This is a genomic window from Exiguobacterium sp. s46, assembly GCF_018618875.1.
GTDB lineage: Bacteria > Bacillota > Bacilli > Exiguobacteriales > Exiguobacteriaceae > Exiguobacterium_A > Exiguobacterium_A abrahamii.
On record NZ_JACSMY010000001.1, the window covers coordinates 575,268 to 689,659 of the forward strand.

Below are 114,392 nucleotides of genomic sequence, written 5' to 3' on the forward strand. Positions count from 1 at the left end.
AATGCGTTCGTAGATGGTTGCTTGCTCGACCGTCAATTGATCCGTCGCGTGCGACATATAGAGTCGTGACGTAATGGTAAACGCATCGTCTGTGATGAAGGGAAGTCCCATCTCGCGGCAGACGGAGACGGGAACGAAGCTGAAATACCGTTGCTGGCGTAAGGCGAGTTGCAGTGAGACGTCATCAATATAGTGCGAGGTATCGGCATAGATGTTTAGTTCCGCCATCTTCAATTGGATGAAGCGGTTGTAGTCCTTATTGTGGGAGGGAAACAAAAAGGCAGTCTCCGTTGCATCCGTATAGAGCGTCGTAATCGCTTCTTTCTCTGAATAAGAAGCAGGATAGGTGATGACGATATCCTCTTCCACGATCGGTTCGCTCGTAATGAGCGGATGCTTGAGTTCCATGAAGCTAATCGAGAAATGGAATTCTTGATGGAGCAAGCCGCTTAAAATGTCGCGATTTGAGAGGATGTCCGAATTGAACAAGGGTGCCGTCTGCGGCAGGAGAAATTCTCGTAGAATCAATTGGATGAAGCGACCATGCGAACTGGCAAGACTAAGTGGCGTTTCGGTAGAGGCATCATTTCGCGCCATGCGTTCCTGGACCCGTGTCAGCTCGTGTTCAATTTTTTCGACTGACTGCAGTAGAAGTCGTCCATTATCGGTCAAGCTGATCATTCTGCCTTTTCGATGAAACAACGTCGTGTTCAATTCACGCTCCAGTTTTTTGATCGTCGCACTGAGGGCGGGCTGACTGATGAATAATCGTTCGGCAGCACGCGTCACGTTCAATTCCTCCGCGACGTGACGAAAATAATTCAAATGTAAGAGTTCCATGATATCCTCCTGACATAATCTACAGGTTATTAAAATATATAAATATATATATTTCTGTTTATGATAAAACCAGTATATCGTAAATACTAGAGGTGATAGAAATGAAAATCGGAATTTACGGAGCAGGATCACTAGGAACCATCATGGGAGCTTATTTAAGTCAACAGTATGAGGATGTCGATTTGATTGATACGAATCGCGCACATATCGAAGCGCTAAACACAACAGGCGCGCATGTCATTGGACCAGATTTGACGCAAGCCGTCCATGCGATGCATCCGGATGACATCACGGAGATGTACGATATCGTATTGTTGCTAACGAAGCAGGTCTACAATGAACCGGTCCTGGCGAAAGTCCGGACGATCTTGAAGGAAGACGGTATTCTCGTCTCCTTGCAAAACGGTGTACCGGAAGAATTCATTCAACAACAGATTCCACGCGAACGTATCATCGCGGGATCCGTCGAGTTCGGAGCGACATACGTCGGACCAGGCGAGTCACGTCTGACATCGGATTACGAGCACTTCAAGACGTATGCGATGCAAATCGGTGAACTGGACGGTAAGAAGACGGACCGGATCATTCACTTGAAGGAAATCCTTGATCACATCGGTGGGACGGAAATCTCTGATAATCTACCGGGAACGAAATGGTCAAAACTCGTCATCAATAGTACGTTCAGTGGGTTATCCGCTGCGTGTAACGGTACGTACGGCGACGTTCTTGATCATCCGGTCTTGTTACGGGCAGCAATCCATACGATGCAGGAAGTCGTTGAAGTCGGTCACGCCCACGGCATCACATTCGCGCCGATGAGTACGTTTGAGCCGGCAGCCTACGCAACACTAGACGATATCGATGAAAAACTGATCACCGTGCCACAATTGATGCACGGGTCGCGTGACTTAGAAGCGAGCATGTTGCAGGACTTACAAAAAGGGCAACCGACCGAAATTCGTTTCATTAATGGGATCGTCACGATGTACGGCAACACGTACAATATCAAAACGTCGTTCAACTCACTCATTCAAGAAATCGTCGAAGAAGCGCAAGCAGCGAAGACGGTTCCAGATTTTGAAACAAGTGTCGCACGCTTTGCCGCATTGTTAAACGCATAAAGGAGGGATTCAGATGAGACAGGAAGATGTAAAAAATATCGTCGCGACACCGATCAATGCACCGGTCTTTCCGGCGGTCGATATCTTCTTTCGGAATCGGGAATACTTGAACATCATCTATGAGACGGACATCGAAGCGTTACAAGCAGTCGTTCCGGAACCGCTCGAGGTGCTGAGTAATCAGATCAAGTTTGAGATCATCAACATGCCGGATAGCACAGGTCTTGGGAGTTATCTCGAGTGCGGGCAAGTCATTCCGGTTCGGTATCAAGGAGAGGTCGGTGAGTTTTACCTCTCGATGTATGTCAACAATCAGCCGGCGATCGCCTCTGGTCGTGAAGTGGCTGCGTTTCCGAAGAAGTATGGTTCACCCCGGCTTTATCTCGACAATGATGTACTCGTTGGAACGCTTGACTACCATTCACTCCGTGTCGCCCAAGCGACGATGGGATACAAGTATGTTCCGATGGCGGTCGAAGAAGCACAATCGATCATCGGTGCGCCGCAGTTCATGCTCAAACAGCATCGCGGTTATCAAGGCGAGTTGATCATCTCCGAGCTGACGCGGAGTCAAATCACGGATCTTGAGATTAAAGAAGCATACCGTGGACCGGCGCGACTTCAGTTATTCGAACATGTCATGGCACCACTCGCTGACTTCCCTGTTCGGAAGATCGTCGATGCCCAGCATATCATCGCTGATCTTCGACTTGGTGGACCTGCGAAACTGTATGATTATTTAACGGATTAACGACTCTCTAACATTAACGACCTCCAAAATGGATGGTCGTTTTGTTTTACCCCAAAAACTGGCATACTGAATTGAGAGGGGGAAACGACCATGCGACAAGTCATTGTGTTACCGTATCAATCAGAATGGGCGAGTGAATACTCACGAGAAGCGGACCACTTACGGGAGGTGTTCGGAGCACGCCTTAAGCAGATTCATCATATGGGGAGTACATCAGTTCCGGGACTCGCAGCAAAGCCGATCATCGACATCCTACCCGTCGTCGATACACTCGAGGGAATCGAGCAGTTCGACGCACAGATGGAAGCACTCGGTTACGAAGCGAAGGGTGAGTTCGGGATGCCGGGACGCCGCTATTATCGAAAAGGCGGCGACGAACGGACGCATCACATCCATCTCCATGCGGCGGGAAATCCAGAAATCAAGCGTCATCTCGTCTTTCGGGACTATTTGCGTGCGCATCCAGAAGAAGCCACTGCTTACGGAGCATTAAAGGAACAATTAGCGGCGACATATCCGCTTAATATCGAAGCCTATATCGCCGGCAAGGATGCGTTCGTCAAGGAACTCGAACACCGCGCAATCGCTTGGGGGAATGCGCATGACTGACTGGGAACATGCCCTCATTCGCCATGTCGGTGTTGGTGTAAAGACGGCGAAAGCGTTGTTTGAGAAGATCGAGGTGCAGGACTGGGACGCGCGGCCAATCCCCGGGAAACGGACCGTCGGTGAAGTCGCCGTCCATCTCGCTGTGTTACTCGAAGCCGATTTGATGCTGGCAGAAGGGGCGACGGCTGAAGCGATGCAGGCGTTTTATACGGAACCGGTCCCGCGCGATCAGTTAAATGAACGAATCAATCGTGCGTTTTCTATCTATCAGAAGAAAGTCACGACCGGATTTACGACCCGTCCGACGTACTGGGGCGTTACCGACTCGATGAACGGCTGGGCAATCGAAGCAGCCGTGCATCTCTATCATCATCGATCCCAGTTATTTGATTACTTGAACATCCTTGGGTACGAGCTAGAGATTTCGTTATTTGAATGAATGGAAGTAGGGGTAGTGTATGGAATATATCGTTGAAACATCAGCCGGTCGCTTTGATACCCGGCTGACAGGAAGTGGGGACGTCACATTCGTCCTCGACCACGGGATGATGTCGAACCGACACCAGTGGGGCTGGCTACGGACCGAATTGTTGAAGCGGGGACGGGTCTTTGAATATTCACGTCTCGGGTATGGTCGGTCGAGTCGTGGTAAAAACAAACGACTCTTTACGCATCAAGCAGATGAGTTGGCGGACGTCTTACGGATGCTTCGTGTCGAAGGACCGTATGTCTTCATCGGGCACTCGCTCGGCGCCTATATCTCGCTCGCAAGTGGACGATTGTTTGCAGACGAGACACGCGGCATCGTCTTGCTCGATCCGTCGCATCCGGATGTCGACGCAGCATTACCGAACTGGTACGAACGAACACAAGAGGAGTGGAATCGATTCCTCTATTTCCTTAGTCACGTCCGACCGATCGCCTGGATGATTCCTGACCATCTGGGCAAAAAGATGTTCAGTGTCTTACCGGAAGCTGATCAATTACCGATGTGGCGGCATTTTGCAGCACCCGGGCATTGGCGGGGGACGCTCGATGAATGGCAATCGGTCGAAGAGAACAATCAGATGATTCTTTCGTTGCTTGAAGACGTGACACAGCCGGTCCTCGTCCTGTCCGCTTCGAACTGGGCAGGGGGCATGCCGGAAAGTTGGTTGAACCCGGCATTGACCGAACAAATCAATGCGGCTCACGCTGCGTTCGCCGACAGTTTACCGAACGGGATGTATCATGTGATTACGGATACGAATCATTACACGATTGCCGGGTTTTCGCACGAGGCGGCGGAGCGGATCACGGATTTGATCGGGGAAACATGGGATTTACCGATTCAAAGTCAGTAGTAAGGTTACGCTTTTTCGTTTCGCTCGAATCGTTTTCCTGGGACAAGCATCGCGCCGCTTCACTTTGTTGCAGGGTCGCTCCTGCTTGTATTTCCCTAAGAAGAGATTCCGAGCGAAAAAAAGTTTCTTTTCTTGTGCTTCGGAATATCTGACGGAGCTGACTCTAAAGCCAGTATCTACAAAGAATGACGCGTCACACGCCACTCCTACAGGAAAAAGCGCATTATGCGCTGTCAGAGACAAACAAGACCCGCTTTCCTGCTTGAAGGAAGCAGGAAAACTGGCTTGTGTCTCACCTGAGGAAAGGGCGTGAGAAGATGCGTCATTTTTTTGGAGTCAGCCTGGTCTACTCCTTGAGTCGATGCTTATCGGCTTTTTTAGGGAACAAAATAAATCGAAATCATTACGATTGACGTCAGGTAAAAAGTCGGTTACTCTATAAAGCGTAACGATTACGTTTTAGGAGATGAATGATGATGCAACCGATATCGATCACCGTTTTATCTGGATATCTTGGATCCGGTAAAACGACACTATTGAACCATTTACTACATAATCGCGAAGGGCGCCGCCTCGCAATCATCGTCAACGACATGAGTGAGGTCAACATTGACGCGGCATTGATTGAGCAAGGCGGATTCTCGCGAACGGAAGAGTCGTTCGTCACGCTTTCGAACGGCTGCATTTGCTGCACGTTACGCGATGATCTTTTGCTTGAAGTCAAACGCCTCGTCGACCAAGGAGATATTGACGGTATCGTCATCGAATCGAGTGGTATCTCGGAACCGATTCCGGTCGCCCAGACTTTCACGTACGAAGATCCGGACAGTGCAATCGATTTATCACAAGTCACGAAAATCAACGCGATGGTCACGGTCATCGATGGATATCGTTTTCTGAAGGACTTCGAGTCCGGTGAATCGTTGATTGAACGGAAACAGGCAGTCGATGAAACAGACGTGCGCGAAGTCGTCGATCTACTCGTCGATCAAGTCGAGTTCGCGGACATCATCGTCTTGAACAAAGTCGATCGCCTGACACCGGAAGAGCGCCATACCGTCATCGGTTATCTAAAGGCATTAAATCCAGTTGCCCGTTTGATCGAGACGACGTATGGTCAAGTCGATCCGGCAGACATCTTAGATGTTGATCTATTTGATTTTGAACAAGCGGCATCTAGTGCTGGTTGGATCCGTGAGTTGAATGCGGAAGAACATATTCCGGAAACGGAAGAGTATGGGATCAGCTCGTTCGTCTACAAGCGCGACGTGCCGTTCCACCCGGAGCGTTTGCTTGCCTTGATCGAAGACTGGCCGCAAGAAGTCGTCCGGGCGAAGGGATTCTTGTTCCTTGCGACACGTCCCGAGATGGCATTGCTGTTCCATCAGGCAGGATATGCGTCGAACATGGAATACGCTGGTCGTTTTGCATCAGATGAGGATCGACGGACCGAACTCGTCTTGATCGGCATCGGACTAGAACAAGAGAAGCTCGAAGCGCTATTCGATGCGTGTCTCGTCCAAGCAGACGAAACGGACTGGGCGTCATTGAATGATCCAATTCCTGGTCGCGAGATGTACGAAGAAACATTTTTATAAGAGGTCAATCTTTCGAGAAACCGTATCTGCGGTTTCTCTTTTTTGTTATATTTTCATAGTGAATGGGGAAAGAATACTAGTGAAGGTATGTTAATTGAAGGAGGAAAATCTGTGCGCAACCGGATTTTACAATTCGCACTCGTATTTTTAGTCGCCGGTGGCATCATTTGGGGACTATATCAACTCGGCTATTTATTTTATGTCTTAACGATTTCAGCGACGGTCGTGCCGCTCGCCGTCATCATGATCATTTTCATCGAAAACCGGACAGCAGAATCAACGATCGCTTGGTTCCTCGTTCTGATTTTCTTACCGATTCTCGGAGTCATCATCTGGTTGATGTTCGGTCGGAATCCACGGCGTCGCCGTCGGAATCGTCGTTCGCATGACGAACGGAAATTGCTCAAGCAAGCGATTCGTCCAGTTCGGTCGCTTGCTGTCAGTGAGTTGCCACCGAATCACTTGAAGCTTGCGAACACGATTCGTAACTTCGGTGGCGGCGGGGTGGACGTTCATACAGCAAGTGACATCCTGACGAACGGTGAAGAGACATTCCCATCGATTCTTGACGCGATTCGTCAAGCGCAGCATCATGTCCACATCCAGTACTACATTTATCGGAACGATGAGACAGGCAAGGCAATCCGTGAAGCGTTGATGGAACGACTCGAAGCCGGAGTAACGGTGCGGTTCATGTATGACGGACTTGGAAGCTATATGCTCGGTGAGAACTTCCTGCGCCCGCTACGCGATGCTGGAGCGCATATCGCAGCCTATGATCCAATCTCGAGTCCCTTGTTCATCTTCACGGCGAACTTCCGCAATCACCGGAAAATCGTCGTCGTTGATGGAAAAGTTGGCTTCACCGGCGGATTGAACGTCGGGGATGAGTACGACGGCAAGAGTAAGAAGTTCGGGTTTTGGCGTGATACGCATTTGCGGCTCGAAGGACGTGCCGTCAAAGAATTACAAGCGACGTTCCTCGACGACTGGATCTATGCCCAAATCGAATCGGATGACACATGGGAGACGTTTGCGGGGGATGAGTCAATCCACCAGTACTTCCCGAAACATGATGTGGCGTCAGACGGGGCGATTCAAATCGTCACGAGCGGACCGACCTCAAAGGACCCGGCGATTCGCAATGCGTTGATTGCCGCGATCATCGCAGCGCAACGTTCGATCTGGATTGCGACACCGTACTTGATTCCGGACAATGAGACGATGACGCTACTCCGACTCGCGGCACGTGCCGGACTCGACGTTCGCATCCTGACACCGGGTAAAGGCGATAGTTTTACGTCTTATTACGGGACCCGGTCTTACTTCGGACCACTCTTGAAGGACGGCGTCAAGATTTATACGTATAACCGTCACTTCATCCATGCGAAACTGTTTCTCGTCGACGGGAAGATCGGTGCCGTCGGAACGGCGAATATGGATATTCGCAGTTTTGTCCTCAACTATGAACTGATGGCGTTCTTGTACGACACAGAAAGTACGGAACAGCTCGAGCGTGACTTCATCGCTGATTTCGATGTGTCGATTCAGTTATCATCGAACGATTACGTCAAACGTCCGCTTCGCTTCCGCATTTTTGAGTCGCTCTCGCGCTTGATTTCACCACTATTATGACGCAACGTCCCGCATCGATTTTCAGGTGCGGGACGTTTTTTTGATTCATTCTTCCTTGAAGTGGGAACATGAACTCTTATACACTAGATGTGTAATCGGTTGCACACTACTTAGCCTGGAAGGAAGTGAAAGGGGCGCAAGTCCCGAACCCGTATGCGAACAATTGATGAATCCCATTTCTACACGCGCGACATGAAACCACAAGCACGACCAGACGCCATCATCCAAGGAGATGTCTACCGTTTCACGGTCTTGACGAGTCGGATGATCCGACTTGAGTACGCGGCGGATGGACAGTTCGAGGATCGACCGACCCAAACGGTCTTCAATCGTGATTTTCCGGTACCTGCTTACCGCATCGTCGAAAACGAGGAAGAATTGCAAATCATCACCGAGCACGTCCATCTGCATTATACGAAGGGACCGTTCGCTGCGAACACACTCTATATCGATGTCTTAGGGAACTTCAGTACCTACTACAGCCGCTATACGTTCGGCGGACCGCTCCGGACGTTAAAAGGAACGGCACGGACGCTTGACCATGCGGACGGCGTCATCCCACTTGAAGAAGGGATTCTCTCCCGGCAAGGTTACGCGGCGATTGACGACTCGAACGCCTTCGTCCTGACGGAAGACCACTTCGTCGAACCGCGACGCTCCGGGACGCATGACATCTATTACTTCGGATACGGTCACGACTACAAACAGGCACTGCGTGACTTCTACCACCTGACAGGACCGACGCCGATGTTACCACGTCAGGTACTCGGCAACTGGTGGAGTCGCTACTGGCGTTATAGTGAGAAGGAATACAAGGATTTGATGACACGCTTCAAGACGGAAGACATTCCGTTCTCGGTCAGTGTCATCGACATGGACTGGCACGTCACCGATATCCCGGAACGCTACGGAAGTGGCTGGACAGGCTACACGTGGAACCGTGATCTATTCCCGGATCCACGCGGATTCTTGCAATGGTTGAAGGACGACGACCGGATGGTCACGCTCAACTTGCACCCGGCGGACGGTGTGCGTGGGTTTGAAGAAGCCTACGAGGCGATGGCGGTCGCGATGGGCGTCGATCCCGAATCGGATGTCCGGATCCCGTTTGATTTCTCGGACCGGACGTTCATCGAGAACTACTTTACGAAGCTGCATCATCCGCACGAGGCAGATGGCGTCGACTTCTGGTGGATCGACTGGCAGCAGGGCGCGAACTCGAAGATGAAGGGGCTTGATCCGCTCTGGATGCTCAATCATTATCACGCGCTTGATATTGCCCGCGATGGTAATCGACCGTTGATCTTCTCGCGTTACGCGGGACCCGGAAGTCATCGTTATCCGGTTGGTTTCTCAGGCGATACGATCATCTCTTGGGCATCGCTCCAATTCCAGCCGTATTTCACGGCGACGGCGTCGAACATCGGTTATGGATGGTGGAGCCATGACATCGGGGGTCACCAACGCGGGGAGAAAGATGACGAGTTATCGACACGTTGGCTCCAGTACGGTGTCTTTAGTCCGATCATGCGCCTGCACAGTACGATGAGCATCTTCAACGGGAAAGAACCATGGCGTTATTCGACCGATGCGGCGAACGTCATGAAGAACTATTTACGACTCCGACACCAACTCGTGCCGTACATCTACACGATGAATGCCCGTAATCACTTTGACGGCTTGCCACTCGTCTCACCGATGTATTATGAGCATCCGGAAGACGATCAAGCATACAACGTTCCGAATCAGTTCTACTTCGGAACGGAATTGATCGTCGCGCCGATGGTCACACCAATGCACCGGAAACTGCACATGACGGCGACGACAGCGTGGTTGCCGGAAGGGGAATGGTTCGATTTCTTTAATGGGCACCGATACCGCGGCGGCAAGCAGATCCGTCTGTTCCGTTATCTCGAAGACCAAGGCGTACTCGCAAAAGCCGGTGCGATTGTTCCACTCGGTCGTCATCTCGAACAGTCGAATGCCCTGCATAATCCGGACGATCTCGAAGTCGTCGTCTTCCCGGGAGCATCGAACCGGTTTACGTTGTTCGAAGACGATAGCACGGGTGTCGCGCACCGCGATGGTGTCAACGTTGAGACGACGTTTGCGCTCGACTGGGAAGCACGTGAGTTGACGATCGCGGCACCAACCGGACACCGTGACTTGTTACCCGAAAACCGCTCGATTACGTTGATCTTACGTGGAGTCCGTGAAGGATACGTTCAGCGCGACGGAGAGAGTGTCACCGGCGTCTATGATCATGCGACGCAGTCCCTTCGCGTTGAACTGGGTGAAGTGACCGATACGATCACGTTGTCGCTCCAAGTTGAGATCTCGACGAACGAGAATAAGATGGACCGGTTGTATGGATTTCTCGACCAAGCGGAAATCAGCTATGATTTGAAGGATCGTTTGTACCGTCTGCTGTCACAAAAGCTCGACCCGGTCAACATGATGCACCAGTTGCAAGCACTCGAACTCGAGAAGGATCTCGTCGACTGCCTGCTTGAGTTGATGTTGTCTTAAATGATTGAATAGGCATGCGAAAAAGCCAGTATTCGTCATCCGTATGGACGAGGAATACTGGCTTTATGGTTGAGGTCAGAACTCTTCGTCTATCTCTTCATCCATCCAAGATAGCAAGTCTTCTGCATCGAGATCGTCACCTTTACTGAGGATCAAGGTCGTGACGTCATCTCGTTTCTGTTCTAACAACTCCGGGTTGTTCGTCAAGACTTCCATGAGGTAATACGCATAGGAGTCGAGGAAATCAGGCTGGTCGTTTCGTTCGATCAGTGTCATGAACGCTTCGATCAGTTCTTCCTGTTCTTCATCGAGAATCATCCAGTGGGAGTAGGCGAGAAGTTTTTCGTTTTCGTCATCTCCACGGAGAATGTCCTTGATTTCAGGTAACGTCAGAAATACGACATCCGGCATGACGACTTCCGGAACATCGCTACTCAGCTTCGTTAACCACTCGTCATAGGTCGCCGCGACGAAATGGGTCGTCTCATCCGAAATATCGAGGCACCAGACAGTCGGCTCAGCAGCTTCCGTGAAGTGGAAGTACCAAAAATAGCTCCCTTCTCCTTCCGCGAACATCATGACGTTTCCCTCGACATCCCATTCCCTGAGGACCGACAATTCGTCCAGATACCGTTCGAATGTCAATGACGTCATGGAGCGGAGTGGGAGGTGCAATCCGCTTTCTGCGTCCGACCATGTATTCTTGAACTCGACCATCACGGCCATAGCTTCTGGGGCACCACCGTTTTGTTCCTGGATTTGTTCGAGGTAACGGACGGGGAGTCGACCGTTGACGGCTTGCTCGATTCGTTGAATGTCTGTTTCTTTGACTGAAATCATCGTTTCTTCTTGTGACTCTTTATCCCAAAATGGCATCGTATGACCTTCCTTGCTATGTAGTATGTAGACCTTGATTATACGCGAAGCTGATGGGAAATGTTTCAAAAAAAGACCCTATCCGTTATGGAAGGGTCCATTGTGTCATTTACGACGCAATTTTTTCGCTTTTTGTTTCATGTCGTTGTACGTGATCATCGGGCTATCGTCCATCGTCAAGCGCAGATGGTTCGGTTCACCTTTGTTCGTGATGCCGGAGCAATAGAGGATGTCGGCATACTGCTCAAACAGTTCCTCATATGCCGGCAGGTGGTGCATCAGGCGACCAGGCGATCCCCAGCCACAGAGGACGACGCCATTTTTTGCTTTGACTTCAGCAAGTGTCTTCGCGACGAATTCATAGTTCATCTCATCGAAGCTCGCTTGCGCGAACGGCAGATCCTCGCTGACGAGCAGGTCCGGCATCAAACTGATGATGTCATATTGTTTGACGGGGTCACTGACATACTTCTTCATCAAATTGTACGCACGTTGTGTCGTCGTTCCAGAGAGAAAGGCATCCGTCGTCCGTGGTGTGTAGATTAAAGCGGCGACGTGCGTCCCTTCTGCGATGTCGTCAAAGATGTAGCTGCGTAAATAGCGTTTCGTCTTGTCTCGATCAAACGTCGTCTGGACGCGGATCGACGATTCCTCAATCAAGAGTTCGGAAGAATCGGCTGGTGTCATGGTGGTGCCTCCTTTTAATTGGTCAAACGTGAGCTGATGCGAAGGAAGAATGCGAGTGTCTTCTTCTTGAGGTCGAGGTCGTTCGCATCGATCGCCTCGACGTGTTGCTGGTAACGATCATATTGGGCGAGCACGTCAGAAACATATTGTTCACTGCGATTGTATTCAAACAGTGCTGTCGCGAGCGTGTCTCGGTCTGATGTCTTCGTAACATCGTGTTGGTTCAGGTATTTCGCTGCCGTGTGGGCGCTGTCGACGAGACTCGTCGGATCGGCTTTCCCGTCGCCGTCCGCGTCCACTCCGAGACCACCATATTTCTCGATGGCTTCCGGATCCGTCACGTCGATGCCGTCATGCTCGATGTCACCGAGCGACGTGCCACCTTCGTATCCCCAACCGACCCATGTTTTCGGCATGAATTGGAACGGACCGATGGCGCCAACGGACGATTGCATCGCTGACGAGTTTGAGAAGATCGTCTCGACGCGATGGATGGAGGCGAGTAGCTTCCAGTCGATGCCGTAACGTGCCGCGGCTTGTTCGTAGATGTCGATGTTCTCGGCAGGTACGCCATGCTGTCCATAATACGTACGATACATTTCATTTTGAACACGTTCCCGATTTTGCCAGTAGATGAAGCTACTGACGATGAGGGCGAACAGTACGAACAAGATGCTGACTCGAAAAACTTTTCGCATATTGTTCTCTCCTCTGTATAGGATTCCACTGAATGGTATCATATTTTAGTAGGGTCTAATAGCACTTTCTGTGACGGGAGTGTGGAATCAAAAAAGGAGTCGAAGTCATGTATCTCTTCGTAAATGGTTTTTTACTCGGATTGCTCGTCGTCCTTTCAATCATCGCAGCGGTCCGTCCGGTCGATTTGACGATCGTTCCTCGCAAGGAATTCTACCCCTCGATGGTCCAGTCGAGCGGTATCTTATGTCTGTTGCTCGTCGGTGGAACGCTGGTCAGCGGTACGCTGTTACCGGAAATCGGCTTGACGTTTTTTGTCCCAAGTGGACCAATCTGGTACGCGACGATCGGACTGATCGTCTTTCTCTGTATCGTCTTGCTTTTGACAGCGACCGTTCCAGCGTTTCGCAAACGTTTGTTGCCGCTCTATCAAAGTGAGGCGGAGCGACTGATTCTGCCGCGAACGAAAGAGGAGCGGACCGGATTCCAGATGGTCGCGCTGATGGCAGGGGTGACGGAAGAGTTGATCTATCGCGGGTTTCTCTTCCATACGCTTGGATTATTTTTACCGTTCTCTGAAGTCAGCTTCGTCTGGATCGGTGCCATCCTGTTCGGGATTGCCCATCGTTATCAAGGGTGGTTCGCGATTCTCGTGACAGGACTGATCGGAGCGGGATTCGGCTACTTGTATCTAGCGATCGAGACACTCTGGCCGCTGATCGTCATCCATGTCTTGATCGACCTCGTCGCCGTCTACATCTATAAGGACGATGTTAATTCCTGACATCGTCAAAAAGCGTTGAGTTTGATAGACTGAATGTCAAGCGAAGTCATCTTTTAAATTGGTCAAGTTGACGGTTGCAGAACTAGTCAAATGACAGGTAAAATGAGAAGGTAAACGCTTACACATCAAAAGGAGATGGATGAAACCATGCGAACGATCACTTCCACTGGCGAGCGAAAGAAGACGAGTTGGACATTGAATATCGGCAATCAGCCACATTTAATGATGGATGGTGTGACAGAACAAACGCTTGATGCCGAACAACGTGTCATCTACGACGAATTTTTGATTCCGACGACGGACACTTTGATTCATCGGTTCAAAGCCCGCTTCCCGAACCATCTCTGCGAGAACGGGTATGATGTGTATGGCGCTGCCGCTTTTGACGAACAGGTCGTCGAACTGATCTCGAATTGGTTCATCGAGCTGGTCACCGTCTTAACAGCGATGCAGCGGACGAAAGGCATTCAGCATGTCCAGATTGAAGGCGGTGTCGCAAAACGGACCGACTTCTTACCGACCGTGCGTCGGACATGCCGGGCACTGGAGTCGACGATTGATATTTATTGAAACACCAGTCACGTGTTCAGAGAGGGCGTCCATCAGGGAGTCCTCTCTTTTTTTGTTCATCTCGAATCGTTTTCCTGGGAAGTGATTTCGAGTGAACAAATCGCTCTCCTTTCTTCCGGTCATAAAAAGTAGAAACAAAATCAAAATACTCGCGGAGTCGGACATTTTTGTCCGGCTCCTTTTCATTTTCTGGATGATAGCAGGAAAAAACAGGTTGACGCTAGACTGTATGGCATGTACCATACAGTTAGCAGATGTACTATTGTCTTAATACAATGGTGATAATCAAGGAGGGAAAGTCTAGTGCTTGAAGTGAAGGGGCTACAAAAGCGATACGGACGAAAAAAGCACGTCTTACGTGACGTGACGTTCTCTGTCGGTCTAAACGAAGTGACATGTCTGATCGGCTTGAACGGGGAAGGGAAGTCGACGATTTTAAAAGCGATACTCGGTCTGATTCCGGTGGATGCCGGGACAGTGACGGTCAATGGCAAAACGTCGCGCGACCAGATCGCGTTCGTGCCTGATCTCCAGACGATGCCGAGCTACATGACGATCGGACAAGCGCTCGCGTATATGGCGGATCATTATCCGGATTGGAATCAAGAGACAGCGGAACGGTTGCTGCAGACGTTCCAGCTGTTTACGACGGATAAAATGGCGAACTTATCAAAAGGGAACAAGGCGAAGTTCAATCTCGTCTTAGGATTCGCCCTCGATCGACCGTACATATTACTCGACGAACCGCTCGCGGGAATCGATCTCTTCATGAAGGAACAGATTGCCTGGATTTTCTCAAGTGAGTTCATGGAAGGACGGAGCATCCTGATGACGACTCATGAAATTGCCGAGGTCGAACAGGTGATTGACCGAGTGTTGTTCTTACGGGACGGGAAAATCGTCGAAGTCAAAGAGACGGATGAGTTACGCGGCCGTCATCATCAATCGGTCCAGGACCGGATGCGGGAGGTATATCAAGGATGAAACGCTGGTTGTTATTAACGAATGAAGAACTGAAACGAAGTACGAAATTACTGGTGTTGTTGATTTCAGGATTGATCGTCGCAGAAATCGCGTCACTGCTCTATCAGATTTACGATTATCAAAGCACGATCGAGAAAACGATGCGGATCGATCAGATTTCAGAAATGGACGCAATTGCACAAGCAGGTGGTGCGTTGACATTCGCACAGGCAACGGATTTTTACGATTCAATCATTGTTTTAGCGATGGGGATGATTCTCTTGTTCGCGTTCTGGATTTGGTATCGCGACTGGATGGGCGAGACGAAGTACATTTACAGATTGCTATTGTTACCGGGGTCACGTCGGGCGATTATTGCATCGAAAATGACGGCACTTTTACTTGTCGTTACGAGTTTGATCGGAATTCAGTGGGTGTTGCTGTTACTTAGTCGCAATCTTTACTTATGGCTGTTGCCAGATGCTCAACAGGTCACAGCCAGCATCAACGAATACTCCTTCTACATGAAGTTGTTCTATACGATGTACCCAACTGACATTTTATTCATCTTACTGATGACATTCATCGTCATCTCGTTCGTTTTCATGACAGTTTTACTTGAACGATCGTTTCGAAGAGGAAAAGCGTTCTTGATCGTCGGATTACACGGGATTGCGCTGATTGGTGGTTATATCATTTTAGGCTTAGCATTGTCAGCTATTTCAAGCAACCTGAGTCAACTGCATATGCAATTTTATTTCGGATACGTCGTACTATTAACGTTATATGTGTCATACAAAAATCTGCGGCTAGTCCAGACGCGACTATCCGTTTAAGGAGGAGACTTCATGAAGCGATATCGACAACTCCTGATCTATGGATTGATCATTTTCATAACAATCGGAAGCTACATCGGCTATACACTGTCAATCAAAAGCGCAGACTTTTCCCTCGAGACCATCAGTGGGAAATCTTCGCAAGTAGAAAATTTTAATTTACGTTTACAGACGAAAGGAATGCGTTCGACGATTTATGATGCCAATGCAAATGGAGACATCGAAAAACAGTCAAACTCTTACGTCGGACAACTATTCCGTAAGGATAGAGTGACGGATTTACCAGACAAATATTATGAGTTCACGACGAAAATGGAAACAAATGTTAGTGGGGATGAGCAATCGGAATATGCGATTCAGATTAAACACAATAAACTGCAATTTAAGATGTTTACGTTCAAGACAGAGGAAATGTTCGAGAAGACATTTCAGTATGATACGAAATTTGAGACGGGGATGGATTTACAAGCAAGTGTCGTCGATAAACAGGCGATGAAGGTCTATGTTCAACTTGATCGTGTCGATCAGCCTATGGAAACGAAACTCCTTGTGCTTGATTTAGCAGGCGACCGGGTCGAAGAAATCATTCTTCAAAAACCTATAGCACCTAAACACTCTCGTCAATTCTTAGCAATTTATCGAAATGAAATCGTCTACACGGAACAAAAGTCCGACAGCGAAGATGAAAACGTTAAGCAGTCCTATTTCCTCGATGACGGAAAAAGCGTTCAGTCCATCAAGGAGTTGAATCAGCAACAAATCGGGTTTACCCCCTATGCGAACGGTCGTTATTTAATCGGATTCCGTCTGCCGGAAGGGGAGACGAAACGAATCGAATGGTCGATGTTCGACTTGGAAACGAAACGATTATCCGAGCATAGCGTAAGCAGTCCGCTTGTTTTGAAAAAGATCGATTGGTTGGATTCGACGGACGAGATGCAGCTCTATCTCTCATCAGAGACGAACGCAGGATTCCAAGTGTCTGTGATCGATCTGAAGAATGAACAACTGATGTATCAAGGTGAAATCAAAGATGCGAATCATAAAAAAGGAACGCATATCTATGATTTTGCGATTCAATGATCTACGAATGAAAAAACGCTTCGGACCGGAAAAAGTTATCCGGTCCGAAGCGTTCTTTTTTTCGTTTTGACTAGGAATCAATGCGTCCTAAGGCGAAAGCATCAAGACGTGAAGTTTTTCTCTGCCGCTTTACAGGCACGCAATAAGGCATCCTTGAAGAAACGATCTTCCTGCGAAGCGAGTTGTTGTGTTGCTTCCTCGTCCCCGCGCAGGGAGCGGGCGAGCATCTGGATGACCTTGACCCAGCGCCGGACGTGATCGAGTTGCGGGCGACCCATCGCGACGTATACCGTGAACCAATCGTTCTGATCGCGACGGATCATCCGTTGAAACAGTGATTTTGCGAGATCGACTTCTTCGGTCGTCGGGAGCTCGTTCGTCTCGAAATAGCGACGTAACGCGGCGACGGCAGTCGCATACGCTGCCTTGACGTCTTCTGACGGCTGATGTTTGCCGTAGTCGGATGTCGACAGATGAAGTAAGGCAGGTTTCTTCTCGACACCCGTGATCCAGGCGGAGATCGTTTTATTGCCCTTATAAGCTTGACGGTTCGCGACCGGGAGCTTCGCCGTGACGTTACCGACTTTTCCGATCAAGGTCACTTTGTTGTTGCGATCCTGGATTTCGGTCACTTTCATCTCGACCGTATCCCCCATTTCATGAGGAATGGCTTTCGGCTGGAGCTTTTCTCCTGCCGAGAGCGGTGAACGCTTGCGGATCATCCGCAGTGCTTCTTGTTCAATCCGGTCGTCAAGCGACCACAGATGTTCCGGTGGGACGTTGCGGAACCGGCGACGTCGGACCTTGATGTACTGGTCAAGCGCGTCAGCAGCTTGCTCCCGCGTCGATTCACCACGTGCGACGGGGCCGATGATGTCTCGGAGCGTAATGGATTCGAGACGTTCCATGATGCCTTCGAACGGGATGAGTTCCATTACGTAGAGACTACAGACGACGAGTTCGCATTCGCGAGGAGTGAGTGGGCGTTTGGCCATAAATTGACTTCCTTTCAGCTGGTTGATGTTTCTAGTATACCAAAAAAAAGCCATCGTCACGTAATCCCGTGACGATGGACTGAAAAAGCTTACAAGACGAATGCCGATTCCGAACTGTTTTGCAATTCAGCGGACGCGAGACGTGTGACACCGTTCATGAACGGGTCATGGGCGACGAACAAGTCACCGATTGCTTTAATCTCAGCCACGGTTGCATTCTCCTTCGCACCAGCGATCCGTAAGCGATACGGTTTTTTCGTCACCGTATCGAACGTCAGGACGATCGTATGTTCCATCAATGGTCACTCCTTTCATGAAATGTAGAGGATGGGTTATGCCTTCAGTAAAGCGTAGTCACGGCTGATTTCCGTCAGCGCGTAGCGTCCGTCGAGTAAGCTGCCGATCGATTGCCCGATCGAAGCGACGACGTCTGCTGGAAGATTCGAACGTAAGCCGTTGTAGCGGCGGCGAGCGACGACAGCATCACCGTTTGCTGTCACCTTGTCCTTACGCTCGAAGACGATGACGAGACTCGTCTTGATCTCTTCTGCTTGTGTCATGTGTATCACCTCCTTCGCCCTTATTGACAGGGGAAGAGACCGGATTGTTCGAAAGGAATGAAAAAAACATGGTCTGGTTACGTTTTTTACGAAAAGTCTCGTTTCTACGGATGCGGACGCTCGGGTATGCGTCGTTGATTTTCGTCTTCGGTGTCGCGGGTATCATGTACGCGCTTGAGCCGGAGACGTTCGGCTCCTACTTCCGCGCCGTCTACTGGACGATGACGACCGTCGTCACGGTCGGATACGGTGACTTTTTCCCGAACTCGGATACCGGTCGGATTCTGACGATCTTCGTGTTCATCTTCGGGATCGGGATCGTCGGTGGATTGATCTCAAAACTGGTCGACGGTGTCCAGTTGATTCGTAATCAAAAGGAAAGAGGGTTGTTACAAGTGAAGGAAACAGGACATACGGTCGTCTTCGGTTACAGTCGGCGTTCGAAGCACGTCATTGAGTCATTGCTCGAACATACGGATGTCGTCCTCGTCGACGACCTAGAGCGAGAGCCATTTAGTCATCCCCGGTTCCATTACGTCTGTGGTGATCCGGCGCTGACGTCGACGCTCGAGCGAGCGCACATCGAAAAGGCGGTCCGCGCGATCGTCCTCGCTGATCATTCGATTCCGCCGGTCCATGCTGACGGACGAACACTGTTGATCGCTTCAAGCATCGAACGGGCGAACCCGAACATCTATACGATCGTCGAGATGATGCTTGAAGAACACCTCGACAGCTTTGAACAGGTCAAGGTCGATGAGGTGTTGCTTGGTGACGAGACGATTGCCCGGATGGCAATCCTCGCGTCCCATCATCCTGGTGTGACGAAGGTCGTGACGAATCTGTTGACGAAAGACGGTGAAGGGATGTTCTCGATTCCGACGCGACCGGAATGGGCGACATACCGCGATGCGTTTCATGACTTGCTAGAAGAAGGGGTGACGATTCTGTCCGACGGGAAGCGGCTGGATTTGAACCAACGTCTCGACGAAACGATTCCGAAGAATGAAACGCTGATCGTCTTATGTTCGGAGGAAACCGCCCAACGAATCGGAGCAATCTAGGTCGGGCATGATTCAACTAATCTTTTTTCGGGTATAGTAAACAAATTTACTAAACGGAGGAAAAGGATTATGACACAACCACAACCAGAATGGATTCAAGAATTATTCGAGACGGTCGATCAAGGTGAAATTAAAAATGCACCGAAATTACTCTATATGGCATTGACGCTTGAACCAAGTTATTTTACAAAAGCAGTTAGTCGTTTTAATCAACGATTGGAAGTCGAACCATTAACGGACGTTTCGGAACTACTGACGGTCTACCGCCAATTCTTCCTCTCAGCTAATCCATCAGAGGAATACTGGTCACTTGCCTGGAACGAACTCATCCAGACCCTACAACATATGATTGATCGGCCAGAAGCGCAGCAATTACTTAAAGAACATGTCGATTTACTCGACTGGTGGTCAAGTGAATCGTTGCTGTCTCTCCCGAGTTGGTTAACGATTCTCGACGTTGCAGAACGCATCGACGCCCTCGATCAATTTAGCAGTTATCTTCCAGATATCTTCGAGAGCTATGCGCTCGAGACAGCAAAGGATGAACCGTTCGCTCGTCTTGCCTGGTACGCACTCGCAAGCAATCAACAAGAGTTGCTTGCCCCGTACAGAGAACGGATTGAAGCCGGTTCATCGAAGGAAATTCAGTCTCTTCGTCAAGCGGATCTCGTCGATCAAATTGAAACGACACGGGTCGTTATGTTAAAGTCGAAAGATAACGAGCCGATTGAATTAACATTTGATCGAAAATGGACATTATAAATTATCGAAGAAAAAATGACACCTAGAAGCCGCACGAATCCAATCCAAGGGGTGTAGGGATGATTCACGTCAATTTACCGAGTGGTGACTATGTCGTGTTAGTAGAAATAAATCGTGAAGTGCTGCTGTGTCATTCGATTGAAGAAGCGGAACAAGCACAACGCGACCGGTATGAACTGGTCGGACGGATGAGCGAACGCTTGCCGGCAGAAGTGATTGGACCCTCGATTGCGGACTTCGTCCGCTTTTCGACCGGGTTCATCGGCGAAGAAGTAACGTGGCATGAAGAAGAGGAAGCGTTCTTTTGCCAACAGTTCGAGACGTTCGACGGTTCCCCGTTAGGTGAAGACCTGACGGGTATCGATGCAACGCGTTGGCGTGCGGTCCTTGCACGCTATTATGCTTACGTGACGATCGGAAAGATCATTCCTTTTGAAGTCAGCGAAGAACCGGACGGTACGGTTCCGCTTTAGTCCAGACGATTCTTCGGTCGGCGCGTAAACAGAGAAGGGCAGGGTTCCCATGAAAAAGCAACTTGCACTACTCACGCTAGCGACAATCGTCGCCATGCCAACGTCTGCTTTCGCGCAGTCTCAATATGTACAATACGACCCAACCTTTACAGAACAACAAAAACAAGAATGGTTGGCGAATCAAGGTCTGACCGAAATTCGTGCCCTGAAACAAAAAGGATTCTCTCTCGTCGAGCCACTGGCACATCTCGAGGAAGAGGATATCGACGCTGATTTGATTCCGATCACGGACGTCAAAAAAGCGACGGATTCTGCCCAGTTCCAGCAAACGTACCTCGATCAGTCACGGATTCCGGCTTACTGGAAGTACAGCCGTGGAAAATCGGATGTTCGTGTTGCGATCATCGATGACGCGATCGATACGAAACACCGTGAGTTTAAGGATGTCATCTATAAAACGACGACGATTTCCGGGATTCGCAAACCAGATGATCACGGGACACATGTCGCGGGGATTGTCGGGGCGCGTGAAGACGGTCAAGGGATCGTCGGTGTCGCTTCTGGTGTCAAACTGATTGGGGCGGACGTCTTTGACGGAGAATATGCCGGGTCGATCGATATCGGCGACGGTATTTTGTATGCCATCGAGCAGGGGGCAGATGTCATCAATCTGTCGCTCGGACAATATGAATACGATCCATATATGGAGTCCGCGATCAAAAAAGCAGAAGCGAAAAACATCCTCGTCGTCGGTGCAGCCGGAAACGACGGGAAGGGGAAAGTTCTTTTCCCAGGCTCGATGAGTCAAGTCGTTGCCGTCGGATCGGTCGGGACGCTTGGGCGTGCCTCGACGTTCTCGAACTACGGCAAAGGACTCAACATCATGGCGCCGGGTGAAGGGGTTTACTCGACGATCGTCGGGAATAAATACGGCTACTTGGACGGAACGTCGATGGCGACACCAGTCGTCAGCGGTGTACTGGCACTCGCGAAATCGAAGAATCCGTTCGTCTCGAATACGACGATGCGCAGTAAGTTATATGCCGCAGCGACGAAAAAATCAGGCGATACGAAGTCGCATTACGGGACGGGTCGCTTGAACGCCGGAATCTTGGCGACGTTACCGGCACCGATCTCAAAGATCTCGTTGCCGTCAACGGTCAAGCCGAATCAGCTGTTTTCATTCTATTTCGATGAGTACGCGAGTGCGAAGACGACGACAAGTCTCTATAAGGACGGGAAGGTCGTCAAAACGTTCACGCAATCGAATTTAAGAAATGGAACCCATAAGTTTACGTATAAGTTGAAAGACAAGGGGTCTTACAAGCTCGTCTTTACGACGACAGGCGGACGCCATACGCGGACCGTCGAACGCTTGCTGACCGTCAAATAAAAAAAGCGCCTCCCACTTAGTGAGAAACGCTGTACGAGACCTGAAGATTACTTCGGGTCTTTTCCTTTTTTATAGACGGGCGTCGGAGGTGTTAATGCCTCTCCAGTCCACGTGATCATCGCTTCCATCTTGTATCCTGTATCATCCTCATGGACGAATGACAGGCGACTGGAATCGATCAATTGGTATAAACCATAAGCGACCTGGTCGGCCCAAGAGCGTAACGTCATCGCATTATCATACAACGGGATTTGCTCAGGGAAACGTTCATTCATAAGCAAGATATCGTGTTGATCGAAATGATAGCTACGTTTTGAGAGTGCATCGGGCGCCTTGACGTTGAACGGCTCGAACGCGTGGATGAGCTCTCCTTGACGATAGAAGGCGAAGATGCCGTTTCGCAGATGAAGTGCCTTGATCTCATCGATCTCGATCAGGAATGTCAACTTGCGAACCGTTCGCCGGTTCGTACCAGAGCGTCGTTTTTTCATGCTACATGCCCCCTTCTGAACTCTTGTACTATACCGTGAAATGAGGCAGGGACGCAACTTTTTCGTTTATAAAAGGAGAATTGCCTCTTGCAGGAAAGCGGCATCTACGCTACACTCATAAGCAGTGACTATGTTGGTTCGGACAATCGCGGGGCATTTCGGTGCTTTGAGGAAAGTCCATGCTCGCACAGCCTGCGATGGCTGTAGTGATCGTGCTACACAAAAAGATAAGTGTAGGCAGCGTCAAGCTGACGGCAGAAGGAACGCCTAAGTCTTCGGATATGGCCGAAACTTCTTGAAGGTGCCACAGTGACGGAGCTTCATGGGAAACCATGAAGGTGGAACGAGGTAAACCCCACGAGCGAGAAACCCAAATTTGGTAGGGGAATTTCCGGAGCGGAACTGAACGCGAAGGAGAGCGTATGCAAATACGGAGATAGATGATTGTCGCCTGCGTGTGAGGGTCAAACCGTTTGGAACACTAAGGAACAGAACATGGCTTACAGGACCACATAGGCTGTTATTTTTAAGTTGAACGAGAGTCCAGGTCCACCCTGGGCTCTTTTTTTTATTGCAATGAAACGATTCAGTGGAAGAAACAATAAAGGAGTGAACGCGATATGGCAAAACGCTTAGTCATCGCGACAGCGGCGATGGGAATCGAAGCGCTCGTCGCAAAAGAAGTCCGTGCGTTAGGATATGAATGTACGGTCGAGGACGGAAAGGTCTACATCGATTGTGAGATGGAGGACATTCCTCGTTTGAACATGTGGCTTCGGACAGCGGACCGGATTAAACTCGTCGTCGCTGAGTTCCGCGCGACGACGTTCGAAAAATTGTTCGATCAAGTTAAGGCACTACCGTGGCACGAATTGATGCCGTGGGATGCGAACTTCATCGTCAACGGTCGTTCGGTCAAGTCGAAGCTCTTCTCGATCCGCGACTGCCAGAAAATCACCGAAAAAGCAATCGTCTCGCACATGCAAGAACAGTACAACAAAGGGACGGAATGGTTACCGAAGACGGGTGCGAGCTATCCGATTGAAGTTGCTTTGTTAAAAGACATCGCAACATTAACGATCGATACGTCTGGCGACGCGTTACACAAACGCGGCTACCGTGAATTCCACTCAGCCGCTCCACTCAAAGAAACGATGGCAGCAGCGATGTTGATGCTGACGAACTGGAAGCCGGACATGCCGCTCTACGACGTCTTTACCGGTTCAGGTACGCTTGCGATTGAAGCAGCGATGATCGGGCGTAATATCGCACCAGGGATCAACCGCGAGTTCGTCTCACAGGAATGGAAATGCATTCCGAAGAAGGCGTGGTTCGATGCGATCAAGGAAGCGAACGAAAAAGCGGAGTGGGACAAACCACTGAAGATCTACGCAAGCGATGTCGATCCAGAGATGGTCAAGCTCGCGAAAACAAACGCAGAACTCGCAGACGTCCGCGATGCAATCAACGTCATGCAACGCGACGCAGCAGACTTCAAACCGAAGGAAGACTTCGGTGTCATCATCGGAAACCCACCGTACGGCGAACGTTTGGAGGACGCACGTGAAGTCCATCAGTTGTACCGCAAGATTGGTACGGCGTATAAAGAATTCCCATACTACAGCGTCTACATGATCACGTCGTATGTTGAGTTCGAAAAAGCGTACGGTCGCCCAGCGACGAAGCGCCGGAAGCTTTATAACGGGAATATCGAAGTTCAATTTTATCAATATTATGGTTTGCGTCGGAAACGTCCGCAGGCTTAAGCCATTTCTAGCACTTACAGAAATTCCATTGCACGCTTATTGCACACTTGGTGTGAAAATCGGAAATTTCCTCACGAACCGCTCTGTTGAGCGGTTTTTTTGCGTTTCAAAAGCTGTTCAAATTGCGTCGCCGTATTGTATTGCAAAGTGTGCAATACGTGAGCGTACGTGTCCATCTTCATCGTCGTATCGCCATAACCAAGACGTTCTTAGATGACTTCGCCTGTATATCCATCTCCATCAGTAAGAACTCATGCCTATGCCGCAGACCGTTGCAATGTGATGCTCGGGAGAGGCGCTGCTTTGACGTATGATGCCGGCGAAGTCCTGATTGTCAGAGATAAGTGCTATTGACACCGAGACAGATCAAGTCTTCTTCATTCCGCAATCCAATGTCTGATAAGTATAAGTATACGTAACTAAATCACCCGGATACACTAATCTCTATAAAACACCACGAACGTAGAAGAAGTTATTGATTTAACGTTAGATGATGTTGGTCAAAAGTACGTAAGAGTTTCTTCTTTGAAAGCTTGTGATAACCAATCGGGTTCGTTCTATAAAGACGAAACGACGTTGTATGTCCAAAACCTCTACTCAAATACACCGAATTCAGAGAAGGTATTACTGCTGCATTCTTCTGCACATTTCAAAGTCGACAACGTGCTCGGAAACGTGAATCTATAATTGGAAAATTTAATCATCTTTGGTGGGAACAACGGAAACTTGTAGGCCAACCGAATCAATGCGAGTAATGCATTGAGCATCTTCGAGAAAAAGTGTGATTTTTTACATGCGACCGGAACTAACGGGGATGCAGATGCGGTCAAAATCTATGGACAGACGAACCATTCTCCCAAACGTGTCTTGCTTTACATGCGTGAAAAGACTGGTTCAACTATAACGCTTATAATAGCGACAGCGTCCTGGTGACCGCTCTGAAATTTATTGAGGTCAATTGTGTGGAGCCTATAACGGATTGCCTAACCTGATTTCCCCAAACACGAATAATGGTTCGACATCTCACGTGGGAGTGAAAGGCATTCGATTGAACGGGCGCTATTTCAAAAACATGGGCACGAGCGTAGCGGACGTTCAACCAGAGACTGAAACTGTAGATTTTAGGTGTGTGGCATTCGACTCTCTTACGAAGATTAGGGTACTAAACAGATTCGTATTTTTGCGACGCATCAGTCTGGCACGAAGTTGTGGTTAGAGAACTGTATCGCGTTCGGATCCCGCTATGGGTTATATACTTTGAGCGGCACGAACATGTACGTCAATAACTCTCAATTTGACGATAAACAGGGATCTGGTCAGTTTATCATTAGTTAACTCATTTCATGTAAGCGGAAAAAATGGACCGGCACTCAAACCGGTCCGTTGCTGTTCATTCAGATAGACAGTAATTTACGAACTGCTTTCCGAAAGGCGTGATTGTAACAGCATCAGATAACGAATTATCTGTATTTCCTCCGAATGTCATCCCTTGTGTGATGGCATAAATGAATCCAAGGTTTTTTAGGCGCCCGATTGAACCTACGATGGCGTATTGCTCCACTCCTGGTTTAGTGATAGACCCAACGACCATAAACTGATCGGGTAAATTCCGGCTAAGGGAAGCTAAAATTTCTAAATCTAATTCATTACACGTTCCAAGAGCATCTAAGAAAAATTTCTTGGTGTCGAAATCTTGTGCGGTTGGAGTGTTTAACGAGTGAAGTAAGAAATTTTGCAGATATTTTCGCTTTTTCTCAGATGCTTCACGTTCTACTTTCTCATTCACGTCATCGATCAAGTCGGTCAATTCTTCTTGTTGTTGCTCGTTCAAGGAAGTGGGTTCACTTTCCAGTGCGTTCACTTTTTCCGCAAACTCCTTATAAAAATGTTCGATACGATTGAATTGTTTTGCTTGTTTAGAGCCGAAGTACAGAGTTGCTAGGCTACCGCCCGCGAATGGAACCAGTTGTAGTCCAGCTTCAAGTACAACATCAAACATTTGTTTTCCTGTCATCTTATCATTCGGTTGAGTCAAAAAAACACATCCTTACTTTTTATTAATGTTCAGTGTCTATTTCGACAACATCCTATACTTCACCTGCCTCACTCACACTTACATCACACTAGGGGGTCATCGCTTGGAAGGAGCCGACAACATGGATTCCATCATCCAGACCGTGCAGAACCACGGGGAACGTATTGCGTTGCTCGAACAATCGGACGAAAAGATGCGCATCGACATTACATCGATCAATGACAAGCTCAGTGCCGTCGAACGATCACAGCTTGAAATCAAATCCACGCTCCACGACGTCTCCCGCGAGACACGCTCGGTCATCCGAGATTCGCAGGAAATGACGCGTGGACTTTTTAAATCGCAGGAAACGGCAATCGCCCAGTTCGCCACTGCGTTCGAGAATGAACGGAGTCGGCAACACGCCCAGCAACAATTAAGCGTCGAAGTCCAAGACAAGCGAAGCGACCGCATGTGGGCGGCATTCGGCAAGTGGTCACTCATTATCTGCGGTATCGCAAGGATACTCGGCATCTTATATAAATAAGGAGGCTACACCATGGCTTATAAAATCGTACAAAATTGGTTACCCGCATCGAAGTATGACATTAAAGCACCATATGCACTCAAACCGAAAAACATCATGATCCACAACACGTGGAACGATGCGGCAGCAGAGAACTAAGTGAATTACATGAAGTCGAACAATAACCAGGTTTCCTTCCACATCGCAATCGATGACAAGGAAGCCGTCGAAGCCATCTCGTTCAATCGCAACGCCTGGCATGCTGGTGACGAACGATGGCAAGGCAACCGCGCATCGATTTGCATCGAAATTTGCTACTCGAAGAGTGATGGAGCACGCTACAATGCGGCGGAAGCGAACGCCATCGAGTATACAGCGCAAGCCTTGATCCAACTCGGTCTCGACGGGGATGACATACGGTTCCATAAGGAATGGTCAGGCAAGAACTGCCCGCACCGCATCTTGGACGAGAAACGTGGCGACGCGTTCAAAGCTGACATCGAAAGCTTCTTCGCTGTGCTCCAGTCAGAGCTCCTGTATCTCAAGGTCGCCTGACAAATTATATTGTCTAACTTTTTTGGTTCAGTTCACTCACAGGTGTGCTTTTTCCATTTTTAGAGAATAAAAAGAATCGGGGTGATATAATGAAAGCATTAATTTACGAGAGGAACTTTTAAATGCAGATAATAACATTTTACGCAGACGATTCTGGAGTTCTACATAAAAAAGAAGAATCAGGATATTTTGTTTATGGTGGATTCGTATTCTTGGATAAAGTAGTTCGAGAAAGAACTACACGACGATACCGTAAATTAGCATTGAGCATTTGTAAGGACCTTGGAATTGCAGAAGCCAAAGCCTGTTTTTTACAAAATAAACATAAAAGATCTTTAATGGGAATCATGAAAGACGTTGAATCATTTTCGGTGATTACCGAAATCAAGCATATGTATGATGATATAATGGAAGACAAACTTTCTCGGCATCGTTTCAAAGATTATGCCCTGAAGATGGCTATAAAAAGGAAACTCGAGGTGTTGATAAGAGAAAACAAAGTAAACCCGAATGCTCCAACTCATTTAAATATTTTTATTGATGAGCAACCGACATCGACCAATGGTTACTATGGTTTAGAAGAGTCGATACACGAAGAATTTTCTAAAGGTATTGTCAGTTTCGATTATTCTATGGTTAGAAAAAAGCTGTTTAATTCAACGTTGCGAGTCAACATTCAATACAAAACTTCTCATAATGATTTTATGATACAAGCTAGTGATATATTAGCGAATCGAATTTGGAACCTAGCGCGAAAAAGACAAATGACGCAACTAAATTTGGACAATCACAACTGCATCAGATGTCCAAAATAAACATAAAAAAATAAAAACAAAAAAACATTCAGGATTATTTACAACGTTTGATAGTAGTGTTATTATTCAGTTACAGGTTAGACAACTAACACTGTTCACGCGTGGATCACGATAGTAATTATTAAGCGTGCTGTGTGTACGCCGTCCCATGCGGGCCCTTAAAGGGCTTTTCTTTTTGAATTTTTCAGACCTTCTGCATTAGCGGGAGGTCTTTTTCTATGCACAAAAAGAGCGCCCCTTAGGACGCTCAAAGTCGCATCTTCAATTGTTCCGTGACGCGCCTGGCTCTCGCTGACGTCGAGTTCCATCAGCGTCTCCGTCTGGTGTACGATGTCGACCTGCAAGCCTTGCGTCAGGCGTTCGAAGGCGGCGAGGATCTCAGCTGTCTCTCCAACCAGCGCGATCTGCGTCTTGTTCACAAGTAAAACCTTCATAGCTCCTCCTTGTGTGAAACAGTTCAGCGGTCAAAGCTTATCTATACACCGCGTAGATATGACGCAAACGAATCAGAAGGAGTTTTAACAATCCATTGCACACTTATTATTCTAAGGGACGATTGGACAGTAAGTAGGAGATACCTGACTGCGCAGTGAAGTGAAATTACCGATTCAAAACGTTGACAGGACGGGAAAAGACATCATGATTTCGACGTATAGTTTTATCAGTATTATGATTTGCGTCGGAAACGTTCGCAGTTTTAAGGCATTTGTGAGAGTTGAGTCTGAGCTAGTTCCCACTTTATTATTTTTTTCGCCAAAAAGTCATGAGCCGCTCGGTTGAGCGGTTTTTCTTTTAAGTTATTTAGAATATTGTGTGTTGATTTCTTAATGAACATAGTTTTAGAATTAATTTATAATTACGGATATTCTAGACAATTTAAGGATTAGTAAAGGCTTGTTAATGAAATTGAGTGAATATTTATAAAAATATTCAAAATCTATTGCAATATACTGAAAAAAGTTTTATAGTTATATACATATTATAGTTTTAGCCTTGCGCCTGATTGTGCTAGTTCGATTCTAGCAGTCATTTTTGTCGTATTAATCTCTTTATTTATAGTAAAAATGGAGGCGATGCCAATGAAAAAAAACATCGAAGGCTTAAAAACACTAATTTCTGGTGTAGCAATCAATGGAGTATACGATTTAATTATGAAAGTGGTTCAGACATCAGGCTAAAATTATAATAATTGTCAAAAAAAGTACAATTTAGAGTAGTTAGTCTATATAGGTTAACTATTCTAGATTGTACTTTTTATTTTAATTACTTGAAATTATTTATTGACTCGACTGAAACCGAAGTAAGTCTCAATAGAATTGAGTGAAATAAATTCAATTATATTGCTCTCAATAGGAATCCATTTGTTTCGAGCGGGTATCGTAACCGAGTCCGGATATGGAGATGGCATCTATGATCTGAAAGTAAAGAAAAATCGAGAGAAGCAAATCATCGGGGTACGGATTAATTTTATGGAGTAGTAATGGAAAGACCGGTCGAAGGAATGCACCTTCGTCCGGTCTTTTTGGGGTATGTAGTTATTTGATGTTGTCGATGGCGTTGCCGTCTTGATCGACTTGAGTAGAAAGTCCTGTCCAGCCACGATCTTTTGTCTCTAGCCAGCTGGTGAATTCGACGAGAAATTCCTCGTGTGGTACATGGCCACCATCTTTTTTAACGACGACATACCCATCAAGCTTTACATATGACTCCTTCAGCGATTCCATTCGTAATCTCCTCCTAAGCAGCGTATATGAAAGTAAGAGTATATCGCTCGAAAGATTCATTTACAAATGATCTCCATTTTTCTTTCTACATCAATAAATGATCAGCACGACATAAGACGGTCACCTTCACATCATCCGTAACGGAAAAGCTACTCATTCGTGTACCATCATTCGTTCGAATCGATGTTGATTGAATGACATCCTGAAAGAAAGGCAAATCGTTTCGTAAGCGACGTAAGAGCTGACGGACATGATCGTACGTCATCGCTTGACCGCCCAATTCCGTCAATCGCTCAGCAAGCATTGGATACGTCGAAGTCGTGTTCGTCACAATCACGAAGAGTGCCAAAAATCCGTTCGGATTCAGTAAGATCGTTTGTTTTCCCCACTCGACGAATGTTCCCTCCGAACTGCTACGTAAGATGATTTCTTGAACGTCAGCCTGATACTCCTGAAACGAACGTTCATTGATTAATGTCTCCATTCCATCTTGGATCTTTCGATAATAGAGGCGGTCAAATAATTGCTCGTCTTCAACGAGTAACTCGTTTCGATATTTATTGAGTCGTGCCGCTTCGTCCGGATGTTCCTCGTGTTTTCGGTATTCGAGTTCAGCAAGTGATTCGCGAGCCAGGTAGATGCTGCAGTTGACGACAAACATATGCGTCAGTGTCGTCTGGATGTCGCTCAGAGCAGCGTCGACCGTACCGTCGAGCGCTCGGCTGAAGTGACGTATCGCTTCCGCATACTGGCGTTTGACATAAAGAATATAGCCAAGACGGTAATTCGCAAGCGGGTGGTTCGGGCGAAATTTAAGTGCCATAGTCAATGCGCGACGCGCTGCGCCATAATCCGGCGTCTCCGAAAATTTCGAGTACTCCGCTTGGCGGACGTACAGATTCGTCAGTTCGTCTTCCAATTGTCTTCTTTCATCTCGATCCGTCGTTTCCCGAATGGCGTGCCGGAGTTCTTGCGCTCGTGCATAACTCGTTATCATCCCGTTCATCCTTTCTGTCTCTTTTCTTTCATCATAGGGCTGACCAACGCGTGTGACAAGCTGTCACAGTGGTGTTGCTACTCTATAGGTACCAACATTAAAGGAGTCGATGTGAGATGAGAAACGAGAACAAATGGATCCGATATGGCATTTTAAGTGGAGAAGTCATCAAAGAACCAACATGGTCAGCTTGTGTACAAGATGTCATGCAACGAGCGGGTCAACAAGAAGCGACGGATGAAGAGATTCTCGATTGGATCGAAGAAGCGAAACATCACTATGCACCGCTTGACGATTACGGGATGGAAGCATTGTTTGATCCAAGAAGACAGACGTTACCCTATCATCTGTTTGACGGATATGTCCGAGGCGTCATTCGTATGTTGAACGATCTTGGGATCTTGACAAGTTCCTGTTGTGACGGTCACGGTAAACGAGCTGCTCGGGTTTATACGCAGGATCTGCTGACGAACCAGCAACGGTATCTGCTTCGTTTAGCGGCAGATGCGGTTCCAGGGTTGACTGTGTCCTTACAGAGTCGGTGGATTCAACTTGAAGTGAAAGACCAGCGTTCGCTGTTGCTAGATTTTGCGGAAGTCTTATACCGCATCAAACAAGACGCATCAACGATACAAGAGCTGGAGTTGCAACGCTTTAGAAAGCGTCTACTAAGATGGCTCGCAATTCCTGGACAAAGCAGAAGGGAACAGATGGTTCGCAGTCGCGTACAACAGGCAGTCCGCCGGTTTGCTGACGATTCTTTTGTCGATGAAAAAGGGAACCTGCTCGTGACCTATCATCAAGGGGAAGGACCGGTCATTTTATTATCGGCACATCTTGATACCGTCGAACGTATCGATTCGTACCGGACGCTGTTTCAAGAAGGAACAATCTTAACGAGCTCAAACGGGATTCTTGGGGCAGATGATCGAGCGGGCATCGCTGCGATTCTTGAACTCATGGAACGCATCCCAGCGACTGACTTCCGCGGAACGATCAAGCTCGCTTTTTCAGTCGAAGAAGAAATCGGTTGTCGTGGTGCGGAAGCGATGAACGCGTCCTTTTTAGAGGACGTCGACGCAGCAATCGTCTTTGATCGCCGTGGTACACGCGACATCGTTACAGGTTGTTATGGCGAGTTTGATTTTTGTGAGACGGCTTTTGGTGCATGTTTTGAGCAAGCCGGTCTGTTGAGTGATATGCCGGATTGGCGAACGACACGGTACGGGGGGAGCAGTGATGCGAAACTATTCGCGCTACGAGCTATTCCAGCTGTCAACTTGTCCGTCGGCTATCTGCATGAGCATACGGATTTTGAACAGGTTGATTTTGCAGCGACGCTCGAAACCGTCCGTTTGGTCGAAACGTTACTCCATCATCGGCTGCTCGAGCGTTATTTCGCTGAGCGGACAGAAATCCAACTCTAGGCGGATATACCGATTAATGGATTCCAAATATAGTAAAAAGGAGAGGTGAGAGGAGACAATACGATGTGGATCATACTGGGTTTACTGGCGATTGGATTTACGGCACTGAATATTATCTTTTATTTGATTGGTAAGGACTATCGTTTCCTGATGGTGCTCGGACTGAGTTTTACGGCACTGACTTTGTGCGCCGAATACCGACTCGTCGCGGAATTCGTGGCGCGGGAGGACTGGGCAGCGTTACAAGACGTCGTACCGGGCATGGAGCGGGCACTATGGGTGCTGACGTTCATCTCGATCGGATTAAATGTATTGCCGCTACTGTTAGACTATCGAAAGAATCGATCGCGTTGACGAACCGAAGAGGAGCTGAATCTTGATGAGCTATACATTTTCACCGCTGACGCAACGACAGGCGGAACAGATTGCCTACGAGTGGCAATATGACGGGGCGTTTGCATTTTATGATATGCCGAATGACGAAGAAGATTTAGCAGAATTTCTCGATCCAGCAAAGCGGACGGAACATTATTTTGCTGTGTTGGATCGGGAAGAATTGATTGGTTATTATGTATTTGAACCAAACGCAGACGTCGTTGACGTCGGGCTTGGCATGCGACCAGACTTGACGGGCCGAGGAAATGGAGTGGCATTTTTAGAAGCCGGTCTTGCGTTCGTGATGGAGCGTTATGCACCTAAACAAATTGAATTAGCTGTCGCGACATTCAACGAGCGGGCGATTCGCTTGTATACGAAAAGTGGCTTCCTTCCCGTCGAACGGTTCCAACAGGCGACGAATGGTGGAAGCTATGAATTTTTGAAGATGCGTTTACAACCCGTTCACTCGACGGAACCTTTTCCTGGATTATCAAGTAGATAACAGAAAAGGAGATGATGTCATGGCACGCTGTACGAATTGTCAGTATAAGTTCAGCACAAAAGAAGTGCTCGCTGTCAGTGTTGCGATACATGGGAAAGACAAGACGTGTCCGAACTGTGGCGTGAAACAATACATGTCCCGGAAGTCACAATTTTATCTTTCACTCGGTAATATCAGTCTCTTGTTCGTCCTGTTCTTGCCATTTCTAATCCGGTTGAGCGACCGGGAAGAATCGATGAGGTAAGATGTCGGTTACCTTTAATTTCATGAAACTTTTTCCTGAATCCACCAGTAGATAAGGAAGAAGGAGATGATCAGATGGTACGTTGTACGAATTGCCAATATAAGTTCAAAACGAAAGAAGTGCTTGCTGTCGGATTTGCGAAACATGGGAAAGCATGTCCGAACTGCGGCGTGAAGCAATACATTTCAAAAGACTCGCAACATTACTTATCGCTCGGTTATGTCAGTCTCTTGTTCGTCTTGATCCTACCGTTCGTCATCAAACTGAGCGACAAAGAAGAGACGATCTGGTAAAGCATTACGCGCATGCCTGAAAACGACAGGGTGCGCGTTTTGTCTTATACTCGGGGCAAAGGAGCTGGGAAACATGCAAACCGTATACGATGCAACCGTACAAAATGCAGCGGGCGAGACTGTTTCATTAGGTGACTATGCGGGGCGTGTCCTCGTGATCGTCAACACGGCAAGCAAATGTGGGCTCGTCAAACAACTTGGCGAACTACAGGCATTGTACGATAAATATGACGAGCAAGGAGTCACGGTGCTTGGCTTTCCGTGCGATCAATTCAATCAGCAGGAGTTCGCGAGTCAGGAAGAGACGATGCAGTTCTGTCAGCTGAACTATGGCGTGACGTTTCCGATGTTTCAGAAGATAAATGTCAATGGACCAAATGAACATCCGCTTTATACATTCCTAAAACGCGAACGGTCGGGTCTACTGTCGTCAAAGATCAAATGGAACTATACGAAGTTTTTAATCGATCGCCAAGGACGTGTCGTACAGCGGTTCAGTCCGGTCGATTCCGTCCAGTCGGTTGAGAAAACCTTATCCTTGTATCTATAATCATAGTAACCGTCCGGCGCGAGTCGTTGGGCGGGACGAACGAATACCCTACCTTTGGCGAGGTAGGGCTTTTTTTATGTCATTCAACGATGAACGAATCAAAGGAATGCTTGACAATCGCATCGCTGCGCTTATGCCCGAGATCGGTCAGAACCGGTGGACGGGGAGACAAGACATGAAAATCCTGCTCGAACGCACGAAGCCAGTAATGAACCCAGTCTTTTGTAGGATCGAGATTCATCATTTCACGTGCGAATGTCAGTAGCTTTGAAGCGGTCAGCGTCAGAAGTGGAATCGGGTTGATCTCGACATCTTCTTTTAGTTCATAGAGGTCCGGTGAACGAAGCAGAATCGCATCCGCCTCGAAGGTCAATCGGAAGTAATTGCAGCTGTAGTCGCCGACGATGACCATCGTCTCCTCCGTATGCCCACGAAAATGAAAGATCAATCGGTTACCATTTGCGACATCGATCAAGAACTGATTGAGTCCGATGTGATAATCTTCGCGAAATTGTAGTTTCTCAAGCGTGATTTCTTGCATGATTTAGCCTCCAGTCCGAGTTTGTCGTTCTTCTGTCAAAACGGTTTGGCGCGCTGCTAGGCGAGACGAACCGATCAATAAGGCGATTCCGAGTAACAATAACGAGATTCCGAACCAGGCCGTACCACTTAATTCTTCACCGAGGACGAACACACCAAGCAAGGCGGCAGTCAGCGGCTCACCGAGCGAGAGCGTGACGGCAGTCGACGATGGTACGTTCGATAGTCCTTTCGCGAATAACCAGTAAGCGATTCCGGTCGCAACGACGCCGAGATGGAGGCTGATTCCGGCACCACGTGACGTGAACAACCAGGAGAGATCGAATAAGAAGAGCAGAGGTGACAACAGCAAGGCGCTCGTCGTGAAAATGACGGCAACGACTGACAGCGGTGCGTGTGTCTTGACGAGGTTTCGACTGACGAACGTATACCCGGCAAACGATAGTCCGGCACCGAGTGCAAGGACGATTCCGATTGGATCAATCGCAACCGTTCCTTGATTGTTCAATAGCAACAGACAACCGGTGATCGATAGTCCGGTCGATGCCCACCACAGCAACGCTGGACGTTTCTTTAGGAACAGCCACTCGATACAGCCGGAAAAGATCGGCGCGCTCCCAATCGCAACGACAGTACCGACGGCGACACCGGTCATCAAAACAGCTGAGAAGAACAGTGGCTGGTAAGCCGCCATGCTGACGGCAGCGAGTAAAATCGTTCGCAACGGCCAGTCGCGTAACGTCAGCGTTCCTTTGAAGAGAACGAGACAGAGTAAGAACAGTCCACCGACAGCCAGACGAACGGCACCAATCGCAATCGGATGTGCATCTTCTGGCGCAAAGGCTTGTGAGGTCCCCGTCGTGCCCCAAAAGATCGCAGCGAGTAATATGAGCAACATCGATGATGATTTAGACATGGGTCACCTCTTCGAATGCAATTTTTTAAAATGATATTAGAACGAGAATACCATAGAACGAGTAGGATAGAATACACCAAATAATTGAAAAAATGGTATGGTGTATAGGGTGAAGTCGTATCATTCACGAATACGAAAATGAAAAGGATGGGACCCATGAAAGAAATGAACCAAATCGAAGCGGTACTTGACGTCTTATCACAAAAAATCAATCACGGGTCGACCTTCATTCAGCGGCGATACGATACAGGAATCGCTCAATTCAATTTAAATGATCCGGTGACGGAACAGGCGATTCAGTCATTTGAAAAACAGTTCAAACTAACGTTACCAAGTGAATATAAGACATTCCTTCGTTTACATGACGGAGCGGAGTTGTTCATGATCCAAGGTCTTGGTATCGAACTCTATCCACTTGAAAAAGTCATTGAAATGACAATCCAGGCTAAAGAGGACGACCTGATCCATGAAGACTATGATCACTTCTTGATGATTGGCGAAATGAACGAAGGATACGTCTTGATCCAGACGGAAGATGCAAAGACAGATGAGACACCGTATATGCACTGGATGTTTCATGAGTTGTCGACAGAGGAGACTGATCCGATTGGACAGAACTTCGGCACGTTCCTCGAATATGCGATCATTGCGCAAGGCGATATGTTCTGGGAGTTCAAGGACTTCTTGATTGCAACAAATACTTATTATGTAGAGAATCACAATTCTGAAGAGGAAGTAAGCAAACCACGCCCCATTCGCTTCGTCGACTCGGTTCGCGTTGAAATCGAGTATCCGATTGCGAAGCGGGATGCGTATTTCTCGGTTAAGATCTTCGAAGGGAAACAAGAAAAAGAACGTCTTGGCAGTAGCTACGACTCGGATTCGCGCTTTGAACAAGTGATGCACTCGGTACGGGAATATCTAATGGCGGAACGATTCCAGTATGCGTCGATCATGGTTTTTCAAACGGAACATCGGTTTTGGCAGAACGAGGACGAGACAGGTGATCCGTTGATTCGTAACCATAATCCGCAACGTCAAGGACTGCGCTTCGATGGATATCGTGCCTTTGTTGAGGAACCACCACGACCACTTCCAGGGTGGGAATGATTCAGAAATTTCTTCACACAGAACGGAGTTTTACAGATGAAAAAATGGTTGTTATTCCCCATGATACTTTGTTTGAGCGGTTGTATGATCCAACCGCAAAGTGGGAGTGAGACGAATGAGACATCCTTCAAAGGGACTACGAAAGAGGGACTCGTCTTTGAATACAAATTGACGAACACAGGAGACCATGCATTTGATGTCGTAGCTCGCTCTGGGCATTTGTTGAATGTCATCGTTCGTGAGAGCAAATCAAGGACTGTCGTCTTCGATTCAAGAAAGCAACAGAGTAAAACAAGCCAACAAAAGAAACGCGTCAAAGCATCAGAAACCGTCGTTCTCAAACAAACGGTACAAGGCGGGACAATCGAACCGGGTACATACGATATCGAATATCTCGTTGAGGAGAAAGAACAGTACAGCGACAGTTCTAGTTCAGTAGAGGATATGGAAGAGAAATTAAAATGATTTACGCCTCTGGTGAATGACTTCTTTAATAAATATCTTAGAGCCTCATACAGGTTTCAGTACGAATGATGTTATTAGTAAGATGAGACGCACAAAAGTGGTCCATGTGAAGCTGGTTTTTGTCCGTTAGGCATCTAACGGGTGAAAATCAGCTTTTTGTTCACTAATGATACTATGCGACGCTGCTCTCTCAACTGACGATCAATCAATCCTACGGACCACGCATCCCGTTACTCGTCGCGACGATTGGACGGGAGCGAATGTCTGCGTTACTGGGCTTTGCGAATGAGGAAATTATGACAAGCAGGAAATCAAGGGACCAAGCCTGAAAAGAAGGACAAAACCTTATTTTTATATATCGAAATTTAATTTCAAATTTAAATAAATAATATTGAATTAAAATTTCCTAATTGTATAATAAAGGGAGGGAAGAGAAAGGGTGAAGCAGATGTTAGATCAATTAGCAACGGAACGTCGGAATGAACAGACGATGCAACTCGATGAGATGACAGTCGAAGATGTCTTACGGGTGATGAACGCTGAGGATCAAACGGTCGCGACGGTCATTCGGGAACAAATTCCCGTCATCGCGGAAGTCGTCAAGCATGTCATTGCGTCATTCAAAAACGGAGGACGCTTGATTTACATCGGTGCTGGTACGAGCGGACGACTCGGGATTCTCGATGCGGCAGAATGTGTGCCGACGTTCGGGGTCTCACCAGACATGGTCGTCGGTTTGATTGCTGGCGGCGAACGCGCGTTGATCAAAGCGGTCGAGGGAGCAGAGGATAGTCGAACGCTTGCCGTCGACGATTTAAAAGGGCTCCAGCTAGAAGCTCGTGATACGGTCATCGGGATCGCAGCAAGCGGTCGTACGCCGTATGTCATCGGCGGGCTTGATTACGCGAAGGAAGTCGGAGCGGTGACGGCAGCGATTTCTTGCAACACGGATGCGGTCATAAGTCGGCACGCGCGTTATGCGATCGAAGTCGAAACAGGTCCGGAAGTCTTGACGGGGTCAACAAGACTAAAGGCTGGAACGGCACAAAAGCTCGTCTTGAACATGGTTTCGACGGCGGCGATGATCGGTGTCGGCAAGGTCTATCAAAACCTGATGGTCGACGTCCAGTCAACGAACGAAAAATTGGAGATTCGGGCGAAGCGGATGATTTGTGAGGCAACAGGAGTCGATGCCGTAACGGCGGAGCGTGTCTTTAGTGAAGCGCACGGGCACGTCAAGACGGCGATCGTCATGATTCTCGCGAATGTTCCGCATGCGGAAGCCGTCGAACGATTACAGCAAGCGAACGGATTCGTCCGAGACGCACTCTAAGGGGGAAACAGGATGAAGAAGGAAGAAGTGCTGGCACACGCGATTCTCGAGCACGTCGGTGGAAAAGATAATCTCCGGCAGCTTGCGCACTGTATGACGCGGGTTCGTTTATCGCTAAAGGATCCGACGCAAGCCAATATCGATGCGTTAAAGAAGATTGATGGGGTCATGGGGGTCATCGATGACGAGACGTTGCAAATCGTCGTCGGTCCGGGAACGGTCAATCGGGTAGCAGACCACTTAAGTCGCGAAACAGGACTCGCAATCGGGGAAGAGTCCGTTGATCCGAACTTGACGCCAGAAGAACGAGCTGCCGTCGAACGGCAAAAAGTAAAAGCAAAACAACAGTCACCGTTCAAACGCTTCTTGCGCCGAATTGGGAACATCTTCATTCCGCTCATTCCGGGTCTTGTTGCTTCCGGTATCATCAACGGTGGTGCGAACTTCGCAAAAAATGCGGGTGTCGATGCAACACAGACATGGATGCAGATTTTACTCTTGATCGGTGGGACGGTCTTTGCATATCTCGCAATCCTTGTCGGTTGGAATACGGCGAAGGAGTTCGGCGGAACACCGGTGCTCGGGGCGATTGCCGGTGGGATTCTATTCAACCCTGTGCTTGCGGACATCACGATTTACGGGGAACCGCTCGTTCCAGGCAGAGGCGGCTTGTTTGGTGTCATCTTCGCTGCGTGGTTGATGACGTATCTTGAGAAACACATCCGTCGCTTCATGTTCGCATCGATCGATATCATCTTTACGCCACTGTTTACGGTGCTGATTGTCGGATTTGCCTCGCTCTATGCGATCATGCCGGTTGCTGGACTGCTGTCAGACGGTATCATGAAAGCAATCAATGCCGTGCTTGAGGTCGGTGGACCACTCGCCGGAGCCGTGCTGGCTGGCTTCTTCCTACCACTCGTCATGGTTGGTCTTCATCATGGATTGACACCAATCCATCTCGAGTTCTTGAACACGATTGGCAACACACCACTCTTACCGATTCTTGCAATGGCAGGAGCGGGTCAAGTCGGGGCGGCAATGGCGATTTTCGTCAAGACGCGCAATCCGCGCCTGCGTAACATCATTAAAGGTGCGATTCCGGTCGGTTTCCTTGGAATCGGTGAACCGCTGTTATACGGTGTTACGTTGCCGCTCGGCCGTCCGTTCGTAACGGCATGTCTCGGCGCAGCAGTCGGTGGTGCCTTCCAAGCAACGATGAAGACGACGGCGCTTGGAGTCGGCGTATCCGGTTTGTCATTAACACCGTTGATCGACAACGGAATGTATTTGACGTACATCGGTGGTCTCGTCATCTCGTACGCGGCAGGATTCCTGTTCACGTATTGGTTCGGTTTCAAAGAAGAGATGGCAGACGGTATTTAAGGTGTTGACCAGCAGTTGAATCCTTCTCAAAAGAAGGAATCAGCTGCTTTTTCTCTAAGTAGAGAAGAGAAGGAGTGAGTCGATGAAAGGATTATCAATCTATTTAAGTGAACCGATCACAGACGAGACGAGCGAGTGGCTACAGCGGATGCGCGCTGTTGGCTTTACGTCGCTCTTTACATCGCTACATATTCCCGAGGACGATTCTTCACTGTACGTCGAACGCTTGCAAGCGCTCGGTCGTTTAGCATGTGAGCTCGGATTCGAACTCGTGGCGGACATCGCACCAGCGTCGCTCGCGACGCTCGGCAAGACATGGGAAACGGCAGCGACGTTAACGGACTGGGGTGTGACAGGACTGCGTCTTGATTACGGCATCAGCCCGCAGCAAATCGCGACGTTATCGAAACAGATGATGGTCGCACTGAACGCCAGTACGTTAACAGCAGACGAATTGACGGAGATGAAGGCACAGGGTCTGCGAATCGATCACACGGAAGCGTGGCATAATTTTTATCCGCGACCGGAAACAGGACTCGACCGGACGTGGTTTGACGAAAAGAATGCTTGGTTGCAGACGCAAGGATTACGGGTTCAAGCGTTCATACCGGGTGACGGGACACTCCGTGGACCGTTATTTGAGACGTTACCGACACTTGAAGAACACCGGCATGCGGCACCGTTTGCCAGTTACATCGATTTAAAAGCGACCGTTGACCGAATTCTTGTTGGGGATCCACGATTGACGGAGGAGACGATTCGACAATTCGAAGCAGAGCAAGACGGCATCATCATCCTCCGAGCCGTGGCGAACGGACGACAGGTACAACGAGATACGGAAACGAATCGGTTTGATCCGGCGCGGGATGTCATTCGGTCCGTCGAGTCGCGCATGAGTCCTTCGACGATCGATTTGACCCCGCAAAACCCGTCTGCCCGTCCGCTTGGAACGATCACGATCGATAATGAAAAATACGGACGATACGCAGGCGAGGTCCAAATCACGAAACGTGATCTGCCGGCGGATGAGCGAATCAATGTTCTCGGACGCGTCATTGAGGCTGATCAACCATTGATTGCACAGCTTGGTCCAGGAAGTAAGTTCCGTATCGAGTGGGTGACGCCATGAAGCAGCTCGTTGCGGAACGACTCGCTTATCTGTATCGAGGGGAGTTGTTCACGGTCGTTACGATTTTACCACTCAGCTGGGTTGGCAATCGTGTCTTTCCACGACTGCAGTTATTTGAACTCAGTGCCTTTTGGATGTCACTGTTTTTGTTTGAGCTGTTGTTGATTCAGGGAGCTTGGTATTGGTATAGCAAGTCAAGGCGTCTGAAGAAGGAAGGAACGTCGATCACTCCGAAACCCGTCGTCCGACGATTACGTCACTGTCGTGTCATCAATCTGGCTTTGATCGTCCTGACAGCGTGTGCGATCGGAATCGATTGGATGCGTTTCCGATCTGAGCTTCCCGTCTCCGGAACACAACTTGCCTTGTTATTATATGTATTCGCAATTCTTGAATATATCAATTATTTCCATATCCAACTTATGTACGATAACCGGTCAGATGTGCAATACTTAATACGGAACAGACGTTTGAAACGCTCAGCATTGAATAAGGATATGCAACGACTTCGTCAAGTAGTCTAAGGGTTCATAGAAAATAGGAGGGATTGTATGCTCGATATGCTCATTCGTGGCTATCGAAAGTTACGGAAGCTAAGAGGACGTTAAGAGGGAGGATATTATCAATGAAGTGGATCAATCGACCGACACGTATCGAACAGGAAACACCATTACGCTTCATGACAGATCCGGATACGGATTTTTGGCGCAATACCCATTATCAGTTCAACCGTCTGACGGGGCATGCACTGTTGCAGGATGCTCCGAAAGGGGAGTTCAAGTGCCGGATCGAAGTAAAGTTAAATCCGAATGCGACATATGATCAAGCGGGGATTTTGCTTTATGTGAACGACGATCACTGGGTGAAGGTCTCGGCTGAGTTCATTCCGAATGGTCCATCGCATCTTGGTGCCGTCGTGACGAGCTTTGGGTACTCGGACTGGTCGTGTCGGGATGTCGACAATACGCTGTTTGATGCACCGCTTGTCTTTGAACTCCATTACCTCAATCAAGACGTCACGCTGTATCACGTGACAGGAGAGCACAAAGAGCAACTCCGAATCGCACACTTACATGATGTGACCGATTTAAAGATTGGACCGTATGCGTGTAGTCCGGATGTAGAAGCGGCAGGGTGTGGAGTCGAAGTGTTGCATTTCGCTTTAGAAAATGTTCCGAGATAAACTGATACACAAAAGTGGACCGACGATTAGCGTCAGTCCACTTTTGTATAAGAGCAATTTCACTGATTAATAGACGTTGCAGCCATGAGGTCAAAGAAGTATTTCGCTTCATTCGTCTTATGAAGACCGTACCATGCTTCTAACGTTTCTGGTGTAAATACATCGAGTGCTCGAATCATCTCATGGGCAAACTCTAATGCAGCCATTCCTGATGCGGTGATCAACGAATCATCACGGACGACTGGAGTATATTGATAAAAAGATGTACCTGAATAATTCGAGCAAACGGATTGTAAGTAAGATAAATCGTTACTTGTATGAAACCGCTGATCTAAGAATCCGCTCTTTGCTAATCCCTCTGTCGCCCCACAAATCGCAGCGATGAGCGTTCCATTACTCAGCGCGTCGCCTACTTTACTCAGTAGGGGATCATGAAGAGTCTCTTGCCACGTCTGTCCACCGGGAAGGATCAAAGCATCTTTTAAAGTAAGCTCTAATTGAGAAACTGCGATATCTGGTAAAATACGCAGTCCTCCCATTGTCGTGATAGGGTGTAGCGTTGGTCCTACCGTAACGACATTTAATTGTGGAGCATCTGTTTTGAAATATCTTCGTGAATGTAACTCTGGCATCACGTAACCATATTCCCAGTCTGAAATTGAATCGAATACATATAAATAGACAATTTGAGTCAACATAACCGCTTCCTTTACTATATGAGATACATTTAGTATAGAAAAGCTACCTTGACAACTACTGTCAGTGAAAATAAATCATTGATGCGAAGCGATTAATTCGTTTAACCGATCAATGATTTTGCTTTTGATTTCAACTGGAGAAACGACTCGTATCGATGTTCCGTATGCAATAAGAAGACTCGGAACTTGTTCGTTTAAAACGCTCGTCTCAATCTTAAAGACGGCTCGATTACGATCTTGTTCAACCAAACAATACTTAAAGTACCAGTGTTGGCAAATTGAATCGATGGTAGAAGTGTCACCAGTAAGAATTAATTCATCCTGTTGTTCTCTCTGCTTTGGTAGCAAAGAGTTCATAAAAGAAGACTGAACATCGAAGTCATCTGGAAAATCGAATTGTTTCAACAACAATTCAAAGCTTTTAATGCGATTGATTTTAAAATGACGAATTGCGCCCCTTAACTGACAAAAAGCAGTGACATACCAAGCGTGTTTCCAATAAGTCAATTTAAGAGGATTGATGTGACGTGATTGAATATCTTCATTATTAGCGCGACAGTATTGAATATGTATGGTTGTTCGGCTGCGAATGGCTTGATCGATTTCCCGTAGTAAGGTTTCGGCTTCCAACGACCTTACGGGTTGATAGGGAATCACATCCAAGATCGGAACACTTGTCGATGGATCTAAAGCATGCTGTTTTATTTTTGATACCGCGCGATTTAAGGCTGCATTACCATAGTAACCGGCTTCTTCTGCAAAAAGAGCAGCATGATATAAAGACTGCTGCTCTTCCGCATCGAAGAATAAAGGTGCTTCTATGAATTGAGGTAATAAGCTGTATCCGCCATGATGACCTGCTTCGGCAACGATAGGGACACCACTTGCCGAGAGAGTATCAATATAGCGATATACAGTTCGGATATTCATCTCAAGTTGTTTTGAGATATACTGGGCTGTTACTTTTTTACCAGATTGAAGCATCCAAAGAATTGCTAATAAATGATCACTTTTCGCCAAAAGAGGTCCTCCAATCAATGAGTCATTAAAACTTAGCTGCTTTTTCTGGCATTGGTCCCGTATACGACGATTGTGGTCTGAAAATCCGGTTGTCTTGCGATTGTTCGAGGATGTGTGCCGTCCAGCCAATGATACGGCTAGAGGTGAACGTCGGTGTGAACAGTTCTTTCGGAATGTCGAGTCCTTTTAAGACGGCTGCCGCGAAGAATTCAACATTCGTATACAGTTTTCTACCCGGTTTGTATTCCTCGAGCAAATCAATCGCTGTTTGCTCCATTTGTGTAATCAGGTTGAACCAATCGCTCTCTTGCGCGAGATCTTTTGAAACGACTTTTAAGGCTTCTGAACGCGGATCGCGTGTTTTGTAGACGCGGTGACCAAAGCCCATCAGTTTTTCGCCTTTCTCTAACTTGTTCCGGATCCACGGTTCGATGTTGTCGATTGTTCCGATCTCATCAATCATCTCAATGACTTCTGACGGAGCACCACCATGAAGCGGTCCTTTCATGGATCCGATCGCGGCACAGACGCCAGAAATCATTTCCGATTCCGTCGAGACGACGACACGAGAAGCGAACGTTGAAGCATTCATGCCGTGTTCAATCGTTAGGATCAGATACGCCGTCAGTGCTTTGATCTCAACATCACTCGGCAATTGTCCTTTGATCATATAGATGTAATTCGCGACGTGATCAAGTTCCGGATTCGGTTCGATGAAGTCAGCACCTTGATTTTTTTGATATTTATAGGCAATGATTGTTGGTAAGAGTGCTGTTACGTGCATCGCTTGATCAATTGTCGGTGGCCAAGCGAAAGCGGGTGTACCAAGTGCCGAGATTGCTGTTCGCATCGTACTCATGACATCCATCTCGTTCGGCAATGTATCGAGAATCGTTTTAACGTAAGAAGGAAGTTCGCGATAACTCGTCATCTGTTCTTTGAACGTGACCAATTCCGATTCAGTTGGGAATTCACCATTCCAGATGAAATACGCCACTTCTTCGAATGAATAGGATAATGCGAGTTCCTTTGCCCAGTGTCCACGATAAATAAGGTGACCTAACGTTCCATCGACTAAACCGATTTGTGTTTCAGCGGCAATGACGCCTTCGAGTCCTTTTTTGTATTCCATCTTCAACACTCCTTTTCTAATATCTACTGTCAGTATGACTTACAACGATACCAAATCACCAGTTATTTGAATGCGTTTCCAAAATTATTCTGTGGAGCGCTATAATTAAAGTGCATTCTGTTTCATGAAACAAATCAAATATATAGTAACCATGAAGGAGTACATATGAATAAAGCAATGATCATTCGCTTATTGGGATTTTTCTTTGTATTACATGTCTTTTTAATGATCGATATTTTCTTTTCAGTGAGCCGAACGATTCTTGAGCCGCTTGCATTAGTCGTTGCTTCATTGACCATGCTCATTCCTGTGAAACGGCTCAAGCCACTAGAGGAACAAACGCTGTCGGTTTTCAAATCGAGTATCGCTGTCCTAGTAGGAATGCTCCTGATGGGCGGATTATTCTTACCCATCGTATTCCTCTTTGGATGAGTAACTATTGATAGAGATTTAACTATTGATCCAAAAATTTCACCAGGCGTTATTTAGGAATACGACGTGGAATAGACGTATTTTTGGCTTAGATACCTGATTTGTTCGACTATGTGAGATTCTAAAGGACTGGTGGAGTCAATGGTGTGATCTGTGTAAAAACGGAGTGTTTTATGGCTTCCAATCATGACCGCATACTGTGCTCCTTTGAATAGCTCGATATCATTCGCGTCATTCCCAAAAGCAATGTATCCCTCGTTCTCGATACCGAGTGTTTGTAAAGCAGTCCGTTTATTGATGGTAGTCGGACTAATGTCCAATACTTGTTCCGATCCATGATAATGAACAACGACATCCATTCGAAGTAGCTCGTTTTCTAAGGATTTCAGATTGTTGGCACTCAAAATGAGGATTTTTATGATTCGATCATGGTGAGCTAGCGGAACATTTTGTGCCGTCTTACCCGGATCTAGATTGTTCAGAATAGGATGGTCTTGCGGTCCGTTATATGTATAATTCCAGTCACTATCGATTAAATATGTGGCTTTATGCTTGTCGAGTAATTCTGTGATAAAAGAAAGCTCACGATCGTCGAACGATTTTGATTGAACGATTGTTTGTTCCGATGCGACCAACGATCCGTTTCCGCCGATTAAGATATGATCGTGGAATGAAGGATGAATGACGGGTAGCATGTCACGGATAGGACGTGCCGAAGCAAAAATCACACGGTGCCCGTCGTCCTCGACTGCATGAAGCGCCTGTACGATGTCTTGAGACATCGGTTCTCCTTTAAAACAGATTGTTCCATCGAGATCAAATACAAAATTCATAAGCAACCCTCCAAAAGTCAGTTGATGCACTTATCATAACAAATATTTACAGATAACATACCAATTCCTTATTTTGAAAAAACAAAAAGACTCCAGTCAATGCTGAAGTCTAATCATTGGTACCTTATACAAAAAACGTATCTAATTGGTCTTGACGTTTATCAATCATAATCTGAGACTTTGGAATGTTAGCGCATTGCAACACGTCAATCGTGTCACGGAGAAATTCATCACTACCAACGATATAGAACAAACCGTCCTTGTCCGCTGTCATCGCTTTGACAGCATCGTAGTAGGCAGCGCGACTCTCGACATAAGCGGGGCTAAACTGATCATGCGAAGGAAGCTGAGTTTTGAATAGTTCAGTGCGCGTCGAGTCGACGTTCAACGAGTGTAGATGAGGAACGCCACTTCTATCAGCCTGATGTTGCAGGATGATTGGTCGAAACGTTGCCAGACCAACTCCTGCTGACAGTAAGTACACCGAACGATGTTCCCGGCGTAGTGGAATGTTCGAATGCGTCTTAAACAAAGCAATCTTCTCACCTAGTTTCAGCTGCCGAAGTGTCTCCTTAAAGACGGAACATTCCGGTTTAATCCGTGTCGTGATGCCGATCGTTCCTTCATGAGGGAGCGTCGAGATCGACATATGCCGAATCAGACTGCGGTTCGGCTTATCGCCTGCATTAAACCCTTCTAGCGCCATATGCGTATGGGCGCCTTCCTCCCAAACGAAACCATCTGGGCGTTGCAAATGAAACGTGTAAGTGTGTTCGCCTTCTTGCGTTACCTGTTCTAGTGGTAGCCAATCGATCTGCATCATTCATTCCTCATTTCTATATAAAGTATCAATAGACGGCAATCGGACCGTATGGACCTTCGATGATCTCAAGGTGAGTCTCGAAGATCTCGGATAATAGCGCTTCATCCATGACTTCGGCGACCGTTCCGAAGGCGGCGATTTGTCCGTCCTTCATCGCACAAATGTGGTCTGCGTATTTCGCAGCAAAATTGATGTCGTGCAAGACGGTGATGATCGTCCGTCCGAACGTATCGGCGACGTGTCGTAGATAACCCATCATTTGGACCGAGCGGGCGATATCAAGGTTATTGAGGGGTTCGTCGAGTAGAATGTATTCCGTTTCCTGACAGAGTACCATCGCGACATATGCCCGTTGCCGCTGACCACCCGATAATTCATCAAGATAGCGATTCTCAAGCGACGTCAACTCGAGAAAATCAATGTATTTCGAGATGATCGTCTCATCGTCTGCCGTCAAGCGACCTTGTGAGTAGGGGAAACGTCCGAAGCCAACGAGCTGCCGGACCGTCAGCCGGGTTACGAAATGATTTTCCTGTCGTAAGATGGTGATGATCTTTGCTAAGTCTTTCGATTTGCTACTCGTGACATCCATACCAGCGACTTCGATCTGTCCGGCATCGAGATCAAGCAAACGACCGATCATCATCAACGTCGTCGACTTACCGGCACCGTTTGGACCAATCAACGCCGTGAATCCGCCTTTAGGGATCGTTAAATCAATTGGACCGATTCGGACGTCGTCCGTATACGATTTTTTTACTTGTTCAAGTGATATCATAGGGACCTCTTTCTAAGCAACACGATAAGGAATATCAGTCCGCCGAATAGTTCGATGATGACGGAGACGACGCTTGGCGTGTTGAAAATGTGATACATGAAGAAATAAGCAGTCGTCAAAACGAAGAAACCAATTGCGAATGCCATCGGGAAGACGTATTTATGATCGTACGTCGCAGCGACCTGATAACTGAGTGTCGCCACTAAAAAGCCGAAGAACGTCAACGGTCCAATCAGTGCCGTCGACATCGACATCAAGAGTGAAATCAGAATCAAGAAGTAGATGACACTGCCACGATGATTGACGCCGAACGATGTTGCGACCTCTTTACCGAGTGCGACGACGTTGAGTCGTCTTGACGAGAAGTAGAGCAACAGACCGACGATGAGGACGACCGGAATGACGATCGGGAAGTAAGACGCGTCGGCATTCGTGACCGAACCGAATAATCGTGCTTGTAAGATATCGAATTCGGACGGTGCAAGCATCTTACGCATGAATGACGACAGCGAGTTCAGACCCGTGCCGAGAATGATTCCGACGAGCAACATCAGCTGCAGGTTCGCGTATTTTCCGGATAACAACCATCCGTATAATAAGAGACTCATCGCGATCATGATTGCAACCTGTGTCAAAAAAGCGCTCGTGCCGGTAAAGTCGACGAGTGCTCCCGCACCGAAGAAGAAGATCATCGATGTCTGGATCGTCGAGTAGAGAGCATCAAAACCAAGCAGGGATGGTGTGATGATTCGGTTGCTCGTGACCGAATGAAAGGCGACGGTCGCAAGACTTTGACAAATTGCTGCAATCGCCATCGTGATGACGGCAGTGATCCGGCGTTCGACGACCGGCCAAAAGGACGGAGAATCAAACGGAACCGGATTATTGTAGAGCAAGAGACCGATCGTACTAAGTACTCCACCGCTGAGGAACAGAATGAGGAGAATCCAGTAGCGGCGCTCGAGTCGTTTCGACTGAAACGCAGACGCCCGGCGATTGGTTTCACGTGTAACGCTCGGTTGAATTCGTGTATGTTCCTGTTGTCTAATCGCAGTACTCATCTGACACCTCCAGTCTTCCGTCGACGTAACAGAATGATGATGAAGACGGCTGCTCCAACCGTTCCGAGAATCAAGGAGACCGGCAGTTCAAACGGACGGATGATCGTGCGTGAAATCAGATCACTGATTAGAATCGTTGCCATCCCGATCAGACAGACCCACGGTAAATTACTACGGAGATCGTCACCGCGAAACATCGAAACGATGTTCGGAACGATCAGGCCGAGGAAGGGCAGATTGCCAATGACGGTCGCGACGACACCGACTGATAGGGCGATCAGCCCAGTCGCAATCAGCATCAACCGATTGTAGTTGACACCGAGACTCGTCGCAATGTCCTCCCCGAGTCCAACGAGCGTCAAGCGACTCGCGAGAAAGAAGATACAGACCGTGACACCGATGATGATCCAGAGGTATTCGTAGCGACCGATCTGGACGGACGCGAACGAACCGACGAACCAGCCTTCGATTGCTTGGCTGGCACGGAAAAACAATCCGAGAAACGTCGATATCGCGGAGATGACGGCTCCGAGCATCAGACCGATGATCGGAACGATCAACGATGAACGCAGTCGGACCGAACGGAGAAACCAGAAGAAGACCATCGTCCCGATGAACGCAAACACGATGGCTCCGGTCATCCGCATCATCAACGACGGTGCCGGAACGAGTAAGTAAACGGCTAACAGTCCGAGTCCCGCCCATTCGATCGTTCCCGTCGTCGTCGGTTCAACGAGCCGATTTTGCGTGATCAGTTGCATGACGAGTCCAGCCATTGCCATCGCAGCACCCGTCAGCATCAAGGCGAGTGTCCGCGGAACTCGCGTGATCCAGAACATATCGAAATCGTTCGCGGCACTCCGCAGTTCGTAGACGCCCGTGAAGAGGGAAGCCGCTGCGAGCGCTAAGACGAGACATAAGGTCAAGACGAACGGCTTCGTCCAAACGACAGAAAAGGAAGGTCGAGCGGGTGGCTCAACTCTTCCATTCATTTGTTGCTGTGCGTGTGCCATTACTTCTCGAGCGCTTTCGCGATATCGTTGAAGAATTCCGAGTACGTCTGAATCGATTCATTCAAGTACGTGTCTTTTGGTGCGTAGACGATATTGTCGTCTTTGATTGCTTTTGTTTTCTGCAGGGCAGGCGCGCGGTCGATGACGTCTTGCGCCGGTACGGCACCTTCAGCGTTTCCAAGTGGTGCGTCGCGGTCAAGAACGAGTAACCAGTCCGGGTTACTTTGAGCGATTGCTTCGACCGAGACTTCGTCCCCTTGGTCGTTGCCCGATTTTTGTTTGACTTCGAGGGCTGGTTTCCAGTCGAACAGATCATACATCGGTCCGAAGACACGTCCACTCATCGGAGCCGAGAAACCGATATCGCCGCCTGAGACGATGACCGACATGATGCTGTCCTGTCCGTTATACGATTTTTTAACGTCTTTGATCGATTGCTCGAGCGTCGTCACGAGCTGGTCCGCTTCTTGTTTTTTATCAAAGATTTGTCCGAGTGTCTCAGTCGTATCTTCAAGTCCTTTGACGAGTAATTCACCTGGCGTACCAGAGTCTTCCGGTAAAGCGATGTCAAGGTCGATGACAGCAGCGTTCGGAACGAGTTTTTTGATGTCTTCATAATGATCAGCGAAACGCTGGCCGACGATGACGACGTCCGGATTGACACCAGCGATTGCTTCGAGGTTCGGTTCGAAGTGCATGCCGACATCGACGATATCCTTATCTTTCGCATACGGTGACTCAGCCGGGAGCAGTCCGACTGGTGCTGCTGCGAGTTCGACGTCCCATGCGGCAAGCGTCTCGAATGTCCGGTTGTCGAGTGCGACGACCTTCTTCGGATCGACCGGGACGTTGACCGTTCCGTGTGCGTCCTTGATTTTGACTGTCTTCGGTGCTTCTGCGTCCTTCTTCGTGTCTGCTTCTCCTGCGTTCCCGCATGCCGCCAATAAGACAGCAAGCGAACTCACGACGAGTGGTGTTTTCCATTTCCCCATGATGATTCAGCTCCTCTTGTTCGATTTGATAAACATGGATCACGGATTGAGTAGCAGATGGATTATGTATACCTACGTGATTAATCTGTTCTCAATAAGTGATAATGATTATCATTGTCATGTTCACCGAGAATGATAGCAGACGATTTTGAAAGACGCAATGCTCATTTCCAGTCAATTGACTGTCTAAATTTTTTATTTCTATAAACTATACGAAAATAAAAAAATGATAATCTTTCTCATTTAGTCATGGAAGTAGGAATATTTGACGCTTTTGACGAAAACAGGTTTAAGCGACAGTCAAAAGAGAAAGTGGTAATAAATGTAACGTTTTTGTTTTTCAAATCAGAGAAATTGCAGAGAATGACTTCGAATTGAGGTGCTCTATGAATCAACCATTTGAAGAATTGAAGATGTATCAAAACTTTGATGAGCTCGTTGACGATGTGCTCGATTTCGCAAAAGAGATCTTACCGGAGCAGATGCTGTATTTATCAGCGATCGAAGCAGGACAACAACGGATGCTGAAGATTGCGAACGCTAAGGTGGATATCCCAATGGTCGAAGGCATGCAGATTGAATTGAACCAATCGTTATGTAAACTGATTAATTTCGAGACGAAACAGCCGGTCGTCCTCGAAGATATTCCGAACGCGGAACAACTCGGCGATTGGCGAAAAGGACTGGAGGAGGCTCACGTCCGTTCCTACCTAGGTATTCCAATCGTCTTGACGAGCGGGGAGACGTTCGGTACATTATGTGCGATCAATAATCGGGTTAGCTTGTATGAGCAGAAGAATGTTCAGCTATTGCAACGGATCGTCCGACTCTTCTTGTACTACTTGGAGCTCGAACGTCATGCTTGGAAGGACGCGTTGACAGGACTGCATAATCGACGGTACTTAACGAAGCAGTTCGATGATCATCCCGGACAGACAGGAGCCATCTTCTTCCTTGATCTCGATGGATTTAAGCAGGTCAACGATGTTTTCGGACACGAGACGGGGGATATCGTCCTGCAAGAAGTCGCACAACGCTTGCGACAGTTCGTCCGCGAACAGGAGGATGCGATAGCCGTGCGACTAGGCGGAGATGAGTTCATTCTGCATTTCGGACACGCCGATTCGAGGGAAGAGTGGGAACGACTTGCGGAGCGGATTGTCGCTGCGTTAAGTGAGTGGGAAACGGACTACCGTGTGTCGACGAGTATCGGGATCGTGATGTATGACACTGCGATTCGTCCAGAGTTGCAAGGCTTGTTACAACAGGCGGATGTTGCGCTGTATTCCGCTAAGTCGTCTGGAAAGAATACGTATCAGTTCTATGAGATGGCGAAGAAATGAACGAATATAAAAAGACCTGACGCTTCTGAATCCCTTCAGAAACGATCAGGTCTTTTTAGTTGCCATGAAGACGATAGACGATCCGAATGATATCCTTTTTCGGAAGCTCAGGGTACTTGAGGCATAACTGTTCAACGCAGGACACAGGATCGGTATCTTCTAACAAACGGATGGCTTCTTGGACGATTGGCTCATGTTGTGCGCTGACTTCAGAAGACGAAGCAGTTGAATCACTCGATTGATGAATCAAGTAAAACAATACCGTATGTACAGATACCAGCACGACTTTCGTCGCAAGCGAGATCGTGATGGACTCCACGTAGAGATCCATCCAAAGTAAGACGCTCAAACTGACGGAACCGTCCACGATAGCAAACAGAATGTTCGAGAAACGATGCTTAAACAGTCCACCGAGTGCACGCATCATCCCGTCAAAGACGACGCTGACGACTAGACTAGCGAAATAGAAGCATAGGAGAAACACCAGACAACCAACGAACGAGTCGTAGGAAGCATCTCCAACGTATAAGATCAGCCCATCGATCATCAGCAAAGGAAGCACTAAGAGGAGACCAAGAAATACAAGCGAGACGGAGGAAACCAGTCGTGACATCATATCATCCTTTCAATGCGAATCGTCTTGTTAGACAAGAGACGCAGTATACAGAATAGGATACCGTTTAACGCATCTGATTACAATTATTGACAAAAAGAGATGTACTCAGAATATTTCTCAGTTAAGTGTGGAAATCCTGTCAAAAAGCGTCTCGAAGTCCAGTTAACATCTGGATTATCCATTGACAATCCTTACCTTTCCCTCTTACAATTGAAAATGATTATCAATACAAGTTGGGAGTTCTGCCTACCATGAACGTTAACCGTAAAAAATTACTGATTTCTACCGTCTCGATCCTGTCTTTGACATCATTATTGATCGGCTGCTCGAACCCGGGCGAGTCGACAGGAGAGCGAAAAGATAAAGATACATTGACGCTCGCGTGGCCACGCGACGTTGGAGCGATGAATCCCCACGTCTACAACCCATCACAACTGTTCGCGCAGTCGATGATCTATGAGCCACTTGTTCACTACGGGGAAGGTGGAAAGCTCGAGCCATACTTAGCCTCATCTTGGAAGATCTCTCCGGACGGAAAAACGTATACGTTCACGCTCCGTGACGGCGTCAAGTTCTCGGACGGTTCGACGTTCGACGCAGCGATCGTCAAAAAGAACTTTGACGCGATCCTCAAACAAAAAGCCTTACATAGCTGGCTTGGCTTCATCACGAAAATTGAGAAGACGGAAGCCGTTGATGCGAAGACGTTCCGCCTGACATTATCCGAAGCGTACTACCCGACGATTCAGGAACTCGCGGTCGTCCGTCCGGTCCGTTTCCTCGGAGAAGCGGGATTCCCGGAAAACGGCGATACGTCGAAGGGTGTCAAAAAGGAAGTCGGGACAGGTCCGTGGATGCTCGACGAATACAAACCGGATCAGTATGCGACGTTTAAGGTCAATAAGAACTACTGGGGTCCGAAGCCGAACATCGATCACATCAAGGTCGACATCATCCCGGACGCGGAAACGCGTGTCTTAGCACTCGAAAAAGGACAGGTTGATCTGATTTACGGTGAAGGGGCGATCAGCATCGATGCCTTCAACCAGTTGAAGACGGATAAATCCTACAAGACAGAAATGTCCGAACCAGTCGCGACGCGTCTCCTCGTCTTGAATACGAAAAATAAGCGTCTGTCTGACGAACGCGTCCGCCAGGCGCTCCAGCACGGGTTTGATAAAGCCGCTCTCGTCGAAGGGATCACGTCGGGAATAGAAGCACCGGCTGACTACCTGTTGCCACCGAATATGCCGTACACGTCGAACCTAAAAGTGAAGCAACGAGATTATGACGTCAAGGAAGCGAATCGTCTTCTTGACGAAGCAGGTTGGAAACTGCCGAAAGGTGAAAAGGTTCGCGTCAAGGATGGTCAACCGCTGCAAATCGGGATGATGTATGATGCGGCCGAGCAGGTCCAAAAGGCAATGGCCGAAACACTCCAGTCGGAATGGTCGAAAATCGGTGTCGAGCTGAAGACGGAAGCTGTCGAACTGCCGGATCAAGTCCAGCGCTTCAAAGACAACCGATTTGACATCAACTTCTATAGTAACTTCGGTGCACCTTATGATCCGCATACGTTCGTGAACCTGATTGATACGGATGGCTTCGGCTTCAAGGAAGCGATTTCGGCTTATCCGAATAAAGAACAACTGTTGCAAGAAATCAAAGATGTCTTAAAAACGACAGACGAGACGAAACGTCAGAAGATGTACGCCGACATTCTGCCATCACTCCAAGATCAAGGGGCATTGATTCCGATTTCGTACTTGAAGAAGATGGCGGTCTATCAGTCGGACGTGACGAACTTCCAGTTCCCGGCGAACCGGGATGAGAGTCCATTTGCCCGAATCGGCATTAAGTAAAGGAGGGATGACATGGGGGTATTCCTCGTCAAACGCATATTATCCGTCATCCCGATCTTGTTACTTGCTGTCTTGATTCTGACAGGGTTGATTCATTTGTCACCGGTTGATCCGGCACAGGCCTATCTATCCGCTGCCCATATCCAACCGACGGATGAACTGCTCGCTGCCAAACGAGCAGAATTCGGACTCGATCAACCGTTCTACAAACAATACTTCGATGCCGTCATCCGCTTGGCGCAGCTCGATTTCGGAACATCGTATCTTTCCGGAAAACCGGTCCTTGAAGATGTCTTGCTCCGCTTACCACCGACGGTCGAGTTGGCATTAACGAGTCTACTGCTCGCACTCGTCATCAGTATCCCGCTCGGGTTCCTTGCCGGGATCAAGAAGAATGGCTTCTTTGACCATCTCAGTCGGGCAATCGCCTTCATAGGTGCTTCAATCCCGTCGTTTTGGCTAGGGTATCTGTTCATCTTCTTCTTTGCCGTAAAGCTGGATTGGTTCCCGGTCGGCGGAACGGGAAGTGTGATGCACTTGATCTTACCGGCATTGACCCTCGCGTTTCCGTTGATTGCCTTGTATACACGATTGCTCCGTGGCAGTGTGATTGAAGCATTGAACGAACCGTATGTCTTGTTTGCCCGGACACGTGGCTTAAAGGAAGGACGGATTCTTGGTAAACACGTTCTCCGGATGGCGATTCCACCGATGATCACGGGTCTTGGGATGAACCTCGGGAAGTTGCTGACGGGAACGATCATCGTCGAGACCGTCTTCTCGTGGCCAGGATTCGGTCGTTACTTCATTGAAGCGATCTTTGACCGGGACATGCCGGTCATCCAAGGCTATGTCTTTCTCGCTGCCCTCGTCTTCATCGGTAGCAGTTTGCTCGTCGACATCATTCAAGCCGTGCTCGATCCACGACTAGCGAAAAAAGGAGGGACGGTATGAATACTCCACTTCCAGCAACGATGATCCGGTCGCGGTATACACCGCTTCTTTATCTTTGTGCATTCGTCTTAATCGGGATGGCAGGCATTGCGTTGTTCGCGCCATGGATCGCACCGCATGATCCGAACCTCGTCGACTTGACGCAAAAGCTTCATGGTCCGTCGTCAGCCTATCCGCTCGGAACCGACCAGCTCGGACGCTGCCTCTTATCGCGCTTGATTTACGGCGCGCGGATCTCACTCGGCTGTGCCGTGTTGATTTTCGTCGCCTCACTTGCGATTGGATTGTTCGTCGGAACACTTGCCGGTTACCGTGGTGGTTGGGTTGACCAGCTCTTGATGCGCCTGTGTGACGGTGTGATGGCATTTCCGAGTCTGATTCTCGTCCTCGGTCTCGTCGGTATTTTCGGTCCAGGTCTCAAGCAGGTCATCATCGCCTTGATGCTCGTCCAGTGGGTCTACTACGCGCGGATGTTCCGCGGAATGGTCATGACGCTGAAAACGGAAGCGTTCATCGCTGCTGCTCGCGTCAATGGTTCGTCTTCGTGGAAGATCATTCGGACGCACATCCTGCCGAACATCTTACCGCCGCTGCTCGTCATCGGAACGCTTGAGATGGGCTGGGCGATCATGGATATCTCGGCGATGTCGTTCCTCGGGCTTGGTGTCCAGTCACCAACTGCCGAGTGGGGGGCAATGATTCACGAAGGAAAATCGTACATCCGGACGAATCCGGAATTAATGATTTATCCGGGACTTGCGATCATGCTCGTCATCATCAGCTTTAACCTAGTAGGAGAACAGTTAGCAGAACGATTCGGTGTGTCAAAAACAATGAAATGAGAGGAGGTGCCCGTATCGAACCGATCTTAGCTGTCGATGGTCTGACCGTCCGTACGAAACAACAAGTGACACTGATTGAAGAGGTATCATTCTCGATTCAACCTGGTCGGATCCTCGGTCTTGTCGGAGAGAGTGGTTGTGGGAAGACGGTGACGAGTCTCGCTTTGATGCGTCTGCTCAATCCGCAGACGACAGACGTCACCGGTGACATCCAACTGAATGGCAGATCAATCATGTCTCTATCCGAACGAACCGTCCGAACGATTCGAGGCGGTGAGATTGCGTTCATCATGCAAAATCCGATGAGTGCCTTCACACCGGTCTATTCGATCGGGCACCAGATGATCGAGACGATTCAGACCCATTCACGTTGTTCAAAACGTGAAGCGAAACAGCAAGCGATGACGGCACTCGAAGAAGTCAATCTGACGGACGCCGCCCGATTGCTCAAAGCTTATCCATTCGAACTGAGTGGCGGGATGTTGCAACGGATCATGATCGCCTTAGCCGTTGCCCTGCGCCCAAGCGTCTTGATTGCCGACGAACCGACGACGGCACTCGATGTCTTCAATCAGAAGACGGTTCTTGAATTACTCGAACGGATGCGGGCGACTTACGGAACGGCGATGTTACTCATCTCGCATGATCTCGGTGTGATCGCTGAACTTGCAGACGATGTCCTCGTCATGCAGCAAGGACGGATCGTTGAGCGAGCAGATGTTTTTGAATTGTTTGATCGACCGCAACATCCGTATACACAGTCACTTCTCGCCCAGCATCTAGGAAGGGAGGCGTTCGGATGAGTTTACTACAGATCGATCAAGTCTCACACGTCTATAAACGCCGGTTTCAACCAGCAAAGACTGTCTTACACGATGTCTCATTGACGCTTGAAGCGGGACGCTGTCTCGGCTTGCTCGGGTCGAGTGGTGCCGGGAAAAGTACGCTCGGACGATTGTTGCTCGGACTCGAACGCCCAACGACCGGAACGATTTGGTTCAACGGTGTCGATCGCCACGCGACAAAACGACCATTTCGAGGTGACGTCCAAGTCGTCTTTCAGGATTCCTTCGCTGCGGTCAATCCGAAGCTGACGGCTGCCGATATCATCGCCGAACCGCTTGATAACTTCATTCGTTTAGAGGGCGAAGCACGGCAACAGCGTCTCGTCACGCTTATCGAACAAGTCGGGCTCAAGGCGACGGATCTAACAAAATATCCGGCGCATTTCAGTGGCGGGCAACTCCAGCGAATCGCGATTGCGCGAGCGATTGCTGCTGAACCACGTCTGATCGTTTTAGACGAAGCAGTCAGTAGCCTCGACATGGTCAACAAACGATTGATTCTTGCATTGTTAGCTGACTTGAAGCGGCTACACGGGTTAACATATGTCTTCATCACCCATGACATTAAAGCTGCCGAGCAACTTTGCGACAGCTTCGCGATCTTAGAGCAAGGACGCCTCGTCGGGCATTACCCGAGTCTAGTTGCATTTGATGCTGCGACGGATCCTGCCGTTGAACGGATGCGCCAAGCAAAGCTTGCCGTGCATCCAAGGCAACGAACGATTCGAAAGACACAATCAAACAAAGGATAACGGACGGCTGAACGGCTCCGTTATCCTTTTTTATTGTAGAGCAGGATTAGTAAGGCGTTTTTCGAAACCGAAGACCAGACCAGCCAAGTGTTAGGGTAATCCAAACGAGACAAGAAGCGACACCGATTAGATGGGACGAAGAAAAAAACGACGTGTTCGATGGAAGCGACAGAAGCGCACCAGGCGTGAAAAATAATACATCTGGCATTAGCGAAGGAAGTGCAACAAGTAGTAAGGAAACGACGAGCGACAGGATACCAATTGGAACAGCACGTCGCAAAAAGGTGCTGATCAGTAGTGTCAGACCGACGACGAATAACGTCCAAAGACTAAAATCGAGGATGATGCGTAGCGCAAGCATCGGCGAAAGGGATCCGAACCAATAGACGGTCAGACAATAGGACGTGAGTGCGCCGATCAGAATCCCGAATAGACTGATCATCCCGTGACTGAACCATTTCGACAGCAGATAAACATTCCGAGAGACAGGGCGCGTCAGAATGAAATCCTGCATGCCGGTTTGTCGGTCTGAAGCGAGCAGTCCCATGAAGCTCATGATCAGGACGATCAAGCCAAGCTGATTGAATTGCCCATGGATTGTTGCGCTGAAGACGTCAAGCGGTTGCGGAGTAGGACGATTCGGATCAACGATGATTCCGTCTGCATTTCCGACGTGTGCGAGCAAGACATCCATGTACATCAACAGTAATGGTTGTGTCACCCCGAGGGCAATGAAGAACAGCGGTAACCAAACGATCTTCCATTCTTTCCATGCTTCCAACCACTCGGTCCATGTCAGCGTATAAAAGGTCCTCATACGTCTGCCACCATGTCGAGGAACCGTTCCTCGAGTCCGATCGGTTGATAGGCAATCGAAGCAATCGACCATCCTAGCTGAATCAGAGTAGTCGCTAACTGCGAGAGATCAAGCGGCTGCTGCGCGGAGAACTGATAGCAGCACGGGTTGATTCGATCAATCTCGACTCGTGGAAATCGTGTCGCAGAAAAATACGGGGCAGCTGTAAGCGTCTCGACTTGAATCCGATATTGATCCACGTTGCGTTGATTGTCGAGTGGACCTAACAATTTTCCGTGTTTAATGACGAGGAAGCGATCGCAACACGTCTTTGCGTCTTCTAAGAGGTGCGTTGAGACGATGATCGTCATCCGTTTCTTTAAGCGGAGGATCAATTGATTGATATCATGTCGACCACTCGGATCAAGGGCGGAAGCCGGTTCGTCGAGAATCAAAAATATCGGTTCATGTAAGATGGCTTGGGCGATTCCGAGACGTTGGCGCATCCCGCCGGACAAGCGTTCGATGACTTCTGTTTGTTGATCGTGGAGTCCAACTTCATTTAGAACGTCCGGAATCCGCTTATTTAACGTTGCGCGATCGAGACCTGACAAGCGACCGAAAAAACGTAATGATTGTTCGCACGTCATCCAAGGCTTAAAGTCGGTCTGTTGTGATAAGTAGCCGATCGATTGCTGCTGTTGACGGATGGAGCGCGAAGACATCGTGATGGAACCACGGTCACTCTCGATCATGCCGCTCAGACATTTCAGGAGTGTCGTCTTTCCGGCACCATTCGGACCAATCAGTCCAAGACATTCATGTTCGTGAATCGTAAAGGAAATATCGTCTAAGATAAGACGTCGTTGAAGTGAAAGCTGGAGATGAGAAATCTGAATCATGCTGTCATCCTCCTTCCGAGGACGAAGTAGAGAATCGAGCCAATCGGCTGGACGAGGAGAATAATCAATAACCAAGTAGTCGGTGTCGCGATCCGGTCCTTCCGTCTAAACCAATCGATACAGGCGCAGCTGAGTAGAATCAGGTTGATGGAGATGTAAATCAATAATAGGGGCAGGAATTGTTCCCAGTTGATTTGTGATAAGGCAGAGAAATCTGTGTTCATAAAAAACCCTCCTTTTCTATTACCATTATCAATAATGAAAATAGAAAAGTCAATGCCATAGACGAATCATCGTTAGTTCTCAATCAGTTAGAGCTATGATAAACTTCTCTTATCAAAATTTTCCAAATGCGATTTGAATCAAATAGTTTAAATGAAAAACGAACTATCAAACGAATCATGATTTTAAGGAGGCTTATATGCAGATTTATCAATTCAAAAAAGAGGTTGGTAAGAAGATCACGAAATTTGATTCGAACTTTGTGATGTCACGGATCATGCAGACGGAAAAAGTGACGCACATCGGATGCATCCATTTAGAGAAGGATGGCGTGGTCGGTTATCACCAGGCTGTCGTGCCGCAACTTCTATTAATTGTAGAGGGTGAGGACTTTGTAAGAGGGGAAACGGATGACTACATAAATGTTCAGTGTGGGGAAGCCGTGTTTTGGAAACAAGGAGAATGGCACGAAACGAAGACGGATACGGGTTTAACAGCGATCGTGATCGAAAGTGAGTCACTGGATACGTCATCTCTCGTTTCCGTATGACGAAACTAAGTGGGATACATAAAGAAGTTGACTCAAAAAAAGAATGATTCGCTTTCTCACGCCCTTTCCTCAGGCGAGACACAAGCCAGTTTTCCTGCTTCATTCAAGCAGGAAAGCGGGTCTTGTTTGTCTCTGACAGCGCAAAAATGCGCTTTTCCTGTAGGAGTGGCGTGTAAAGCGTCATTCTTTTTATCTTTGTCGAGACTAAAGTTTACGTCAGCCTCTATTCTTATTCCGTACACCATTTTTCTAATTCTTCGAGGCATAAATGTAACCGAGCAGTGATCATTTCTCGATTCCCCATCTGTTGCGTTGTTTTATGATTGAGATGAGGATGATTTAGAATGTCGTAGTGCTCATAAGCTTCTTGCAATACCCATAATGTATAATCATCCAGTATCCGTCGAGTTTGAGTGGTGAGTTCGTCTCCAACCACGTTAGAGCAATATCCGCTTATGAATCCATCAGCTATTTTGTTAAGAACATAACTTTTTTCTTGATATGCTTGATTTATGTATCGTGGAGCATTTGAGAAGGCTGGTAACAAAAAATTGTAACAAAAAACAAAGTAAGCTGCATATTTCAAATCAAAGTCCAATCTTGGAAACGGGTCAATGATTGCAATGTGTTTATCACTTAAAATTAAATTTTCTGGTGTTACATCTTGATTCACGAGAGAGATGTTTTGAACCTGAGTTCGTCTATTTTCAATTAAAGCATGAATATGTTTACCGACTTTTTCTTTATCAAAGCAAAGATTAGAGTGAATGAGAGCATTTAAGGCGGTTAAGACATGTTCATTTTCTTCCTGCCATAATTTATCCTTGTTTCTTAAATCACTACCTTGTAAAGTTTTCCCTTGCCAGTTCAATTCCCCGAAACCTGCAATAGAGGTTTTCTGGTTGTGTATATTGTGATAAATTCTCCCTAATTTCTTACCGTAAGAATGGGCTTTATTCTGATCGAGTAACAATAAATCCGTTCCACGACCCATGAACGTTTCTACTGTAAATACTGTGTCATCTTCAATAAAATACTGATAAAAGTCAGGACAGACATTTTGGTCACTTGTATTGGCATGTAAATAGTAAGCTTTCGTAGACTCATACTCTGTAGTCAGCTCTTGTTTATCAATCTGTTGCAACTCCCCATAAGCTTCATTCTTTTTTATGCGAATCACAAGGTCTTGATCATCTACTCTCTTTAACTTATATACAGTGTGCCAAGCTCCTTCACCAATCTTTAGAATCTGTTCTGCTTTTACGTTCAACGTATCCAGCACAATTGCATCAAGATTTTCTTTGATCCGTTTCATGGGGTCTATTTTCTCTCCCTCGCAATGTTGTCTCGTTTCATTTTGGTGAAAATACGCTTCTAGAAACGGAGCGTGTTTAGGGCAAGATGACGAGTGAGACGGTCCGTTCAGTTGCCTGGTCTTCTGTCTCTAGGTGATGATATTTTTCGAGCAGTGTCCGCATGTCCTGTTGAAAATCATTGAAGGTTTCATCCGTCAGGTGCAATTTCGCGATCGAGAACGTCGAGTGGTCCTGACCATGCGTTTGAACGGTCTGTTCGAAGTACGTCTGGTACTGCTGCAAGACATACATGAAGTAGAACGAGACGAAGTTCACTTTTTCATCGTACGTCGCACTGTTCCAGTCTGCTTCGCTGATTTGATAACCGCTCGTGTTCAAGGCATAGATTTTTTCCTCGACTTTTCCGACGCGCTGGACGGCGACGATTTTCAACAACTGATCGTCCATCATCGCATTGACTTGCCGGTATAAGGTCGACTGCGGTACATCCGTTAAACGTTGATTCAGTTGCATGATTGATAAGCCGTCTTCGCGATCAATCAATTCGAGTGCAATCTTAAAACGGACATGATTTTTGAATAAGTTAAAGTTCACGACGTGTTCCACTCCTTCGTTCAATCGATTCTAAAACTATCTTATCATGCTTTTGGAAACATTCTTAAAAATGATAATGAAAAAAGAGGAAATAAAAAGTGAATAGGGAATAGTCTATAATGACACTAATTGGTAAAGGAGCGTTTATTATGAAAGATTCAAACTATCGCTATGGTACATATGCACTCATTACAAGCTTTTTCTTATTTTTCTTTGTTCAGATGTTCCGAGCATATGTGGAATTATCACCGGAATTTGCTGGCGAAGCACTTGAAGAATATCACTTGATGTACTTCCCAATCATTGCTTTAGTCGTCGGACTCGTCCTATTCATCAACGGCTGGTGGAAATCGACGGAAGCGCAGCAGAAAGCCTTATCGAATACAGAGCAAAAATAATATATGCACATCAAAAGACCGACAACGAATTTTCGTTGCCGGTCTTTATTGTTTCATATGCCTTATTTCGCAAAACGCTTAATCGCGAAAGGTCCGATCGGTTCAGTCGTCGATCGTTGCATGATCAATTCACTGAGTACTTTTCCGACTAAGCTGCTGAACTTGAACCCGTGACCGGAGAAGCCGGCGGCGATTGCGATATGCGGATAGTCCGGATGCAAATCGATGATGAAGTCCTCGTCTGGCGTCATCGTATAGAGACACGGTTTGCCGTGAGTTAAAGTATCGATCGAGGGCATGAACGTATTCGTGAACTGTCGTAAATCAGCCAGATCACCCGTCTCTTGACCGAATGGACGGCGTGGTTGATTTGGATCAACGGGAATGCCACCGTCGTGACGTCCGATTTTCAGGCCGGTTTGAGCAATGCTTGGAAAACCGTAATAATAACCGGCGGGTGTATCAAAGGCGAAGGCAGGGAACACCGTGTCGTTAAATACCTCTTCCGCTGCTTCGAACCAGGCGAACGTCTTGCGGACCGGGCGTAGCGGTAAGGAGAGTCCAGTCTGTTCTAGTAACGGACCAGACCAGGCACCGGCTGCGACGATCAACGCGTCAGCCGAATAGGTGTCTGATCCGACTGTCACGTCAACGCCAGTGGCGTGGGCAGTAAGCGTCGTCACTTTCGCATTCGTCCGGATGTCGACGCCGTTCGCGACAGCAAGATCGCGATACGCTTCAATACAATCCTCGCACTTCAACACACCGGACGTCGGTTCAAAACAACCGATATACTCGTCGGGCATCGTTAAGCCGGACCAGCGCGTTCTCATTTCCTCAGCCGTCAGAATCTCAAGCGGTAGATTGTATTGCGCTGCACTCCTAATGATCGTCTGCATCGCATGGGACGAGCGGTGACCGGCGTTCAAGACTCCGGTGTTTAGAAAAAGATTTCGACCGCTGATTTGTTCCAACTCGTACCATAAGCGTTGCGCGGCTAACGCCAGTGGCATATAAGCTTCTCCTTCACCGTACGCATGGCGAATGATCCGAGTCTCCCCGTGATGGCTCGCCTGATCATGCGGCGGATTATGGGCGTCTAGTAGTAAGATGTTTTGATCGGTTCGTGAGAGATAGTAGCCGGCTGCCATCCCCATGGATCCGGCACCGACGATGATGACATCATAATGGGACATCTGGTTCGACTCCTTCATATGTAAGTTCACACCAGTATAGAGTGAGAACTAGAAAAGAACAAATGAAAGATTAAATCTCGAATCGACGGGTTTCTTGTTCTAAGTGTTCTGTCCGCTCGTTCAAATTGCCGACGAGCGTATGCAACGTCGTGATCGTCGCGATCATCTGTTCAGATGAAGCGGCAACTTCCTCGTTACTTGCCGTGTGTTCTTCCGCGACAGCAGCAATTTCCGTCAAGGCATTACGAATGAACCGTTCTGCCTGCAAGACGTCTTCCATCTGTTGGGTCATCTGCTGTGTTGCCGTTGAGACGTGCGTGACTTGATCCGTCAACCGTTCGAACGTCGTATCTGTATCGAGAACGATCTGTTCACCGGCTGCTGTTGCTTCGACCGTCGTCTTGAAGCTATGTTGCATCTGCTGCGCACTGGCTTCAATCGACGTGACGATTGTTGCGATCTCACTGACACTGCTAGCGACGTGGCTTGAGAGATTCTTGACCTCGGTCGCAACGACAGCGAATCCTTTTCCTTGTTCACCAGCTCGTGCCGCTTCAATCGCGGCATTAAGGGCGAGTAGATTCGTCTGCTCGGAGATACCGCGGATGATACCGACGAGCGTTTGGATATCCGATGATTGCTGTTTCAGTAAATCAATCTGTTCAGCAGACTGCGTGACGTGCTGATGAATGTGGCGCATCTGTTCGACGGAAGCGGACATTTGATCCCGTCCGACTCGTGTCAGTGTTGCCATCTGCTCCGTCGTTCCTTGAATTTCGACACCAGACTGATTCGTCGTCTCGATCAATGCTGCGAATCGATTCATCTCGTCATTCAACGAAAGCGTGACTTGCGTCTGACTTTCTGTTCCGGTCGCGATTTCCGACATCGTATGAGCGATTTGTTCGGAACCGTCGAGCACTTCTGATGTACTTTGATCAATCGATTGACTCGTCGTCGAGACGAGAGTAGCTGTCTGTTTGATGTCGACAATCATCGTCCGCAGCATCTCGTTCATATCACGAATCGAGATCGCAAGCGCATAGATTTCGTCTCTCGAAGCAATCGTCAAATCGGTCAACGTCTGTTTTGCCTGATCCAGTCGCCCCTCGGCAATCAAGGCAGCGACTTTCTGTAACGTCTCGAGCGGACGTAATTTTCGACCGAGGACGAAGTAGAGCAAGACGAGTGTGATCGTTAACAGAAGAAGTAAAAGTCCAATGAAAATCGGTGCATTTTGTTTTAATAATTCTGTTGTGAGGGCATCGATTTCCTTCGCAGCGATGTCGACGCCAAGAATTCCGATGATTTGACCAGACGCATCCTTTAACGGAACGTAGACACTCATATACTGTCCATATACAGGATCATCAATGATGTCCGTCGCGTGTGTTCCATCATTTAATACGTCCTTCATGTCAGTAACTTTTGCGCCACTCGCCGGTTCATTAATCTTTGCGGCATCTTTCTTAGGGAGACCGTCAATCAGCAAATGGACCTTGTTTTGGTCGATGCGTGCTGTGTATGTATACAAGAGTCCGTTTTGTTTACGTAAGTTATCAAGTTGATTCCGTAGGGTTTCATACTGCTCGGACGCGACAGGCGATTGTAGGAATTCGCTATAAGCCACTGTGTCGAATGTTTTGCTGATGCGAAGCGCGTCCTTTTCGGCGGTCGCTTTCAGCGTTGAGACTGCAGTTTGTTTCGTATTGAAGTATAAGGCCAGACTACTAAAAACAAAAAAGGCAATCAAAATCAAACTAATCATTACTAAAAGACGTGTTCGGATGGAATGGTTCTTGGTTGTGTTTTTCACATGCAACCGTCCTTTCAACTCATATTTTCTATCTGTAATTCATTTATCGGTCGTTAAAATACATATTAAACAGGACCTTTTGACGATTTTTTTATAAAAGGTCGTAAGAAAAACCGTTTTTTCTTAAAAAAGGATTTATTAAGAATGATTCAGGGCACATATTAGATAGAAAAAAATACAAGTTGAGGGAAGAGGGATTGAGATGGAAAGTGAAGTCGATCATCGAATCAAGGCAAGACATGTATATGAAAATGAATTACGAAGACACGCGGTCAGCACAAAAAAAACCACATTTCGATTGATGACATGTCTACGTTGCCAATCGAAGATTCTGTTGAAACAGGGACATCAGGATAGCCATCAATGTGACGCGAACTAAAAAATCCCGCTCTTAGGAGCGAGATTGAACAAAGTGTATAGGTAGGAAAAGCAACGGCTAGAATGACAAAAACAATCATGAGAACTTGTTTTTCGGTCGTTCACGTTAGAATTTCATAGGCAACACATAGCGTAATAATAATTGTTGGATACAGGCAAGTAGCGTTCCGATTGTCAACGGAGCAAGAATCAAACCGATTCCGATGATAATCAGACCAGGCGCGTCGTCAATCTGACCAATATAGAAAAAGACAGGGAACAGACATGTCGTAAGAATCGTAACGATATAAAAACACAATTTCATCGATTGAATGGAAGCTGTGATGAGTGGAAAAGCCGGAGGAGTCATCGACATATATCGAAGGATTCGGAGCGCATGGAATAAAATCAAAAGAGTCGGGATGAAGATAAGGTATGCGGTCAATAGAACACTGTAGCCAGGTCGCTCGAGTAACAAGTTTTTCGTGATACCATGCCAGACAAGTGGGATACCAAGACCAGCTAAACCGAACAGACTGAAGATGATACCGAAGACGATAAAGCGTAAAAACCGAACTTGCCAGACGAAATGATTCACGATATCAACTCCTTTCGAGGCAACAAACGTTTCTTTTAGTATACTGCATCCCCCGAGAGGCAAGTAGAAAATTCAAGTGAAGAGGCAACCGCACTTTAAAATAGTGTCATGAAGATGAAATAGATTAAGGAAATGGAGGTCACGTGATGAAACGAGAGCAACATGTCACGCCGCATCCAAAAGGTGGCTATCAAGTGAAAGCTGCCGGTGCGACTCGAGCAACCAAACGATTCGCTACACAGAAAGAAGCGATTGCAGAAGGGCGTCGCATTGCGAAAAGTCAGAAGACAGAGCTCGTCATTCATAACAAAGAAGGGCAGATTCGGGAAAAAGATTCCTACGGACATGATCCATTTCCACCACGAGGTTGAGCCATCATATACGACACGTTCTGATCATGAGAGCGTGTCTTTTTAATGATTTTTATGTCAAAAGTTTTTGACATGATGATGGAAGTTCATTACAGTAGAGATGTAAAAAGAATTTGACACGTCGTGGAGGAATGAACATGAGAAACCACATCAAGGAGCGACGTCTAGCGGCAAAATTATCGCAACAAGAACTGGCTGATCGTTGTCAGGTCAGTCGGCAGACGATTAATGCGATTGAAAACAACAAGTATGATCCGACTTTACAATTAGCGTTTAATATCGCCAAAGTCTTACGGACAAAAGTCGATCATCTGTTCATTTCAGAACAGGAGGAATGGGATGTCTAAGAAAAAAACGGGTTTATTTTTAGTAACGCTCGTGATAGTGGCGAGCCTTACCATCATTAGTATGATTATCGAAAACAACGTAACGTTCTTCTCCATCGTTCAATTGGCGATTTTGTTGATCATGTTCTTCTCGTATTTTACGTGGGCACGATCAGGAGAAGACGAGCGTCCTGTGCCAGAAGATGAACTCGGCAAAAAGATTACGACGGAAAGCGGCCTCGTTAGCTACAAAATCCTGATTGTCCTGATTTTTGGATTCATCTGTCTCGATTACTTTTTACATGAATCAGCGAATCTGTTATTGATCGTCTTGTTCGCGATCGGACTGACACTGTTGCCGATCATTGAATTCCTAAAGGCACGATCCTATCGATGAAATGAATGCCAGTCGATCTTCTGCAACGGATGTTAGATACATTACTGGGAGAGACGACTCGTGTAATAGTGCAAGTGCCAATTAACAGCGATTTTTTATGGAGGAAGGGAATCACCGTGACGGAATTAGAGTACCGATTAAGGAAACATATTGCCGAGATGGATTTCGAGAAAGCAGCGAAACTATTTTTAGAGTTAACAAAAGAAGAGCAATCCAACATGATTCTGAGTGCAGGGTTTGATACGTTTCATCTCACGATATATGCCTTTATGAATTATTTACTCCAACACCATGAAACAAGCGAGATACATGATTTGACGTCTTCATTGATGTTACATCCACTTTGCCATCTCGAGGGAGCTTGCGTAATCGCTTTGTTCCATGCAAAAAAAGCAGTCGAATTAGATCCTGATAACATCGAATGGTATATCAATTTGTTGATGTTTGAAAAGCACCCCGATGCCTGGTTTGCGCAAACAGAAGTAGAAGAAGTCTACCTACGGATCAAAGAGTTAGAGTCGAAGAACCTAAAGTGAGATCTTAGACAGACCAATCACTCCGTAAGATCGAGTACATATACAGATCGTCAAACTGACCACGTGTTTTCTCATATTGACGAAGCAACCCTTCGCGCTGAAATCCAAGCCGTTCAAGCAATCGTTGTGAAGCGGAATTCTCTGGTAAGACGAGTGCTTCAATACGATTTAAAGAGAGCTCCTCAAACCCATATGTGATGACTGCAAGCGCTGCTTCCTTCGCGATGCCTTGTCCCTGATAGGCAGGGCTCAACTCAAACCCAAGTTCTGCACGCTGATGACGTTCAGATTGATTCAAGAAACCGCAACTGCCGATGATGACATCGTCTTCTTGTAACGCGATCCCGAACCGGATGCCCGTGCCATCGCGACGAATCGAAGCGTACCAGTCAATCTCTTCAAGTGCGTCTGCTTCTGATTGGAACGGAGCGAGTCCCATCTGTTTGACGACGTGTTCGTCTGATAAATAAGCGAGGACGCTCATAGCATCTTCGGGTAACACTTCGCGTAAGACGAGACGGTTCGTTTTAAGCGTTGGGAAAGTATGTAACATTCAAAAAAACTCCTTTGCAAGAAAATGTAAAAAAATATTGTGCAGTGTTTAAGGCATATGGTAAGATTCTCCACAACAAGAGCATATCATTTCGTTGACGAGAAAGAGTAATGATTGTCCCTCTGCCTTACAGAAAACCGGGATTGCTGAGAACCGGTAGCCAGATCAATCATGAAGATCCTCTCTGAGAAGTCACGCTGAACCATTCAGTAAGCGTGACCGGGTGTCCACCGTTACATGGAATGCACATGATAGTGTGCAACTAAGTGCTGTCGAGAACGAGTATTCTCGACGGAATATGGGTGGTATCGCGGTGAAGTCCGTCCCTGACAAAGGGGGCGGACTTTTTTGTATTCTCTTAGTTACCGACAAAGGAGCGAACAAGAGATGACGTCACAAAACCAAGCAGAAACCGTACAACAACGCGAAGCGCGTGTCCGAAACAGATGGAAACAAGATCAGGTCTTCGCACGATCGATCGAGCAACGCACGGAAGCGGAATTCGTATTCTACGAAGGACCGCCGACTGCGAACGGTTTACCCCACGTCGGTCATGCACTCGGACGAACCGTCAAGGATACCGTCGCCCGCTATAAGACGATGCAAGGATTCCGGGTCGAACGAAAAGCCGGCTGGGATACACATGGACTACCGGTCGAACTCGGGGTCGAGAAACAACTCGGCATCTCCGGCAAACAAGCGATCGAAGACTATGGTGTTGAAGCATTCATCGCACGCTGTAAGGAAAGTGTCTTCTCCTATGAAACACAGTGGCGTTCCTTCACGGAAAAACTCGGCTACTGGGTCGACATGGATAACCCTTACGTGACGATGGAGGACGAGTATATCGAAAGCATCTGGCACATCCTCGGGACGATCCATGACAAAGGCTGGTTGACGAAGGGACATCGTGTATCACCGTATTGTCCGAGCTGTCAGACGTCACTTAGTTCCCATGAAGTCGCGCAAGGCTATCAGGACGTGACGGACTTATCGGCGACGGTCAAACTCCCGATCGTCGGCATGGAGCAGACGTTTCTACTTGCATGGACGACGACACCGTGGACGTTACCGGCAAACGTCGCGGTGGCGGTTCATCCGGAATTGACGTATGTCACGGTAGCGTTTGAAGGAGAGCAATTCATTGTCGCAAAAGCGTTAGTCGCTGAACTGTTCTCAGAATCCGTCGAGGTCGTATCCGAACAGCTCGGTGCGGAACTCGTCGGCTTGTGTTATGAACCACCGTTTGATTTCGTGACGCCAGAGAACGGTCACACGGTCGTCGGGGCGTCCTTCGTCCAAGCGACGAGCGGAACCGGACTTGTCCATCTTGCTCCAGCGTACGGGGAAGAAGATTACCGGGTCGTCCGGGAAAACGGTCTGTCATTCGTTAATGTCGTCGATGCTGCTGGGTGTTACACGGATGCCGTTCCACCACTCGTTGGTCGATTCGTCAAAGAGTCAGACGTCGCGATCATCCAGCTGCTCGATGAACGGGGACGCTTGTTTGCGAAAAAACGCTATACGCACAGTTATCCGCATTGTTGGCGATGTGACTCGCCACTGCTCTATTACGCACAAGACAACTGGTTCATCGAGACGACGGCCGTCAAGGAACAACTCCTTGCGAACAATGCGTCTGTGACGTGGTATCCCGACCACGTCAAGGAAGGGCGGTTCGGGAAGTTTCTTGAGCAACTCGTCGACTGGAACATCAGTCGTAATCGCTACTGGGGCACACCACTGAACGTCTGGGAGTGTGAAGCGTGTGACACGACGTTCGTTCCAAAAAACAAGGCTGACTTGTTGCACCGGACGACGACAGCGACGGAATCCGTCGAGTTGCATAAACCATACGTCGATGCGTTATCGGTCTCGTGTCCGACGTGTCAGGGAGTGATGCACCGGACACCAGAAGTCATCGATGTCTGGTTTGATAGCGGAGCGATGCCGTTCGCGCAACAGCATTATCCGTCACGGACGCAGACGCTTAACCGCTATCCAGCCGATGTCGTCATCGAAGGCATCGATCAGACGCGGGGCTGGTTCTACAGCTTGCAAGCGATCTCGACACTCTTCACGGGACAGCCTGCTTATAAGCGTGTCCTCGCACTCGGGCACGTCCTTGATGAGAACGGGCAGAAGATGTCGAAGAGTCGTGGGAATGCCCTCGACCCGGTGGCATTGATCGAAGCATATGGTGCTGATAGCCTGCGCTGGGCGCTACTCGTCGACAGCAGTCCGTGGAGTGCGAAACGGTTTGCTGAGCGGATCGTCCAAGAAGCAAAATCAAAACTAGTCGATACACTGGATCATGCCGTCCAGTTTTATCTGACGTATGCCAAGCTAGACGGATTTGATGGCTCACGTCCGCAAAAACGGACGCGTCTCGACGAATGGTTGCTCTCGCGTGTCCATCAGACGACGCAAGACGTGACGGATGCGATGGACGATTATCAATTGACTCAAGCAGCACGGAGTCTTGCGCAACTCGTCGATGAGATCAGTAACTGGTACATCCGCCGTTCTCGGGAACGTTTCTGGCAAGCTGACTGGTCGCAAGAGAAACAAGCCGCGTACAAGACGCTTCACTTCGCACTTTCGACGACGGCACGACTACTCGCTCCGTTCACGCCGTACCTTGCTGATGATGTCTATCAGCGATTAACAGGAATGAGCGTACATGTAGCGGATTATCCGGTTGCCGATCAATCGATGCTCCGACCTGATCTGGAATACGAAATGGCACAGGTTGTCTCTGTCGTCGAGTTAGGACGACAAGTACGTAATACGCACGCTTTAAAAGTCAAACAACCGCTTGCTAGCTTAGGCGTCCAATCGAGTGAAACCTTTTCGTGGTCGGACTATACGGCAATCATCCAAGAGGAACTGAATGTAAAAGACGTCCAAATCGTTCCGACGACGCAAGCGACGACACGGTTCCGTCTTAAACTGAACTTCCGCGCAGCCGGAGCGAAATTCGCACAGCAAGCGAACGCGATCCACCAATGGCTACAACAATTGTCTGCACAGGAGACTTCCGACTTGCTTGAGACAGGAAGATTAATCTACCGGACCACATCAGGCGATGAAGTCGAGGTGCGTCAAGCGGACGTCATCGTCGAACCAATCGTCAAGACGGGTTTTGCTGCTGCGACGAATGGTGGACTCACCGTGACGCTCGATACGCGGATCACGGAAGCACTGGAGCAGGAACGCTGGATGCGGGAGCTCGTCCGCTATATCCAGTCGGAACGAAAGGCACAAGCGTTATCGCGGGACGCCCGAATCGATCTCGTCTTATCGGTCGATACGACGTTCCAACCAATCGTCGAGACCTTTGAGCCTTTGTTATTCAAACACCTTGCCTTATCCTCCGTGCGAACTGAACCGCTACAGGGAGCAGGGGATGTTCAGCTAGGCGGACACGATGTCGGTGTCTCGTTCACACCAACGAAAGAATATTGTTAAGGAGAAGAGCATGATTGCATTAGAAGCATTAAAAGGTCGACTCGTCGACGGTTTGTTAGAGGTCCAAAAAGAAGAAGGATATGTTGCCCGAGAACGTTTCATCTTTAACCGAGGGGCGACGGACGAACAGCTCGCGCTGTTACCTGCGTGGACGGCAGACGACTATCAGGCGTTCTTGCGTCAACATAACGGGGCGAAGCTGTTTCAGCACGAAACGTTATCCTACAACGATGGATTCGAACTCTTTTCGATCGAGGATTGCCTGACGTATAGCGAGATTTGGGAATGTCCCGAAAACTTCTTAGCGATTGGCGCAGGACCAGACGGGGAGTGGATCGTCTACGAGATGAATCGCCCGGCAGGATATCGGATCTGGAGTGGGGAATTTCTTAATTTCGAGGAATGGGAAGAAGACGCAATGCCGTTTGGCTTCGAGCGATGGCTCGACTACTTGATCGTCGCGCAAGGCACGCAATTTTGGGAATGGTTCCGGTAAGAGAGGAAGAGGTTCAGTGGATATTCAATTAAAGGTAGCGTCTCTTACAGACGCTCCGAAGCTTCACACGCTTCAACTCGAGGCGTTTTCAGAGACGCTCGAGCGGTATCAGGATTTTGCAACGAATCCGGCGAACGAATCGATCGATCGTGTCATTCACCGGATCACACATCCGAGTAGTACGTTTCATCAAATCATCGTCGACGATGTCGTCGTCGGCGGGATTTGTGTCGTTGCGAAAGCACCGAGTCGCTACGCGATCAGTCCGATGTTCTTAGATCCAGCCCGTCAAGGTGAAGGGATCGCCCAACGCGCATTACAGCTCGTTGAAGCAGCTTATCCGACTGCAACGACATGGGAACTGCGGACGATTCGCGAAGAGACACGTAACTGTTATTTCTATGAGAAGATGGGCTATCGATTGACCGGTGTCAGTCAACCGCTCAACGAACGGGCGACACTCGTTTCTTATCAAAAATCAGTTTCGGAATGAACGGGTTTTGTCGGAAGGAAGAACCACCACAGATTCGTTAATAGAGCGGCAAGGACGGCAAAGTTAAACAGATAAAGGCAAAAGAAGAAGACGAACTCACCGATGTCCTCAAGGTTAGCTAACGGATTATCGACCAGGTATGATTCGTGACTGATCCCGAAGATGAATAAAGGAAAGAAGACATAGAAGTATCGTTTCCAAAAGAATGACGCACGACCTGTTTGAGACATATGAGCACCTCCTGAAGGAATGGCACGCTTCTTCTGACCGGAAGAAGCGTGTGTTCGTTTACGATAAGGATGGTGTACCGACGACTTCGACGTGGCGCGTGACCGTATCAAACAGACGTGTCCGCGTATCGTTATGAGACAACAGCAACGGCTCACCCGTCTCGTCATAGATGAAGGCAATCGGAATCGAAAAACCACAGTTGCGGTACGAACCATCGGCATGACTTGTTCCGATCATGAGTGCTTGTTGCGCCTGACTGATGATGCGCGCTTCACCGGACCACTCAACGTACTGTTCCTCGCTGAACATGCCGACGCCAATCGGGTTGAAGATGAGATCAAGTCCGGATTCCTCGCGTAGTCCGTCGTTTCCTAAGAAGATTTCGCGACAGAGGACGTATCCATAGCGGAACGACCTGTCGTTTGCTGTTGATGGTGTATATAGCGGTCCAGCTTCTGGTGTTTTTGCGCGATTGAGCAGAATCGTCCCGGTCGCATCGATGATGGCAGCACGATCGAGATTCGCTTCATCTTTGTAACCGAGGACGATGGCTGTCTCGAACTGCTTGGCAAGATGTTGCACGCGTTCGAGTTCGGTGACCGTACAATAGCCTTCCGGGTAGACGATCAGGTCGACTTCAGGATAAGCGGCGATTTCACGTTCGAATTGTTCGAGTCCGGTCTCGCGTTTTGGTTGAGCGATTAATAATTTCATCAAAACATCCTCTCAGGCATAAATATATCTGAAAAATCAGACTTTATACTCGTTATGATTTTACCATTAGTGGTAAAATAAAGCATATCGCTTTTTGATAAATTTTACTGCAAGTGAAGGAAGGTCATCCGCTTGAACATTTCGAAAACCATTCTTGTGACACGCCATCTACCGGCGATGAAGGCTTTTTACATAAACCAGATCGGATTCCCGCTCGTCTCGGAAACGAATGAGTCGTTTACGATGCAAATCGGTACCGATCAACTGACATATCAACAGACGGACGATGTTGATACGCAATACCATATGGCGTTCAACATTCCGGAAAACGTCTTCCAACAAGGAAAAGCGTGGCTCGTAGAACGGACACCACTCTTGATCGAAGATGGACAGGACGAGATTTATTTTGACTTCACGGACTCGCATTCCTGCTATTTTTATGACCCGGATGAGAATGTCTTGGAGCTGATCGCGCGGCATCAAATCAATCCATCTAAAGCGGAACCGACGTTTGATGTATCCGACATCCTCGGAATCGGTGAGATGAGTCTGACGGTGAAAGACGTGCTTGAAGTGGGTGAGCAGTTAGCAGAAATCGGCGTTCTCGAGCGACGGGAACGTCCGCTCAACGGCGCGTCACTCAACTTCCTCGGACCGGTCGCGGATGGAACGCATATCTTGCTCGTCCCGGAAGGACGGACATGGTTGTTCTCACCGAAGACGGCGAAGGTCAGTCCGATCGAGATGGAACTCGACGGCAGACATCGGGTTCGGCTTGACGCAGCGGGCGTATGGCATCAAAGTGCCGTTTCTTCATAATTCATTATTCTAAAAAGTGAGGGAAGTAAGATGAATAAAGCGGTGAATGCGAGTATCGCGTTCGGATTATTGTTGTTCGTATGTGGTTTCTTTTTTCTGTTTGGCTATTTGGCCCGGTCGATGCCGATTCAGCAAGGCGGTGACCCGGTCATCTTACCGGTCGCAGCACTCCTCGTTCTCCTACCATTCGTGATCCGTGAAGGCATGCATGTTTTGACGTATGTTACGTTGACACGTCGACAGGTCGGCGTACTCATCTTATTTGCAATCAGCGGAATCATACTTAGTAGTTGGATTGAGGTGCAGCAGAATGTTGCCGTAATCGATTTCCGTTCCCTCTTTACGATTCATACGTACGTACTGTTCGTTTCGGGCATCATCTTGTTATGTCTCCTATTGACGGGACTCAAACGGATGCGCGTCCGAACGAAAGTGATTTAAATGGAAAAGGACTGAATGACATGGGATACATCACAGAATTACGCAAACTCGTCGGCACACGACCGCTCGTCATGGCAGGGGCGTGTGTCATCGTCGTCAACGATAAACAAGAAGTCTTATTACAACTTCGGCAAGATAATGGTTGCTGGGGACTCGCTGGTGGAGCGCTTGAGATCGGTGAGACGCTCGTAGAAACAGCAAAACGTGAATTAAGGGAAGAGACCGGTCTTGAAGCGGAGCATCTCAAATTATTGAACGTCTATTCGGGTGATGCGTTTTACTATAAGTATCCGCATGGGGATGAGGTCTACAATGTCATCTCGGCATTTCTGTGCACTACCTATACGGGAGAAATCGTTCGTGATCCGTCAGAAGTCGTGGAATTACGCTTTTTCGCTATGGATCAGCTACCAGAAAACCTCAATCCACCGGAACGACCGATCTTGATGGAGTATGTTCAAAAACAACGGACAGCGCATCACGTTTCTATTTATTAAAGCTAGCAGCACGAATAAAAAATCTTGAATGAAAGCAATTTAATATTTCAATACAAAAAAGTGGAGTCTTTTCAATTCATCATTGAAAAGACTCCACTTTTTTGGTTCAGTTTATTTTTGTATTGATTTTCATAAAATATAATTTTTAAATTTTGTTTAGTCTATTTAAAATAATTCAGTTTTAGGTAATTTGAATTATTTACTAAAAAGAAGGTCAACTAATTATTAGAAACTCATCAATTAGGGCTTTATATTTATTTATTTTCTCTAAATCATTAATCGTTTCTAAAAAATTAAACCCTTTATTTATAAGATCAATATTATCTGCGTAGCTATAATTTGAACTTCGTGATTTCATTTTATAAATACCTTCTCTTAAATCACAATCACCTAAGAAAGAATAAATCTCGAATTTTTCTGAAATTTCTTTTGCAATTAAAATTTGTTGTATGGCTTTTTCATAATCTTTTTTAAAAGCATAAATTGAAGATAAATTAAGTAGAACTATTATAAATTTCTTGTTCCAATCGTAAGAGTCATTATACTTTTTTAGGTTAGACGATAATTTATTTTCATAAATAGATACGTATTCATCAGGTATTGCAAATTCAATAGATTTTAATAGTAATGTTTCATAATAAAAGTATTCGTCATACTTAGAAAAATAATCCCATAATAAATAAACCTTACTTTTTTCGAATGGGATGATTTCAACCTCAAGTTCTTCTAAATAACTTATTAAAAGATTGTAAATATTTTCTTGTAAATAAGTTGAATTTTGATGCTCTTCTATTTTCTTTTGAAAAATTTTCAAATCTTCTATAGATTCAGATAAAGAAATAGTTAAATATGTAAAATATTGATTTTCAATACTATTGTTGATTTGAAAATCGTTATTTAAAATATCTAGTTCATGAATAGGTATATCTAAAACTTCAAGAATTTTAAAAAAAATTGTTGGTCGGAGCTCAATTGCTCCTGCCTCGAATTTACTGTAAGCACCTTGAGTAATATGTACCTTCAATGCTACTTCTTTTTGAGTCAATTCTTTAGTTAAACGAACCTTTTTAATATACTCACCTATCAAAAAACTGACCTCCTTCTAATTATTACTTTTGGAATATTATTAAAACTATATCTTTAATATGCTAATTTAATCAATGGGTAAGGGAATTTTTACAATTTCTTTATTACAAATTTATTGGAGGTAATATGATATGAAATTAAAAAAGGTTGTTACAGTAGCAGCACTAGGTCTTACTTTATTGGGAACAGCTGGTGGCGATGTTCTTGCACAACAAGTTAAATCGTTTTCAGGATTTACTGTTACATATTCTGGTGGAGAAAAATATGCTCCATATTCATTACGTGAAGATAATACTAAAGCAGTAGTAAATCTTTCAAACGATACTGGTACTGCATGGATCTCTGCCAATATGAGAAACTCCGATAATGCATTTCGTGGTGGTACCGAAGTGCAACGTAATACTCGTAAAGAGTTCTCAACTGTTAATGCATCGGTGAACTATAGTTACAAATTAGGTTTGAGTAAAACAAACAACACTGGTGGTGGAGAAGTAACAATTAAAGGTTCATGGGCAGCAAGTTTATAAGAAAAAAAGGCGCAAATTGCGCCTTTTTTACTGTTTAATATCATAGACAAAAGAGGATTAATTACCCAATTTATTGATAGTGTGTAGAATAGTTTTTGTATATATGGAATGATGATACAGTGAATTATATTTTTTGGGAGGTGATAGCTTTTGATTGCAACTCTTAAAATCAAAAGTAGATTTGTTTTCATCACAATTATTTCTTTATTCATGGCTTTGACCGTTTCATGGGCTTTCGCTAGTAATTTTGTTGACATCATGACGATGGATTACAATGCAAAAGATTTGGTTGGAACAAAAAGTGAAATTCGATCAAACTTTTTGATGTCCATTGCGACATGGGAACGGTTTGTCGACTCATCGATGTTCTATCTAATTAATTTCCTACCAGCATTTTTTGTTTTAGTCACATTAGGATTATATGCTGAAAAAAGAAGTACATATGCAATGGGACGCCATCGCTATTCATCATTTAAGAAGACGATCTATCGAGATGTCATTCAATATGTTCTTCTCTCTACTGCGACGGTAACAGGAGTATTCATTATTTATTATTCGATTGGTGCTGTCTTTGTTTATCGGGGACTAAACGATATTGGAGGCTTTGCATCTGTGTTACCAGTAAATTTTTATGCTAATCATCCCTACCTATTTTTCCTCTTCATGGCCTCAACCATTTATCTCTCACTTGCTTTTGTTTTTAGTTTATTGTCTGCAGCGCTCGTCTTAATTTTCGATCGAGAATACAAGGTGATTCTAGCGGTATTAGCCATTTATTTTATTTACGGAAAAATTGGCTTTTTGACAGGGAGCTCATGGCTGACTATATTTTCTAGTTTTGTTGCTTATAATACGACTCGTTCAACGGTTGAGACGTTTTATCCTCTTCTTGGACTATTGATTATTGCAATTGGTTTATTGGTTTATGGTGTAAATAAGACAGTTCGACAATATGAAGAATAGGAAAATAATGATATGACAAATAGATATACTTTTAAACAAATGACGATTATCAGTATGTTGGCAATCATCATCAGTTATTTAAATTACAAACAAGGATTCAAAGCGATACAAGTTTTTTCGTCTGATCGTCAAATCGATTTAGGCTATCTAGAGATATTTGATCGCATTTTCATTAATCTTAATTTTAGCCAATTAGAGTATATGGAAGGAAATTCTCCTTTCCATTACATAGGTCCATTCTTATTTTTTTTATGCGTCATTTTTGTGGGGAGCTATCCTTTTTTAGCTTTAAAAAAAACATATTTTCAATTTATTTATGTACGCTCTAATCATAAGTTGAAAGCCCTCCTCTATATGCTACAGGGCTTTTTATCTCGAATCACAGTTTTTGTAATCGTTTACGCGATTAGTATGTTGGGTTGGCTATTTCAAAATAATCTATCAGCGATCACAAGTAATACAGAAATTTTAATGAAGATTACTTTTTTTTCGATAGCAGCTATTTTTATATCTAGCGCGTTAACCATCCTCCTTTTATTTTTCTATATAAAGTGGGATGAAATTATTGCGATAGTAGGCGTATTATTAGCGCTTTTTACTGTGTTCGTCATAAATGTATCTTTTCCAAATTCAAGTATCGTCTTTATTGGTCAGGATCACTATTTCAGTACAGGAATAGTCACTGGATTAACATTAGTTGTTTTATCATTTACAGCTGTTTATAAAACCAAATACAAAATAGAGTAGGTGCCTCGGATGATTCAAATTCAAAACGTAAATAAGTCGATTAAAAATACTCAGATTTTAAAAGATATCAGCATATCGATCGAAGAACAATCGTGCGTTGGTTTTGTTGGACATAACGGGTCTGGTAAAACGATGTTGTTGAAAGCAATTTGTGGATTTACGAATATCAACAGTGGAAAAATCATAGTTAAGGATTCACCTATTGAATTTGGAAATAAGTACATCAAAGACGCTGGAATCATCATTGAACACCCACCATTCATCCACTACATATCTGCTTGGGATAACTTAAAGGTCTTAGCAAACATCAATAATAAGATTGATGATGAAACGATTCTACGAACGCTTGAAAAGGTTGGATTATTGCAGGATAAAGATAAAAAAGTGAAAAGCTTCTCGTTAGGTATGAAGCAAAAATTGCGGATCGCTCAAGCAATCATGGAAAAGCCGAAAATTTTAGTCCTAGATGAACCATTTAATGGATTGGACCGTGCTTCTGTTCAAAACGTTCAAGAGATTCTTCTTGAATTCAAAAAATCAGGTACGACAATTTTGTTAACGAGTCATGATGAACGTCACATCGAGGCGTTATGCGATATCGTTTACCAAATGGAAGGGGGCGAATTAATTGCGTAACGTTAAACTTATGTTTTTATGTAGCTTTCTTCTAATCGGAGGATGTACTCCTTATGGTATTACAGGTTCTCCTGAAGAAGATGCACCAAAATCGCAAGAAACAACTGCAGAGAAAAAGGCAATGGAAACACCTGATCATTTTTCGGTCACTCTTCAAGCATTCGAGAACCAGATAGCGCAATATGCGTTTTTCAAAGAGTTCGAACCGATACAAAATGGTTTGAAACAAAATGATGGTCCAGTTCAGTTTGAATACAAATCAAAGGACTTAAAAAACGAGGACTCTCTTCAAAATATTTATTTGACAATCGATGTAGACGGTGAAGAGTTTAGCACAGCTTCAGAACAAACCGTTAAATCATTAGAGATGATCTGTGATGGTTTGAACCAAGAAGTTGACCTTGTTACGGTCATTAAACGAATTAAGGCGAATGAAACCAGTTTATATGAAAATGAACAATTATCGATAGAATTAATGAATTTCAAAAATGATGTTCAGATTATTATCAGTCCAAAAGTTTGACAGTTGGAAGTCTTTACAATGCCTGTTCCTTATCGGAGTAGGCATTTTTGAAATGAATAATATTTCTATGATGCTTTGAAAGGTGCCCAATTAATGACGAGAAATCAACAATGTGGATCTACCGCTATCGTAATGACGATGTCTGACGAGCGAGTACGCAAATACTTCCATGAATCGATTCAAACACAACGAATCTTACAGGAATTTCGTATGCTTGAAGAACTAGAACGAACGACCATCCCGACGCCAAACGTATATGCTGTTGCATTAGAAGATTCGCCGTTCATTGAGATGCAGCAGATCGACGGCAACGAAATGTTAGAGTTGTTTGATCCCTCCCGAATAACGGATTTTCTTAATACCTTCGCGACATTACATCAACGGATTCATCAGCATCAATCGCGTGTAGTACCTGGATGGCACGATGTCACCCATCAAAAAATGCGTCATCTATCAACTGCGTTACGCTTGAAGGCGGAACGATTGTTAGAGACGCTTCACATTCCGCAACAACAAGGATTGCTCCACGGGGACTACCATTTCCAGAATATCCTCGTGACAGCGGATAAAACGTTCGTCGTCATTGATTGGCATGATGCGACGACAGGGCCACCGATCGCGGATGTCGCGCGGACGTTGCTCTTGCTGCGAATAGCAGGTGGAACAGTAGTGCCGGACGAGGTGCGACGATACGTCTGTCGCGAATACCTCGACCGCTATCAAGCTGTTTCGTCAATCCAGCTATCGAATCTTGCAGACTGGTTACGACTCATGGTCATTCTTAGGACGCTTGAGCAAATCCCGGATGCTGAACAAAGTCGGTTAAAAGAATTGATCAGTCATCCAGACCTCAGCTCATATTTTTTTAATACTTAAGTATATACAGGTAGGAGGAACGCCATTCATGAGAACCATCATCTCGATCCAAGGGGCTATGGCATCCGGGAAGACGACGCTTGCGCAAGCGCTCGAAGACGCTTACCCGGAGTTGCATGTCTATTATGAAAATCCGTATCCGATCGTTCAAAAAAGAAAGGAGCTCGAATTAGACATCCGTACCGAAGACGGATTCGTTGAGAATCAGCGCTTGTTCATTCAAGCGGAACTCGAACGGTTTCGCCATTTTCCCGACGGACACATCATATTAGATCGTGGTCCGGAAGATCTTGAATTTTATACGCTTCATTATCCACAGGTACATGGGTATGACTGGGATATGGAATTCCGTTTAAAGACAGAACTAGAGGCATTAAGAAGATGCCGATCAGACCTGATTCTTTATTTACGGGCACCAGACCATCTCTTACGAGAGCGGCGCGACGCCGATCAGACAAGAACGCGCCAATCTTTTGAACAACATCAACCGCTTTGGGCACTCGAAGAAAACTGGTATAAACAGTTTCCGGTCTATTCGATTGATACGACAGCGAAAACGCCGGAGCAAGTCCGACAAGCAGCGATTCATCAGTTGTCTGTCACTGGAATCTTAGGAAGGGGGAGCGAAATATGAACTTGAAAGAGCTGACGTATCCCCTCATCGAGGGACGAGACGAAAAACAGGTCTACTGGATAGAGCAAGGAGAATCGGTTCAGATCGGACAGACCTACGAAACGATTCGGCTAGAAAAAACAGCACATCAGTCCATTTTGGTACGGGAGCAAGAATTGGTGTCAGAAAAAATCGGCAATCGAACGATCCGTCTGATGATGGATGCAGAAAGTTATGCGCCACTCGAATTCGTCGAGTACCAAGCTGGTGTTCAAACCGTGCATGCGTTGTATCGAGCGGATGAAGTTGTGATCACGCGAGGAAATGAGCAATCTGTCTTGCCCATCCGTAAGAAAAGTGTTGATCTGTTTTCAATCGAATTGTTGTTGCGAGTATTACCACTGGCTGTTGATTCGACGCTCTCGTTTAGCGGCTTCAGTGCCGTTTCCGGACGTGAGGTGCCGATTCAGGTGCAACCTCTGCGGTACGATCTATTGATGACCGAGTCAGGCGAACACCTAGAGACACTTTGCGTTCACGTTGCGTTTGGTGAACGTGTTCAGTATTACTGGATTGATCCAGTCAAGCGGGAGCTGTTAAAGCAGTCCTCACAGATTGCGGACGGGATCTCGTTGGAATTTCGTCGATGAAAAAAAGAGCTGACTCAAAAGTCAGTCTCTACAAAGAAAAGGGTGGCAGAATGATGATCTGCCACCCTTTTCTCGTAAAAATGACGCGTCACACGCCACTCCTACAGGAAAAAGCGCATTATGCGCTGTCAGAGACAAACAAGACCCGCTTTCCTGCTTAAATGAAGCAGGAAAACTGGCTTGTGTCTCGCCTGAGGAAAGGGCGTGAAAAGACGCGTCATTCTTTTTTGAGTCAGCTCCATTTGTTATAGCTGAAAATGGTGTTGCATCGCTTCGAAAATCCGTTTACTTGCTTTTGTATCGTCAAACGCATAGATATGGCTGAGATGACGTTTGAATTTTTTAGGCATTTTCGATTCGCGTAGTGATTCCATCAAGGCGTCTCTTGTTTCGATGACGTCTCCTGGTAACAAATCCGTCGATTCGCCGGCATTATCTTCGCCAACTAAGACAGATGGGCGGTAGTAGATGACCTTTTTGTGCATCAAGGAAAAATCGAGACCAACACTCGAATAATCCGTGATCAATACATGATGATTTTCAAGTAGCTCCTTGACTGTGAACGCATCCTGACTGATGACATCGACGAAGTCCGAGTGGAACAAGTGGCTGAATTTTTGGAAATTGCGATGAAGATAGAACGAGACTTCAGCCTTGTTGTCCATTACTAAGCTTTTCACCCGTTCGTCCGTGATCAACGCTTGAAACTCCTGGTAATAGTCGCTTTCCATGAACTGTTCGTCTGAATACGTATCGAGTTTTGGTCGCCACGTCGGCATGATCAACAGCTTTTTCCGGTTTTTATATCGCTTGAGCCAACGTGATCGTTCCGTGATCAAGTGATCGAATCGGGCGAGACCCGTCACGATGATTTCGTCAGGATGAAAACCGTAATCGCGGGCGATGAGTTGTTTTTCCCGCTCCGAGGAGACGACGAATAAGTCGGTAAATGGATGCGGCATCTTTTTCCCATAAATGTGACTGACATCTTTTGATCCGATGACACCATGTTGCAAGAACAGCTTTTGTTTCGTTTGCATCAATGCTTCCGTGTGATAGGTAGCGAACGGTAAGGCATAACTGGAAGAATGCGTATGGCAGAGAATGTCTGCTGCTTGAACGACCTCGATGTTTTCTGGTGATTTGTAGAACACGATATGGTTCTCATATCCGACAAGATTTTTGAGGTCCGGACTCGACCGACTGATGATGTAGAAGATATTGAAGCGCTTCTGATGCTGGTCGACGAGATACTTGAAGAAAATCATCCCGTTATCTTGTGCTTTATCCGGATATTCAAAACAGATAATTGTCTTCTTCTTAGGGTCCAGTCCAAGTAACGGGTGAGGGTCTGCGCAATACTCGACAGTCTCGACCGGTACCGGGATTAGACGCATCGCAAGACGTTCCGACACGGTTGAATAGGGGCGGACCAAAACGTCATGTTGCTCATTAAGCGATAACCAGTGCTCATCGTTCAAGAGTTCCGGGTGATTTTTGAAGTGACGAATCCGCGGTGTAAAACCAGAGATCGGCATCTCACGAATCGTAAATCCGAACATGAGGTCATAGATGTTCGCATTGAATGCGTCGTAGTTATACCGGTCACCGAGTAACCGCTCGACGAGTTTTGGTTCGATCACGGCTTCGACCTCTGTCTTGAAGCGACGAGCATCAACTGGTGTGACGCTGAAGCGATTAATCGGCAGGGCGATTTTTTGTTCCTGATGTCTGATTTTAATGAAGCAATGTGGCTGTTTCACTTCGAAATACTTTGAGTGAAACGAAAAATTCAATAGAAGGACGTCGTCTTGACGAGTGATGCCCTCAAATAGGACGTCTTGATCATAAAAATTCATGATGGACGGTTTTTTGTTATAGATCAGACTGAGCTCATCGTCTTGGTCGATGAAAATGAAATAGGAATGTTTCCCTTGTTTAATGTAGCTATTTGGTGCGATGACTAGTGGCTCCGAAAGATGTTTGAACGAAATCGGTGTACCGGATTCATCGACGAATTTAACAGGATGATTCTTTTTTTTGAAGATATCGAGCAATGTATCGATCGATAGCACAAAGGCTGTCTCTATTTTTTGGAGTGGTATCAGTTGTTCATTGATCGCTAACTGTAGGCTTTGGTGCGGAAGATTCTCGATCAAAAACGTATGATCACGACAGGTGATTTTCATTGGTGCATGGCTTCCTTTCATACTCTGATTCAGTCGTTCTTAAACTACATCACTTACCATACAATATCTTCCGATTTCTGCAAAGATGTAGATTGATTGGAAACCACTGCAGTATAGTCTACTGGCTGAAGGATATTGGGAAAAGACAGATGTTACCGCATCTTCGCAAGACCATTGGTTGCAGAACCATGACAATGATTGGATATTATACAAAATCGATTGACTTTGTTCGTAAAAAAGGAGATAAATAGAAACTGTATTGGTAAATGCGACTAGTATCGCAAGAGGTTTATGAAAAAGCAAAGTCGGCTATATATAGAGGTTGAACTCACAGAAAAAAACAGGGATCAATCTTGAAGGGTGAAGGGGAGTAATGACAGATGCTGTATACGGTAACATCGACATTACCACCAAAACACGGTGGTAGAACGAAGTCGTTATTGAGTCGAATCGCGCTCATGGAACAAGAACTTGACGCTGGTTCAACAATCGTTACGACGAACTATAATGCCAACTACATGGAAGTCTACGAATTGTTCCGAACAGAAGAGAAGGTCGGTCCGAAAGTACAATTTGAAAATATCTACGATTGGCTATCAGATTACAAATTGTTAAGTATTCCAACGACTCGTTTTCGTAACAAACCGATCATCAAAGAAACGGAGCGCGAAATCGAAGGATTAAAAAGCGTCGAGAAAAAAAACAGTGACGCCGTTCGTTATTATGATGAGGAAGATGAGTATGTCCTCTACCGTAAATTTTACCCTGAAACGCAAGTCGTCGAATTCGAGGATTTCATGACGAACGCTTCCCGTAAAAAAGTCGAGCGCTGGGAATATAACGTCTACGGTCAATTGCACCGGAAGACGATTTATTCGCCGGTCCATTATGGAAAGATGATGGAAGAGTTGTATGATTCGGAAGGCAATGTCTATTGTAAGAAGTTCTACAATGAAATGGCGCGCCCGAAGCTTATCTTGATTCAGTTATACCGGAACGGCAGAATGTACAAAGCGTTCAAAAAAGAGAAGGACTTATTTGAGTATTACTTCAATCGATTGTTTAAAGACGGTGATGTCTTGTTCGTCGATGCGCGTTTACTGGACCGCTCGATTCTCAACATCAAAGCAGATGTCAAACGAGTCATGGTCATCCACAACTCACACTTGGATGGTTCGACCGTCAAAGGATCATATACGACGATGTTCTCGGAATCTGATAAAGTGACACGTTTCATCAGTCTGACGAATCACCAAAAAGAAGACATTTTGGAGCGGTATAACATCCCGGAAGAGAAGATTTCCATCATTCCGCACTTCATCGTCCCAGAACAAACGCAACGACGCGAACAGGTCAAGGATCAATTCTGTTTCATCGGTCGATTCGGTCTGCAAAAGCAGATGGATCATTTGATCAAGAGTTATGCGATCTTCAAACAATCAGGTCATACGACGAAGCTTGTGCTCTATGGCATGGACGAACAAGGGCAACTGGCGATGATGGAGAGTTTGATCGAGGAGCTCGGCTTACAGGATGATATCGAAATCCACGGCTTCACGTCGAATCCGGCAGAAGTCTTCCGAGAATCGAAAGCATCACTGTTGACGAGTGAATTTGAAGGATTTGGACTGACGGTCATGGAAAGTATTAATGTCGGCTGTCCGGTCATTTCTTATGACGTCAAATACGGACCACGCGAAATCATCGCCCACGGCGAGAACGGCTACCTTGTTCCACCGAACGACATGGAAGCTTTTGCTGCCGCGATGGTGCAACTCGTCGAACGACCACTCAAGCGCGTTGAGACGAAGCCATCGCTTTACCTCGAGACGGCTGTAAAGAACTATGGACGATTACTAGAAGAATTAAGCAACTAAACCTACTACTTGAACGATGAAGAGGATGAACGTTATGAAGAAAATCACGAAAGCCATTATTCCAGCAGCAGGACTCGGGACACGTTTCTTGCCTGCGACAAAAGCAATGCCAAAAGAGATGTTACCGATTCTCGATAAACCGACGATCCAGTATATCGTCGAAGAAGCGGCAAAAGCCGGCATCGAAGATATCATCATCGTCACAGGTAAACACAAACGGGCCATCGAAGATCATTTCGATAACCAAAAAGAACTCGAGATCACGCTCGAGAACTCTGGGAAAACGGAATTACTCGAGAAGGTTCAATTCTCGACGAACCTTGCGAACATCTTCTATGTCCGCCAAAAAGAACAAAAAGGTCTCGGTCACGCCATTTTGACGGCAAAACAATTCATCGGGAACGAACCGTTCGCAGTCTTACTCGGGGACGATATCGTCGAGTCGGATGATCCGGCAATCAAACAATTGATGGATGTCTACGAGCAGACGGAAAAATCAGTCATCGGTGTACAAGAAGTCCGTCCCGAAGATACGCATCGTTACGGCATCATCGATCCTGTTTCACAAAACGGACGACTGTATGACGTGAAGAAATTCGTCGAAAAACCGGCTCCGGGCACAGCACCATCGAACCTCGCGATCATGGGACGTTACGTGCTGACACCGGATATCTTTGATTATCTAGCGAATCAAGGAGAAGGGGCAGGCGGTGAGATTCAATTAACGGATGCGATTGAGCGATTGAATGCGGATAGCCAAGTCTATGCGTATGATTTCGAGGGTAACCGTTATGACGTCGGAGAGAAACTCGGTTTCGTCAAGACGACGATCGAATATGCGTTGAAAGATGCAGAGATGCGTGACGAGCTGAAAGCTTTCATCAAGACACTAGACATTTAACATGATGGACCACTCTGACATGATTCAGAGTGGTTTTTTTGTAATTCATGAAACCAATCCGTCTAGTCGAAACGTAGAAAAAGGAGAAGAGAGGTGCTACATATGTTAACGTGGCTCGGTATGAGGACTGATAAAAAAGTAGGACGACAATTTTTCACAGGTGTCGAAAAGAAAACAATTTTCCTAATCTTGCTTCTATCGCTTGTGATCTTGAAGGGTGTGAAGTGGGGAATGACAGCACTCATCCCAACGGCATTTTTCAGTGATCCGATCGTTTCCGTTTTACCAGGCGTGCTTGGCGTCCTAACAGCAGTCGTTTTCGTGCTTTTGGTAGAGCGCTCCCTGCAGGATAAGTCGAGTGAAAAGTAAGAGATACACGAAGACCACCTGAAGTTTGTCGATTCAGATTGAAGACAATGTGCAATTTTTCTCTAATTGAGAAAGATTGCGCTTTTTCGTTTATCTCGAATCATTTTCCAGGGTCAAGCTTCTCGCGGCTGCTCCTGCTTGTTTTTCTCTAGAAGGCGATTTTGAGCGAAAAAAACTTTTGTGATACCTTTTCTCAATTCATCCAAATCAAACGAGAAATTGTTGATTTCGTTCCATAAATTGTTAGGTAGAACGTAATTGTTTCCTCGTTGAAAATAGGATAAAACCTTTTTTAAGTTGAATTGGTAAAAAATAAATGTAATTATATAAATATAGTAAAATTGAAATGTTTTACTTCTATAAAAGTAAAATAAAGTATGGAGAATTGAGAGGTGATACAGAAAGATGAAAAATCAAATTTTAGAAAGTGTTTTCGCAGCAATGTTTTTTCTTATTTTTCTAATGTTTTTTGAAGGAATGCCGAAGTCGACTGATACATGGGTCGAATATGGAATAAAGTCTGTGGCAATTGCTGTCATTTTCCTAATAACGGAAGGTATTTTTTCTAAAAAATCTCTCAAAAAAAACACATCAAATCAATAATGTATTCAATTGTTCTATTGCTGAGTACACGATAGAAGAAAGCCCACATGTGCTTCATAATGTGGGCTTTCTTCCATACAAAGTGATCAAGTGAAATATATTACGATATGATGAATCCATTATTTTCACGATGTTTATCTATGCTCTGATCATGATTATTTTTCTTTTAATTCTAACGATCTCCCTAAAATCAATAAATGTCATGAGTGACGAACTGAACTTGGTACAAAAGACATCAGATGTTCAAAGGCGTTTTTGCGCATGACAACTGATTGTTGTTGTAAAATGAGGATAACGACGGAACAGGTGAGGGGCGAACGGTCATGACGAAACGATCCATTCAAGATGCTGCTTTTTTGGGCAAACGAAAACAAGTAATGCGCTGCATCGAACGTGGTGACGATCTGAACGAACTGGATGAAGAAGGATTTGCAGCACTTCACTGGGCGATTCAGGAAGGGTACCTACGGATCGTCGAATTGTTGCTCGATCACGGTGCGGATGTCAACCTTCCCAATCAGGACGGGATGTCACCGTTGCATATTGCGCTTTATGATCAAAAGACCGACATTGCGTTACTTTTGATCAAGCGAGGCGCTCATCTTGATTTAGATGAACACGGATTCTCAGCGCTTCATTTAGTAGCGGGCCGGGGCGGCAATAAAAAAGTCTTACGGAAACTAGCGCAGAACGTCGAGTTGTTACATCAACGGACCGATGACGGGGAAGGTGTGACACCGCTACATTATGCGGCGCAGGAAGGTAAGTCGAAAAAAGTCCAGCTATTACTGGAGGCAGGAGCAGAAGTCGATGCTGTCGGACTAGACGGATTCACACCGCTGTATCTCGCAGTCGGAAATAATCATCCGAAAGCGGTCAAAGTGCTTCTAAAGGCAGGAGCTGACATCGAAGCGGAAAACGTCGCGGATGGCGATACGGCAGTCCTCGCATTAGCGAGTGCTTACGGCTATGAACGGGTCGTCCGGTTATTACTCTCTTATGGAGCCGATCCACTGCATCGAAATGAAGATGGACGGACAGCGCGTGATGCGGCACTTGATAACGAACACCATCAGATTGCGGAGATCTTGCGCCAAAAAGAGATTGATGCGTTATCTGAGGAAGAGAATAACTGAACGGTGGACGACAAGACAGGAAACATCTGCGGATGCTTCCTGTTTTTAATTTATAAAGGATTTTCAAATTGCTTTGTCAAAATAGAGATAAGAGAACACTTATTCGTCATTGAAAGGAAGGTCGCATCATGAACGCAATCGATTGGACGGTATGAAATTTAAACGAAGTGAGAAGAAGAAGCATCAAAGTCTGGCAGTCGATTCCTGAAGATAAATTGAACTGGAAACCGGATGAGAACGCCATGACGTGTTTTGAGATGATCCGTCATGTGTTAGACAGCGAGTATTATTATTTCTTAGCGTTACAGAATCGAGGCAGTCTACCGTCGTATGAGTCCCCGTTTGAAGGGCGCGACTTCGTATCAGTGCAAGCTGAACTAGACTTTGCGGCAGTCTATCATGAGGAATTCATGGCATATGTCGAGCAACTACCGGAATCAGATTTGGCGACCGTTCAGATTGATCGTTCCGAATCAGGTTATGTGCGTTCGCTCGGTGATATGTTGTTACGAATTGCTTATCACGAAGCAGTTCATACAGGACAGTTACTCGATTACTTAAGAACAGCAGATGTTGAGCGGGTACGAGTTTGGGACTAAGGTAATTTAATGAGAAAAAGTGTTAGTAGTATGAGCTGCTAATGAAATCCGTCAGGTAGGGGGTAAAAATTTTGAAAATACGTTTAGTAACATCCAAAGACATGATGGCAGTAGCAAAGATTTACGTTGATACGTGGAGGACGACATACACCGGTTTAGTGCCCGATGCATATTTAGAACAACTCACTGTTCAACAAGCTGAACAAAAATGGATACGGTTTTTGAAAGATTCCTCACAAGATACATTCCTATATGTGGTATTGAATGAAAAGGGAATTATAATCGGATTCGCAGCAGCTCAAATTCATGCTAATGCTGGAGTACGGAAAGGAGAGTTGTCTGCCCTCTATATATTACCCGAAGCACACGGTTTAGGAATCGGCAAAAAGTTGATGGAGACTGTCAGCGTGCATTTCCTGAAAGCAGAGGTCTCCTCGATGATGGTTTGGGTAATGAAAAAGAATGAGCCAGGGCGTGCATTTTACAAACGACTCGGCGGCAAATACATAGGTCATCGTCAGAGTAGTTTTGGGAATGTCACTGTTAAAGATGAAGCATATGAATGGCTGGATGTCGCTATGCTTATCCATCATCAGAATTAAAAACAAGGAGGAAGTACGATGCATCTGTACTTCTTCCTTGTATGAATCACAGACTCCATTTCATTAGTAATCCTGCTTGTGTCAAACCGCCACCGAACCCATATAACAGGAGCATATCTCCCGCTTTGATTTTCCCCTCAGATATACCTTTATCTAAAGATAAGGGGATGGTCGCTGAAGAAGTGTTGCCATAATTGACTAGGCTGAAAAGCGTTTTATCAAAGGGAACCCCACTTTTATCGCAGATTGATTGAATCATGCGAAGGTTTGCACTATGTGGAATGAACCAATCGATTTGATCTAAAGTCATCGATGCTTGAGCCAGTACATATTTCATCCCATGAGGAACCGTGCTGACTGCCCATTTGTATACTTCTCGTCCATTTTGAACGATTTTGTTATTGTGAATAATAGGATTTTCGAACAATTGATTTGACAGGTTTGAGCAGTATAGACTCGATCCTTTTTCTCCTTCCGAGTTCAAGTAGAAGGAAATAAAGTCAGACTGGACTTCATCACGTTCCACAAGAACAGCTCCACTACCGTCTCCAAATAAAATGCATGTGTTTCGATCCGCGTAGTCAGTAATTTTAGAAAGTGTTTCTGCACCGATAACGAGAATTTTTTTATGAAGACCAGATGAAATTAATCCGTTCGCCAAGTGTAATCCGTATGTAAATCCCGCACAAGCAGCGTTCAGGTCAATTGTACCGGCATGTTTGATACCGAGTTTTGCTTGAACCAATGATGCGGTACTTGGTGTCTTAAAATCGGGTGACATCGTACAAATGATGATCATATCGACATCTTGAAATTCTTTATTGTAACGCAGTTTTAAATTCATGGCCGCTTGATATGCAAGATCACTTGTCGATTCAGTCTGAGCCGCGATTCTTCGTTCTTTGATGCCTGTTCGTTGAACTATCCATTCATCATTTGTTTCTACTAGTTTCTCTAAATCATGGTTCGTCATGATTTGATTTGGAACGTAAGAGCCGATTGCTGTAATTCGGGCAAAAGATGCATTCAAGAATTGTTCCTCCTTGTAAAAAATATTTCTATAAAATTTAAAACTAGATATTAGTACTAGGTACTAATATAAATGTGATTTTGTTTAAATACAAGCAATATAACTGACAAGATTTTTTGTTAAATCAAATAGTTTAAAAAATAGAGTGGTTTCTAGCGAATGCAATAAAGGAGGAATAAGTCATGATCGGAATCAGCATCGCCACCACATGGGAGTTTGACGCGACACTTGCGTATTTTCATGTCTCGCCTGAGGAAAGAATCACCTATCCATATGGTGAATACTTCACGCGTGAGATAAACGGGAAGACACTTCTGTTTTACAGCACGGGCGTTCGAAAAGTAAACGGTATCGGAGCGAATCAATATATGATCCTCCGTTTCTCATTGACGAAGGTCATCGTTGCCGGAACGTGTGCCGGGATTGACTCGAGGTACGACGTACTTGACATCATCGTTCCGGATCGTGCCGTTCAATATGATTGCACGGTCAAAGAGATTGAACCACTGATTAAACCCTCGTTCGTCGTGAATCTCGATGTATCGAAGTATGGCAACGACTTTCATCTCGGAACAATCGGAACGGCAGACCGTGCTGTCGTCATGTGGCGCGACTATATCGAACTGCGGGATAACGGATTGACGATTGCCGATACGGAAGCGGGGGCTATCGCGTACATCTGTCAGAAAAATGCCGTCGAATGTATCGTCATCAAAGGTATCTCCGATTTTCCGACCGAAGAGAAGGAAGAAAATGCTGTCGAAGCAAACGTCGAACAGATGCGGATCTATATCGAGAACACACCAAAAGTCATGCAACGGATTTTTGCCGACTACTTATACCGGTTTCTAACGTAATCTTTCATCAGTGCACTTCTTTTACATATTTTCCAAGTTTCTTGCGGCAATATAGTTCAGTAGCATTGTATTTTTTGAAATATGTTCTATCATAGTGAATGGAAACGTTTTCTTAAAATGGTGAGTACATACCGAACTGTACAAGAAATGCGCTGCAATCGTCAGGATTCGTAGGTGTAGAAGTAGATGGAGGGACATAGAAGCATGCAGGAATGGAAAGTATCTGGTCAACCGGGTCAGAAGCGGATTGATATTGAAAGCCGGTTTCGCCCGGAAATCGAAGGGTTACGCACGGTAGCTGCCTTACTCGTCGCAATCTATCATATTTGGTTCAATCGTGTCTCAGGAGGTGTCGATGTCTTCTTCGTCATCTCGGGTTTTTTGATCACGACATCGATCATCTCGACAATCAACCGGACAGGGGAGTTCAAATTTCTGCCGTACGTGACAAAGTTGCTGAAACGACTCTTGCCATCCGTTTTGTTCATCTTAGGCGTCGTGTTAGTACTAAGCACATTTTTATTACCGGCATCGATTCTCGGGAAAACAATTCGTGAAGTCGTCGCCTCGATGTTCTTTTATCAAAACTGGCAACTCGCCGTCTCAAGTACGGATTACTTAGACGCGACCCAGATGAAGTCACCCGTCGAACATTTTTGGGCACTATCGATCCAGTGGCAGTTTTATATGATTTGGTTCGTCTTGTTCTCGTTCATCTTATGGATGATGAACACGTATCAGATTCGGTCGATTAAAGCCGTCCTGAACGGTCTGCTTGGCTTTTTGTTCGTCACGTCACTCGCGTATTCGATCTACCTGACAGAAGTGAATCAGCCGTGGGCGTATTTCATTACGCCGACGCGGGTCTGGGAATTCGCCTTAGGTAGTCTATTATGTGTGAACTTGTCGGCGATTCGTGTTCCGAAGTGGATAGCTACGATCATCGGCTGGGTCGGTCTGCTTGGCTTGCTGACGACTGGTGTTCTGTTTAATGTCTCGCAAATGTTCCCTGGCTATATCGCACTCTGGCCGATGACGTGCGCCTTGATGATCGTGTTATCAGGAACGCAGGAGACACGATTCGGATTAAAACGATTCCTCGGATCAAAGCCGATGGTCAAACTCGGCGGGATCGCGTTCGGGATTTACCTTTGGCACTGGGTGTTGCTTGAGTTCTATCGCTACAATGTTCAACAAACGCCAGGTCTGCTCGTCGGTACACTGATTATCGTTGCATCGATCGGTTTATCCTACTTGATGACGGAATGGGTTGAAAAACCGATTCGCACTTCGACTGTCAATCGGACAGCGTTCAAGAAGCTAGGTGCGCTGTTGACGGTCAACGTTTTGTTGATTGGATCCTTACTCGGACTCGCTTATCTGGAAGAGCAAGAGCTGAAACAAGCTGTCAGCAAGAATAAGTATCCGGGTGCTTTAGCGATCGAACAGACAATGCCTGTACCGAAGCAAGATCCTTTCCCGTCTTATGCGAACGTCTTCAATGACTTACCGCTCGTCCATACGGATGGTAGCAACCAAGGACTGCAAAAGACGGAAGCGAAAGTCGGTGAATACGGAAAAACGAAGGATTATAAAGCGACGATTGCGCTCGTCGGAAGCTCGCACTCGGAGCAATGGTTCGGTGCATTGCATGAAGCAATCAAAGGAACGGACATCCGTTTACTCAATCTGACGCGGTCAGGAACACGTTTTTCGACCGGCTATGAACCGGATTCCTTAAAAGGGATCTGGAACCAGAACGTCTTGAACTATTTGAAGGATGCCGATGTTGATTTGATCATCTCGCACGTGACTGCAGCGGATGCTTCAAAAGACAGCATTCATCAACAAATGGTCGACCAGATGCAGTTCGTCAAAGACGAGTATGGGATCGACGGTCTAGCACTCCGGGATAATCCACGGTATGACTTCAACGTACTCGAGGCGCTCGAGACGACAAGCATCGCGGATACGACGAAACAGATGAATACGGAACCGAACCAAACGGATGAGGCGTACTGGAAACAGTTCGAAAAAACGAATCAGTCGCTCCATAAGCTGGATTTGACGCGTTACTTCCACGTCAAAGGCGAGTATCGCCCTGTCATCGGCAATGTCGTCATCTATCGTGACAACAGCCATATGACGAATACGTATGCGGAAAGCTTTGCTCCGATGTTCAAGAAAAAGCTAGACGAAGTGCTCGCGGACAAATTAGCGAGTACAACAGCTAACACGAACCAATAGAAATTTAGAGCGTGTCGTGAAGCTTAACGAGGAGGCAATGAAAGAAACCATGGCAAATATTAAGGCAAAGTTTAATCGGTGCTTAAAACTAATCGAAAAATACCCACAAGCTTTCATAGTGGGGAATGGGTCAACGGAAAATGAGATTCTTGAAGTCGAACATCGCCTTCAGGTCACGTTTCCGCCAATGTACAAAGAATTTCTAAAAAAGTTCAGTTATCTGGCTACGCATGATGAAGAGATCTGGGGAATCAGTCCATCAAACAACCAGTTAGATCTTGTATTTAGACTTGAAAAATATAACGAGGAACTCCGTAGCAAATCTCAAAGTGAAGTTCCTTCACATTTAATCGGAATACAAATGGAAGACTTTAGTTCATCGCTCATTTGTCTAGACTTACAAGCCTTGACCTACAATGATCAAGAGGCAAAAGTATGTTTTTACCCAAGTGATGAACCTTATTATTCGGATTCTTTTGTACAAGTATTGTTTGAGGTATGTGATAGTGCTGTGTCGTCTTATTTAGAGGATACAGAGGACGAATCCTCTACTCCAATCAAAAAAGTGAGTGCAATCAAGACGGGACACAAGGATGTTTATTCCGAAGCAAAAGCATTGATCCATGCACATCCGGAGTTATCTGAGTTTGGAGAAGGGTTATCGGATGCTGAAGTCGAGGTGATTGAAAAAGAGTTAAACGTTACCTTACCTGAAAGTTACGTGACATTCATGAAAGAATTCGGAGGGGGTATCTTTGGAGACAACCAGTTTTTTACGATGGTCAATGATGAATTAGTAAAAACGAATCTCGAATTGTATCATCCAACAGAATTTGAGCATGCTCTTTCAAAACATCTAGTGGCTTTTTATTTTGACGACCTTGAGGAATTTTATGCGTGTCTTGATTTCAAAAATATAGTGAATGGTGAGCCTAAAGTAGTGTATCGAGAAGTGAATGTACCGGAAGAAGACTATGATGATCGTGATGCATTCAAATCGTTCTCCGATTTTCTCTACTACATTATTCAAGACACTATTGAGGTCAACAGCTGATATCATCCGATCGACTACGTAAATGCTCGATTTTTCCGTCAAACGAATAAGCAATGTAATGAAACGGCTTGAGTCCAGAATTCAAAAGGACTCAAGCCGTTTTCCTATTCTTAGCATCACTTAACGTATGAACCATGCAGAAGGGCTGAATGAAAACACAGAAACACTCCCTTCAAAATAGACGGTTGAAAGAATGAAACCGTCTGTTTTGAGAGGGAGCGTTTATTCAACAGATTGAAACAATTAAACGGAATAACTGCCGTCCGGTTGCTCACGTAATTCGAGTGCTTCAGTGCGAACTTGTGGATTCGTCCCGAAGTACGCATCGACGACGCGGGAAGCGGCGAAGCCGTCCTCCATCGGACCGTACGTCGCACGGAACGTATCGAGTTGCGCTTGATACATTTTCGTCAGGCGCGGAATGTCCGATAAGGCGTGAAGCAAAGCCACTTCCGTCTCTAGGATTGGTCCCGGAAGATCGTTGTAGTAATCGAGATAGAATCCGCGTAGCGTGTCCCGATAGAGGTCAAGGTCATACGCATAGAACATCATCGGTCGATTCATGTTCGCGAAGTCGAAGAAGACAGAGGAATAGTCCGTGATCAGCAGATCCGTGATTAAATACAATTCCTGAATGTCCGGATAGGCCGTCACGTCAATGAATTGTTCCCGGTGCTGTGCCGGAATCTTCGGTTTTTTTGTGACAAGCACGTGTGTCCGGATCAAGAAGACGTACTCATCGCCTAACGCTTCCGCGACCCGGTCGAAATCAAACGGATAGTCGAAGTAGAACTTCCCTTTGCCAAGCGATTGATGATCGCGGAAGGTCGGTGCATACAAGATGACTTTTTTGCCTTCCGGCAGTTGCAACTGCGTCCGAATCCGCTCGATCGTTGCTTCATCATTCGACGTAAAGAAGAGGTCATTTCGCGGATAACCAGATTCGACGACAGGTCCATCGTACTGGAACGCACTTCTAAAGATGTTCGTCGCGTAAGGACTCGGAGACAAGAGGACGCTCCATTGCGAAATCGAATTCGTCACTCGTTCGACGTAGCCTTCATCCCGTCCATGGATCTCATCTAAGTCAAACAACATCTTCTTCAGCGGTGTGCCGTGCCACGTCTGGATGTACGTCGTCTCTTTCCGCCGCGTCATGTAGTGCGGGAAGTTCTGATTGTTGACCCAGAACTTCGCCGTTGCCATGTAATAGAAGTAGGCGGGAGACAGGCGTTTGACGACTTTTGCATTCGGATCACTCAGATAGAGCTTTTTGTTATAGATCCAGACGACTTTATAGCCGAGTGCTTGGTTCTTCAGTTCTTCGTAAATGTAACGCGGGCTGTCCGCGTAATGTTTACCGAGACCGCTTTCGAAGACGACGAGCTTCGGGTCGACAGGTAAGACGCGTTGCATGAGTCGATATCCTGCCTTCATCGTCGGGAAGTAGAACCGGCTACGACGATAGATCTTAAAGAGGATGTTCGCCGCTTCGTTCGTCTGAATCTTCTCTAAAAGACTCGTCTGTTTCGTATAGTTCGCGATCGTTTGATAGACCTGATCGGAATAGGTCGTATCTGTTTTCGTCAGGAAGACGTCAGCGCGGCGTTTGAATTCGTCATCCATCTCAAAATGACGGCGTGCTGTCGCATCGAGATTCTCGAACAAGTCATCGATCGTCTTTGAGATCCGACCCGGTAATTCGTTCTCGAGATCGAGATACGAACCGAGCGGACCGATGAAGCGTTTCGGATCGAATTGCAGGTAATGGACCGGTCGTTTCAAGAAACTGAAGTCAAAGGCGACACTCGAGTAGTCGGTGACGAGCAAGAGGCTCTCCTTTAACAACCCTTGGACATCACGTTCGCCTTGATGGATGACCGTGATCGGTAAGTTCTCGAAGTGACTCGAGTATTGCTGCATGTTCGGATGCAGGCAAAGGACGATCTCGAGACGATGTTGTTTTGCGTACGCGTGTAGACGCTCACTCGATAGGAACGCTTGGTACTGCTGATAATATTCCGATTCAAAAAACTGAAGTGGCGTCTGTAACCACGAGCGCCATGTCGGAATGACGAGCATCTGACGTTTGACTGGGACGTCGTCGTTCAAGAGGGCATCAAAACGAGACAAACCGGTGATTTTGACCTCTCGCTCAGCGTAGCCCATGTCTTGTGTGACAAGTCGTTTCTCACGCTCGGAACTGACGAGGAACAGATCCGTATCGAAGGCAGCGGCGAATTTCCCGTATTGGTCATTCATGTTCTTCGTTCCGAGAACCCCGTGTTGGATGAAGACACGATCCGCCCGCATCTTCCGTTTGAACGGTTCGGACCGGAGCGGATACAAGTATTCCGCATGATGTGTCCCGATGACCTTTTTCGCCATCAACGAGTGATAGATGTGTTCCTTCGATTTGATCGGCAAGACGTTTCCGAGCGGAGCGACTTGTGCGTATTCGTTCGACGTCGGATCGATGACGTAATAGACCGGTCGCTCCGGATAGGTTTCGCGCATATATTTGAAGAAGTGATATCCGTTGTCCTGCGCTTTATAGGGACGTTCTCCGACGAGCCACGTGTTCTTCTCGGCAAACAGCCGGTAGAGCGGGGCGAACGTCATCAGGTGATTCAGATAGGCGTAATTTTCATTCGTAAACTCGGTCATCTCAAACGAAAGATTCCGGTGACCGACCGTGTAGTACGGAATGATGTGCATTGTCGACGTATCATCTTTCCCTAACGCTTCCGGTGTCAGTTGACGCGTGATGTACCGGGCGCGACCGAGACGGTGTAATTTTGGTTCCGACCGGTGATAGAATTCGAGTGCGACGAAGGCGTCATAAACCCCTTCTTGTAATTGCGCTGCTTGATAGAGTTGTGACCAGTGGATCGTCGCCGTGTAGTGATAACGATACAATCCGAATTTTTTCGCACTCGTCTCATTTTGGTACAACCAATCAATCGGGACCGGGACTTGATTGCCACTTTCCCGGTGCACGAGGAGCAATCGTCCCGTCTTGATGAACGCGTGACGGGTAAAGGCTTTCCCGCTGATGATTGTCGTCGCTTTCGTCTCATTATGGACCGTATCAATCTGAATCTTCGGCTTCATCTGCGGTTCTTTATTCAACAATAGACGGAGATTGCCTTTTAAATCCGTATATAACTGGACGAATTCGTTGGACGTCTCATCCATCAATGGCGCGACCGGCGCGGGAATCTGCGTTTCAAGGAAACGTCCTAACAAAATCTCACGGGTGAAGACGGATGCATCGAGCGTAGCATGACTCGGTAAGCCGTCAGACTCCCATTTGTGTAATTGTTCTGGTGTGAGGTGTTCGACTTTTTTCGTAAACGTCAGCCAGAGTGAAAAACGACCGACTGGATAGGCAGTCTCTTGATCGGCTTCGACAGACTCGATCTCAGCGAGACCATCCTCTTCGACGGTCGGAACATCCGCATCCTGCATCTGTGCAGCATGTTGACTCAGCTGAGAGACGAGCGTATGCGGCAGTTGGAAAGAGAAGCGATGATCGTGCTGTTGGTTCGGCACTTCAAGGACCGTCTCTTGCAAACGATCGCGAATGAGTAACGACGTGATCGTCAGCAACGGATCGTTCAATTGACCGGATAGCGTATAGTCTGTCGGCGAGGACTGAATCTGTAACGACTCTTTTAACGCCGATCGTTTAAGTTTCTTTGGTTTCTTCGGAAGTACAGTGTGCCCGAATTGGAGCACCCGGAGAACAGATTTAAACAGCATGGAATCAAGGGACCTCCTACTAAGTGATATTTTATGAAAGCGTTATCTTCCATTAGCATTCTATCACAATCAATAGCTAAAACATCCCAAATTTTGAAAAACAATACGGACTTTGGTGGATAGACGAAAAAAACCTTCTCACAGAGGAGAAGGTCGATAATGGATTAGTCGAGCTCACTCAAAAGCGTTAGCCAGTTTGTCGTAAAGAGATCATCAGAAAACCGGTCAATCGAGTGCAAGGCGGCTTCTCCCATTTGACGGCGTAGAGCAGGCTGCTCCATCAAGTGGATCGCTGCTGCTGCAAAAGCTGACGTGTCACCGGGTGGAACGATATAACCGGTCGTCCCGTGCGCGATGATTTCACGCGGACCATAACAGATGTCATAGGCGATGACCGGAACACCGTGCCCCATACTCTCAAGGATCGCCATCCCGAACCCTTCGGATTGCGACGTGAAGATCGTCGCGATGGCACCATGATAGGCGTCTTGAATGTTCGTGATGAATCCGTTGAACCGGATTTGTTTCGTCAGTGACAGTTCCTTGATCAAAGCGTGGAGATCCTTTTCGAGCTGATCGTTGTAACCGAAGCCATAAAAATCAAGGAAAGCATTCGGATGCTGGTCGACGATCTTTCGCATGACACGGATACTGGCGGCGACATCCTTTTTAATTTGGATGCGCGAGACGACGATGAACCGATTTGGATCAGGTTCAGGAAGAACCGTATAATCCGCTTCCGGCACCGCACCGACACCGTGTGGAATCGCATGGAACGTCTCCGGATGACCGAACTGATCGGTCATATGTGCTTGTTGCCGAGGGGTTGCCGTGATGACTCGATCCCACTCGTCGATGCGACCGAATAACGTATCCCAGACACCGCTGACCGTTGCCGTCTCGTTGAAGGGGGAGACGAAGTGATTGCTGTGTCCGAAGGCGATCTTTTTGATGTTCGGATGTTTGATATCCAAGATGACTGCATCCAAATTCTTTTTCGATAGGTTGGCAAGACGATCCCGGTATTCTGACGAGATCAGGACCGCCTCATGCTGACCTAACAGCTTATTCAAGACGAACGTATTAAAGGTCGCCGGATCATTGAACTGTTTTTCCTGACCGGCTTCGAAATAAAACAGATGACTCCAGTCCGCTGAATTGATTTTATGCCAAATCGTTAAATAACACGTCCCGTCACTATGGAAGAAGGAGCGAGAGACCGGCTTGTTCGACGTAAACGAATACTGGATCGTCTGCACCAACTGGCCGTTATCTAGGTATTCTTCGCGGCGCAGGCGATGACGATTCTCTGAAAAATAATCGATGAAGCTAAGCTGACCGTTAGTATCAAACCGGGCGTACTGGACGTATGTACCATTGTCGAACAACCGATACGAATCTTTTTCGGCGCGACTCGCATCGAGGAACAACGTATACCGCTTTTCCCAGCGTGGAATCAATTCGGCTTTCGAAGAGACGACGGACCGTTTGTCTGCCTGGCGACGTGCTAAAAAATTAATGACGTTGACGACTTGGATGCGAGGATCAAGCAACCGTGCCTCGACCATCTCTTGACGAATCGTTTCAAGATTCGGTTGAATCCCTAACGTCACGAGCGTCACGTTTCGCTCCGGATCAGCCGCGATGATCGCGTTCGCTCGTTTAATGACTGCTTTTGATAAACCGCCACGCTGGGTCGCTAACGTATTCAATGTAAAAAACAAATCTCGTTTCATAGGGCATCTCCTTATATAGCGCTTACAATTTTAATGAGCGTCATGAAATGTGAATCTCTTTGGTGAACCTTGCCCATACTATAGCATACAATGTTGGAATAATAAGGAACCTAGGGGTGAAATGAAGATGTCCCTAGGCGTATCGTTAAGCTTCATGAATGGGTTGAACGAATGAACGATTGGCTGTGATGTACGTATCCTGAGCCGTTTTCAAGCGTGGGGTGCCTTTGGATGACAGAACGATCTTCTCAATCGAAAGAACCGTATCCGGTATATTTTTCGTTGGTAGTTCGTTTTTAAAGTCACGATCAGCATACTGTTTACATGTCTTCAAAATCCGGACTGTTGTCGGAAGATCAGTCAGGTACGTCTCGTCATCAATCATAGGCGGAAGATGGACGTATTTTTTGTTTGCCGTGACGTAAGCACCATCAGCAGTGACGAGTCGTGGTGTGCCGGCAAGCGTCAACTGAAGATCGGAAATCGCCAGCAATTGTCCGACTTCAAGTGCTGTCTGCTTATGCTCGAATTCCAGATCGTCATACAAGAAAGCCTTCTCGAGTACAACGACTTGCGTCGGTGCATCGATATGATACTTCGTCGCGTCGATTTTCTGTACAGGTGATCTGGATTCCGCTGGATGAAATTCGACTTTAAGTGGCTGATAATGCAGATGCATCCCATTGACACTACTCGGTAACGTCATCCGGACGAGGAACGGATGATAGTCGTCATGGATCAGCATCAATTGGAATGGATGTGAATATCGTTCGAGTGTCTCCGTCGAAATGAATAATTCAGTCCCTTCGATATGGAACGGAACGGCGGTTTCCGTTACTTCATCGTTAGGTGCGATTAAGAGAACTTGATCGACCGAAGCCGTGTCGTCTTTGAGTAATTGCACGACTTCATAGAAGACACCATCAACGAGACGCGTGCCTGCATACGTAGCAAAGAACGGCTCAAGGACAGGTCCGAGATGGTGCAGTGATTCCGGCATTCTATAATAAAGACGGTTCTCCGATACATAGCGCCGGGCTTTATGTTTTTGGACGAGTAGCGTGATGAAGGTGACGAAGCTGTCATAATCTTGTTGCTGCAGCAAAGCGTACTGCTTTTGGAAGATGTCATCGAAAATGAAATCGACTGGATCTGCACCATGACGTTCAAAGATGGTGATCATTTCACCGAATAAATCAAAGAAAGTCTGCTGTTGCGGATGCTCAAGGAACCGTTTGTTGTTGAACAGACGGGATAGGAAATCCATCTCGATCAGACGACTTAAGGTATGAGTCTTGGCGACTGTCGGAATATCCAGTTCAAGCGTTTTCTCAAGCACCTGTAAATTAAAGGTCGTCTTCTCGAAGATGCTCGTCTGTCCGACTAACGAGTCATTCATCGCGAATCGGTTGACGTGATAAACCGGTGCTGGATTCATCGAAGCCGTTTGACATTTGGAGATGGCTTCGAAGAAGAAAAGTTTATCTTCACCGAACTGCATCGGGCTGAACCGGATGTTATGCTCGATCAAGACGGAGCGCTTCAGGATTTTCCCAGGGGGTCCAACCGCGCGAAATACTTTGTCGATTTCATATGGAACAAGCTGATTGGCAGTCGTGAACGATGCGAACCGCCCGACTTTTTGAATCGACGTGTCGGTATGCTTGATCGTTTGACCGAATGCGATATCGGCATCGTTTGAAGCGGCTTGCGCGACGAGTTGAGGGAATCCGACCGGATCGAGGCGATCATCAGCATCTAAGAACGTGACGTATGTACCTGTCGCTTCTTCGATTCCGACGTTTCGCGGATGGGCAGGACTTCCCGTATTTTCGGGGAGTTCGATGATGCGAATGAAATCCATCGTTTGTGCAGCCTTGTGGAGAATCGACAATGATTCGTCCGTCGAACCGTCATCAACGAAAATCGCTTCCATCGTTGAATGATCAAGCGTGAGTGCCTGAATCGACGCGATACAAGTCGAGAGATACGTCGCTTTATTGTATACAGGAATGATGATTGAAACAATTTTTCCCAACAGTAATTCCCACCTTAAACAAAATATTTTAAAAAATACCATTTGAACTGTACCACAAAATGGATGCTCTCAAGCGTAAGAAAGGTGAGAATATACAAAAAAGGACGATGACCCGATCAAAGAAGGGAGTCATCGACCATTTAAACTCGGTCATAAAGGATTGGAGTTACTTGATTCCAACATTCTCAAGGTATTTTTTTTCAGAGGCATCAATTTTACGATTGATTTGTTTTGTGTATATTTTCCGCGCGTAAATGGATCCGTCTTTCTGATAAATGGCTCTTTCTCCTCCAGATGATTGGTCGTAATAGATTTCAATGAGATTTTGATCCTCATAGACGATGACGCCCGTTTCTCCAGAATTTCGCTTTAGTTGTCGATCAACCTGTTGCTGCTTCAAGTATTGATTTTCAGATTTGAAGACTTGATCGATGGCTGCATCATATTTCTGTTTTGCTTTCTCACTCGTCGTATTTCCGTCTTGATCGTAATCGCTACATCCTGCTAGGCAGACGATCGAAAAAAGTAGGAAAGATAAAAGTTTTATTTTCAAGTATGAACACCTCCGAAGTACACGTTTTGTATTACCGATAGTGTACATCAAGGCAACCCTTCATATGTAACGTACTTGAGAAATAGGGAAGTGTCCTAGGGTGGGCAAGTTATAGTTCAATCGCATCGATGACGCCTTCAGGATATTCCCAGACGTTTCCTTCGATGAGCCATTGGTGGTGGCAGTTCGGACAAGCGACTTCCGAAGAGAAGTCATACTGGATTTCTACACCTAAGCGCCGCTCCTCGTGCGATACACTATGTAAATCTTCAATGAGAATTTCATCCTTGAATTTCTCGCGACAACGCGGACATTTGAATTTCGAATAATGACTGATGACCGTATCCATTCGATTCAACCCCTTAATAAAGAATTAGTATCGTTTACAGTATAATGATAACGCTTACATATAAAAGTGTTAATTTTGAATTGTAATCAAAATGGAATATATCAACTGATTTGGATTTTGATATATAGAGATCTCGAAGAAAAACTTTAAAAGGAATTACCCGTACTTATACATCCGTTCAATCCAATTGAGGCATATTTTTAGTCTAGATCAATAAAAAGTGCCTTAAGATATAAGTTGAAACCACCATATCATTACAGCTTTTAAGAGAGGTGAAAATCATGTTAGAACTCGAAGTATTATATATTGAGAAAAATGCAAAAAATGAGTTGGATATTAACTATTTTGATCCAATAAATGAACCATTAATTTTTATGTTTCAAAGGATGTTGAAAAAATTAAAAGTACAATTTCCGAAATACAGTTCGCTTTATGTTATTTTTTATGAAAGTTTAACAGAAGAAGAAAAACAAAAAATCAGAAGTGAAAATGGTGAAGGACGCGAATATTATTTTAAAGAAACTAAGATGAATGAATTAAAGTCAAAAAAGAATTTAGATTTTTTAAAAGAAACGTTGAATACTTTATTAGAAGGAGTTAGACATTCAATATTCCGAGAATATATAACCGATAATGAATTAAATAAAATAGAAAATTATGTGTATGAACAGAACTTTATATTCGTACAGAACATAGCCAGGAAAAATAACAAAACGAAAACAATGAGAGCTACTCTAAAAGGAAAATTGACATCTGTAAACCTAACTTTGTTTCTAGTGATCACTGATATGAAGTCTCGGAAAAGCCTATATGACGGATGTATATTTGAATTACCGCAATCAGTCATTATACCGTTAAGAAGTATATTGAACCCTATCTCTTTATATGGATATGAATTGTATTGGGAAAATGAGAGTACGATCGACATCATCATAAACACGGTGGGAGATAGATTACGAACGAAAATTTACCGGAAGAATGATGACTCTGTTTTGATTAAGCAACAAAAAATAAAGGCTTAAAGAAGGTATCATTTTTTATCAAGTGATTGCGACATGGAGTCGCACTTAACATGCAATTCGTTTTTTCTGTTCATTAGATGCTACACTTAGACCACCTATTACACATAAAAGGATGATATGGATGTGGAAGGCACTATTGTTTAATTCTGTTTGGATGGGTATCACATTGCCGATTCTTTTGAGTATTACTTTTACAATTTTACACCCTCTATTCGTGTCTGGTAATAATGGTGTTCTCATGATTGTCGTTGCGTTAATCATTGGTATAATTGATGTTTACCTATCAATTCGGATTTGGACATGGATCGAAGGAAAGTCCTACAAACGAAAACGGTACATGTGAGTGAAGCCTAACGGATGAACACTTTAAAAAGTCGCTTTACCTTTTTACATTGCTATGAGATGGCTTCGGTATTGAACCGGAGTCATTTTTGTCGTTTTCAGATGTCACGATACCCTCCATTAGGAAAAAATAAAAAATCCCAAAATTGTATTATGAAATATATAATATATGGTAGAAGATATTTATTGGAAATGACATTTTTTAATGTCATGAAATGAGGATATAAAAATATGAATTACATAGAACACTTAGAAGCCCATTGTGGTGAAAGTACTGGTCACCTTGAGATGGAAGAATTACAAGATCATGCGATTCAAATGTTGCAGTTTCAAAATGCACCGTTTGCGAATGCGAATACCGTGACATCACTTGGATTATTGCATCACCCATTGCAATTCGAGAACGGTGCCGTTGTCCATCAAGAAGTGATGCTATCCGTCATGCAACAAGATGCCGAGTCGGATTTAATTGAGTTGATCTATCGCTTGACGCTGGAAGCATTAAAGACTGGACACGCTTATGATTTAGGCGAGTACTTACCGATGCCGGTTGGGTTGTTATCGAAGTACGACTTCGCTGCCCTATACGTGACGACACCGTTCTACTTTGAAGAATCATTTCAAGTCTATAAAGGGAACGCGGCATTCGGGGAACCGGAGACGGTGTTACCAGTCTGGTTCGTACCCATCTTTGCTTCGGAAGTCGCTTACATCGAAAAATACGGTACTGAGGAATTTAATGAGATGTTATATGAAACTGAGATGCAGCTGCTTAATTTAAAACGACATCCGCTTGTGGGAGACGATGAAGCGATCGAAGCATTGAACGCTAAGAGACAACTCTTCATTCTCGAGTGTGAAATCACGGATGCGTTTTTTGAAGACGAGATCCAACGACCGTTAGTACTAAATGGACCGTTAGCGAAGGCGTATCAAATGAGTGTTGAATCGGGAGAACAAGGCGATACAGATCAAAATGAAACTTTCCTGTTTGATTTTCTAAATCATCAAAATCGTTTTCCGATCTACGCGACCTTTTTTGCTTTTGAAGAGGAAGACAAAGACAACAGGGCTTTTTTCTCGCAACATCATATGTCGTTCACTTCACATGTCTTGTCTAGACAGAAACAAACGAACGGTTGGTTACGTGGAAAACGAACATCGACAAGTGAGAGTCATTTTTTCACGGTAAAGATTGAAAATGCTAGGATGCTCGAACTCATCCTTGAACACGCTTATAGAGTTGCGTCGATGAACGAACTGTTCATGTTTTCGTATTCCAATCGCTTGTCGATTCAACAAGAGGTCGAAACGACGTACCGAAAAACACGTGTCTTAGAAGATCGGTTCGTTTATCCGGAAGATACGACCGTCGTGATTGTCGGTCATGATGGAACAATGCTTTATCTGCTATCGAACGAAGAACCCTTCGCTTATGATCTTCGGACGGACTGGGCGAAACGACTACGACAACAGTTACCGAACGATACGATGATTCGCCAGCTCAATGGCGAATTGTTCGCAGACCTATAAGAGTGGAGGGAACTTCATGCAACTCATCAAACCAATGAACGGTCAGAATCATTTTTGGCTGTTCGAAAAGGATGGACGGACACTCTACACGTTTCACGGCATCATGGGAGAGAGATTGAAAGAACCAATGAGTGAGCAAAAGTTCTCGCGCTTTTTTAATCTAGATGCCTATATCCGAGAACTCGTAGCTGAGAAAGAAAAGGACGGATACTCGGTCGTTCAAGAAGCGGATTACCACGAAGTTGTCGTCGAAATCTTTTGTCAGGATACAGAGTATGACGTCATCTTTGAGCATCGTTCGAGCATTGAAGAAGACCTCAACGGTTTTCTTTTTGAAATCGGCAACGGGTATTTTGTTGAAGATAAATTTGGTCCAGAAGCGATTGAATTCGTCCTTCATATCTTGGAGCCGTCTTTTATCGTTGAACCTGTCATTGATTATTTTAAGGACCAGTTTAATCTGAAGAAAATCCGAATGGGGCAGGCAAAAGTTCATTACGGCAGACGTTTGACCGGACTTTATCCCACAGGCAAGAATTTTAACCGGAAAAATTAAAGACAAAATTGTATAAGAAGGAGTCATATAGATGACATATCAAAGTGGATTACCTGGCGTTACGGAAGAGAGACTACAAGAAGTAGAGGCAGTACTCGGCTTCGAGATACCAAAAGAACTACGAAACTGCTACAAGCGCGAAAACAAGTTCAACATCGGCGAATGGGAATTTCATCCGATCAAGGACGAGCAGTATATCAAGCGAACATGGGACGACCTTGTTCGTATCAATTTGACAGATGCAGAAGAGTATCCAAAAGGGTTCTTGCGGATTGCGGCGGACGGAACAGGTGACGAACTCGGATATCAGTTACCGGACACAGAGACGATCGTCTTGTGGGACCACGAAGAACAAGAGCTGTTTCCGATAGCACCGACGTTGAATGCGTTCGTTGAAAAGGAACAACAAATGGAACAGAGTGCGGAACAAGCAGAAGACTTCTTACAGACAGTTCTCGAGACGGGTGCTGTCTATGGTCTATCGAAGTTGGAACAGTCGGGTTGGGCGTACTGTCCGTCGAATCAAGAGGAAACGGACGTCCTATTATTCTTTTCGACGGATGCGGCGGCAAAAGCAGTGCAGACGAAGGAATGGGCGAACTATCATCTGATTCGCTTAGACCTGGATTTGTACATGAATGGCTGGTTACCGAACATGATTAACGACGGACTGTATTGTGGCTTGAACTGGGGACCGGAGCTCGTCGGACTTGAGCTAGATCCAGAAGATGTCCTAGCAGATCTGGAGGGTTAACATGATTCAGACACTCAGTAAACAGGTGGATGGCATTACGTACTTTTGGTACTTGTATCGTGATGGTCGAACAATCCAGATCTATCACGGTGTCACCGAGCAATGGAAGCTTGATCAAGATGTCAGCGATGAGAAGGAAGAACAGTACTCGACGAGGCGTCAAGCGAAACGACGGATGGAGGAACTAATTGCTGAAAAGCAAGCGGAAGGATACAAGCAGGATGATATTTACGGGATACAACCCGGACGAAAGGAACGCGAGAAGTTTCGACGACGGACGTCCTGGTTCGCCTATCTTCTGGTGGGACTAGGTCTGTTTCAGTTCGTGACACCGTTCTCTGTCTTACCAATTGTAGTATTTGGAATGGGTATTCCCTTGATGTTTTTAGCTTTTCTCGGTAAAGGTTATCTTCCTACATGGCTTCGAATTGTCTGCTTCATTAGTTACTTTTTCATGCACGTGATTCATCAGCAGGAATCGTACATCCCGTATCTTTTCCCGGTTCTTTCGATAGGCACGGGAATACTATTATGGTTTCATCTTCGAAAAACGAGACAACAAATGAAAGTGGAGCAATGACATTTTTTAAAGGAGATGAAACATGTCGTTTCTAGATAAGTTATTACAAGACTCTATCGTTTCTGATCTACCACGTCTTCACACCGCTCTTCTTGCCAAAAATCGTGGCTTACGCAAAGAGTGGTTAGTACATATGGATAGATTCATTGAAGAAGCGAATACATGGAACTTCGAGCGACAGCGGACGTTTGTGAGTTGGTTATTATCTACCTGTGAAGGAGAGACAGACGCTTCGTTCCTCTTGATTCATCCGCTAAAAGAACGTCTTCTAAAACCGACTTTGAAGAAGTGGATGAAAGAAATGCCGGATGACGTCCGACCGTATCGCTGGTATGGTCTTTTCTTTGATGAAGATGACCGTTACATCTACTTACAAGAAGCGATTACGCGAGGGGAAAGACGGGAGCAGTTAGCGATCGAGAGAATGATTGATCATCACTTGTATGGACTTTGGTATTCTTTCCACCATCTCGATGAAGACTTGTATTTAGGAGAAATAGAAAAGGATGCAGCAACCTTAACAGAGACTTGGTTACTAATCGAGCAACTCGATGATGCGGCTTTGAAATCGACATGTATTAACGAATGGCAGAAGCTGAATCAAACCTTAACGGATTGGATTCGTTTCCGGCAAGAGCAAACCAACGGATTCATGGAGTGGCGGATGCAACAAGAATCAAAGGATTAAGTTTGATTAATCCAATGGCATTAGCAAGTTGGAAATGTCCTCCCAGTTATATTTAAGAAAGAGGTATACATCATGAAAAAACTAGGCACGTTTACAAGTCACAAAGGGAATTTGATTGTCTCGGATCCTGCTTTCCTTGAGCCGGATGTAGAATACAACGTGACAATTCCAGTTGAACAAGGTTCGATTTGGACGGTCTTCTATGACGAAGATGAGTTCGAATCAATTAATTTGCTTTACCTAACAATGAATGAAGAAACGAAGATGGATCCACCGGATTTTGAGCCGCTATCCGATCTAGTCATCGTCGATTCAGCGCAGCTCGTCGTCATGAACACAGCGGATTACGGGAGACGGGAAGCCATCGACTGGGAGATTCGAAATACGCTAGAGTTCGACGAAGAAATCGACCCGTTCTATATCGCAATCTCAGATGAAATGATGGAACACGAGATCTTCCTGTTTCCGTTCGGTGTCGCCGTTCAGTTAATGGGGGACGGACACTATGAAGTCCTTGTCCGACGAGAAGACGGTAACGCGACAGGTATCGCAATCGTCCTCGGGGAACATGAGGCTTTTGAAGAACACGATGACGAGGAAGACGTGTCACTAGAAGACGTTGAAATGCCAATTATCAAAAAAGAAAGAAATCCATCAGGAGCTGATGATAGGTTTCTGGCGAATGTACTAGCTTCCATGGAGAGATTCTATGGAAAAGACCACAAAAAACTAAAATACAGTATTCCAATCAAGGGGCAAAAGGTAAGTCACGAGCTTTGTTTGTATGATCGCTTACCAAAAATTCAAAGCTACCGAGTGTCCGTGGAGAGTCCTTGTCCAGAAGCCCGCCTCCAAGCATTCGAGACCAATCATTTTGCGATTCCGGAGTGGTATAAAGATATTTTACGAGTCTGTAACGGTGTGCGTTTTTCCGAAGAGTTGAACTTAAACGGTATTCCGTTGACGAGTTGGAATGGGTTATCGCATGAGATCCAAGGCAATCTCTCAGACAGTCTCGATGAATACGCGTTAACCGAGTTCGATGCGATCCGTGACAAGTATTTCTTTTTTGGCTCGTCGTTTAAACAGGACGAATACTATGCGGTATTGAAAGAGCGTCCAGACGAAGCTGTCTATTGCTTTGATTATAGAACGTTGAAACTCAAACCGAAGGCATCGACTTTCCAAGATATCGTCCGTGATGCATGGCGCGCGTGTAATCTGAAAGCACTCCATAAAAGAATGTGAGGATGATCTCATGAAAATAATCTATTCTCGTGAAGACTTACTCGCACTCGAAGATCCCTTTGAATATGAGGTGGGGTTGCCAATCCGCATCAGAGAACTGCCGGCTTCCGTCATCGAAGAGGAGATTCCGGATAGCCGCGAACAATTAGATCGCCTTCTGAAAGAGGGCTACACCTTGGTCATTCAAAAACCGCGAATTCCGAATCCTCCCGTATTCTCAGGGTTATCCGTGATAGCGGAGAACACAGTCATGAAATTATATTTCTACGAGGCGGATCATTGTGAAGATGCGTTATGGGATGTCCTGTCCGAGAATGAATACAATCGCCACTGGGCATATTTTTTACTGAAGAAAATCGAAGGTGTCAGATTCGAATTGCCTTATACGAATGAAGCTCAAAGTTCGCTGAAACTGTCTAATCTCAAAACAAATGAACTCGTACATCTACGATTTGAAACCAATCAAAGCGTAACGTGTCAATGGGAATGAAAAAGGAGATACTTCATGAAAACGTATCTTGAAGAGCATAGCGATGCGACACGCATCTTTCCATGGCTTGCGGATGCGAGTTCATCAATTCGCTGTCTATGTGCAGTCGGTGAGATGCTTTTGTTTCCAGAAGACATCGTCCAATTCAAACAAATCAGTAGTGAGATGTTCCGTGACAAGCTAGCGAAAAAGCATGCGCTGAGCACGTATCGCTTTTATGTAGTAGTGTGTGTCGGAAATGAGTTTCAGTCCAAAAGAATCTTTGATTATTACAAGCTGTGGCGTCTACTCGAACGAGAAGAAATGCTCGAGGGCTTCATCTCTCGAATAGAAGTACCGGTTCAAGTGGGAAAAGAACCGTACTACGTTGGGATTGCTGAATTTGGCATCGAACAGCTCACAACAGCCATCGAGATGATTAGTGACTCACCAGCTATGTATACCATTATTTGTGCAAATCATGATCGACCGTCACACTGTCAGGAGTTACTTGATCAGGTGCTCGACATCGGCTTAACAGAGAGTGGGGGTTTGCCAGTCGTCGAGATGGTCATGACACTGACCGCATAAGGTTATGCCATCTGCACGTGGGGAAGTTCGAGTGAAGAACAGGAACTACAGTGTTTTTATACGGCAGCCTTCTTATAACAATGTAGAAAGAAGGAATTCGATGAGTCTGCGTGGCGTATCGTTTGAAATCCCGAATGAACCGGGACGTGTCTTGCTCGACATATTAAGTGCGATCGAGATGAAAGAGTATGATTGGTTTCTTCGTAACTTTGATTTTCCGATCCAAACCATGGATGGGGACTTGTATGACAGTTTAGAAGAGTTTTCAATCGATCGGATAGCGACAGGACATGAACTAGCGAAATGGCTAAGGGGACCAAGCAATTACCTGATCTTTGCTGAATTGTTTGCATTTCAAAGTGGTCAGACTGAAGAAGTGGGAACGACGTATGAATGGTTTCAGGAAAGTAATTGTCACATCGCGATTTTGGTGTATGACTGCACGTACGTCGATATCTATTGTAAGGAGCAGCACGTATCCGAAGCATTTTATGAGAACGCTGTGAAACGTGGGTATACCGGAATCAAGTGGGTGACCGATGACGATGATCCTCGGACTCGTTTGTCGGTATGGGCAGAATAAGACACTGTTCAGACGAACAGATGTAAACGATAATCGTTCAAGGTGAGAGCTATGAACTACGAAGTGTTGATAAAAGGAGAGAAAAATCATGAATCAAGAGATGGAAGAATTCGTTCAAGCGGTCCATCGGACGGTCGTTCAGGACGGTATGGCAGATTATAAGGACATCTATGAAGAAGAAGTCGTTCCAAACGTCAATGACTATACGGCCTGCATCGCGTTTTACCAACAGGCGAGCGAAGCGGATCAAAAACGAATGAGACAGATGATGGAACAGACGATCATCGATACGGTTTCGCATGTATTTGGCATCATCGATGGGAGTTCAGGACTAAGTGGATCTGCGCTTGAAGCGAAACTGGCACTTGTCCGAGTCGACGAAGCAGGAGATCCGGTCGAGACCGTAGAGACAGATGGTGCATTGCAAGATACGTTTTTAGGCTACATAGAAGATCGTGACTTGAACGCATTGTGATGGAGGGAGCGAAACCACTCATGATCCAACTGATAAAACAAAGCGGCTCGAATACACTCTACCAAACAATCTATAAGGAGGGACGCCTCATCGTTCAACATCAAGGAATCGTTGGAGAATGGGTAAGCGCGGAAGACGTGAGAGAGATACGCGTCTCGCGCTTCAAACGATTAGGTGTACAGATATTACGCTTGGTTGAGGAGTTTGAACGTCAAGGCTATCACGAAGTAAACGAGACAGATTATACGGAACTAGTCGTCCAGTTTCCTTATGACGAGGGTCAGGCAGAAGCAGCGCTCGAGCGCCGCCACATGATGGAAGAAGTAATCAATGATGGTTTGCTTCATACGGGGAACGGCTACTGCGAAGGGGGAGATATTGGTAGTGGTACGACGAATATCTTTTACCATGTCCTTGATGTCGACGC

127 protein-coding genes, 1 other RNA gene and 1 other annotated feature (2 of these 129 cut by a window edge) are annotated in these 114,392 nt (G+C 46.3%); of the genes, 85 read left to right on the top strand and 43 right to left on the bottom strand.

The genetic code is table 11. From position 1 onward, the window contains the following. Positions 1–840, bottom strand: the 5' portion of a protein-coding gene (locus KNQ08_RS02920; RefSeq protein WP_214804585.1) for a LysR family transcriptional regulator. It extends 42 nt beyond the left edge of the window; 840 of the gene's 882 nt are visible here — the first part of the coding sequence; the start codon lies at positions 838–840; its stop codon lies off the left edge, out of view. Between the two features lie 101 nt (positions 841–941). Here KNQ08_RS02920 and KNQ08_RS02925 point away from each other — a divergent pair, with 101 nt between their 5' ends. The 8 genes from KNQ08_RS02925 (at position 942) to KNQ08_RS02960 (ending at position 10,426) form a co-directional block, all read left to right on the top strand. After that, entirely contained in the window at positions 942–1,961 is a 1,020-nt protein-coding gene (locus KNQ08_RS02925; protein ID WP_214804587.1) for a ketopantoate reductase family protein, read from the top strand. A gap of 13 nt (positions 1,962–1,974) precedes the next feature. Continuing rightward, positions 1,975–2,712: an acetoacetate decarboxylase gene (locus KNQ08_RS02930; protein ID WP_133208109.1), complete on the top strand. Its 738-nt coding sequence runs from the start codon at positions 1,975–1,977 to the stop codon at positions 2,710–2,712. A 90-nt stretch (positions 2,713–2,802) separates the two neighbouring features. Then, positions 2,803–3,321 carry a GrpB family protein gene (locus tag KNQ08_RS02935; protein ID WP_214804589.1) on the top strand — a complete coding sequence of 173 codons (519 nt, stop codon included), beginning with the start codon at positions 2,803–2,805 and terminating at the stop codon, positions 3,319–3,321. Next, positions 3,314–3,760: a DinB family protein gene (locus KNQ08_RS02940; RefSeq protein ID WP_214804592.1), complete on the top strand. Its 447-nt coding sequence runs from the start codon at positions 3,314–3,316 to the stop codon at positions 3,758–3,760. The genes KNQ08_RS02935 and KNQ08_RS02940 overlap by 8 nt, the downstream gene beginning before the upstream one ends. A 19-nt stretch (positions 3,761–3,779) precedes the next feature. Continuing rightward, positions 3,780–4,664, top strand: a complete 885-nt coding sequence (locus KNQ08_RS02945; RefSeq protein WP_214804594.1) for an alpha/beta fold hydrolase — start codon at positions 3,780–3,782, stop codon at positions 4,662–4,664. A gap of 476 nt (positions 4,665–5,140) precedes the next feature. After that, positions 5,141–6,262: a GTP-binding protein gene (locus KNQ08_RS02950; RefSeq protein WP_064300410.1), complete on the top strand. Its 1,122-nt coding sequence runs from the start codon at positions 5,141–5,143 to the stop codon at positions 6,260–6,262. A 111-nt stretch (positions 6,263–6,373) separates the two neighbouring features. Then, positions 6,374–7,897, top strand: coding sequence for a cardiolipin synthase (locus KNQ08_RS02955; RefSeq protein WP_214804596.1), 1,524 nt, complete (start codon positions 6,374–6,376; stop codon positions 7,895–7,897). A gap of 153 nt (positions 7,898–8,050) precedes the next feature. Beyond that, positions 8,051–10,426 carry a glycoside hydrolase family 31 protein gene (locus tag KNQ08_RS02960; RefSeq protein WP_214804598.1) on the top strand — a complete coding sequence of 792 codons (2,376 nt, stop codon included), beginning with the start codon at positions 8,051–8,053 and terminating at the stop codon, positions 10,424–10,426. Between the two features lie 75 nt (positions 10,427–10,501). On the opposite strand, the gene KNQ08_RS02965 is transcribed toward KNQ08_RS02960, so the two are convergent. The 3 genes from KNQ08_RS02965 to KNQ08_RS02975 all read right to left on the bottom strand — a co-directional run bounded on the left by KNQ08_RS02965 (position 10,502) and on the right by KNQ08_RS02975 (position 12,687). After that, positions 10,502–11,302: an SMI1/KNR4 family protein gene (locus KNQ08_RS02965; protein ID WP_214804600.1), complete on the bottom strand. Its 801-nt coding sequence runs from the start codon at positions 11,300–11,302 to the stop codon at positions 10,502–10,504. A gap of 105 nt (positions 11,303–11,407) precedes the next feature. Further along, positions 11,408–11,989 carry a DUF1643 domain-containing protein gene (locus KNQ08_RS02970; RefSeq protein ID WP_075642144.1) on the bottom strand — a complete coding sequence of 194 codons (582 nt, stop codon included), beginning with the start codon at positions 11,987–11,989 and terminating at the stop codon, positions 11,408–11,410. A 14-nt stretch (positions 11,990–12,003) separates the two neighbouring features. After that, complete coding sequence (locus tag KNQ08_RS02975) at positions 12,004–12,687, bottom strand: lytic transglycosylase domain-containing protein (RefSeq protein ID WP_214804602.1); 684 nt, start codon at positions 12,685–12,687, stop codon at positions 12,004–12,006. A 107-nt stretch (positions 12,688–12,794) separates the two neighbouring features. Between KNQ08_RS02975 and KNQ08_RS02980 the strand changes: the two genes are divergently transcribed. The 5 genes from KNQ08_RS02980 (at position 12,795) to KNQ08_RS03000 (ending at position 16,921) form a co-directional block, all read left to right on the top strand. Beyond that, positions 12,795–13,469 carry a CPBP family intramembrane glutamic endopeptidase gene (locus KNQ08_RS02980; RefSeq protein WP_214804604.1) on the top strand — a complete coding sequence of 225 codons (675 nt, stop codon included), beginning with the start codon at positions 12,795–12,797 and terminating at the stop codon, positions 13,467–13,469. Positions 13,470–13,604: 135 nt separating this feature from the next. Next, positions 13,605–14,039, top strand: coding sequence for a hypothetical protein (locus KNQ08_RS02985; RefSeq protein WP_230088650.1), 435 nt, complete (start codon positions 13,605–13,607; stop codon positions 14,037–14,039). A gap of 303 nt (positions 14,040–14,342) precedes the next feature. After that, a complete protein-coding gene (locus tag KNQ08_RS02990; protein ID WP_050677058.1) occupies positions 14,343–15,023 on the top strand; it encodes an ABC transporter ATP-binding protein in 681 nt (226 codons plus the stop codon). Then, positions 15,020–15,838, top strand: a complete 819-nt coding sequence (locus KNQ08_RS02995; protein WP_214804606.1) for a hypothetical protein — start codon at positions 15,020–15,022, stop codon at positions 15,836–15,838. The genes KNQ08_RS02990 and KNQ08_RS02995 overlap by 4 nt, the downstream gene beginning before the upstream one ends. Before the next feature lie 12 nt (positions 15,839–15,850). Further along, on the top strand, positions 15,851–16,921 hold the full coding sequence (locus KNQ08_RS03000; RefSeq protein ID WP_214804608.1) for a hypothetical protein: 1,071 nt from the start codon (positions 15,851–15,853) through the stop codon (positions 16,919–16,921). A 101-nt stretch (positions 16,922–17,022) separates the two neighbouring features. On the opposite strand, the gene KNQ08_RS03005 is transcribed toward KNQ08_RS03000, so the two are convergent. The 3 genes from KNQ08_RS03005 to KNQ08_RS03015 form a co-directional block, all read right to left on the bottom strand. After that, a complete protein-coding gene (locus tag KNQ08_RS03005) occupies positions 17,023–17,916 on the bottom strand; it encodes a hypothetical protein (protein ID WP_023467917.1) in 894 nt (297 codons plus the stop codon). An 89-nt stretch (positions 17,917–18,005) separates the two neighbouring features. Continuing rightward, positions 18,006–18,212: a DUF2922 family protein gene (locus KNQ08_RS03010; RefSeq protein WP_029341392.1), complete on the bottom strand. Its 207-nt coding sequence runs from the start codon at positions 18,210–18,212 to the stop codon at positions 18,006–18,008. Positions 18,213–18,248: 36 nt separating this feature from the next. Continuing rightward, positions 18,249–18,476 carry a DUF1659 domain-containing protein gene (locus KNQ08_RS03015; protein ID WP_023467919.1) on the bottom strand — a complete coding sequence of 76 codons (228 nt, stop codon included), beginning with the start codon at positions 18,474–18,476 and terminating at the stop codon, positions 18,249–18,251. A 68-nt stretch (positions 18,477–18,544) separates the two neighbouring features. Here KNQ08_RS03015 and KNQ08_RS03020 point away from each other — a divergent pair, with 68 nt between their 5' ends. The 4 genes from KNQ08_RS03020 to KNQ08_RS03035 all read left to right on the top strand — a co-directional run bounded on the left by KNQ08_RS03020 (position 18,545) and on the right by KNQ08_RS03035 (position 22,168). After that, entirely contained in the window at positions 18,545–19,540 is a 996-nt protein-coding gene (locus KNQ08_RS03020; protein WP_251133606.1) for a potassium channel family protein, read from the top strand. Positions 19,541–19,609: 69 nt separating this feature from the next. After that, positions 19,610–20,302 carry a hypothetical protein gene (locus KNQ08_RS03025; protein ID WP_064300103.1) on the top strand — a complete coding sequence of 231 codons (693 nt, stop codon included), beginning with the start codon at positions 19,610–19,612 and terminating at the stop codon, positions 20,300–20,302. Between the two features lie 59 nt (positions 20,303–20,361). Continuing rightward, the gene (locus KNQ08_RS03030; RefSeq protein ID WP_023467922.1) at positions 20,362–20,775 is read left to right on the top strand and encodes a hypothetical protein; all 414 of its coding nucleotides are present in this window, start codon (positions 20,362–20,364) and stop codon (positions 20,773–20,775) included. Between the two features lie 49 nt (positions 20,776–20,824). Next, positions 20,825–22,168, top strand: coding sequence for a S8 family peptidase (locus KNQ08_RS03035; RefSeq protein WP_214804612.1), 1,344 nt, complete (start codon positions 20,825–20,827; stop codon positions 22,166–22,168). 47 nt (positions 22,169–22,215) lie between these two features. Here KNQ08_RS03035 and KNQ08_RS03040 read toward each other — a convergent pair whose 3' ends face one another. Beyond that, entirely contained in the window at positions 22,216–22,659 is a 444-nt protein-coding gene (locus tag KNQ08_RS03040) for a hypothetical protein (protein ID WP_041255063.1), read from the bottom strand. A gap of 134 nt (positions 22,660–22,793) precedes the next feature. Here KNQ08_RS03040 and rnpB point away from each other — a divergent pair. Then, an RNA gene (rnpB, locus tag KNQ08_RS03045) (RNase P RNA component class B) lies at positions 22,794–23,167 on the top strand. Positions 23,168–23,279: 112 nt separating this feature from the next. Next, on the top strand, positions 23,280–24,425 hold the full coding sequence (locus KNQ08_RS03050) for a THUMP domain-containing class I SAM-dependent RNA methyltransferase (protein WP_064300101.1): 1,146 nt from the start codon (positions 23,280–23,282) through the stop codon (positions 24,423–24,425). A gap of 1,390 nt (positions 24,426–25,815) precedes the next feature. Here the strand turns inward: KNQ08_RS03050 and KNQ08_RS03055 are convergent. Further along, positions 25,816–26,439: a hypothetical protein gene (locus tag KNQ08_RS03055; protein ID WP_152995547.1), complete on the bottom strand. Its 624-nt coding sequence runs from the start codon at positions 26,437–26,439 to the stop codon at positions 25,816–25,818. A 142-nt stretch (positions 26,440–26,581) separates the two neighbouring features. Between KNQ08_RS03055 and KNQ08_RS03060 the strand changes: the two genes are divergently transcribed. The 4 genes from KNQ08_RS03060 (at position 26,582) to KNQ08_RS03070 (ending at position 28,335) form a co-directional block, all read left to right on the top strand. After that, the gene (locus KNQ08_RS03060) at positions 26,582–26,986 is read left to right on the top strand and encodes a hypothetical protein (RefSeq protein ID WP_214804614.1); all 405 of its coding nucleotides are present in this window, start codon (positions 26,582–26,584) and stop codon (positions 26,984–26,986) included. Between the two features lie 12 nt (positions 26,987–26,998). Then, positions 26,999–27,124 (top strand): hypothetical protein, encoded by a 126-nt coding sequence (locus KNQ08_RS16945; protein ID WP_275044931.1) that lies wholly within the window; start codon positions 26,999–27,001, stop codon positions 27,122–27,124. A 9-nt stretch (positions 27,125–27,133) separates the two neighbouring features. Beyond that, positions 27,134–27,520, top strand: coding sequence for a peptidoglycan recognition protein family protein (locus KNQ08_RS03065; RefSeq protein WP_241492677.1), 387 nt, complete (start codon positions 27,134–27,136; stop codon positions 27,518–27,520). Between the two features lie 122 nt (positions 27,521–27,642). Further along, the gene (locus KNQ08_RS03070) at positions 27,643–28,335 is read left to right on the top strand and encodes a DUF3800 domain-containing protein (protein WP_058704768.1); all 693 of its coding nucleotides are present in this window, start codon (positions 27,643–27,645) and stop codon (positions 28,333–28,335) included. Positions 28,336–28,493: 158 nt separating this feature from the next. On the opposite strand, the gene KNQ08_RS03075 is transcribed toward KNQ08_RS03070, so the two are convergent. The 3 genes from KNQ08_RS03075 to KNQ08_RS03085 all read right to left on the bottom strand — a co-directional run bounded on the left by KNQ08_RS03075 (position 28,494) and on the right by KNQ08_RS03085 (position 31,056). Further along, positions 28,494–28,769 carry a hypothetical protein gene (locus KNQ08_RS03075; RefSeq protein WP_058704769.1) on the bottom strand — a complete coding sequence of 92 codons (276 nt, stop codon included), beginning with the start codon at positions 28,767–28,769 and terminating at the stop codon, positions 28,494–28,496. A gap of 1,101 nt (positions 28,770–29,870) precedes the next feature. Beyond that, the gene (locus KNQ08_RS03080) at positions 29,871–30,059 is read right to left on the bottom strand and encodes a hypothetical protein (RefSeq protein WP_058705327.1); all 189 of its coding nucleotides are present in this window, start codon (positions 30,057–30,059) and stop codon (positions 29,871–29,873) included. A gap of 85 nt (positions 30,060–30,144) precedes the next feature. Beyond that, positions 30,145–31,056, bottom strand: a complete 912-nt coding sequence (locus KNQ08_RS03085) for a tetratricopeptide repeat protein (RefSeq protein WP_214804616.1) — start codon at positions 31,054–31,056, stop codon at positions 30,145–30,147. Positions 31,057–31,172: 116 nt separating this feature from the next. Here KNQ08_RS03085 and KNQ08_RS03090 point away from each other — a divergent pair, with 116 nt between their 5' ends. The 6 genes from KNQ08_RS03090 (at position 31,173) to KNQ08_RS03115 (ending at position 34,450) form a co-directional block, all read left to right on the top strand. Next, the gene (locus KNQ08_RS03090; protein WP_214804618.1) at positions 31,173–32,483 is read left to right on the top strand and encodes a M20/M25/M40 family metallo-hydrolase; all 1,311 of its coding nucleotides are present in this window, start codon (positions 31,173–31,175) and stop codon (positions 32,481–32,483) included. A 63-nt stretch (positions 32,484–32,546) separates the two neighbouring features. Next, the gene (locus KNQ08_RS03095) at positions 32,547–32,837 is read left to right on the top strand and encodes a hypothetical protein (protein WP_035397924.1); all 291 of its coding nucleotides are present in this window, start codon (positions 32,547–32,549) and stop codon (positions 32,835–32,837) included. Positions 32,838–32,862: 25 nt separating this feature from the next. Beyond that, entirely contained in the window at positions 32,863–33,363 is a 501-nt protein-coding gene (locus tag KNQ08_RS03100; RefSeq protein WP_214804620.1) for a GNAT family N-acetyltransferase, read from the top strand. A gap of 19 nt (positions 33,364–33,382) precedes the next feature. Further along, positions 33,383–33,607: a hypothetical protein gene (locus tag KNQ08_RS03105; protein WP_214804622.1), complete on the top strand. Its 225-nt coding sequence runs from the start codon at positions 33,383–33,385 to the stop codon at positions 33,605–33,607. Positions 33,608–33,681: 74 nt separating this feature from the next. Beyond that, entirely contained in the window at positions 33,682–33,900 is a 219-nt protein-coding gene (locus tag KNQ08_RS03110) for a hypothetical protein (protein ID WP_029341406.1), read from the top strand. A 73-nt stretch (positions 33,901–33,973) separates the two neighbouring features. Beyond that, the gene (locus KNQ08_RS03115; RefSeq protein ID WP_064300093.1) at positions 33,974–34,450 is read left to right on the top strand and encodes a glutathione peroxidase; all 477 of its coding nucleotides are present in this window, start codon (positions 33,974–33,976) and stop codon (positions 34,448–34,450) included. 79 nt (positions 34,451–34,529) lie between these two features. Here KNQ08_RS03115 and KNQ08_RS03120 read toward each other — a convergent pair whose 3' ends face one another. Next, positions 34,530–34,991: a hypothetical protein gene (locus tag KNQ08_RS03120; protein WP_214804623.1), complete on the bottom strand. Its 462-nt coding sequence runs from the start codon at positions 34,989–34,991 to the stop codon at positions 34,530–34,532. Positions 34,992–34,994: 3 nt separating this feature from the next. Then, complete coding sequence (locus tag KNQ08_RS03125) at positions 34,995–35,906, bottom strand: EamA family transporter (protein ID WP_214804625.1); 912 nt, start codon at positions 35,904–35,906, stop codon at positions 34,995–34,997. A 156-nt stretch (positions 35,907–36,062) separates the two neighbouring features. Between KNQ08_RS03125 and KNQ08_RS03130 the strand changes: the two genes are divergently transcribed. The 7 genes from KNQ08_RS03130 (at position 36,063) to KNQ08_RS03160 (ending at position 42,512) form a co-directional block, all read left to right on the top strand. Further along, positions 36,063–37,016, top strand: a complete 954-nt coding sequence (locus tag KNQ08_RS03130; RefSeq protein ID WP_251133607.1) for an SMI1/KNR4 family protein — start codon at positions 36,063–36,065, stop codon at positions 37,014–37,016. Between the two features lie 60 nt (positions 37,017–37,076). Next, on the top strand, positions 37,077–37,481 hold the full coding sequence (locus tag KNQ08_RS03135; RefSeq protein ID WP_214804627.1) for a BsuPI-related putative proteinase inhibitor: 405 nt from the start codon (positions 37,077–37,079) through the stop codon (positions 37,479–37,481). Between the two features lie 448 nt (positions 37,482–37,929). Next, complete coding sequence (murQ, locus tag KNQ08_RS03140) at positions 37,930–38,814, top strand: N-acetylmuramic acid 6-phosphate etherase (protein ID WP_214804629.1); 885 nt, start codon at positions 37,930–37,932, stop codon at positions 38,812–38,814. Positions 38,815–38,826: 12 nt separating this feature from the next. Further along, complete coding sequence (locus KNQ08_RS03145; protein ID WP_214804631.1) at positions 38,827–40,200, top strand: PTS transporter subunit EIIC; 1,374 nt, start codon at positions 38,827–38,829, stop codon at positions 40,198–40,200. Between the two features lie 82 nt (positions 40,201–40,282). Continuing rightward, entirely contained in the window at positions 40,283–41,329 is a 1,047-nt protein-coding gene (locus KNQ08_RS03150; protein WP_149427153.1) for a DUF871 domain-containing protein, read from the top strand. Beyond that, positions 41,326–41,853, top strand: a complete 528-nt coding sequence (locus tag KNQ08_RS03155; RefSeq protein WP_149427154.1) for a general stress protein — start codon at positions 41,326–41,328, stop codon at positions 41,851–41,853. The genes KNQ08_RS03150 and KNQ08_RS03155 overlap by 4 nt, the downstream gene beginning before the upstream one ends. 101 nt (positions 41,854–41,954) lie before the next feature. Beyond that, positions 41,955–42,512 carry a DUF1349 domain-containing protein gene (locus tag KNQ08_RS03160; RefSeq protein ID WP_149427155.1) on the top strand — a complete coding sequence of 186 codons (558 nt, stop codon included), beginning with the start codon at positions 41,955–41,957 and terminating at the stop codon, positions 42,510–42,512. A gap of 59 nt (positions 42,513–42,571) precedes the next feature. On the opposite strand, the gene KNQ08_RS03165 is transcribed toward KNQ08_RS03160, so the two are convergent. From KNQ08_RS03165 to KNQ08_RS03175, 3 genes are all read right to left on the bottom strand, one after another. Then, positions 42,572–43,210 (bottom strand): type 1 glutamine amidotransferase family protein, encoded by a 639-nt coding sequence (locus KNQ08_RS03165; protein WP_214804633.1) that lies wholly within the window; start codon positions 43,208–43,210, stop codon positions 42,572–42,574. Positions 43,211–43,285: 75 nt separating this feature from the next. Next, complete coding sequence (locus tag KNQ08_RS03170) at positions 43,286–44,230, bottom strand: helix-turn-helix transcriptional regulator (RefSeq protein ID WP_133208157.1); 945 nt, start codon at positions 44,228–44,230, stop codon at positions 43,286–43,288. Positions 44,231–44,255: 25 nt separating this feature from the next. After that, a complete protein-coding gene (locus KNQ08_RS03175; protein ID WP_214804635.1) occupies positions 44,256–45,362 on the bottom strand; it encodes a citrate synthase/methylcitrate synthase in 1,107 nt (368 codons plus the stop codon). A gap of 165 nt (positions 45,363–45,527) precedes the next feature. Here KNQ08_RS03175 and KNQ08_RS03180 point away from each other — a divergent pair, with 165 nt between their 5' ends. Continuing rightward, on the top strand, positions 45,528–45,794 hold the full coding sequence (locus KNQ08_RS03180) for a hypothetical protein (protein ID WP_214804637.1): 267 nt from the start codon (positions 45,528–45,530) through the stop codon (positions 45,792–45,794). A 53-nt stretch (positions 45,795–45,847) separates the two neighbouring features. Here the strand turns inward: KNQ08_RS03180 and KNQ08_RS03185 are convergent, their stop codons facing one another. From KNQ08_RS03185 to KNQ08_RS03210, 6 genes are all read right to left on the bottom strand, one after another. After that, a complete protein-coding gene (locus KNQ08_RS03185) occupies positions 45,848–46,627 on the bottom strand; it encodes an HAD-IIB family hydrolase (RefSeq protein WP_214804638.1) in 780 nt (259 codons plus the stop codon). A 124-nt stretch (positions 46,628–46,751) separates the two neighbouring features. Beyond that, entirely contained in the window at positions 46,752–47,447 is a 696-nt protein-coding gene (locus tag KNQ08_RS03190) for a dihydropteridine reductase (protein WP_214804640.1), read from the bottom strand. Between the two features lie 28 nt (positions 47,448–47,475). After that, positions 47,476–48,228, bottom strand: a complete 753-nt coding sequence (locus tag KNQ08_RS03195) for an iron ABC transporter ATP-binding protein (protein WP_214804642.1) — start codon at positions 48,226–48,228, stop codon at positions 47,476–47,478. Further along, positions 48,225–49,289, bottom strand: a complete 1,065-nt coding sequence (locus tag KNQ08_RS03200) for an iron chelate uptake ABC transporter family permease subunit (RefSeq protein ID WP_214804644.1) — start codon at positions 49,287–49,289, stop codon at positions 48,225–48,227. The genes KNQ08_RS03195 and KNQ08_RS03200 overlap by 4 nt, the downstream gene beginning before the upstream one ends. After that, a complete protein-coding gene (locus KNQ08_RS03205; RefSeq protein ID WP_214804646.1) occupies positions 49,286–50,281 on the bottom strand; it encodes an ABC transporter permease in 996 nt (331 codons plus the stop codon). Before KNQ08_RS03205 ends, KNQ08_RS03200 begins: the two co-directional genes overlap by 4 nt. A gap of 20 nt (positions 50,282–50,301) precedes the next feature. Next, positions 50,302–51,294, bottom strand: coding sequence for a siderophore ABC transporter substrate-binding protein (locus tag KNQ08_RS03210; protein ID WP_214804648.1), 993 nt, complete (start codon positions 51,292–51,294; stop codon positions 50,302–50,304). 386 nt (positions 51,295–51,680) lie between these two features. Between KNQ08_RS03210 and KNQ08_RS03215 the strand changes: the two genes are divergently transcribed. Further along, positions 51,681–52,637: a sensor domain-containing diguanylate cyclase gene (locus KNQ08_RS03215; RefSeq protein ID WP_214804650.1), complete on the top strand. Its 957-nt coding sequence runs from the start codon at positions 51,681–51,683 to the stop codon at positions 52,635–52,637. A 55-nt stretch (positions 52,638–52,692) separates the two neighbouring features. Here KNQ08_RS03215 and KNQ08_RS03220 read toward each other — a convergent pair whose 3' ends face one another. Beyond that, positions 52,693–53,253 carry a hypothetical protein gene (locus tag KNQ08_RS03220; protein WP_149427164.1) on the bottom strand — a complete coding sequence of 187 codons (561 nt, stop codon included), beginning with the start codon at positions 53,251–53,253 and terminating at the stop codon, positions 52,693–52,695. Between the two features lie 251 nt (positions 53,254–53,504). On the opposite strand from KNQ08_RS03220, the gene nikA reads away from it, so the two are divergent. From nikA to KNQ08_RS03245, 5 genes are read left to right on the top strand one after another with little or no spacing between them, the layout of a single operon-like run. Beyond that, entirely contained in the window at positions 53,505–55,115 is a 1,611-nt protein-coding gene (gene nikA / locus KNQ08_RS03225; RefSeq protein WP_214769556.1) for a nickel ABC transporter substrate-binding protein, read from the top strand. 12 nt (positions 55,116–55,127) lie between these two features. Beyond that, positions 55,128–56,069, top strand: a complete 942-nt coding sequence (gene nikB / locus KNQ08_RS03230) for a nickel ABC transporter permease (protein ID WP_214804652.1) — start codon at positions 55,128–55,130, stop codon at positions 56,067–56,069. Beyond that, positions 56,066–56,911 carry a nickel ABC transporter permease subunit NikC gene (nikC, locus tag KNQ08_RS03235; protein WP_373954241.1) on the top strand — a complete coding sequence of 282 codons (846 nt, stop codon included), beginning with the start codon at positions 56,066–56,068 and terminating at the stop codon, positions 56,909–56,911. The genes nikB and nikC overlap by 4 nt, the downstream gene beginning before the upstream one ends. Then, positions 56,908–57,714, top strand: coding sequence for an ABC transporter ATP-binding protein (locus KNQ08_RS03240; protein WP_214804654.1), 807 nt, complete (start codon positions 56,908–56,910; stop codon positions 57,712–57,714). Before nikC ends, KNQ08_RS03240 begins: the two co-directional genes overlap by 4 nt. Next, positions 57,711–58,508 carry an ATP-binding cassette domain-containing protein gene (locus KNQ08_RS03245; protein WP_214804656.1) on the top strand — a complete coding sequence of 266 codons (798 nt, stop codon included), beginning with the start codon at positions 57,711–57,713 and terminating at the stop codon, positions 58,506–58,508. The genes KNQ08_RS03240 and KNQ08_RS03245 overlap by 4 nt, the downstream gene beginning before the upstream one ends. Before the next feature lie 46 nt (positions 58,509–58,554). Here the strand turns inward: KNQ08_RS03245 and KNQ08_RS03250 are convergent, their stop codons facing one another. Genes KNQ08_RS03250 through KNQ08_RS03260 form a run of 3 tightly spaced genes read right to left on the bottom strand, consistent with a single transcriptional unit; the run spans position 58,555 to position 60,430 of the window. Continuing rightward, complete coding sequence (locus KNQ08_RS03250; RefSeq protein ID WP_214804658.1) at positions 58,555–59,325, bottom strand: ABC transporter permease subunit; 771 nt, start codon at positions 59,323–59,325, stop codon at positions 58,555–58,557. After that, positions 59,322–60,206, bottom strand: a complete 885-nt coding sequence (locus KNQ08_RS03255) for an ABC transporter ATP-binding protein (RefSeq protein WP_214804660.1) — start codon at positions 60,204–60,206, stop codon at positions 59,322–59,324. Before KNQ08_RS03255 ends, KNQ08_RS03250 begins: the two co-directional genes overlap by 4 nt. Further along, the gene (locus KNQ08_RS03260; protein WP_064300069.1) at positions 60,203–60,430 is read right to left on the bottom strand and encodes a PLDc N-terminal domain-containing protein; all 228 of its coding nucleotides are present in this window, start codon (positions 60,428–60,430) and stop codon (positions 60,203–60,205) included. Before KNQ08_RS03260 ends, KNQ08_RS03255 begins: the two co-directional genes overlap by 4 nt. Positions 60,431–60,627: 197 nt before the next feature. On the opposite strand from KNQ08_RS03260, the gene KNQ08_RS03265 reads away from it, so the two are divergent. Beyond that, positions 60,628–60,978, top strand: a complete 351-nt coding sequence (locus tag KNQ08_RS03265; RefSeq protein ID WP_214804662.1) for a cupin — start codon at positions 60,628–60,630, stop codon at positions 60,976–60,978. A gap of 229 nt (positions 60,979–61,207) precedes the next feature. Here the strand turns inward: KNQ08_RS03265 and KNQ08_RS03270 are convergent, their stop codons facing one another. Both KNQ08_RS03270 and KNQ08_RS03275 read right to left on the bottom strand, forming a co-directional pair. After that, positions 61,208–62,293 (bottom strand): hypothetical protein, encoded by a 1,086-nt coding sequence (locus KNQ08_RS03270; protein WP_214804664.1) that lies wholly within the window; start codon positions 62,291–62,293, stop codon positions 61,208–61,210. Between the two features lie 76 nt (positions 62,294–62,369). Further along, complete coding sequence (locus tag KNQ08_RS03275; protein WP_214804666.1) at positions 62,370–62,888, bottom strand: transcriptional regulator; 519 nt, start codon at positions 62,886–62,888, stop codon at positions 62,370–62,372. Between the two features lie 149 nt (positions 62,889–63,037). Here KNQ08_RS03275 and KNQ08_RS03280 point away from each other — a divergent pair, with 149 nt between their 5' ends. After that, positions 63,038–63,286, top strand: a complete 249-nt coding sequence (locus tag KNQ08_RS03280; protein ID WP_231681812.1) for a hypothetical protein — start codon at positions 63,038–63,040, stop codon at positions 63,284–63,286. 62 nt (positions 63,287–63,348) lie between these two features. Here KNQ08_RS03280 and solA read toward each other — a convergent pair whose 3' ends face one another. From solA to KNQ08_RS16815, 3 genes are all read right to left on the bottom strand, one after another. Then, positions 63,349–64,482 carry an N-methyl-L-tryptophan oxidase gene (gene solA / locus KNQ08_RS03285; RefSeq protein WP_214804668.1) on the bottom strand — a complete coding sequence of 378 codons (1,134 nt, stop codon included), beginning with the start codon at positions 64,480–64,482 and terminating at the stop codon, positions 63,349–63,351. 70 nt (positions 64,483–64,552) lie between these two features. Next, on the bottom strand, positions 64,553–66,250 hold the full coding sequence (locus KNQ08_RS03290; RefSeq protein ID WP_214804670.1) for a methyl-accepting chemotaxis protein: 1,698 nt from the start codon (positions 66,248–66,250) through the stop codon (positions 64,553–64,555). Between the two features lie 532 nt (positions 66,251–66,782). Then, positions 66,783–67,253: a DUF2975 domain-containing protein gene (locus tag KNQ08_RS16815; protein ID WP_214804672.1), complete on the bottom strand. Its 471-nt coding sequence runs from the start codon at positions 67,251–67,253 to the stop codon at positions 66,783–66,785. A gap of 146 nt (positions 67,254–67,399) precedes the next feature. Here KNQ08_RS16815 and KNQ08_RS03300 point away from each other — a divergent pair, with 146 nt between their 5' ends. The 4 genes from KNQ08_RS03300 to KNQ08_RS03315 all read left to right on the top strand — a co-directional run bounded on the left by KNQ08_RS03300 (position 67,400) and on the right by KNQ08_RS03315 (position 68,883). Beyond that, on the top strand, positions 67,400–67,624 hold the full coding sequence (locus tag KNQ08_RS03300; RefSeq protein ID WP_029341445.1) for a DUF2188 domain-containing protein: 225 nt from the start codon (positions 67,400–67,402) through the stop codon (positions 67,622–67,624). Positions 67,625–67,761: 137 nt separating this feature from the next. Further along, the gene (locus KNQ08_RS03305; RefSeq protein WP_058705222.1) at positions 67,762–67,971 is read left to right on the top strand and encodes a helix-turn-helix transcriptional regulator; all 210 of its coding nucleotides are present in this window, start codon (positions 67,762–67,764) and stop codon (positions 67,969–67,971) included. Then, positions 67,964–68,347, top strand: coding sequence for a hypothetical protein (locus tag KNQ08_RS03310; protein ID WP_023468029.1), 384 nt, complete (start codon positions 67,964–67,966; stop codon positions 68,345–68,347). The genes KNQ08_RS03305 and KNQ08_RS03310 overlap by 8 nt, the downstream gene beginning before the upstream one ends. A gap of 29 nt (positions 68,348–68,376) precedes the next feature. Continuing rightward, a complete protein-coding gene (locus tag KNQ08_RS03315; protein WP_214804674.1) occupies positions 68,377–68,883 on the top strand; it encodes a hypothetical protein in 507 nt (168 codons plus the stop codon). A 4-nt stretch (positions 68,884–68,887) separates the two neighbouring features. Here the strand turns inward: KNQ08_RS03315 and KNQ08_RS03320 are convergent, their stop codons facing one another. Next, complete coding sequence (locus KNQ08_RS03320) at positions 68,888–69,436, bottom strand: GNAT family N-acetyltransferase (protein WP_214804676.1); 549 nt, start codon at positions 69,434–69,436, stop codon at positions 68,888–68,890. Between the two features lie 85 nt (positions 69,437–69,521). Beyond that, positions 69,522–69,767: a binding site (T-box leader), on the top strand. Between the two features lie 56 nt (positions 69,768–69,823). On the opposite strand from KNQ08_RS03320, the gene ileS reads away from it, so the two are divergent. From ileS to KNQ08_RS16820, 3 genes are read left to right on the top strand one after another with little or no spacing between them, the layout of a single operon-like run. Further along, positions 69,824–72,907 (top strand): isoleucine--tRNA ligase, encoded by a 3,084-nt coding sequence (gene ileS, locus KNQ08_RS03325; RefSeq protein WP_214804678.1) that lies wholly within the window; start codon positions 69,824–69,826, stop codon positions 72,905–72,907. A 10-nt stretch (positions 72,908–72,917) separates the two neighbouring features. After that, the gene (locus tag KNQ08_RS03330) at positions 72,918–73,403 is read left to right on the top strand and encodes an SMI1/KNR4 family protein (RefSeq protein WP_214804680.1); all 486 of its coding nucleotides are present in this window, start codon (positions 72,918–72,920) and stop codon (positions 73,401–73,403) included. 16 nt (positions 73,404–73,419) lie between these two features. After that, the gene (locus tag KNQ08_RS16820) at positions 73,420–73,896 is read left to right on the top strand and encodes a GNAT family N-acetyltransferase (protein WP_214804682.1); all 477 of its coding nucleotides are present in this window, start codon (positions 73,420–73,422) and stop codon (positions 73,894–73,896) included. On the opposite strand, the gene KNQ08_RS03340 is transcribed toward KNQ08_RS16820, so the two are convergent. Further along, positions 73,875–74,126 carry a hypothetical protein gene (locus KNQ08_RS03340; RefSeq protein WP_058713566.1) on the bottom strand — a complete coding sequence of 84 codons (252 nt, stop codon included), beginning with the start codon at positions 74,124–74,126 and terminating at the stop codon, positions 73,875–73,877. The genes KNQ08_RS16820 and KNQ08_RS03340 overlap by 22 nt on opposite strands. 58 nt (positions 74,127–74,184) lie before the next feature. After that, positions 74,185–74,841: a carbon-nitrogen hydrolase family protein gene (locus KNQ08_RS03345; protein ID WP_214804684.1), complete on the bottom strand. Its 657-nt coding sequence runs from the start codon at positions 74,839–74,841 to the stop codon at positions 74,185–74,187. A gap of 132 nt (positions 74,842–74,973) precedes the next feature. Between KNQ08_RS03345 and KNQ08_RS03350 the strand changes: the two genes are divergently transcribed. From KNQ08_RS03350 to KNQ08_RS03360, 3 genes are read left to right on the top strand one after another with little or no spacing between them, the layout of a single operon-like run. Further along, entirely contained in the window at positions 74,974–75,660 is a 687-nt protein-coding gene (locus KNQ08_RS03350; RefSeq protein WP_251133608.1) for a glyoxalase, read from the top strand. A 30-nt stretch (positions 75,661–75,690) separates the two neighbouring features. Next, positions 75,691–76,101 (top strand): hypothetical protein, encoded by a 411-nt coding sequence (locus KNQ08_RS03355; RefSeq protein ID WP_214804686.1) that lies wholly within the window; start codon positions 75,691–75,693, stop codon positions 76,099–76,101. Between the two features lie 20 nt (positions 76,102–76,121). Then, the gene (locus KNQ08_RS03360; protein WP_214804688.1) at positions 76,122–76,598 is read left to right on the top strand and encodes an NUDIX hydrolase; all 477 of its coding nucleotides are present in this window, start codon (positions 76,122–76,124) and stop codon (positions 76,596–76,598) included. A gap of 214 nt (positions 76,599–76,812) precedes the next feature. On the opposite strand, the gene KNQ08_RS03365 is transcribed toward KNQ08_RS03360, so the two are convergent. Next, positions 76,813–77,685 carry a helix-turn-helix domain-containing protein gene (locus tag KNQ08_RS03365; RefSeq protein ID WP_214804690.1) on the bottom strand — a complete coding sequence of 291 codons (873 nt, stop codon included), beginning with the start codon at positions 77,683–77,685 and terminating at the stop codon, positions 76,813–76,815. Positions 77,686–77,815: 130 nt separating this feature from the next. Between KNQ08_RS03365 and KNQ08_RS03370 the strand changes: the two genes are divergently transcribed. The 8 genes from KNQ08_RS03370 to KNQ08_RS03405 all read left to right on the top strand — a co-directional run bounded on the left by KNQ08_RS03370 (position 77,816) and on the right by KNQ08_RS03405 (position 83,219). After that, positions 77,816–78,211, top strand: coding sequence for a hypothetical protein (locus KNQ08_RS03370; RefSeq protein ID WP_214804692.1), 396 nt, complete (start codon positions 77,816–77,818; stop codon positions 78,209–78,211). Positions 78,212–78,361: 150 nt separating this feature from the next. Beyond that, a complete protein-coding gene (locus tag KNQ08_RS03375; RefSeq protein WP_214804694.1) occupies positions 78,362–79,174 on the top strand; it encodes a hypothetical protein in 813 nt (270 codons plus the stop codon). Between the two features lie 54 nt (positions 79,175–79,228). After that, on the top strand, positions 79,229–79,921 hold the full coding sequence (locus tag KNQ08_RS03380; RefSeq protein ID WP_214804696.1) for a hypothetical protein: 693 nt from the start codon (positions 79,229–79,231) through the stop codon (positions 79,919–79,921). A gap of 9 nt (positions 79,922–79,930) precedes the next feature. After that, entirely contained in the window at positions 79,931–80,557 is a 627-nt protein-coding gene (locus tag KNQ08_RS03385; RefSeq protein WP_214804698.1) for an ABC transporter ATP-binding protein, read from the top strand. Then, entirely contained in the window at positions 80,550–81,080 is a 531-nt protein-coding gene (locus KNQ08_RS03390) for a hypothetical protein (protein WP_214804700.1), read from the top strand. Before KNQ08_RS03385 ends, KNQ08_RS03390 begins: the two co-directional genes overlap by 8 nt. Positions 81,081–81,212: 132 nt before the next feature. Continuing rightward, complete coding sequence (locus tag KNQ08_RS03395) at positions 81,213–81,956, top strand: phosphotransferase family protein (RefSeq protein ID WP_214804702.1); 744 nt, start codon at positions 81,213–81,215, stop codon at positions 81,954–81,956. 28 nt (positions 81,957–81,984) lie between these two features. Continuing rightward, on the top strand, positions 81,985–82,590 hold the full coding sequence (locus KNQ08_RS03400; protein WP_214769595.1) for an AAA family ATPase: 606 nt from the start codon (positions 81,985–81,987) through the stop codon (positions 82,588–82,590). Beyond that, positions 82,587–83,219: a hypothetical protein gene (locus KNQ08_RS03405; protein WP_214804704.1), complete on the top strand. Its 633-nt coding sequence runs from the start codon at positions 82,587–82,589 to the stop codon at positions 83,217–83,219. Before KNQ08_RS03400 ends, KNQ08_RS03405 begins: the two co-directional genes overlap by 4 nt. Positions 83,220–83,464: 245 nt before the next feature. Here the strand turns inward: KNQ08_RS03405 and KNQ08_RS03410 are convergent, their stop codons facing one another. Next, the gene (locus KNQ08_RS03410) at positions 83,465–85,408 is read right to left on the bottom strand and encodes a CDP-glycerol glycerophosphotransferase family protein (RefSeq protein WP_214804706.1); all 1,944 of its coding nucleotides are present in this window, start codon (positions 85,406–85,408) and stop codon (positions 83,465–83,467) included. Positions 85,409–85,788: 380 nt separating this feature from the next. Here KNQ08_RS03410 and KNQ08_RS03415 point away from each other — a divergent pair, with 380 nt between their 5' ends. From KNQ08_RS03415 to KNQ08_RS03445, 7 genes are all read left to right on the top strand, one after another. Further along, the gene (locus tag KNQ08_RS03415) at positions 85,789–87,285 is read left to right on the top strand and encodes a glycosyltransferase (RefSeq protein ID WP_214804708.1); all 1,497 of its coding nucleotides are present in this window, start codon (positions 85,789–85,791) and stop codon (positions 87,283–87,285) included. A 34-nt stretch (positions 87,286–87,319) separates the two neighbouring features. After that, on the top strand, positions 87,320–88,186 hold the full coding sequence (gene galU / locus KNQ08_RS03420; RefSeq protein WP_064300048.1) for a UTP--glucose-1-phosphate uridylyltransferase GalU: 867 nt from the start codon (positions 87,320–87,322) through the stop codon (positions 88,184–88,186). 93 nt (positions 88,187–88,279) lie between these two features. Next, positions 88,280–88,555: a hypothetical protein gene (locus KNQ08_RS03425; protein WP_214804710.1), complete on the top strand. Its 276-nt coding sequence runs from the start codon at positions 88,280–88,282 to the stop codon at positions 88,553–88,555. A 405-nt stretch (positions 88,556–88,960) separates the two neighbouring features. Next, positions 88,961–89,158 (top strand): hypothetical protein, encoded by a 198-nt coding sequence (locus tag KNQ08_RS03430; protein ID WP_029341466.1) that lies wholly within the window; start codon positions 88,961–88,963, stop codon positions 89,156–89,158. A 323-nt stretch (positions 89,159–89,481) separates the two neighbouring features. After that, positions 89,482–90,294 (top strand): ankyrin repeat domain-containing protein, encoded by an 813-nt coding sequence (locus tag KNQ08_RS03435; RefSeq protein ID WP_064300045.1) that lies wholly within the window; start codon positions 89,482–89,484, stop codon positions 90,292–90,294. Between the two features lie 167 nt (positions 90,295–90,461). Further along, complete coding sequence (locus tag KNQ08_RS03440) at positions 90,462–90,893, top strand: DinB family protein (protein ID WP_353049215.1); 432 nt, start codon at positions 90,462–90,464, stop codon at positions 90,891–90,893. 71 nt (positions 90,894–90,964) lie between these two features. Beyond that, on the top strand, positions 90,965–91,495 hold the full coding sequence (locus KNQ08_RS03445; RefSeq protein WP_214804712.1) for a GNAT family N-acetyltransferase: 531 nt from the start codon (positions 90,965–90,967) through the stop codon (positions 91,493–91,495). Positions 91,496–91,541: 46 nt separating this feature from the next. Here the strand turns inward: KNQ08_RS03445 and KNQ08_RS03450 are convergent, their stop codons facing one another. Next, positions 91,542–92,525, bottom strand: coding sequence for a ketoacyl-ACP synthase III (locus KNQ08_RS03450; RefSeq protein WP_214804714.1), 984 nt, complete (start codon positions 92,523–92,525; stop codon positions 91,542–91,544). Between the two features lie 182 nt (positions 92,526–92,707). Between KNQ08_RS03450 and KNQ08_RS03455 the strand changes: the two genes are divergently transcribed. The 3 genes from KNQ08_RS03455 to KNQ08_RS03465 all read left to right on the top strand — a co-directional run bounded on the left by KNQ08_RS03455 (position 92,708) and on the right by KNQ08_RS03465 (position 96,683). Further along, on the top strand, positions 92,708–93,382 hold the full coding sequence (locus KNQ08_RS03455; protein ID WP_214804716.1) for a 5'-methylthioadenosine/S-adenosylhomocysteine nucleosidase family protein: 675 nt from the start codon (positions 92,708–92,710) through the stop codon (positions 93,380–93,382). A gap of 204 nt (positions 93,383–93,586) precedes the next feature. Continuing rightward, positions 93,587–95,629 carry an acyltransferase family protein gene (locus KNQ08_RS03460; RefSeq protein WP_149427191.1) on the top strand — a complete coding sequence of 681 codons (2,043 nt, stop codon included), beginning with the start codon at positions 93,587–93,589 and terminating at the stop codon, positions 95,627–95,629. A 37-nt stretch (positions 95,630–95,666) separates the two neighbouring features. Then, the gene (locus KNQ08_RS03465) at positions 95,667–96,683 is read left to right on the top strand and encodes an SMI1/KNR4 family protein (protein ID WP_214804718.1); all 1,017 of its coding nucleotides are present in this window, start codon (positions 95,667–95,669) and stop codon (positions 96,681–96,683) included. A gap of 243 nt (positions 96,684–96,926) precedes the next feature. Here the strand turns inward: KNQ08_RS03465 and KNQ08_RS03470 are convergent, their stop codons facing one another. The 5 genes from KNQ08_RS03470 to KNQ08_RS03490 form a co-directional block, all read right to left on the bottom strand. Next, entirely contained in the window at positions 96,927–100,448 is a 3,522-nt protein-coding gene (locus KNQ08_RS03470; RefSeq protein WP_214804720.1) for a CDP-glycerol glycerophosphotransferase family protein, read from the bottom strand. 164 nt (positions 100,449–100,612) lie between these two features. Then, on the bottom strand, positions 100,613–102,184 hold the full coding sequence (locus KNQ08_RS03475) for a glycosyltransferase (RefSeq protein WP_214804722.1): 1,572 nt from the start codon (positions 102,182–102,184) through the stop codon (positions 100,613–100,615). Positions 102,185–102,329: 145 nt separating this feature from the next. After that, positions 102,330–104,222, bottom strand: coding sequence for a glycosyltransferase family 2 protein (locus KNQ08_RS03480; RefSeq protein WP_214804724.1), 1,893 nt, complete (start codon positions 104,220–104,222; stop codon positions 102,330–102,332). A gap of 166 nt (positions 104,223–104,388) precedes the next feature. Continuing rightward, positions 104,389–104,775, bottom strand: coding sequence for a hypothetical protein (locus tag KNQ08_RS03485; RefSeq protein ID WP_214804726.1), 387 nt, complete (start codon positions 104,773–104,775; stop codon positions 104,389–104,391). A 109-nt stretch (positions 104,776–104,884) separates the two neighbouring features. Then, on the bottom strand, positions 104,885–105,124 hold the full coding sequence (locus tag KNQ08_RS03490; RefSeq protein WP_047395737.1) for a hypothetical protein: 240 nt from the start codon (positions 105,122–105,124) through the stop codon (positions 104,885–104,887). A 281-nt stretch (positions 105,125–105,405) separates the two neighbouring features. Between KNQ08_RS03490 and KNQ08_RS03495 the strand changes: the two genes are divergently transcribed. The 12 genes from KNQ08_RS03495 to KNQ08_RS16825 form a co-directional block, all read left to right on the top strand. Then, positions 105,406–106,146, top strand: a complete 741-nt coding sequence (locus KNQ08_RS03495; RefSeq protein ID WP_149427197.1) for a hypothetical protein — start codon at positions 105,406–105,408, stop codon at positions 106,144–106,146. Positions 106,147–106,719: 573 nt separating this feature from the next. Further along, positions 106,720–108,021, top strand: a complete 1,302-nt coding sequence (locus KNQ08_RS03500) for a suppressor of fused domain protein (protein WP_214804728.1) — start codon at positions 106,720–106,722, stop codon at positions 108,019–108,021. 16 nt (positions 108,022–108,037) lie between these two features. Beyond that, positions 108,038–108,577, top strand: coding sequence for a hypothetical protein (locus KNQ08_RS03505; RefSeq protein ID WP_214804730.1), 540 nt, complete (start codon positions 108,038–108,040; stop codon positions 108,575–108,577). A 31-nt stretch (positions 108,578–108,608) separates the two neighbouring features. Further along, positions 108,609–109,331 carry a DUF2750 domain-containing protein gene (locus tag KNQ08_RS03510; protein ID WP_214804732.1) on the top strand — a complete coding sequence of 241 codons (723 nt, stop codon included), beginning with the start codon at positions 108,609–108,611 and terminating at the stop codon, positions 109,329–109,331. A 1-nt stretch (position 109,332) separates the two neighbouring features. After that, positions 109,333–109,911, top strand: a complete 579-nt coding sequence (locus tag KNQ08_RS03515) for a hypothetical protein (protein WP_214804734.1) — start codon at positions 109,333–109,335, stop codon at positions 109,909–109,911. A gap of 22 nt (positions 109,912–109,933) precedes the next feature. After that, positions 109,934–110,599 (top strand): hypothetical protein, encoded by a 666-nt coding sequence (locus KNQ08_RS03520; RefSeq protein ID WP_214804736.1) that lies wholly within the window; start codon positions 109,934–109,936, stop codon positions 110,597–110,599. A 72-nt stretch (positions 110,600–110,671) separates the two neighbouring features. Continuing rightward, a complete protein-coding gene (locus KNQ08_RS03525; protein ID WP_214804738.1) occupies positions 110,672–111,847 on the top strand; it encodes an SMI1/KNR4 family protein in 1,176 nt (391 codons plus the stop codon). A 10-nt stretch (positions 111,848–111,857) separates the two neighbouring features. Then, the gene (locus tag KNQ08_RS03530; RefSeq protein ID WP_064300028.1) at positions 111,858–112,337 is read left to right on the top strand and encodes a hypothetical protein; all 480 of its coding nucleotides are present in this window, start codon (positions 111,858–111,860) and stop codon (positions 112,335–112,337) included. Between the two features lie 15 nt (positions 112,338–112,352). Further along, entirely contained in the window at positions 112,353–112,907 is a 555-nt protein-coding gene (locus KNQ08_RS03535) for a hypothetical protein (protein WP_214804740.1), read from the top strand. 100 nt (positions 112,908–113,007) lie between these two features. Next, the gene (locus tag KNQ08_RS03540; protein WP_214804742.1) at positions 113,008–113,490 is read left to right on the top strand and encodes a DUF2691 family protein; all 483 of its coding nucleotides are present in this window, start codon (positions 113,008–113,010) and stop codon (positions 113,488–113,490) included. Positions 113,491–113,578: 88 nt separating this feature from the next. Then, the gene (locus KNQ08_RS03545) at positions 113,579–113,965 is read left to right on the top strand and encodes a hypothetical protein (protein ID WP_214804744.1); all 387 of its coding nucleotides are present in this window, start codon (positions 113,579–113,581) and stop codon (positions 113,963–113,965) included. A 20-nt stretch (positions 113,966–113,985) separates the two neighbouring features. Then, on the top strand, positions 113,986–114,392 hold the start of the coding sequence (locus KNQ08_RS16825) for a DUF2716 domain-containing protein (RefSeq protein ID WP_251133609.1). The gene runs 598 nt beyond the window's last position; 407 of the gene's 1,005 nt are visible here — the first part of the coding sequence; it begins with the start codon at positions 113,986–113,988; the stop codon falls past the right edge of the window.

Coding starts and splice junctions, on each gene's coding strand:
- KNQ08_RS02925 (WP_214804587.1), top strand. CDS start 942: ATGAAAATCGGAATTTACGGAGCAGGATCACTAGGAACCATCATGGGA.
- KNQ08_RS02930 (WP_133208109.1), top strand. CDS start 1,975: ATGAGACAGGAAGATGTAAAAAATATCGTCGCGACACCGATCAATGCA.
- KNQ08_RS02935 (WP_214804589.1), top strand. CDS start 2,803: ATGCGACAAGTCATTGTGTTACCGTATCAATCAGAATGGGCGAGTGAA.
- KNQ08_RS02940 (WP_214804592.1), top strand. CDS start 3,314: ATGACTGACTGGGAACATGCCCTCATTCGCCATGTCGGTGTTGGTGTA.
- KNQ08_RS02945 (WP_214804594.1), top strand. CDS start 3,780: ATGGAATATATCGTTGAAACATCAGCCGGTCGCTTTGATACCCGGCTG.
- KNQ08_RS02950 (WP_064300410.1), top strand. CDS start 5,141: ATGCAACCGATATCGATCACCGTTTTATCTGGATATCTTGGATCCGGT.
- KNQ08_RS02960 (WP_214804598.1), top strand. CDS start 8,051: ATGCGAACAATTGATGAATCCCATTTCTACACGCGCGACATGAAACCA.
- KNQ08_RS02965 (WP_214804600.1), bottom strand. CDS start 11,302: ATGCCATTTTGGGATAAAGAGTCACAAGAAGAAACGATGATTTCAGTC.
- KNQ08_RS02970 (WP_075642144.1), bottom strand. CDS start 11,989: ATGACACCAGCCGATTCTTCCGAACTCTTGATTGAGGAATCGTCGATC.
- KNQ08_RS02975 (WP_214804602.1), bottom strand. CDS start 12,687: ATGCGAAAAGTTTTTCGAGTCAGCATCTTGTTCGTACTGTTCGCCCTC.
- KNQ08_RS02980 (WP_214804604.1), top strand. CDS start 12,795: ATGTATCTCTTCGTAAATGGTTTTTTACTCGGATTGCTCGTCGTCCTT.
- KNQ08_RS02985 (WP_230088650.1), top strand. CDS start 13,605: ATGGATGAAACCATGCGAACGATCACTTCCACTGGCGAGCGAAAGAAG.
- KNQ08_RS02995 (WP_214804606.1), top strand. CDS start 15,020: ATGAAACGCTGGTTGTTATTAACGAATGAAGAACTGAAACGAAGTACG.
- KNQ08_RS03000 (WP_214804608.1), top strand. CDS start 15,851: ATGAAGCGATATCGACAACTCCTGATCTATGGATTGATCATTTTCATA.
- KNQ08_RS03005 (WP_023467917.1), bottom strand. CDS start 17,916: ATGGCCAAACGCCCACTCACTCCTCGCGAATGCGAACTCGTCGTCTGT.
- KNQ08_RS03010 (WP_029341392.1), bottom strand. CDS start 18,212: ATGGAACATACGATCGTCCTGACGTTCGATACGGTGACGAAAAAACCG.
- KNQ08_RS03015 (WP_023467919.1), bottom strand. CDS start 18,476: ATGACACAAGCAGAAGAGATCAAGACGAGTCTCGTCATCGTCTTCGAG.
- KNQ08_RS03020 (WP_251133606.1), top strand. CDS start 18,545: ATGGTCTGGTTACGTTTTTTACGAAAAGTCTCGTTTCTACGGATGCGG.
- KNQ08_RS03025 (WP_064300103.1), top strand. CDS start 19,610: ATGACACAACCACAACCAGAATGGATTCAAGAATTATTCGAGACGGTC.
- KNQ08_RS03030 (WP_023467922.1), top strand. CDS start 20,362: ATGATTCACGTCAATTTACCGAGTGGTGACTATGTCGTGTTAGTAGAA.
- KNQ08_RS03035 (WP_214804612.1), top strand. CDS start 20,825: ATGAAAAAGCAACTTGCACTACTCACGCTAGCGACAATCGTCGCCATG.
- KNQ08_RS03040 (WP_041255063.1), bottom strand. CDS start 22,659: ATGAAAAAACGACGCTCTGGTACGAACCGGCGAACGGTTCGCAAGTTG.
- KNQ08_RS03050 (WP_064300101.1), top strand. CDS start 23,280: ATGGCAAAACGCTTAGTCATCGCGACAGCGGCGATGGGAATCGAAGCG.
- KNQ08_RS03055 (WP_152995547.1), bottom strand. CDS start 26,439: ATGACAGGAAAACAAATGTTTGATGTTGTACTTGAAGCTGGACTACAA.
- KNQ08_RS03060 (WP_214804614.1), top strand. CDS start 26,582: ATGGATTCCATCATCCAGACCGTGCAGAACCACGGGGAACGTATTGCG.
- KNQ08_RS16945 (WP_275044931.1), top strand. CDS start 26,999: ATGGCTTATAAAATCGTACAAAATTGGTTACCCGCATCGAAGTATGAC.
- KNQ08_RS03065 (WP_241492677.1), top strand. CDS start 27,134: ATGAAGTCGAACAATAACCAGGTTTCCTTCCACATCGCAATCGATGAC.
- KNQ08_RS03070 (WP_058704768.1), top strand. CDS start 27,643: ATGCAGATAATAACATTTTACGCAGACGATTCTGGAGTTCTACATAAA.
- KNQ08_RS03075 (WP_058704769.1), bottom strand. CDS start 28,769: ATGAAGGTTTTACTTGTGAACAAGACGCAGATCGCGCTGGTTGGAGAG.
- KNQ08_RS03080 (WP_058705327.1), bottom strand. CDS start 30,059: ATGGAATCGCTGAAGGAGTCATATGTAAAGCTTGATGGGTATGTCGTC.
- KNQ08_RS03085 (WP_214804616.1), bottom strand. CDS start 31,056: ATGATAACGAGTTATGCACGAGCGCAAGAACTCCGGCACGCCATTCGG.
- KNQ08_RS03090 (WP_214804618.1), top strand. CDS start 31,173: ATGAGAAACGAGAACAAATGGATCCGATATGGCATTTTAAGTGGAGAA.
- KNQ08_RS03095 (WP_035397924.1), top strand. CDS start 32,547: ATGTGGATCATACTGGGTTTACTGGCGATTGGATTTACGGCACTGAAT.
- KNQ08_RS03100 (WP_214804620.1), top strand. CDS start 32,863: ATGAGCTATACATTTTCACCGCTGACGCAACGACAGGCGGAACAGATT.
- KNQ08_RS03105 (WP_214804622.1), top strand. CDS start 33,383: ATGGCACGCTGTACGAATTGTCAGTATAAGTTCAGCACAAAAGAAGTG.
- KNQ08_RS03110 (WP_029341406.1), top strand. CDS start 33,682: ATGGTACGTTGTACGAATTGCCAATATAAGTTCAAAACGAAAGAAGTG.
- KNQ08_RS03115 (WP_064300093.1), top strand. CDS start 33,974: ATGCAAACCGTATACGATGCAACCGTACAAAATGCAGCGGGCGAGACT.
- KNQ08_RS03120 (WP_214804623.1), bottom strand. CDS start 34,991: ATGCAAGAAATCACGCTTGAGAAACTACAATTTCGCGAAGATTATCAC.
- KNQ08_RS03125 (WP_214804625.1), bottom strand. CDS start 35,906: ATGTCTAAATCATCATCGATGTTGCTCATATTACTCGCTGCGATCTTT.
- KNQ08_RS03130 (WP_251133607.1), top strand. CDS start 36,063: ATGAAAGAAATGAACCAAATCGAAGCGGTACTTGACGTCTTATCACAA.
- KNQ08_RS03135 (WP_214804627.1), top strand. CDS start 37,077: ATGATACTTTGTTTGAGCGGTTGTATGATCCAACCGCAAAGTGGGAGT.
- murQ (WP_214804629.1), top strand. CDS start 37,930: ATGTTAGATCAATTAGCAACGGAACGTCGGAATGAACAGACGATGCAA.
- KNQ08_RS03145 (WP_214804631.1), top strand. CDS start 38,827: ATGAAGAAGGAAGAAGTGCTGGCACACGCGATTCTCGAGCACGTCGGT.
- KNQ08_RS03150 (WP_149427153.1), top strand. CDS start 40,283: ATGAAAGGATTATCAATCTATTTAAGTGAACCGATCACAGACGAGACG.
- KNQ08_RS03155 (WP_149427154.1), top strand. CDS start 41,326: ATGAAGCAGCTCGTTGCGGAACGACTCGCTTATCTGTATCGAGGGGAG.
- KNQ08_RS03160 (WP_149427155.1), top strand. CDS start 41,955: ATGAAGTGGATCAATCGACCGACACGTATCGAACAGGAAACACCATTA.
- KNQ08_RS03165 (WP_214804633.1), bottom strand. CDS start 43,210: ATGTTGACTCAAATTGTCTATTTATATGTATTCGATTCAATTTCAGAC.
- KNQ08_RS03175 (WP_214804635.1), bottom strand. CDS start 45,362: ATGGAATACAAAAAAGGACTCGAAGGCGTCATTGCCGCTGAAACACAA.
- KNQ08_RS03180 (WP_214804637.1), top strand. CDS start 45,528: ATGAATAAAGCAATGATCATTCGCTTATTGGGATTTTTCTTTGTATTA.
- KNQ08_RS03185 (WP_214804638.1), bottom strand. CDS start 46,627: ATGAATTTTGTATTTGATCTCGATGGAACAATCTGTTTTAAAGGAGAA.
- KNQ08_RS03190 (WP_214804640.1), bottom strand. CDS start 47,447: ATGCAGATCGATTGGCTACCACTAGAACAGGTAACGCAAGAAGGCGAA.
- KNQ08_RS03195 (WP_214804642.1), bottom strand. CDS start 48,228: ATGATATCACTTGAACAAGTAAAAAAATCGTATACGGACGACGTCCGA.
- KNQ08_RS03200 (WP_214804644.1), bottom strand. CDS start 49,289: ATGAGTACTGCGATTAGACAACAGGAACATACACGAATTCAACCGAGC.
- KNQ08_RS03205 (WP_214804646.1), bottom strand. CDS start 50,281: ATGAATGGAAGAGTTGAGCCACCCGCTCGACCTTCCTTTTCTGTCGTT.
- KNQ08_RS03210 (WP_214804648.1), bottom strand. CDS start 51,294: ATGGGGAAATGGAAAACACCACTCGTCGTGAGTTCGCTTGCTGTCTTA.
- KNQ08_RS03215 (WP_214804650.1), top strand. CDS start 51,681: ATGAATCAACCATTTGAAGAATTGAAGATGTATCAAAACTTTGATGAG.
- KNQ08_RS03220 (WP_149427164.1), bottom strand. CDS start 53,253: ATGATGTCACGACTGGTTTCCTCCGTCTCGCTTGTATTTCTTGGTCTC.
- nikA (WP_214769556.1), top strand. CDS start 53,505: ATGAACGTTAACCGTAAAAAATTACTGATTTCTACCGTCTCGATCCTG.
- nikB (WP_214804652.1), top strand. CDS start 55,128: ATGGGGGTATTCCTCGTCAAACGCATATTATCCGTCATCCCGATCTTG.
- nikC (WP_373954241.1), top strand. CDS start 56,066: ATGAATACTCCACTTCCAGCAACGATGATCCGGTCGCGGTATACACCG.
- KNQ08_RS03240 (WP_214804654.1), top strand. CDS start 56,908: ATGAGAGGAGGTGCCCGTATCGAACCGATCTTAGCTGTCGATGGTCTG.
- KNQ08_RS03245 (WP_214804656.1), top strand. CDS start 57,711: ATGAGTTTACTACAGATCGATCAAGTCTCACACGTCTATAAACGCCGG.
- KNQ08_RS03250 (WP_214804658.1), bottom strand. CDS start 59,325: ATGAGGACCTTTTATACGCTGACATGGACCGAGTGGTTGGAAGCATGG.
- KNQ08_RS03255 (WP_214804660.1), bottom strand. CDS start 60,206: ATGATTCAGATTTCTCATCTCCAGCTTTCACTTCAACGACGTCTTATC.
- KNQ08_RS03260 (WP_064300069.1), bottom strand. CDS start 60,430: ATGAACACAGATTTCTCTGCCTTATCACAAATCAACTGGGAACAATTC.
- KNQ08_RS03265 (WP_214804662.1), top strand. CDS start 60,628: ATGCAGATTTATCAATTCAAAAAAGAGGTTGGTAAGAAGATCACGAAA.
- KNQ08_RS03270 (WP_214804664.1), bottom strand. CDS start 62,293: ATGAAACGGATCAAAGAAAATCTTGATGCAATTGTGCTGGATACGTTG.
- KNQ08_RS03280 (WP_231681812.1), top strand. CDS start 63,038: ATGAAAGATTCAAACTATCGCTATGGTACATATGCACTCATTACAAGC.
- solA (WP_214804668.1), bottom strand. CDS start 64,482: ATGTCCCATTATGATGTCATCATCGTCGGTGCCGGATCCATGGGGATG.
- KNQ08_RS03290 (WP_214804670.1), bottom strand. CDS start 66,250: ATGATTAGTTTGATTTTGATTGCCTTTTTTGTTTTTAGTAGTCTGGCC.
- KNQ08_RS03300 (WP_029341445.1), top strand. CDS start 67,400: ATGAAACGAGAGCAACATGTCACGCCGCATCCAAAAGGTGGCTATCAA.
- KNQ08_RS03305 (WP_058705222.1), top strand. CDS start 67,762: ATGAGAAACCACATCAAGGAGCGACGTCTAGCGGCAAAATTATCGCAA.
- KNQ08_RS03310 (WP_023468029.1), top strand. CDS start 67,964: ATGTCTAAGAAAAAAACGGGTTTATTTTTAGTAACGCTCGTGATAGTG.
- KNQ08_RS03315 (WP_214804674.1), top strand. CDS start 68,377: ATGTTAGATACATTACTGGGAGAGACGACTCGTGTAATAGTGCAAGTG.
- KNQ08_RS03320 (WP_214804676.1), bottom strand. CDS start 69,436: ATGTTACATACTTTCCCAACGCTTAAAACGAACCGTCTCGTCTTACGC.
- ileS (WP_214804678.1), top strand. CDS start 69,824: ATGACGTCACAAAACCAAGCAGAAACCGTACAACAACGCGAAGCGCGT.
- KNQ08_RS03330 (WP_214804680.1), top strand. CDS start 72,918: ATGATTGCATTAGAAGCATTAAAAGGTCGACTCGTCGACGGTTTGTTA.
- KNQ08_RS03340 (WP_058713566.1), bottom strand. CDS start 74,126: ATGTCTCAAACAGGTCGTGCGTCATTCTTTTGGAAACGATACTTCTAT.
- KNQ08_RS03345 (WP_214804684.1), bottom strand. CDS start 74,841: ATGAAATTATTAATCGCTCAACCAAAACGCGAGACCGGACTCGAACAA.
- KNQ08_RS03355 (WP_214804686.1), top strand. CDS start 75,691: ATGAATAAAGCGGTGAATGCGAGTATCGCGTTCGGATTATTGTTGTTC.
- KNQ08_RS03360 (WP_214804688.1), top strand. CDS start 76,122: ATGGGATACATCACAGAATTACGCAAACTCGTCGGCACACGACCGCTC.
- KNQ08_RS03370 (WP_214804692.1), top strand. CDS start 77,816: ATGAAATTAAAAAAGGTTGTTACAGTAGCAGCACTAGGTCTTACTTTA.
- KNQ08_RS03380 (WP_214804696.1), top strand. CDS start 79,229: ATGTTGGCAATCATCATCAGTTATTTAAATTACAAACAAGGATTCAAA.
- KNQ08_RS03385 (WP_214804698.1), top strand. CDS start 79,931: ATGATTCAAATTCAAAACGTAAATAAGTCGATTAAAAATACTCAGATT.
- KNQ08_RS03395 (WP_214804702.1), top strand. CDS start 81,213: ATGACGATGTCTGACGAGCGAGTACGCAAATACTTCCATGAATCGATT.
- KNQ08_RS03400 (WP_214769595.1), top strand. CDS start 81,985: ATGAGAACCATCATCTCGATCCAAGGGGCTATGGCATCCGGGAAGACG.
- KNQ08_RS03405 (WP_214804704.1), top strand. CDS start 82,587: ATGAACTTGAAAGAGCTGACGTATCCCCTCATCGAGGGACGAGACGAA.
- KNQ08_RS03410 (WP_214804706.1), bottom strand. CDS start 85,408: ATGAAAATCACCTGTCGTGATCATACGTTTTTGATCGAGAATCTTCCG.
- KNQ08_RS03415 (WP_214804708.1), top strand. CDS start 85,789: ATGCTGTATACGGTAACATCGACATTACCACCAAAACACGGTGGTAGA.
- galU (WP_064300048.1), top strand. CDS start 87,320: ATGAAGAAAATCACGAAAGCCATTATTCCAGCAGCAGGACTCGGGACA.
- KNQ08_RS03430 (WP_029341466.1), top strand. CDS start 88,961: ATGAAAAATCAAATTTTAGAAAGTGTTTTCGCAGCAATGTTTTTTCTT.
- KNQ08_RS03435 (WP_064300045.1), top strand. CDS start 89,482: ATGACGAAACGATCCATTCAAGATGCTGCTTTTTTGGGCAAACGAAAA.
- KNQ08_RS03455 (WP_214804716.1), top strand. CDS start 92,708: ATGATCGGAATCAGCATCGCCACCACATGGGAGTTTGACGCGACACTT.
- KNQ08_RS03460 (WP_149427191.1), top strand. CDS start 93,587: ATGCAGGAATGGAAAGTATCTGGTCAACCGGGTCAGAAGCGGATTGAT.
- KNQ08_RS03465 (WP_214804718.1), top strand. CDS start 95,667: ATGAAAGAAACCATGGCAAATATTAAGGCAAAGTTTAATCGGTGCTTA.
- KNQ08_RS03470 (WP_214804720.1), bottom strand. CDS start 100,448: ATGCTGTTTAAATCTGTTCTCCGGGTGCTCCAATTCGGGCACACTGTA.
- KNQ08_RS03475 (WP_214804722.1), bottom strand. CDS start 102,184: ATGAAACGAGATTTGTTTTTTACATTGAATACGTTAGCGACCCAGCGT.
- KNQ08_RS03490 (WP_047395737.1), bottom strand. CDS start 105,124: ATGGATACGGTCATCAGTCATTATTCGAAATTCAAATGTCCGCGTTGT.
- KNQ08_RS03495 (WP_149427197.1), top strand. CDS start 105,406: ATGTTAGAACTCGAAGTATTATATATTGAGAAAAATGCAAAAAATGAG.
- KNQ08_RS03500 (WP_214804728.1), top strand. CDS start 106,720: ATGAATTACATAGAACACTTAGAAGCCCATTGTGGTGAAAGTACTGGT.
- KNQ08_RS03505 (WP_214804730.1), top strand. CDS start 108,038: ATGCAACTCATCAAACCAATGAACGGTCAGAATCATTTTTGGCTGTTC.
- KNQ08_RS03510 (WP_214804732.1), top strand. CDS start 108,609: ATGACATATCAAAGTGGATTACCTGGCGTTACGGAAGAGAGACTACAA.
- KNQ08_RS03515 (WP_214804734.1), top strand. CDS start 109,333: ATGATTCAGACACTCAGTAAACAGGTGGATGGCATTACGTACTTTTGG.
- KNQ08_RS03520 (WP_214804736.1), top strand. CDS start 109,934: ATGTCGTTTCTAGATAAGTTATTACAAGACTCTATCGTTTCTGATCTA.
- KNQ08_RS03525 (WP_214804738.1), top strand. CDS start 110,672: ATGAAAAAACTAGGCACGTTTACAAGTCACAAAGGGAATTTGATTGTC.
- KNQ08_RS03530 (WP_064300028.1), top strand. CDS start 111,858: ATGAAAATAATCTATTCTCGTGAAGACTTACTCGCACTCGAAGATCCC.
- KNQ08_RS03535 (WP_214804740.1), top strand. CDS start 112,353: ATGAAAACGTATCTTGAAGAGCATAGCGATGCGACACGCATCTTTCCA.
- KNQ08_RS03540 (WP_214804742.1), top strand. CDS start 113,008: ATGAGTCTGCGTGGCGTATCGTTTGAAATCCCGAATGAACCGGGACGT.
- KNQ08_RS03545 (WP_214804744.1), top strand. CDS start 113,579: ATGAATCAAGAGATGGAAGAATTCGTTCAAGCGGTCCATCGGACGGTC.